Source organism: Streptomyces sp. SID8374, from assembly GCF_009865135.1.
GTDB lineage: Bacteria > Actinomycetota > Actinomycetes > Streptomycetales > Streptomycetaceae > Streptomyces.
Genome location: NZ_WWGH01000001.1, coordinates 3,888,188 through 4,003,229, shown reverse-complemented (window position 1 = coordinate 4,003,229; position 115,042 = coordinate 3,888,188). Strand labels below are relative to the sequence as shown.

Below are 115,042 nucleotides of genomic sequence, written 5' to 3'. Positions count from 1 at the left end.
CCACCCCGGCACCGGTCTCGGCCGAGCTGTCCTCGCTGCTCGCCGACCGCATCCCGGCGATCGTCGACCTCAGCGGCGCGTTCCGCATCCGTACGCCGGAGCTGCACGACCGCTGGTACCCGAAGGTCAAGCGCCGCACCGACCTGGCGGACCGCTTCGTCTACGGCGTACCGGAGCTGATCGGCGACCAGTTGAAGGACGCCGCCCTCATCTCGCTGCCCGGCTGCTACGCCACCGCGATCACCCTGGGACTGGCCCCGCTCACCCTCGGGCTCGGCCTCGACCTGAAGACGGTGGTGGTGGACGGCAAGAGCGGGTCCAGCGGCGGGGGAGTCCAGCTGCGAACCTCCGACCTGCACCCGTTCCGGGCCGGGGCCATCGCCCCGTACTCCCCGACCGGGCACCGGCACGCCGCCGAGGTCGGGGACTTCCTGGAGCGGAGCAAGCCCGGCACCATCGGGAACCTCTCCATGTCGGCGTACGGCGTCCCCAACGTACGGGGGCTGCTGACCAGTTCGTATGTGTTCACCGACGAGAAGGTGGACCAGCGCGAGCTGAACCGGGCCTATCTGCGCTTCTACAAGGGGCGCCCGTTCGTCCGGGTCCGGCGGCACAACGAGACGCTGATCCCGGTCCCCGACCCGCAGGTGGTGCTCGGTTCCAACTACGCCGACGTCACGGCCCTGTTGGACGAGGAGGGCGGCCGGATCGTCGTGCTCGCCGCACTCGACAACCTGGTCAAGGGGGCGGCGGGGCAGGCCGTGCAGGTGACGAACCTGCGGTTCGGGCTGCCGGAGGAGACGGGGTTGACGCAGCAGCCGGTGATGCCGGCATGAGCGCGGACCGTTCCCTTCCTACGGTGGTCAAGCTCGGCGGCAGCTGCCTGGACGGCCTCGACGGCACCTGGTGGGACGACCTGGCCCGGCATGGCCGGGACCGGCCCCTGATCCTCGTGCACGGCTGGTCCAAGCCGCTCAAGAAACTCGACGCCCGCTACAGCGAACCGTCCGCCATCCTCCGCGACCGGTACGGCAACCAGAGCCGGTGGACCACCCCCGAGGTCATCGACGACATCAAGACGGTCAGCGCCGTCCTGGCCGAGGACGTCCTCACGCGGCTGGAGAGCCGGGGCATCACCGCCGAGCGGCTGCTCGGCAGCGACGGCCTGGTCAGCGCGGCCGAGGGCGAGCGGTGGTGGTGGCGGGAGAAGCAGCTCGTGGAGCTGGAGAACCTCGTCGGCCCCATCACCGGCGTCGACCCGGCCCCGCTGAAGAACCTCCAGCCCGGCCACGCCTACCTGGTCACCCCGCTCGCCCGGAACGCGGCCGGCCAGGAGGTCAACACCGACGCCGACCGGGCCGCCGCCGCGATCGCCGGGGCCACCGGCGCATCCGACCTGGTCCTGGTCACCGACGTCGGCCATCTGCTCATCGACGACCGGCCGGTACACCGGATCAGCGCGGCGGACGCGGCCGCCTTCCGCGACAAGGGCGCCAAGGGCGGCATGCGCAAGAAGCTGCGCGCCGCCGGTGAGGCCCTGGAAGGCGGAGTGGAGCGGGTCGTCATCGGCAGCGCCGCCGTCACCGAGCTGCTGGACGGCTCCACCGGCACGCTGATCACCCGATCGGAAGGCGGAGAGGCATGAGCAGATCCCGTGTGCTGGTCGTCAACAACGGAACGCTGTCGCTCAAGCAACTCCGCTCGCGCTTAGAAGAGTTGGGCTCGGACACGGAGGCCGTCGACGCCGCGTCCGTACCCGCCCGGGTGGACGGCCGCTACCAGGCCATCGTGCTGAGCGGCACCAAGGTGCGCGCGTACGACAGCGCGTTCTACAAGCCCCTGATCGACCTGGTGACGACCACGGACGTGCCGGTCTTCGGCATCTGCGGCGGGATGCAGATCCTCGCCGTCGCGGCCGGCGGCCGCCTCGCGGAGGGGCCGCAGCGGGTCGGCGGCTACGAGGTGCGGGTGGACACGGAGGAGCCGCTCTTCACCTACGTGAAGCCCACGGTCACCGTCTTCCACCGGCACACCCTCTACCTCCAGGAGGCCCCGGCGGGCTACCGCTCCATCGGCCGCTCCGAGCACGCGCCCGTGGAGTTCCTGCGCTCGGACGACGGCCGGATCCACGGCGCGCAGGCCCACCTGGAGTTCCGCAAGGACGGCCTGGAGATCCTGCGGGGCTTCGCACAGCTCTACCAGTGATCCGCCCCCTTTACACATCTGCCCCACGCACCTGACAGAACAGGGATTTCGTCATGAGCGCTCTGGAAGAACCGCAGGACCCCGCCCTCACCGTCCACCTCAACGGCAGCGGCGGCGCCATCAAGGGATGGGTGGTCATCGACACGCTCGTCGACGGCCTGGCGATGGGCGGCACCCGGATGACCACGGGGGTCACCGAGGAGGAAGTCGCGGGCCTGGCCCGGGACATGACCGAGAAGTTCACCCTGGCGGGGCTGCGCATCGGCGGCGCCAAGGCCGGGATCGTCGCCGACGGTACGAACTCCGAGGGCGCGGCCCGCGAGGAGACCTTCCGCACCTTCGGCCGCACGGTGAAGCCGCTCCTGCACGGCGGTATCCACCTCGGCATCGACATGGGCGTCACCCCCGCCGACCGGGCCGTCTTCTTCGAGGAGGCGAAGTACGACCCCCGCTACCGGCTCGGCGCCCCGGACATGCCGATCGACTGGCGTACGTACTACGAGCCCCTGATCGACGCCACCGGCCACGGTGTCGGCGTCGCCGCGATCACCGCCCTGGAGGCGAGCGGCCGCACCGAACCAGCCCGGGTCGTGGTGCAGGGGTTCGGCGCGGTGGGCCGGGCGGTGGCGCGGTTCCTGGAGGACCGGGGGCACATCGTCGTCGGCGTCGCGGACGTGCGGGGCACCATCAGCGCGGACCGGCTGCCGGTGGCCGAACTCGTCGCCATCACCGACCAGTTCGGGGCCATCGACCGCACCCGGCTCCCGCAGAACGTCACGCTCTCCGCCGAACCCGACGCCTGGCTGGACGTGGACGCGGACATCCTGATCCTGGCCGCGCAGAAGTACGCGATCAACGCCGAGAACGCCCACCGGCTGCGGGCCGGCCTGGTGGTGGAGGGCGCCAACCTCGCCTCCAGCGCGGCGGCCAAGGAGAAGGTGGCCGCCTCGGGGGCCGGTCTGGTCCCCGGCGTGATCGCCAACATCGGCGGCGCCGCCTCTGCCGCCCTGGCCGTCACCCGGGTCGTCCCGTTCGACCTGGAGGCCGAGGCGCGCAAGGCGTGGGTCTTCGACTGGGTCGGCGACCGGGTCCGCCAGAACACCCGGGACCTGCTGGAGATCGCGGCCTCCCGCGCGGGCAACCCGCTGCCGGAGCTGCTGGCGGCCCGCCGGAAGGAGAGCTGATGAGTACGGCGGCGAGGGAGCGGGCGGTACGTGCGGGGGCGGCCGGCGCGGAGGAGAGCGAGCCTGGCTCCGTCGGGGCGGCTGTCGCGGAGGAGAGCGAGCCAGCCCCCGCCGGGGCAACTGTCGTGGAGGGGCGCGAGTCGGCCTCCGCCGGGGCGGCCGGCGCGGAGGGGCGCACCGGAACCGACGGAGAACGTGCCGCCGAGAACCGCCGCCGGGGCTGGTGGCGGGAGGCGACCTTCCTCGACGACCTCCACCGCCAGGCCCGGGAGCACCCGCGCCGACTGGCCATCGCGGGACGGCGCGTGGCGGAGTCCCGTACGGACACCCTCGACTACGCCGAACTGAACCGCCTGACGGACCGGTTCGCCCTGGCGCTGCTCGAACTGGGCGTCCAGCGCGGCGACTTCGTTGCCGTACAACTGCCCAACCGGTGGGAGATGGTGCCGCTGATCTTCGCCTCCATCCGGGTCGGCGCGGTCATCATCCCGATCTCGCCCGTCTGCACGGAGGTGGAGCTGCGCCACCGCCTCGGGCTCACCGAGGCCCGGGTGTGCATCACGCTCCCGGAGTGGTCGGGCACCCCGCTGGCGGAGATCGCCACCCGACTGAAGGACGAACTCCCTTCCCTGAAGCACGTGTTGGTGGTGGACGGCCCGCTGCCCGAGGGTGCGCGCCCCTTCCACGAGCACTTTGTGGCGGAGGAGCGGGAGGAGCGGGAAGGCGCCGCCGCCCGGCTGGAGGGTCTGGCGCTCGGCGCGGACGACCCGTTCGTGGTGCTGTTCACCTCCGGCACCACGGGTCTGTCCAAGGGGGTGCTGCACAGCCAGAACACGGTGCACTCGGCGGTACGCGGATACGTCGACGCGTTCGGGGCGGGCAAGGACGAGGGCGGTGACGGGGACAGGGCCGGGGACGGCGTCGGCTGGGTGGCGGCCGTTTCCACTCCCCTCGTCCACTACTCGGGCTTCGCGCAAGGGGTGCTGGCCGGGGTCATGCTCGGCGGCACGGTCGCCTTCCAGGACGTACGCCGTAACGAGGCCCTCCTCGACCTGGTGGAGCGGTACGGGGCGACCCTGCTGTACGGGCCGCCCGCCACCCTCGCCGATGTGGCCGCCTCCCAGCGGGCCGAGCGGCGGGAGACGAGCACGCTGCGGCATGTGGTGATCGGCTCGGCGCCGGTGCTCCAGGAGCTGGCGGACGAGGTCCACGAGACGCTCGGCGCCCGCGCCCACTCGCTGTGGGGCATGTCGGAGAACGGCCCCGTGACCACCACCCGCCCCGAGGACCCCGAGGGCTGGTCGGCGCGGAGCAACGGCCGTGCGATCGACGCCATGGAGACCCGGATCGAGACGTCGGAGGCGTACGGGGCCCCGGGCGCCGAGGGTTCCGTGGGCCGGCTCAAGGTGCGGGGCGCGTCGCTGGCGCTGGGGTACCACCGGCGGCCCGAGGCGTTCGCGGCCGAGCTGGACGAGGACGGCTGGTTCGACACCGGCGACCTCGCCCGGGACGACGGCCGGGGCGGCATCCGCATCATCGGCCGGGCCCGGGACGCGGTCCTGCGGGACGGGCGGGTGGCGCCCATGACGGAGCTGGAGGCGGTGATCGGCAGCCACCCGAGGGCGGAGGAAGCCGCGCTGGTGGGGCTGGAGGCGGCCGACGGGACGGGCGACGTGATCGTCGCCGTGGTGGTCCCGCGCGGCGGCCGGGGTCCGACGCTGGAGGAGATCCGGGCCCGGGTCACGGATGCGGGCCACGACGACCGCTTCCTGCCGGACCGGCTGGAACTCGTCCCCGCGCTCCCCAAGACCCTGACCGGCAAGGTCCGCAAGGCCGAGCTACGGGAGCGGTACGCCACGACCACCCCGGCCCCCTGACCCGTACACCCCACACCGCACACGCCACACCGAGCACTGGAGCTGCTTGCCATGCCAGAGCCCCCACCGGTCTCCACACCCGTCTCCGCACCGGTCTCCATGTCGGCGACCCTCGCCGCCGACGAGGCCCTGGCCCGTCGGCGGCGGGCCGGGGAGCGGGTCCTGTCGATGGCGAGCGGGGAGATCGGCCTGCCCGTCCTCCCCGCCCTCAGGGACCGGCTCGCGGCGGCGGCCGACGAGAACGCGTACGGCTCCGTCGCCGGATCCCCCGCCCTGCGCACCGCCGTCGCCGGGTACTGGGAGCGGCGCGGCCTGGGCATCGACCCGGGGCTCGTGGTGGCCGGTCCCGGCAGCAAGTCGCTCCTCTTCGCCCTGCTGCTGGCCATCGGCGGGGACGTGATCGTGCCGGTGCCGAGCTGGGTGAGTTACGCCGCCCAGGCCCGGCTGGTCGGGGCGCGGCCCATCCCCGTACCGATCCGTCCGGGGCAGGGCGGGGTCCCCGACCCGGACCGGCTGCGCGAGGCGGTCACCGACGCGCGGGCGGCCGGGCAGCACCCGCGTGCGGTGGTCGTGACGGTCCCGGACAACCCCACCGGAACGGTCGCATCGGCCGCCACCGTAGGTGAGTTGGCGGCGGTGGCCCGTGAACTGGACCTCGTCGTCGTCTCCGACGAGATCTACTGCGACCTGGTGTACGACAGCTCCGAGCCCGCCGTCTCCCCGGCCCTGCACGCCCCCGAACGGACCGTCGTCACCACCGGCCTCACCAAGAACCTGGCGCTCGGCGGCTGGCGCACGGGCGTGGCCCGGCTGCCCGACAGCGAGCTGGGGCGTGCCCTGCACACCCGGCTCACGGCGGTCGCCAGCCAGATCTGGTCCTCGCCGCCCGCGCCGGTGCAGACGGCGGCCGCGTACGCCTTCGGGGAGCCGCCGGAGGTCACCGAACGGGTCGCGGCGAGCCGGCGGCTGCACGAGACGGTGGTGCGCGCGGTCGCCGCCCGCTTCACCGCCGTGGGCGCGCGGCTCGCCCCCGTGGCCGCGACCTGCTACCTCTACCCGGACTTCGAGCCCCTGCGGGAGCACCTGGCCGCAGCCCACGGCGTGCACGGCGGCGACGGCCTGGCCGCGCTGCTCTCCGAGCGGTACGGGGTCGGCGTCCTGCCCGCCACCGCGTTCGGGGAGGCCGCCCGCCCCCTGCGCATCCGCGCGGCGACCAGCCACTTCTACGGCGAGAGCGCCGAGCAGCGCACAGCGGCCCTGGAATCGGCGGACCCGCTCGCCCTGCCCTGGATACGGGAGTCCGTCGACCGGGTCGGCGAGGTCCTGGCCGACCTCACGGGGGCTCCGGTCCCCGCTCTCGCCCCGCACGCCTGATGTCACCCCAACTCACCGACGTACTGAAGGAGTCACCGATGCCCCACTCCCACCTCCCCGTCCTCTTCGAGGCCCTGTACGACGGCGCACGCCATGTCGGCTTCGGCCGCCCCGAGGAGGGCGTGCAGCAGACCCTGTACCGGGTGGAGGACGGCCAGGTCGCCGCCGCCTTCATCGCCACCGACGGCTCGGAGGAGGCGCTGCGGGCCGCGCTCACCGAGGGTGCGGCGACCGTCGTCGTCACGGCCGGGGACCCGGAGCTGCGCCTGCTGCCGCCCCTGCTCCCGCAGGCCACCGGCAACGCCCTACTGAGCGGTTTCATGGGCACGCACAAGAAGAAGTGGGGCGGCGAAACCGCCCCGGAGGACGGCGAGTTCACCCCGCCCAAGTGGTTCTTCAAGGGGTTCGGCGACTGGGTGAAGCTGCCCGGCGAGGATCTGGTCGTCCCGGCCCGCCCGGTCGCCCTCATCGAGGAGCCGGAGATCGCCCTCGTCTACGTCAACGACGCCGACGGCACCCCGCACTACGCCGGCTACACCTTCGGCAACGACCTGTGCGACATCGGCCTGCACCGCCAGGACCCGGGCTACAACCCGTACTGCAAGCTGTGCGACACCGCCCTCACCCCGTGGCTCTTCCTCGGCCCGCCGCCGCGCACGGTGACCGGCCGGGTCACCATCGTCCGCGACGGCGCGACGGCCTGGGAGGGCCCGTTCGACTGCGGCGACGACGCCCTCTACTACCGGATCCAGGACATGGCGGACCACCTGTTCACCTTCCCTGCGGTACGGCGGCCCGGGCTGGTCAACTACGTGCTCCTGGGCGCCGACGAAGCGAGCTTCCACGACGGGTTCCGGATCGCCGGCGGCGACCGCATCGCCATCGACGTGAAGAGCCACGGGGTCGCCTTCGAGAACCAGGTGCGGTACGTCTCCCCGGCCCCGTCCACCACCCCGGCCGCCGCTCCCGCGCCGGAGGCCGCAGAGGCACCGGCGCCTGTCGCCACGGCATGAACACCTCGTGAAGTAGGGCCGGTCGACCTGTGCAGACGCGGTCCGGCCCAGGCACGCTCTGAAAGTCACCGCCCCTTCAACTCACCTTTTCACAGCCGGACTTCCCAGGAGGAGACCGCACCGTGCCCGCCACCGCCAAGAAACAGGTGCATCTCGCAGCGCAGCTGCCCGGCATCCACAATGTGACCGTCTGGTCGGACCCGCGCTCCGAGAGCCAGATAGCCATCGACTCCTTCATCCGGCTCGCGCAGACCATCGAACGCGGCAAGTTCGACTTCTTCTTCCTTGCCGAAGGGCTGCGGCTGCGCGAGCACAAGGGGCAGGTCTACGACCTGGACATCGCGGGACGCCCCGAGAACCTGACCGTGCTGAGCGCCCTGGCCGCCGTCACCACCCACCTGGGCCTGGCCGCCACGGTCAACGCCACCTTCAACGAGCCGTACGAGGTGGCGCGCCGGTTCGCCACCCTGGACCGGCTCAGCGGCGGCCGGGCCGCCTGGAACGTGGTCACCAGCTACGACGCGTTCACCGGCGAGAACTTCCGCCGGGGCGGCTTCCTCCCCGAGGCCGACCGCTACACCCGGGCCGCCGAATTCCTCACCACGGCAAGGGAGTTGTGGGACAGCTGGTCGGGCGGCGACCTGAAGGCCGATGCGGCGACCGGTGAGTTCACCGCCCCCGGGGCCGGCCGCTTCGCCCACCGGGGCCAGCACTTCGACATCTCCGGCCGCTTCACCACCCCGCCCGGCCCGCAGGGCCACCCGGTGATCATCCAGTCCGGCGAGTCCGACGCGGGCCGGGAGTTCGCCGCGTCGGACGCCGAGGTCATCTTCAGCAAGCACAACCGGATCGACGCGGCCCGGGACTTCTACCGGGATGTGAAGCGGCGCCTGGCAAAGTACGGCCGGAGCCCGGACGATCTGCTGATCCTCCCCACCGCCAACGCGGTCGTCGCGGACACCGACGAGGAGGCCGCCGCGTACGCGGAGGAGATCAGCCGCGAGCTGGTCAGCCCGCAGACCGCGATCGCCCACCTGGAGGCGGTCTGGGGCCGCGACCTGTCCGCGTACGACCCGGACGGCCCGCTCCCCGACATCGAACCCGAGGACGACGCCCACTTCCTGAAGGGGCACTCCGTCTTCCGCAAGGGCCGGGCGGAGACGGCCCGGCAGTGGCGCAAGCTCGCCGAGGAGCGGAACTTCTCCATCCGGGAGCTGGTCATCGAGGTGGGCGGGCGCCAGACGTTCGTCGGCAGCCCGCAGACGGTCGCCGACGCCATCGACGACTACGTGCAGACCGAGGGCGCCGACGGCTTCGTCCTGGTCCCCCATCTGACGCCCGGCGGCCTGGACGACTTCGTGGACCGGGTGGTGCCGATCCTCCAGGAGAAGGGCGTCCACCGCGACGACTACACCGGCACGACGCTCCGGGACCACCTGGGCCTGTCCGCCGCACCCCGCCCGGCCGGATGGGGCGGCCCCGGACAGCCCCTGCGCGACGAGCGTCTGCGCGCCGAGTCCGTACGCGACCGTCCCGCACGCGACCAGCCCCTGCGCGACCAGTCCGTACGCGACCAATCCGTACGCGACCAGCCCCTGCGCGACCAGAAGGAGACCTCCGCATGACCGGCACGACCGGCGTGACCGACCCGAAGGGCGCCCCGGCCGCCGCCACGGGCACCCCCGATGGCGCCCCCCTGCACCTGGCGGTCGCCCTCGACGGCGCGGGCTGGCACCCGGCGGCCTGGCGCGAGGAGGGCGCCCGCCCCGGCGAACTCCTCGACGCCGCGTACTGGGCCGACCTGGTCGCCGAGGCCGAGCATGGCCTGATCGACTTCGTCACCTTCGAGGACGCGCTCGGCCTCCAGTCCGCCGCCTTCCACCTGCCCGACGACCGCACCGACCAGGTCAGGGGCAGCATCGACGCGGTGCTGCTCGCCGCCCACCTGGCCCCGCTCACCACGCACATCGGCCTGGTCCCGACCACCAACGTCACCCACACCGAACCGTTCCACCTCGCCATCGGCATCGCCACCCTCGACCACGCGAGCAAGGGCCGGGCCGGCTGGCGCCCCCAGATCTCGTCCCGCGCCTCCGACGCCGCCCACTTCGGCCGCCGCACCACACCCCAGCTCACCGAGGACGACGTCACCGACTCGGAGCTGATCTCCCAGCCGCTGCGGGCACTGTTCGCGGAGGGCGCCGAGGTGGTGGAGGCGGCACGGCAGCTCTGGGACAGCTGGGAGGACGGAGCCGAGATACGGGACGCGGCGACGGGCCGCTTCCTGGACCGCGACAAGGTCCACCACATCGACTTCCAGGGCGCGAACTTCAGCGTGAAGGGCCCCTCCATCACCCCGCGCACCCCCCAGGGCCAGCCGCTGGTGGTGAGCCTGGCGCACGCCACGACCCCGTACGAGTTCGCCGCGCTCAGCTCCGACGTCGTCGCCGTCACCCCGCACGACCGGCCGGGCACGGCGGCGATCCTCGCCCAGGTCGCCGAGGCGGTGGAGCGCACCGGCCGGGACGTGGTGGAACGCCCGCTGCGCACCTTCGCGGACCTCATCGTCTTCCTGGACGACGAACCGGGCTCCGCCGCACGCCGCAAGGCCCGCCTGGACGAGGTGGCCGGGGCCGAACTCGCCTCGGACGCCGAGATCTTCACCGGCACCCCCGCCGAACTGGCCGACCTCCTCCTCGACTGGCGCTCCACCGGCCTGGACGGCTTCCGCCTCCGCCCGGGCGCCCTGCCGCACGACCTCACGGCGATCACCCGGGGCCTGGTCCCGGAGCTGCAACGGCGCGGGGTGTTCCGTACGGAGTACGCGTCCACCACGCTCCGCGGCCACCTGGGCCTGCCCCGGCCCACCAGCCGCTACGCGAAGGCGGGTTGAGGCACGCGGCGGGCTGCGAAGGCGAGGCAGGCCCGGCCGTCACCGGCGAGGTCAGCCGGTCACCGCGCTCCGGTGCGAGGTCTCCAGGAGTTCCAGCTCGTCCACGGAGAGCCGCAGGGCTCCGGCGGCCACGTTGGCGGCGAGGTGGTCGAGGTCGCCGGTGCCGGGGATGGCCAGCACATGCGGGCCCCGGTGCAGGGTCCACGCCAGCCGGACCTGCGCCGGGCTCACCCCGTGCGCCCGCGCGACGGCGAGCACCTCGGCGGCCTCGGCCCCGGTCGCGCCGCCCTCCCCGCCGGCCGCGGCTATCGCGTAGAAGGGGACGAACGCGATCCCCTGCTCGCCGCAGTCCCGGACGAACGTGTCGTCCTCGGGCCGCATGCCGATCCCGTACCGGTTCTGCACGCAGACCACCGGGGCGATGGCCTGGGCCTCGGCGAGGTGGGCGGGGGTGACGTTGGAGAGGCCGAGGTGGCGGATGAGCCCGGCCCGGCGCAGCTCGGCCAGAGCACCGAAGCGCTCGGCGATCGAGTCCTTGCCGACGATCCGCAGGTTCACCACGTCGAGGTGGTCGCGGCCGAGCTGGCGGAGGTTCTCCTCGACCTGGCCGCGTAGCGCCTCGGGGGTGCGGGCGTGGTCCGCCCACTGCCCTGTCTCATCGCGGGCCGGGCCGACCTTGGTGGTGATCACGAGGTCGTCCGCGTAGGGGGCGAGGGCGCTGTTGATCAGCTCGTTGGCCGAGCGCAGCGGGGAGAAGTAGAAGGCGGCGGTGTCTATGTGGTTGACGCCGAGATCGACGGCCCGGCGCAGCACGGCGATGGCTGCCTCGCGGTCGCGGGGGACGGCGTCGGGCACGAGCGCCCCGCCGGTCTGCGGCAGCCGCATCGTGCCGAAGCCGATGCGGTTGACCGGCAGATCCCCGAGGGGCCAACGGCCGGACGCGGCCGCGGTGATCGGTGCGGTGGTGCTCGCGGAGCTCGTGGAAGTCATGCCTGAATGATCGCCGCCCGGCGGCCTCCCCGGCCATGGGGTTATCCCGCCGATCCACCCTGAGGCCGACCGGACCAGGCTCCTGGGGTGCGCCGAACCCGGGGCCGGAGACAGGCCGGAGCGCGGGCCCGGGGGCAGACCGGAACCGGGGTGCTGAGGCAGGCCGCACCCGAGCCCGGAGGCCCGCCGAACCGGGGCCCGACGGAAGCCCTCAGGCCTCTCAGGCCCCTTAGTCCCCTCAGTCCGTCACCGTGAGCGGACCGTACGCGTCCGGACGGCGGGTGGTCAGGAACGGGAACAGCTCCAGCCAGTCGCGGCGCGCGTCGAGGTCGAGGTCCGCGACCAGGACGGCGGGCTCGTCGCGGGGCGCCTGGGCCAGGACACGGCCGTACGGGTCGACGATGAAGGAGCTGCCGTAGAAGGTGAGCCCGTTCTCAGCGCCGATCCGGTTGGGCACGACCATGAAGGTGGCGTTGGCGATCGCGTTGCCGGTGATCACCTTCTGCCAGAGCGGCTGGGAGTCGAAGCCGGGGAAGCCGGGCTCGGAGCCGATGGCGGTCGGGTAGACGAGGACGTCGGCCCCGGCCAGCGAGTAGGCGCGCGCCAGCTCCGGGAACCACTGGTCCCAGCAGGTCGGCAGCCCGAAGCGGGCCTCGTCGACCGTGACCAGCGGGAAGGCGTCTTCGCCCGCGGGTCCGGCCCGGAACCAGTCGTCCTCGTAGTACCCCTCCGTGACCGGGATGTGGGTCTTGCGGGTGCGCTGGGCGAGGGTGCCGTCGGGGGCGACCAGGATCGCGGTGTTGTAGCCGAGGCCGTCGTCCTGGCCGCCGGGCGCCGGGGCCTTCTCGTACAGGGAGGCGTGGACGTACACCCCGTACTCGCGGGCGGCCTCGGCGGCGAAGGTGAAGGTGGGGCCGGTCAGCAGCTCCTCCGGCTCGGCCGGTGCGGGGTGGTCGGCGCGGCGGAGGACGGCGAAGTACGGCGAGAGCGTCAGCTCCTGGAGGCAGACGACCCGCGCCCCCTCGGCGGCGGCGAGACGGATGCCCTCGCGCAGGGCGGCGCGGTGCTCGGCGGGGTCGCGGTGCCACCGCTGCTGGACGGCCGCGACGCGCAGGGGGGCGCGCTCGGCGGGGCGGGTCCGGGTCGGGGAGGCGGGCGGGTTGTACGCGGTGATCAGACGCATGACCAGTTCCAGGGGCGTGGGGTGGGCGGGGTGGAGCGGAGGAGGTTGCCGGAACGTTCCGGCATAGGCCGAATCTAACCCTGCCGGAACGTTCCGGCAACCCTTCACCTCGTACGATCACCACCGTCTAGACTTCACCCCCGTGACCTCCCGGACCGTGACCCTGCTTGATGTAGCCCGCGCCGCCGGGGTCTCCAAGAGCACCGTCTCCGACGCCCTCCAGGGCTCGGGGCGCGTCGCGGAGGCGACCAGGAACCGGGTCCGCGCGGTGGCGGCGGAGCTGGGCTACCGGCCCAACAGCGCGGCCCGGCGGCTGCGCCGCTCCAGCACCGGGGCGATCGGGCTGCACCTGCCGCAGACCGCGACCCGGCTGGACTACTACATGAACCTCGCCTTCGGGGCCGTAGCGCGCGCCCAGGAGGAAGGGTTCGACGTGGTCCTGCTCGCCCCGGAAGGAGCGGCCGGCGGACCGGTCGCCTCACGGGTCGACGGGCTCCTGGTCATCGACCCCGAGGTGGACGACAGCGCCGTGCCGGGGCTGCTGGACGCGGGCGTTCCGGTGGTGACCGGGGAGCGCTACCTCGGCCCCTCCGCCGCCCCCACCGGTGCCGTGGTCTGCGACAACGCCGCCTCGCTCACCGCACTCCTGGACCACGTCACCGAGCGAGGCGCCCGCCGCCCCGCCGTCTTGGCCCCCGCGGGCACCTCCGCCTGGGCCACCGCCCTGCGCACCACCGCCGCCTCCTGGGGCCAGGAGCACGGGGTGGACGTGGCGCTGCGGACCGTGCCGTTCGCCGCCACCCCGGGTGAGGCCGAGGAGACCACGCTGGCCCTGCTGCGGGCGGACCCGGCGGTGGACGCGGTGATCTGCGCCCCGGACGGCGCGGCCCCGGGCGTCCTGCGGGCGGCGGCGACGCTGGGCCGTACGGTGGGCGGCGCTTCTGCCCGTACGGGCGAGGGGAGCGCCTCGGCCCACGCGGGCGGGACCACCCCGGGCCACGCGGCCGACGGGACCGGCATCCCCCTCCGTACCGCCGACGGGACGGGCACCCACCCCCGTACCCCCCTCCGCACAGCCGACGGGACCGGCGCTCACCCCCGTACCCTCCTCGTCGCCTCCTGCGTCGACGGCACCGCCACCCGCTCCGCCGAGCCGCCCGTCACCGCGGTCGACCTGCGCCCCGCCGCGTACGGGCGCGCCTGCGCCGAGCTGCTCTGCGACATCCTGGCGGGCCGCACCGAACCCGACACGGTCCGCCGCCACGCCTGGGCGCTGGAGACGCGGGCCTCCACCGTCACGCCCGCCTGAGCGGAACAGCGGCCCAACGCCGGAACACCCCCCACCCCCGCCCCCGGCCGATCAACTCACCCCCGCACACCGCCCGTTGTGGCATGGTGACGTTGTGGCGCGCATGCGCAGGGCAGGCGCCTTCCGAGGGAGTGTGTATGTCCACCGCGCACCAGGCGCCCGACATCCTGTCACCGGAGTTCGAGGCGAACCCCTACCAGGCCTACCGCCTGATGCGCGACGCTTTCCCCCTCTTCAAGCACGAGGCCACCGGGAGTTACGTGATCTCGCGCTACGAAGACGTCGAGTACGTCTTCAAGGACAGGAAGGCCGAGTTCACCACCGAGAACTACGACTGGCAGATCGAACCCGTGCACGGACGGACGATCCTTCAGCTCAGCGGGGGCGAGCACGCCACGCGCCGGGCCCTGGTGGCACCCGCCTTCCGGGGCAGCGACCTGCGGGAGAAGTTCTTACCCGTCATCGAACGGAACTCGCGCGAGCTGATCGACGGTTTCCGCGCCTCCGGTTCGGTCGACCTGGTCGCCGACTACGCGAGCCGTTTCCCGGTCAATGTCATCGCGGACATGCTGGGTCTGGACACAGCCGACTACGCGCGATTCCACGGCTGGTACACGGCTGTCATCGCCTTTCTCGGCAATCTGTCGGGCGATCCGGAGGTGGCCGAGGCAGGTGAGCGGACGCGTGTCGAATTCGCGGAGTACATGCTGCCGATCATCCGGGACCGGCGGGAGAACCCGGGCGACGACCTGCTGTCCACGCTGTGCACCGCCGAGGTCGACGGCGTCCGGATGAGCGACGAGGACGTCAAGGCGTTCTGTAGCCTGCTGCTCGCCGCCGGGGGCGAGACCACCGACAAGGCGATCGCCGGGATCTTCGCCAACCTGCTGCTCCACCCGGGGCAGTTGGAGGCGGTCCGCGCCGACCACGCCCTCATCCCCCAGGCGTTCGCCGAGACGCTGCGGTTCACCCCGCCGGTCCACATGATCATGCGGCAGGCGGCGACGGACGTGGAGCTCAGCGGCGGCACCGTACCCGCGGGAGCCACCGTCACCTGCCTGATCGGCGCCGCCAACCGCGACGGGAGCCGCTACCGCGACCCCGACACCTTCGACATCTTCCGCACCGACCTGACCACCACGACCGCCTTCTCGGCGGCGGCCGACCATCTCGCCTTCGCGCTCGGCCGCCACTTCTGCGTGGGCGCCCTGCTGGCCAAGGCGGAAGTCGAGATCGGCGTCGGCCACCTGCTGACCGCAATGCCCGACCTGCGCCTCGCCGACGGCTTCGACCCGGTGGAGCACGGCGTCTTCACCCGCGGCCCGAAGGGCCTGCCGCTCCGCTTCACCCCGGTGTCCGGCTGATCGCGGCGCCGCTCGGAGAACGCCAAGGTCCGCGCATCTTCCCGGACCTTGGCGACGACGACGGACCGACCGACGGACCGACCGGTGGGACGACGGTCAGGCGGCACAGTCGTACCGCTTGGTGAGCCTGGTGGCCACTTCCCGCATCACGGTCGCGTTGTTGCGCAGCGCGGTGTCCGGGTCGACGGGCGGCTTCTCCTTCAACCTGGCCAAGCGCTTCTCCTCCTGCGAGGGCACTTCAAGCCACGCCCTGATGTACGGGGCGGTCGAGCCCATACGGGCGGCGCAGCCGGCGGGCAATGTGACTGCGGCCTGGTCGGGGAGCGCCCAGCCGGTGAATCCGGAACCCAGGGGGACGGAGCCCTTCTTGTCGCCGGGGGCGCTCCGGGTATCCGCGATGACCAGTTTGTAGACCCCACGGGGGGAATCACCGTCCGGGTCGGCGCGCAGCACGTAGCACGATCTGAACACCGCGAAGTCAGTGGACTTGCCCTTGCTCTCCCACTCGTCCGCGCTGACCTCGCCCCCCTTGCCGTCGTCGATCAGCCCCGCCGTCTCCCGGGTGAGCGCACCGTGACACAGGGTCTGCGGCAGCGGCGGCTTCTCCTCCTCGTCAGGCCAGACACTCGCCGTCACCACGGCCACCCCGGCGACGCTCAGCACAACGGCCAGCGGCAGCCACTTCTTGTCCATCGGGCCCTGTCCCATCCAGCACGTTCCCGCCAGGTCTCGCGTCCAGCCCCTAGCTGGAGCCCGGGCAGCCCATCGCCGTCTTCACCTGGGGAACGAAGTCGACCACGAACGCCTCCATGTCGCTCCGGTGCGTGTCCCCGTCCTTCCCGCTCCTGTCGCGCGCGATGAGCAGCACCACCAGGTGATCGGCCTCCGGCAGACCGCACGAGGTGCTGATCATGACGTTCTTGTCGCCCATCGCACCGGCGCCGTCGAACGGCAGGGGCGCCATCTTCTTCCGGTTCGTGAACCGGAAGCTCTCCTGCTTGCTCATCGGGGCGTAGAACTTGTCGACCTGTTCCACGGTGAGGGAGACCGCCGGAAAGTCGTCCACGCTCATGTCGCAGTTGCTTCCGCTCTTCGTGACGACGGACGTATCGGTCACGTCGAGTTTCTCGCCGTCGGGAAGAAGAGCGGACAGCTCCTTCTCCCCCACCGGTACGCCGCACACTCCCTCCGGTATCGCGTACTCACGGGACGATCCGCACCCCGCCATGAGCAGGGAAAGCCCGCAGAACACCGCCAGAGCAGCCGTTCTGGCGGCTACGCGCTGCACGACACCGCCTTCTTGACGGCTTCCGTGTACTCCTTGGCGAAGCGGTCGATCTTCTCGCGGCGCCGGGCCGTGTCCTCATCCAGGCTCTCGCCGACGGTGAACTCGACGACGACGTAGCGCGAGACGTCGGAATCACATGCCGCGGCCACCATGGCATTCGTGTCGCCGATCGCGCCCTTGCCGTCGAACGGCAGGTCCTTCATCTCCTTCCGGTTCCGGAAGGGCTGCTTCTCCCTTTCGCCCATCGGGTCGGAGAATTCGTCGATCTGGCTGATGGAGAGGAACAGAATGCGCCGCTTGTCCACCAGGACACGGCAGGAGCTCACCGGGGGTTCGAGCGGTTCGGCCTGCTGCTCAATAGTCTTGCCGGGAGGGAGGACAGGATCGATCACACCCCCCTTCACCGGGATCTCGCAGAGGTTTTCCGGAAGGCTGTACTCCCGCTCCGCCTCCGTACTGCATCCGGCGGTGACGCCTGCGAGCAGGAGGGCAAGAACCGCCCAAGCGGCCCTGGGGAATCTGTTCACTACTTCTCGCCTCCGACCCCGTCTGCCTTGTGGTTCCCGTGGTCCGCCGCGTCCCTGATCTGGGTGTAGACGCCCCGGTCCTTGGAGAAGTCCTTCTCGTTCTCGGCCCACTCGGAATTCTCCGCGTACCAGTGATCGGCGATGGCCCGGAGCTGGAGGTTGCGCTCCTCGTGATTGGCCTTTCGGTCGTCGGTGGCCTTCTCGCCGATGCGGTTCCCTTCCTCCTCGGCCCAAGCCGCCGTGATCGCGTCGACTCCGCGCTGCGCGATGTCGCCGCCGAACTGGTTGGCGATCGCGCCGACCACGTGGTACCCCCAACGCTGATCCCATGAGGTGTCGCGCAGGTCTTTCGACTCGTCGGTATTGATCGTCAACTGCCGTGCCTGCTCCAGGAATCCCACGGTGCGTCCGGCATCCCGCAGAGTGTCCTCGGGGTGTTCCTTGTTGAGGTTGATGTCGGCGAGGATCGCATAGTTCATCTGCTCGTTGAGCAGGGCGTAGGAATCCTTGTTCCTGGATATCTGCTTTGTCACTTCCAGGAGCTGGTCCTCGTCCATCACCGAGGACCCCAGGGGGTCGCTCATGACCTTGTGCACCGTCTCGCCATGGTTCCCGAGCGCCCAGGCCATGTCGCGGCGCAGCTCCGGGGGGAAGTCGTCGCCCGTCTCGGCGAGGAAGCCCAGGGAACGCTTGAGCGCCTCGCGGTGGGCCTCCGTGTGTTCGACGAACGTGGCGCCCCCGGCCTCCGGATCGGAGATACCCGACACCGCCGCGAACATCGCCTTCCCCGTCGCCTCCAGCGCCGGATTGGGCCCGTCGTCCAGCGGTGTGTCGTCGAAGGACTTGCGCTCCTTGAGCACCCATTCCGCGTTGTCCTGCGGCTCCTTGGCGTTGAAGAACTCCGTCGAAGCGTCCGGGCTGTTGGCGAGCGCCGTCATGAAGCCGGTCATCGGGTCGCGGCCGAAGTCCTCGTCGCTCATGAAGTTCATCTTCGGCATGTTCGGGCCGCCGACGCCGCCGGACCAGAAGTTGCCGGGAAGCTTCATCTTCTTCTCGGTCTCGACCAGCGCGTTGCCGTACTTGTTGAGGAACGAGTCGTCGTAGTCCCCGACCCGCATGAGGTTGCTCATCAGCTGGAAGCCCCACACCTGCGAGCCGCGGGTCTGGTACCGCTCGCCCGCGAACTTCACCATGTCGTTCTCCCACGCGCGCATGGCGGGGCTGTCCGACTGGGTGGCGCCGGCGAGGGTGAGGCCGAGGTTCTTCTGGAAGTCGCCGAGCTGGTTGAGCTGGGTGCGGGCCAGGTCGTCGGGGGAGGAGACCTCGGTGAGGTCCGCCCAGAACTCCAGCACGCCCTTCGGGCCGAGCGTGGTGGCGAACTTCTCCTGGAACAGGGGGTCGTTCTTGTACGCGCCGAGCGTGGAGTTGAGGTTCCGGAACTCCTCGGGCGTCATCTCGTCGCCCTTGTCCTTGATGAGCTTCGCCGCCTCCTCCGCCTTCTTCAGCGCGTCGGCCGCCGAGTCCCGGTCCTTGTACTGGGCGCCGGAGAAGCCCACCTCGGCCTGGTCGGCGATGGCCTTCAGGACCTTCGCCGCACTCGTGTCGCTCTCGGTGGCCCGGTTCAGGATCCGCTGGACATCGTCGCGCAGGTGGTCCACGTCCTGCTGCGAGTGGTCGGCGACCTGGGTGCCCTTGGCCGCCCGGTCGGGGTGGACGACCATCGTGACGGTGAAGCCGCCGTTGCCGGTGGGCACCACCGTGATGTTCTTCTTACGGCCCCGCTCCAGCGCCTGGTCCAGCTCCGTCTTGTACTCGACGAGCTCGTCGCGGGTGTCCTTGAGGATGTTGTGGATCGTCGTCGCCTGCGTATGGGCGTCGCTGAACTCCCCCGCCGTCTTCGTGATGAACTCCCGGGAGACCGTGGCGTTCAGACCGGCCCAGTTCGCCTTGTCCGCCTTCGCCTTGAGGTCGTCGCGGGCGTCGGTGTCCAGCGCCTTCAGCTTGTCGACCACGCCCTTCCAGGCGGTGATGGCCTCGTTGAGCTGGGCGAAGTTCCCGTGGCGCAGGGTTTCGAGGTCCATCAGCGCTGGGTCCTCTCGGTGAACCCCTCGTCCAGGGTGGAGATGCTGCTGAGGGTGGAGTAGATGTGGTACTCGTCCCCGGCGTGGGCGTTCTTCGTGTAGTCCATGTGGTTGGAGATGTGCGCGCAGGCGTCCAGCAGCGAGGTGAGCTGCTTCTCCCATCTCTTCTGTACGTGGTCGAGTGCGCCGCCGAGGGCGAAGCCCTGGGTCGTGAGGTCCTTGGCCGCGCTCTGGCTGGGGGACCAGGCGTCGCGCCCGTCCTTGCCCAGCCTCTCGAAGAGCTTGAAGGCGCTGTCGCCCACGGCCGCCAGGTCCTTCTGGCTGACCTTGAGGTCGCCGCCCGGCGCTGCCCCGCCACCCTCGTCGGGTACCCGGTTGAGCTGCATGGCCGCCTGGCTCTTCAGCTGCTCCCACTCGTCCCAGGCCATGAAGGCTTCCTCCCCCGTGAGCACTGCCCTCGTACGTTCGATTTTCTCAACGTACCAAGAGCCCTCCGACGGCGATCAAGCCCTGGGCGCCCGGCCAGAAGGCCCCTGACCGCCCCCGTACGCCCGGCTTGCGTCGTATGCGATGGAGCGTGGGCGCCTCCGCCCTCGGCGCGGGTGCCCCGTCCTCAACACCCCACCCCATGAAGGGAATCGGGACGGAACCGGCTCCTCCGCGTCTCCGCAATGTGAACGTTCTGCGTCGAGTGGCAACTGGCGTGGCGAGCTTGACATTTCGCCGTGCGGCCGGTGATAAGATCATCTTACTTCCAGTGGGCTGATGGCGTATGGGGGCATTCCGGGAGGAATGAATTCCTCGGCCCCACCTTCGGAGGGGCACCTCCCGAAGCGGCGCACGGTCGTGGCGAACGAGCCCTGGCTGCGTGCCGCATGACGGGGTGTCAAGCCGTTTCCAGCCATGGCACTTGAAGTGAGTCTCATGACATTTCCACAGGGCCCCGTCATCTGGGCGCTGGTTGTCGTAGCACTGGTCGCCGTGGGTGCCGTCCTGCGGGCTCGCGCGACCAACATCAAACTGCGCAGACGCAACGCCGAGCTGAGCACGGAGCACGACACGCTCCTGCGCCAGCGGGACGAGCTCCTCGTCGTCCACAACGGCCTCCTCCAGCGGCAGGCCTCCGAGCTCGCCGAGGTCCGCAAGGACGCCGAGGAGGAGACCAAGGCGGTCCTCAAGGCGGCCGTCCGCACCCTCCAGGGCCTCGCCGACGAACAGCAGGTCGTGATCGAGAAGGCCCAGCGCAAGTACGGCGACGACCCCGGGATCCTCGCCGACCTGATGGCCATGGACCACGCCAACAGCCAGTTCGGCAGGCGCGCCCAGGGCATCGCTGTGCTCTGCGGCGGCTGGCTCGGCCGGCGCGAGACCGTGGCCTCCGTCTTCGACGTGGCACGCAGCGCCCAGGGCCGTATCCGCCACTTCGACCGGGTCCGGGTCAACGGCCAGGTGAACTTCTCGGTCGTCAGCCGGGCCGTCGAACCGGTCGCGGTGGTCCTCGCCGAGCTGCTCGCCAACGCCACCAACTACTCCGCCCCCGGCACCCCGGTGGAGATCAACATCCAGGCCGTGCCGACGGGCGTCTGCCTCATCGTCGACGACGCCGGCCTCGGCATGGGCCAGGAGGAGAAGGACCGCGCGGCGGCCCTCCTCTCCCCCCAGGCGGCGATCAGCGTCTCCAGCCTGGGCATCCCGCCGCAGTTCGGGTTCGCCGTCTCCGGGATGCTCGCCGCCCGCTACGGGTTCCGGGTCTCGGTGGACTCCGTTTCCCCCTATGGAGGCGTACGCGCGGTGGTACTGATCCCCGACGAGCTGCTCACCACGGAGGTGCCGCAGCCCGCCGCACCCGCCGAGGCGCCCGAGGCGTACGAGGACTACGAGGCGTACGGACACCAGCAGCAGGCCGCCCCGCAGCCGGAGCAGTGGCAGCAGGCCCCCGCCCCGGCGCCCACCCCGCTCTTCCCGCCGGCTGCGCAGCGCCAGGACACCGCGACCCAGCAGCTCGCCCAGATCACCACCACCTCCGGCGGGCTGCCGAAGCGTCGTCGCAAGAGCCCGGTCTCCGCCGTGCCCCCGGCCGCGCCGCAGCCGGTCCGCAGCAACGAGGAGACCGCCTCCCGCCTGGGAGCGTTCCAGCGCGGCACCCGCTCCGGGCGGGACACGACGACGACCACGGAAGGATCCGAGATCCAGTGAACCCTGATCTGTCCTGGGTACTCAACGATGTGCTCCAGGTACCCGGAGCCCGGCACGCGATCCTCGTATCCGCCGACGGCTTGCTGCTCGCCAACTCCAGCGAGATCGGCCGGGACGACGCGGAGACCGTCGCCGCGGCCATGAGCTCCATGCAGTCCCTCAGCCGGGCCGTCGCCCCCTTCATCGGCACCCGCAGCCCGGGCCGCTGGCGGCAGACGCTCCTGGAGTACGAGGACGGCTGGATCTTCCTCATCGCCGCGGGCACCGGCGCCTACCTCGCCGCCACCGCCGCCGCCGATGTGGACATGGAGGCGATGTCCTTCCGTATGCAGCAGCAGGTCACCGCGCTGGGGAAGGCGATGACCACGCCGCCCCGCCAGAACGCGGGCAGCGAGATATGACGGCACCGGGCGAGGAGGCCAGCGTCAGCAGCGGGTTCGTCCGGTCCTACGTCATCACCGGGGGACGGGGGCTGCCCGACGCGGACGAGCTCTCCCTGGTCACCCTGGTCACCCTCGCCCCCGACCGGCAGCCGCCGCCCAACCCGAGCCCCGAGGTCAGGGCGATCTGGGAGCTGTGTTCCGGCGGCTACCTCTCGGTGGCCGAGGTCGCCGGCCATCTCGGCCTGCCGGTCGGGGTGGCCCGGCTGCTGCTCCAGGATTTAAACCAGCAGGGACTTCTGCTGCGCCGCAAGGCGCCGCCGCCCGCCCAGCTCGTCGACAGAAAGATCCTCGAAGAGGTGTTGCATGGACTCCAAGTCCGGTTCGGCTGAGAGCATCTATGTGCCGGACGCGGTCCAGCGCGCGGCGAAGATCCTCGTCGTCGGGCACTTCGCCGTGGGCAAGACGACCCTGATCGGCACGCTCTCCGAGATCACCCCGCTGCGCACCGAGGAGCGGATGACCCAGGCCGCGGCCCAGGTCGACGATCTGCGCGGGGCGCCCGACAAGAAGACGACCACGGTCGCCCTGGACTTCGGGCGCCTGACCCTCAGCGACGAGCTGGTGCTGTACCTGTTCGGTACGCCGGGGCAGCAGCGGTTCGTGGAGCTGTGGGAGGACATGGCGCGCGGTTCGCTGGGCGCGCTCCTCCTGGTCGACCCGGCGCGGCTGGCCGACACCTTCCCGGTGATCGACCTGGTCGAGACGTACGGCCTGGAGTACGCGGTCGCCGTCAACAGCTTCGACCCGTACTCCCGGCACGCCGAGGACGAACTGCGCGAGGCACTCGACCTGCTGCCGTCCACCCCGGTCGTCTACTGCGACGCCCGGGACCAGAAGTCCTCCGCGCAGGCCCTGATCACTCTCGTACGGCACCTTCTCGCGCACGCGGCCTGAGCGCCCTCCCCCGCACACACCCCCAACCGAAGCCGGGGCATCCCCGTCCCCGCGATCACACCGAGGAAGCCGAACATGGACCCGTCGCCGGGAGCCACCCCGTACAGCGCCGCCCCCGCCGGGTGCCCCATGCACCAGCAGCAGACCTCGCTGTACGGGCCGGAGTTCGCCGCCGACCCGCACCGCGTGTACGACGCGTTCCGGGCGCACGGCCCCGCAGCACCGATCGAGTTGGCGCCCGGGGTGGACGCCACGCTGATCGTGCAGCACGAGGCGGCGCTGCGGGTGCTCCAGAATCCGGCGCTGTTCGCCCGGGACTCGCGGCGCTGGGCGGCGCTGCGCGAGGGCGCGATCCCGATGGACAGCCCGGTGCTGCCGATGATGATGTACCGGCCCAACTGCCTGTTCACCGACGGCGCGGAGCACCTGCGGCTGCGCAAGGCGGTCACCGAGTCGCTGGCACGGCTCAACAGCAGCCGGGTCAGCCGGGACGTCGAGAGGATCGCCGACTATCTGATCGACCAGTTCATCGAGCGCGGCACGGCCGACCTGCTCAACGAGTACGCCAAGCTGCTGCCGCTGCTGCTCTTCAACCAGCTCTTCGGCTGCCCCGGCGACATCGGCGACCGGCTCACCCGGTCGATGTCGGCCATCTTCGACGGCGAGGACGTGCTGCGCGCCAACACGGAGCTGACGGAGTGCCTGATGGAGCTGGTCGCGCTCAAGCGGCGCCAGCCCGGTGAGGACATCACCTCCTGGCTGATCCAGCACCCGGCGGGGCTGCGGGACGAGGAGCTGAAGGACCAGCTGGTGATGCTGATGGGCGCCGGCGTGGAGCCGGAGCGCAACCTCATCGCCAACGCGCTGCTGCTGATGCTCGCCGGTGACCAGCCGGGCGGGGCGGAGCGGCGCGGTTCGGGGATGCTCGTCGAGGACGCGCTGGACGACGTCCTGTGGAACAACCCGCCGATCGCCAACTACGCCACGCACTACCCGGTGCGGGACATCGAGCTGGACGGGGTGGTGCTGAAGGCGGAGACGCCGGTCCTGATCAGCTTCGCCGCCGCGAACAGCGACCCGTCCCTCACCGATGCCCGCCAGACCCTGAGCAAGGGGGCCCACCTGGCGTGGGGCGCGGGCCCGCACGTCTGCCCGGCGAAGTCGCCCGCCACCCTCATCGCGCTGACCGCGATCGAGAAGATCCTCAACACCGTGCCCGACCTCTCGCTGGCCGTCCCGGCCTCGGGCGTCGGCTGGCGTCCGGGCCCCTTCCACCGGGCCCTGATCTCGCTGCCCGTACGGTTCACCCCGACCGCCGCCCGCCGCACCGCGACCGGCGCGCAGCCGCCGGCCCCGACCTCGGCGCAGCTGTCCGACCCGTACCGGAACGCGGCGCCCCAGCCGGCTCCCGCCGGTCGTCACGCTGCGGAGCCGGCCAAGAAGCAGAAGGGCTGGTGGAGTTCGTTCCTGGACGTGTTCCGGGTCTGACGCACCGTCGGCCGCGTATGACTCACGGACCGACAATTCGCATATGACAACGGGCATTTGTGACGATTGCATGTGACGGGGGCAACAAAGAACGATGCTTGGCGCAGCTATCCGGAAGGGTAGGTTCTGGTCGGTAACCATGGGCCTAGGTCAAGGAACTCTGCGTGAGCATCACAGGCGGTACAACCAGGACCCCCGACGGGCGGCGCGCGGTCATCGGCCTTCTCCGCAGACTCAATTCACCCGAAGGACAGGCCGAGCCCTACGGAATACTCGCGGAGCTGCGGACGATGGGTGACGTCGTCCGCGCTCCCTGGAACGGTTGGTTCGTCACCGGTTTCGATACCTGTAGCCAGGTGCTGCGCGGCCGCAACTGGCTCGCCCCCGACTTCGCCTGGCAGGAGCGGCAGGACGACTCCAAGCAGTGGGACGCGATCGCGACCCGGGAGATGACCGGCACGCTCGCCCGGCTGAACGCCCCCGAACACACCTGCCAGCGCCGCTCGCTGGGCAACCTCTTCGACCGCTCCACCATCGAACGCCTCACCCCCGACGTAGAGCGCGACGCCGACCGGCTCCTGGACGAGCTGGCCGACAAGCTCCGCTGGGGTGAGGCGGATTTCGTCTCCACGGTCAGTGAGCAGCTGCCGGTCCACACGGTCGGCTCCTGGCTGGGGCTGCCGCGCGAGGACTATCCCCACATCCTGGAGATCACCCACAACCAGGTGTACGCCCAGGAGTTGCTGCCCACCAAGAGCCAGCTGGCGATCTCCGCCGAGGCGACCGTGCAGCTGCGCGCGTACTTCACCGATCTGGTCGCCCGCCGCCGGGCCGAGCCCCGCCACGACGTGCTGACCGGCTGGATCCACACCTGGGACTCGATGGAGCCGGACCGCGAGCGGGCGGACGAGATCCTGTACCGGCTCACCATGTTCGTCACCATCGCCTCGCTGGAGACCACCGCGACGCTGCTGACGTCGATGACTTCCCTGCTGCTGGCCGAGCCCGGCCGGTGGCAGTGGCTGCGTGACCACCCCGAGCACATCGACGCGGCCGTCGACGAGGTGCTGCGCTACGACCCGCCCATCCACATCAACACCCGGATCGCCGCCGAGGACACCGTCCTGGCCGGCGTCCCGATCAAGAAGGACAGCATGGTCCACGTCCTGTACGGCGCCGCCAACCACGACCCCCGGCGCAACCCCGACCCCGGCGCGTTCGACATCCTGCGCGGCGGCAGCCACCTCACCTTCGGCGGCGGGGTGCACTACTGCCTGGGCGCGGCGCTCGCCAAGCTGGAAGCGCGCACGCTGCTGGCCCGCACGCTGGATCGTTTCCCCACCCTGCGGGCCGCCTCCCCGCCCGTGTACGCCCCCCGGATGGTCTTCAGACGGATCACCTCGCTGGGCGTGGCGCTGTGAAGCTCTCGCTGCCCGACTTCCTGACGCCGTCCTCCCCCGCGCACGAGAAGGGCCCCTCGCACGAGGAGGCCGCGACGGTACGCACCCGGCGCGAGGGCCCCGTCCTGCACGTGGAGCTGTACGCCCCCGAGACCGGCAACGCGGTCACCGAGGCGATGCTGGACGAGCTGCTGGACGCCGTCACCGCCCCCGACCCCGAGGTGCGGGTGCTGGTGCTCAGCGGCGCCGGGGACGACTTCTGCCTGGGCGGCGACCGCGCCGAGTTCGCCGACTGGCTGGAGGAGGACCCGACCGGCCGGGGCATCCGGGTCGCCGGGGAGAAGGCCCGCCGGGTCTGCGAGGCGATCTCCGGCAACCGGGCCGTCACCGTCGCCCGGGTCCAGGGCAAGGCGATCGGCGCGGGCCTGGCGCTCGCCCTCGCCTGCGATCTGCGGGTCGGCGCGGAGAGTGCCTCCTTCCGGCTGCCGGAGCTGGCGCTCGGGCTGCCGACCGCCTGGGGCGGGCTGCTGCCCCGGCTGATCCACGAGGTCGGCGCGGCCCGTGTCCGCGAACTGATCCTGACCGGAAGGGCGTTCGACGCGGCGGAGGCGCAAGCGCTCTCCGTCCTCCAGCGGGTCGTTCCGGAAAACGAATTGGATCAGGCCGTACAGGCCTGGGCGAAGCCCGTCGTACGCCGTCCCGAGGCCGCCCTCAGAGTGACGAAAGCCCTGCTCAACTCCTATGCGGCGGCCACCCGGATGGCCGACCCGTCCTTCCTCGACGCGGAGCTGATGGCCTCCGTCGCGGCAGCCGGTCGGCGCACACCCCCTCGCACTCCTGGGCCCGACACGTCACACTCGTAACAATCAACTGGGGAGGTCTCGGGCGTGGATGTACCGGTATGGCTCTGGGTGGCGTTCGCCGTAACGGTGGTCGTCTCCCTCACAGTCGACTTGCTTGCCCACCGAAACGCGCATGTCATCGGCTTCAAGGAAGCCGCCTGGTGGAGCGTGCTGTGGGTGAGCCTCGCGCTCATCTTCGGCGGTGTGGTCTTCTTCGTCCTCGGGACGACCGCGGGGACGGAATACACGACGGCCTGGCTTCTGGAGAAGAGCCTTTCGGTCGACAACCTCTTCGTCTTCGCGCTGATCTTCGCCTATTTCAAGGTGCCCCGGGAATATCAGCACCGGGTGCTGTTCTTCGGCGTCATCGGCGCTCTGGTGTTCCGCGCCATCTTCCTGACGGCCGGCGTCGCGGTGGTGAACCGCTTCACCTTCGTGCTGTTCCTCTTCGCGGCGATCCTCTTCTACAGCGCCTACAAAATCATCAAGGGCGACGAGGACAACTTCGACCCGGGCAAGAGCTTCGCGGTGCGGCTGCTGCGGAAGATCATGCCGGTCCGGGACGACTACGCGGGAACGCACTTCGTCATCAGGGAGGAGGGGAAGCGGGTCGCCACACCGCTGCTGGCGGTGGTCGCCGCGATCGAGGCGGCCGACCTGCTCTTCGCCGTCGACAGCGTGCCCGCCGTCCTGGCGGTCAGCGACGACGCGTTCATCGTCTACACCAGCAACGCGTTCGCCATCCTCGGCCTGCGGGCGCTCTACTTCCTGCTGGCCGGACTCCTGGACCGCTTCCACTACCTGAGCAACGGCCTGGCGATCATTCTGGCGTTCATCGCCGTGAAGCTCATTCTCCAGGCCTCGCACAAGATGATCAATACCTCCATTCCGGAGATTCCCTCACCGATCAGCCTGGCGGTGATCGTCACCATTCTGACGGTCTCGATCGTGCTCAGTATCCGGCGCCCACCGCCTGACGCGGATACCGGGGCCGGTGCGGGTGGTACGGAGAGTGCGGAGAAGTCATCCGACGGTAAACCCACCGAGTAACCGGGTGGGCAATGGCCGGGCAAAGCCGATGGAAAGAGTTTCCAAAGTGCGATGCCCGGCCTATCGTAAGTAAATGGCCAGCAAAGAGCGTGAGAACCGGCAGCGGGCCGCTTTCATGTGCCCGACCTGCAAGAATCCCGTCCGCTCCGAGATCAGGCGCCACAAGACCCTCGGGATCTTCGTCCCCGCCTGGCGCCCCGGCCCCTGCGAGAACCCCGACTGCGGGGAGCACGCCGCCGAGGAGCGGCCCTCCCCGCACCGGGCCCGCCCCTGGCCCACCTCCTGAAGCCCCTGGCGCCCGGAGCCGCCCTCCTCGCCGCGCGGACCCGCGTACGGCTGACTAGCGTGGCTGGTGAGGACGCCGGTGGGGGGCCAGGACCGGAAGAGGGTCGCTGCCATGGCTGTGCAACCCGAAGGCACCCCGTGTTGGGTGGACGCGTCGTTCGCCGATCTGGAGGGCGCGAAGAGCTTCTACGGTGATGTGCTCGGCTGGACGTTCGGCGAGGGTTCGCCGGAGTTCGGCAACTACACGACGGCACAGGTGGACGGCAGACGGACGGGCGCCGTGGCCTCGCCGATGCCCGGCAGCGACGACCCGTCCGCGTGGTGCCTGTATCTGGCCTCGCCGGACGCCGCCGCCACCGGCGAGAAGATCCGCGCCAACGGCGGCGAGGTGCTCATGGAGCCCATGCGGGTCGGCGAGTTCGGCACGATGCTGGTGGGCCGCGACCCCGGCGGCGCGGTCTTCGGCGTGTGGCAGGCCGTCACCCACGACGGGTTCGAGACGGAGATGGGCACGCCGGGCGCCTACTGCTGGGCCGAGGTCTTCACCCGGGACCCCGACGCGGCCGACACGTTCTTCCCCGCCGTCTTCGGCTACACACGGCGGAAGTTCGACGACGAGTCGATGGACTTCGCCATGTACGACGTCCAGGGGAAGACGGTGCTGGGCCGGATGGCGATGGGCGACGACTTCCCGCCCGAGGTGCCCGCGTACCTGAACGTGTACTTCGCCGTCCCGGACTGCGACGCGGCGGTGGCGAAGGCGACCGAGCGGGGCGGGGTGCTGCGGTTCGGCCCGATGGACAGCCCCTTCGGCCGGTTCGCGGCCCTGTCCGACCCGCAGGGCGCGTCGTTCACCGTGATCGACGTGGCGAGGACGGAGGGCGAGATGCCGGCGACGAGCCCGGCGGCCTGACCGGCCGGCCCGGGCCGGACCGCCCGACGCGGCCGGAGCGGGCAGCCGCTCCGTAGGATTCTCCGAGGGCCTCGCATCTGCGATGGGCAATCGTCCGGAGAATGGTAAATGCAAGCTGAATTGGCCTAGCGTGTCGCGCATGCAGTCCTACACAATCGGTCAGGCAGCACGCCTCCTCGGAGTCAGCCCCGACACCGCCCGACGCTGGGCGGACGCCGGCCGGGTCGCGACCCATCGCGACGACACCGGCCGCCGGCTGATCGACGGCCGTGCGCTGGCCGCCTTCTCGATCGAGGTCGGCCAGGGCGCCGCGGGCGACGACGAGACCCCGTACACCTCGGCGCGCAACGCCTTCCCGGGCATCGTCACAGCGGTGAAGCTCGGCGATGTCGCGGCCCAGGTCGAGATCCAGGCGGGCCCGCACCGGCTCGTCTCGCTCCTGACCCGGGAGGCCGTCGAGGAGCTGGGCCTTGAGGTCGGCATGCAGGCGACCGCCCGGGTGAAGTCGACCAGCGTGCACATCGACCGCACCTGAAGCCCGGCCGACGCCGCCGGTGGCCGGGCCCCGAGCGCTGCCCGCACGCGCCGCCGGACCGCCGGACGCCGACGCCCCGTCAGGACCGCACCCCGAACCACCACCGCAGCACCCCGCACCACGCGCCCCGCGCGAACTCGTCCCTGCCCGGACGGCACCTGGCCGACCCGGGCTCGCAGCCAAGGAGTCCCGCCCTCATGTCTCTCCTGATCACCCGCCGCCGTGCCGCGGCCGCCGTCCTGACGACCGCCCTCCTCGTCCCGCTCGCCGCCTGCGGCAATGACGACTCCGGCACGGACAAGGACAGCGCGAGCAGCGCGAAGCCGTCCGACTCCGCGTCCTCGGGCGCCCCGGCCGCCGAGCTGACCGTGCTGGCCGCCGCCTCGCTGACCGACGTCTTCAAGGAGGCGGGAGCGGCGTACGAGAAGGAGAACCCGGGCACGAAGGTGACGTTCTCCTTCGCGGGCTCCCAGGAGCTGGCCGCCCAGGTCAAGCAGGGCGCCCCCGCCGACGCCCTGGTCACCGCCGACACCAAGACGATGGACGGCCTCACCGGCGAGACCGGCACCCCCACCGTCATCGCCAAGAACCGTCTGGTCATCGCCGTCGGTGAGGGCAACCCGGAGAAGGTCGAGAACCTCAAGGACCTCGCCGACACCAAGCTGAAGGTCGTCCTGGCCGCCCCCGAGGTGCCGGTGGGCCGCTACAGCAAGCAGATCCTCGACGCGCAGAAGATCGAGGTGAAGCCGGTCTCCCAGGAGCCCAACGTCCGCGCGGTCCTCAGCAAGGTAGAGCTGGGCGAGGCGGACGCCGGGCTCGTCTACAAGACGGACGCCGAGACCGCCACCGACAAGGTCGACGCGATCGACATCCCGGACGCGGAGAACGCCGTCGCCTCCTACCCGGCCGCCACGCTGAAGGGCTCCAAGCACAGCGAGGCCGCCGCCGCGTTCGTCGCCTGGCTCTCCACGCCCGCCGCGCAGAAGATCCTCCAGGGCGCGGGCTTCCAGCAGCCGTAGGACCTCCGCCGGGGCCCTGACCCCGCACCGCTCCCGGCAGGTCCGTCCCGTCCGACGGGCCTGCCGGGCCCGCACCTCCAGCCGCCCGACGAGGTCACCGATGAAACGACCGGCACTCCGCCGTACGCCGGGGGCGCGCGCCCCGCTCCTGCTGACGGTGCCCGCACTGGTGGCCGTGGCGTTCCTGATGCTGCCGCTGGTCGGCATCCTGGCCCGTACGTCCTGGGGCGAGCTCGGTACGCACCTCACCGCCGAGCCCACCACCCGGGCGCTCCGCCTCTCCCTCCTCGTCTCGCTCTGGTCGCTCGGCCTCTCGCTGCTGTTCGGGGTGCCGCTGGCCTGGCTGCTGGCCCGGGTGCCCTTCCCCGGCAAGGCGTTCGTGCGCTCGCTGGTGCTGCTGCCGATGGTGCTGCCGCCCACGGTCGGCGGGGTCGCGCTGCTGCTGGCGTTCGGGCGGCGCGGGCTGCTCGGGCCGTGGCTGGAGGACACCTTCGGGATCACGCTGCCCTTCCACACCTCGGGGGCGGTGCTGGCGGCGACGTTCGTCGCGATGCCGTTCCTGGTCATCTCGCTGGAAGGCGCGCTGGGCGGTCTGCGCCCCCGGTACGAGGAGACCGCCGCTTCCCTCGGAGCTTCGCCGGTACGGGTGTTCCTCACCGTGACCCTGCCGATGGTCGCCCCCGGGCTGGTCGCCGGAGCGGCCCTCACCTGGGCGCGGGCGCTCGGTGAGTTCGGCGCCACCATCACCTTCGCCGGGAACCTCCCCGGCACCACGCAGACCCTGCCGCTCCAGGTCTATCTGCTGCTCCAGGAGTCCCCGGAGGCGGCGACCTCGGTGTCCCTGCTGCTCCTGGCGATCGCCATGATCGTGCTGATCGCGCTGCGCGGCCGGTGGACCGGCACCCCGGGCGACCACCGGCGCGAGGGGTCCGCCCCGCGTCCGGAGGAGCCGACGGCCGGGGACGTCCTCCCGGAACCGCCCCCCGTCCTTCTCGACAAGGCCCCCCAGGAGCGCTGGCCCCTGCACGCCGACGTCACCGGCTTCACCCGCCTCGCCCTGGCCGCGGACCCCGGCACCACCATCGCGGTCGTCGGCCCCAACGGCGCGGGCAAGACCACCCTCCTGCGCGCCCTCCTCGGCCTCACCCCCCGCGCCCACGCCCGACTGCGCCTGGGCGAGGCCGATGTGACGGCCCTCCCCCCGCACCGCCGGGGCGTCGCCTGGGTCCCCCAGGACGGCGCGCTCTTCCCGCACCTGAGCGCCCTGTCCAACACGGCGTACGGGCTCCGCACCCATGGCGTCCCCCGCGCGGAGGCCCGGCGCGAGGCGCAGTCCTGGCTGGACCGGCTCGGCGTCGGCCACCTGGCCCACCGCAAGCCCGGCCAGCTCTCCGGCGGCCAGGCCCAACGCGTCGCCCTGGCCCGCGCGTTGGCGGCCCGCCCGCGCCTCCTGCTGCTGGACGAACCGCTCGCCGCCCTCGACCAGACGACCCGGGCCCACGTCCGGCACACCCTGCGCCGCCACCTCGCCGACTTCGGAGGGGTCTGCCTGATCGTCACGCACGACCCGGTCGAGGCGGTCTCGCTGGCCGACCGGGTCCTGGTCCTGGACGACGGCCGGGTCCTCCAGGACGAGCCGCCCGCCGAGGTGACCCGCCACCCCCGCTCCCCCTGGGTGGCCCGGATGCTCGGCCGCAACGCCTGGCCCGGCACCGCCACCGCCGACGGCCTGGCCCTCGCGGGCGGCGGCCACCTCGTCGTCGCCGAACCCCTCGCCCCGGGCACGGAGGCCCTCGCGGTCATCGCCCCCGAAGCCGTCTCCGTACACCGCGAGAAGCCCACCGGCTCCCCCCGCAACGTCTGGCCCGGCACGGTCCGCGAGATCACCTCGGGCGGCAGCAGGCTGCGCCTCCTCATCACCTCCGACCGGGCGCCGGACCTGGTCGCGGAGATCACCCCGCAGGCGGCGGCCGAGCTGTCCATCGCGGACGGCACACCGGTCTGGACGGGCGTGAAGGCGACCGAGGTGACGGTCGTCCCGCTCTGACTCCACGTATGGCGCGGGCCCCAGCGGGAACCAGACAACTGCCGTACGCGTACTCATGTACGACAGATCCGAGAGACGGGGCATCCATGGCACTGTTCGGCAACGCGCACACGATCAACCCGGCCACCGCCCAGCAGGACTACGAGCGCCTCCTCGGCCAGGGCGAGCAGGTGCACGCCGCGTTCCTGCTGATCCGCGACACGATCCTGTTCACGGACCGCCGGCTGATCCTCGTCGACAAGCAGGGCATCACCGGCAAGAAGACCGAGTACCACTCCGTGCCGTACCGCAGCATCACGCACTTCGCGGTGGAGACGGCCGGCACGTTCGACCTGGACGCCGAGCTGAAGATCTGGATCTCGGGCAGCTCCACCCCGCTCCAGAAGACGTTCACCAAGGGCGTCGACATCTATGAGGTGCAGGCGATACTGACGCAGTTCGTCGCGCGGTAACCGTAAAAGACTTCAGAAGTACGGGCGCAGCCTCGGGGCCGCCGCGTTCCCCGGGGCCGTGTCCCGCATCCGGGCCACGCGCTCGCGCATCCGGGGCAGCAGCCCGTAGAGCACATCGCCCGGGCAGCGGGTCTCGTAGCTGTCGCGGTGGCCGGAGATGACGTTCAGCCGGGCCACCTGGCCCTCGTCGAAGCGGCTCTCGGCGTTCGTCGAGACCAGTTCGACCGTGGCGAGCGGATCGACGCCGGGCCGCAGCTTCCAGGCGGCCAGCTCCACCAGCGCGTCCATCATCGGCTTCGGCACCTCTGTGCCCTCGCCGAAGGTCCCGATCGCGGCGATGCCGACCGTGTCGGCGTTGAACCCCTTGGTGTGGGCGCCGAGCACCGACCGCCCCACGCCGCCCGCCCGGCCCTCGTAGATGGTGCCGCAGCGGTCGACGAGGAAGTTGTAGCCGATGTCGTCCCAGCCGTCCTTCTCCACATGGTCGGCCTGGACCGCCCGGATCAGCTCGGGGGCGTCCGCGCAGGCGTAGTCGTTGGGGTTGCCGGTGTGGTGGATGAAGACCGCCTTCGCCGCGCCCGTGTAGTGCGGGCGCTCCCGGACCAGCTCCTCATCCGCGTGCCACTCCTGGCGGCTGACGACGGCGGGCTGCGGGAGCCCGCGCGGCGGTCTGGGTCCCGAGGCCAGCTCCCGGTGCTGCTCGTGGAGCGCCGGGCCGTCCCGGAACACCAGGAGGACCAGGGGCAGCAGCAGGGCGCCCAGGACGACGGTTCGGCGGGACCACATGGACTCCACCCTGCGCCTCGGTCCCGGCCTTCGCAGGGGGGCGGGCCGATCGGGTGACCCCCGCCCGGTGGGGGCATTTCGTCCGGAATGCGCACCTGGGCAGGTGTTCCTACGATGAGATCCGGATCGTCCGCCGCGCCCTGCGGCGAGCCCGGCCGGATCGAGGAACGCATGGCCCACGACGCTCTCCAGGACGGGCGCGACGGCTCGGCGGTCAGCCTGAAGCCGAACGCCATCGGGTTCGTCGACGCCCTCGTCATCGGCCTCAACGCGACCTCCCCCGCCTACTCCCTGGCCGCCGTGATCGGCCCGATCGTGGCCCTGGTGGGGATCTACGCCCCGGGCGTCATGTTCGCCTCCTTCGTCCCGATGCTGCTGATCGCCTCGGCGTTCTACTACCTCAACAAGGTCGACCAGGACTGCGGTACGACGTTCTCCTGGGTGACCCGGGCGATGGGCCCGTGGGCGGGGTGGCTCGGCGGCTGGGCGATCACCATGACCGGCGTGCTGGTCGTCGGCTCGCTGGCCGATGTGGCGGTGAGCTTCACCCTGCTGGCGGTGGGCCTCGACGGCTGGGTCGCCAACGACTTCGTACGGCAGCTGCTCACCGTGCTGCTGATCATCGTGATGACCGGGCTCTGTGTGATCGGCACCGAGCTGTCGGCCAAGGTGCAGAACGCGCTGATCCTCCTCCAGGTCGCCTTCCTGCTGGTCTTCGTCGTGGTGGCGCTCTACCGGGTGTACGCGGGCACCACCGGCTTCGACTCCATCGAACCGTCCCTGGGCTGGCTGGACCCGTTCGGCGCCGGTGGCGCCGCGCTGACCGGCGGGCTGCTGCTCGGGGTGTTCATCTACTGGGGCTGGGAGTCGGCGGTCAACCTCACCGAGGAGACGGAGAACTCGGCGAGCGCCCCGGGCAAGGCGGGCCTGTGGTCCACGGTGGTGCTCCTGGTGACCTACCTGTCGGTCGCCGTCGCTGTCGTGGCCTTCGCGGGGACGGCGTTCCTGGCGGAGAACGCGGGCGAGGAGGAGTTCATCTTCGCCCAGCTCGCCGGGGACGTGCTGGGCGGCTGGGACTGGATCCTGCTGCTCGCGGTCGCCACCTCCGCGATCGCCTCCACCCAGACCACGATCATCCCGGCGTCCCGGACCGCCCTGTCGATGGCCCGCCGTCAGGCGCTGCCGCAGCACTTCGGGCACATCAGCCCCCGCTTCCGTACCCCCGACGTCAGTACGTGGTGGGTCGCCGGGATCGCCATCGCCTGGTACCTGGTGGTCAACCAGATCTCCACCAACGCCCTCTTCGACTCGCTCACCGCCCTCTCCCTCCTGATCGCCTTCTACTACGCGCTCACCGGGGTGGCCTGCGCCGTCTACTACCGGCGCCACCTCACCGAGAGCGTGCGCAACTTCGTCCTCATCGGCCTGGGCCCGGTGGTCGGCGCCGCCCTGCTGGCCTGGCTGCTGGTCCGGTCGGTCATCGACATGTCCGACCCGGCCAACTCCTACAGCGGCACCTCCTGGTTCGGGCTCGGCCCGCCGCTCGTCATCGGCATCGCGATCTCCCTGGTCGGCGTGGTCCTGATGGTGGTGTGGCGGCTGCGCGACGCGGTTTTCTGGCAGGAGCGGCCGGGGGTCGCCGATCCGGAGCTGGTGCACGCCACGACCGCGAAGTCCGACGGGAAGTCCGCCGGCGGGAAGGAGCGCTGAGATGTCGGTCGTCCTCGGTTACGACGAGTCCCCCGGCGCCGCCCGCGCCCTGCGCATCGCGATCGAGGTGGCGGCGGCCTACGGCGAGGAGCTGGTCCTCGTCTACGGCGCCGCCGCCCCGGGCCTGCGCGACGGGGCCGAGTACCGCAGCCACTACGACGCCATCCGGCAGGCCGGCCGCACGGGTCTGGAGCACGCGCTGACGTCCGCCGAGGAGGCCGGCGTACCGGCGAGTGTGGAGGTGCTGGACGAGAGCCCCGCGCAGGCCCTCCTGGACGCCGCCGAACGGCACGGCGCCCGGGTCATCGTGGTCGGCACCTGGGGCGAGTCCCCGATGCGCGGCGCCCTGCTCGGATCGACCCCGCACAAGCTGCTGCACATGTCCCCGGTCCCGGTGCTGTGCGTGCCGACGGAGGACGGCACGGCCTAGGAGGGAGGCGGGCCGCCGCCCGGGAAAGGCCCGGAAGGGCACCGCGCCTCCCGGCCAGGCCCGCAACACCCGGTCAGTTCGGGCAGTGGATGTCCCGGGCGGGCCGCACCCCGGTCACCAGGAAGTCGCTGACCACCCGGTCCCCGCAGGCGTTGCCGTTGCCCAGATACATGCCGTGCCCGCCCTGTTCGACGGTGACCATCCGGGCCCGCTCGCCGAGCGCCTTACGCATCTTCAGGGCTCCGGCCAACGGGGTGGAGGGGTCGCGCAGGCTCTGGATCATCAGGACGTTCGAGGGGCCCTCGTCGGTTATCCGGGTGGGTCTCGGCTCCTCGGCGTGGGTCCAGAAGGCGCAGGGCGTGATGTTCGCGGGCATCCCGGCCGTCAGCGGATACCGCGCCCGGTCGGCGGCGACCCGGCCCGCGTACCCGGAGGCCGGTCCCGGCCAGCGCACGTCGTTGCAGATCGCCGCGACCGTCATCGACGCGTCCGCGTCCGGCAGCGGCCCCGCCAGCTCCGGCGGAAGGACCGGGCGGCCCTTCGGGTCCCGGGCCGCCTTCACCAGCCGGGCCAGCGGGGCGAAGCCCGTATCGCTGTACAGGGCGCTCTGGAGGGCCTGCCGCAGCAGGTTGCCCGTGAGCGGGGTGGACGGCACGTCCGAGGTCTTCGGGTGGCGGTCCAACTCCCGTGCCAGGGAGAGGAACAGCGGCTGTACGTCCCCGGGGCGCCGGGCCAGCCGCAGCCCCTGGGCCTCCCGGGCCGGGTCCGCCGCCCAGGCCGCGAAGTCGGGGAAGCGCTCGGCGGCGCCCGGGGCCATGTTCGCCAGCCAGCCGTACGCCACCCGGCCCGGGTCCGGGTCGCCGGTGCTGTCCAGGACCAGCCGGCCGACCCGGTCCGGGTGGCGCTGCGCGTACACCGCGCCGACGTAACTCCCGTACGAAGAACCCCAGATGGACACCCTCCGCTCCCCCAGCGCGCCGCGCAGCCGGTCCAGGTCACGGACCTCGTTCCCCGTGGTGAAGGACCGCAGCACCGGGCCCCCGTTCCGGGCGCAGAGCTCGGCGGTGCGGCGGGAGCGCTCGGCGGCGGCCGCGATCGAGCCGTCCGGCGCGGGCCAGGACCGCAGCGTCACCAGGTGCCGGTCGGCCTCGGGAATCCGGCAGTTCGCCCGGACCGAGGAGCCGACCCCGCGCGGGTCCAGGCTGACCAGGTCGTACGCCCCCTCGGTCGCCGCCCGCAGCGCCTCGCCCTTCTGTGCCAGGCGCTGCACCCCCGAGGAGCCGGGCCCGCCGGGGATCACGAACAGCGTGCCGCGCCGGGCGTCCGGCCGGTCGGTGCGCAGCCGGGTGACGGCAACCCCGACCGTGCGGCCCCCGGGGTCGCCGTAGTCCAGCGGGACCCGCAGCTCGGCACACTCCTGCCCGGCCGCCGGGACCGGCACCCCGGCGCCCGGCTCGCAGGCGTGCCAGGCGAGCGGGGGCGCGGCGCGGCCCGCCGGGCGGCTGTGCGCGACGGGCGTCACGGCGGCGGTCAGCGTGGCGGCCGCGGCGGTCACGGAGAGGGCGAGCAGGAGGGCCTTGCGGGTCCGGTTCGTCATGCGACAAGCCTGGTCGCCCCGGAGCCCGCAGCCCATCCGGAAGGCCGGTGGACTCCAGGTGGGGCCACCCCCAGGAAGGCCCCTGCGGGCAGCGCCCAGGAACCCGAGGGCCCACGGACGGGAGTGACGAAGGGCACCGGGGGTGGAAGGAACGCCTCCGCCCCCTAGGGTGTCAGGATGCCTTCCCCCCTCACTTCGGAGCAGCCGCGCCCCACCGCGGCCGCCGCCACCGCACCGGAGACCGGCAAGCCGCCCGCCGGCGGCCGGGACCACTTCTTCGACAACGCGAAGTACCTGGCGATCGTGCTGGTCGCGATCGGACACGCATGGGAGCCGCTGCCCAGCGGGCGGCTGGTGGAAGCCGCGTACACACTGATCTACACCTTCCACATGCCGGTCTTCATCCTGATCGCGGGCTACTTCTCCCGTGGTTTCGAGCTGCGGCCGGACCGGGTGTGGAAGCTGATCACCAGCCTGCTGGTGCCGTATCTGATCTTCGAGGTCCTCTACACGGTCTTCCAGCGGCTCACCCGCGACCCGGAGTACTCGCTCTCCCTGCTCTCGCCGTACTGGCTGCTGTGGTTCCTGCCCGCCCTGTTCTTCTGGCGGCTCTCCACCCCGGTCTGGCAGGCGGTCCGCGCCCCGGTGCTCGTCGCCCTCGCCATCGCGGCCGTGGCGACGGTGTCCCCGGCCGCCGACGGCTCGCTCCCCATCCAGCGCACCTTGCAGTTCCTGCCGTTCTACGTGCTGGGGCTGCGGCTGGGCCCGCAGCACTTCGCGCTGGTGCGGCGGACCTGGGTACGCGTCGTCTCCGTACCGGTCTTCGCGCTCGGGCTGCTGGTGGCGTACTGGCTGGTGCCCCGGACCTCGACCTCGTGGTTCTTCCGGAAGAACAGCACCCTGGAGATGGACAGCGCCCAGTGGACCGGCCCGACGGCGACGCTCCTGCTCTTCGTGGCGGCCATCGTGCTCGGCGCGTGCTTCCTGGCCTGGGTGCCGCAGGGCCACAGCTGGATGACGGCGCTCGGCAAGTGCACGCTGTACGGGTATTTGCTGCACGGCTTCGTCATCCGGGGCCTGTTCTACGGCGGCTTCTACGACCGGCCGTTCTTCGACACCACCCTGGGCACGGTCGCCGTCACCGTCGGCGCGGCGGTCATGGTGACCCTGCTGTGCACCCCGTACGTACGGAGCCTGCTGCGGCCCCTCCTGGAACCCCGCATGGAGTGGGCCAGGCAGCGGCCGCCGGCGGCGAAACAGCCCTGAACGTACGGAAAGGCCCCCGGGCGGACCCCACCGTGAGGTGGTCGGTCCGCCCGGGGGCCTTCGACGCGGAAGGAACCGCTACAGGGCGCCGAGCCCCTGCACGGGACCCGGGGCGGCGGCCGGGGCCGCGACCGCCGGGGTGCCCAGGAGCGCGGACGCCGTCTCCAGCGGGGTGCGGGCCGCAGCGGCCGCCGGGGCGACGGCCGCCTCGGCGGTACGGCAGGTGAAGCCGAGCTTGGAGAGCGCCCGGACGACCTCGGCGGAGGAGAAGTCACGCCGGTCCTGGCGGGTGATGAGCTCACCCACCTGCTTGACCGGGTAGACACGGCGGCTGATGACCACCGCGTCACCGGTGACGGGCTCGGGCTTGACGCCCTTCATCAGGTCCTCGACCTCGTTCTTGAAGATGTCGAAGGGGAAGCGGGCGATGACACAGCGCATGGGTCCTCAACAGGGTCGAGTGGCTCGGGAGGCCGCACGGCGGAGCCGTACGGGGAGGGCGGCGGCGGACCGCCGCCCCGCGCGGGCTACGCGGCGCGGTTGGACCGGCGCATCGCGGCGGCCGCACGCGCCTCCGGCGTCGGCACACCCGGGCGGCGGCCACGGGCCGGGGCCCCGCCGCCGCGCTTGGTGCCGCGCCCCATGAACGCGCCGCCGCCGCTGCGGCCGGAGCGCTCCTTGGGCGGGGCGGTGATGACCACCGGGACGCCCGAGGGCGCCTGCGCACCGGTGATCCGGCTCAGCTCGGCCTCGCCGGAGCGGACCTGGGCGATCTGCGGGGTGATCCCGGCGTCCAGCATCAGCCGGGTCATCTCGCGGCGCTGGTTGGGCAGCACCAGCGTGACGACGCTGCCGGACTCCCCGGCCCGGGCGGTACGGCCGCCGCGGTGCAGGTAGTCCTTGTGGTCGCTGGGCGGGTCGACGTTGACGACGAGGTCCAGGTTGTCCACGTGGATGCCGCGAGCCGCGACGTTCGTGGCGACGAGGACCGTAACGTGCCCGGTCTTGAACCGCTCCAGGGTGCGGGTGCGCTGCGGCTGGGACTTGCCGCCGTGCAGCGCCGCCGCCCGGACCCCGCTGTGCAGCAGGTGGTCGGTGAGCTTGTCCACAGCGTGCTTGGTGTCCAGGAACATGATCACGCGCCCGTCGCGGGCGGCGATCTCCGTGGTGGTGGCGTACTTGTCGGCGCCCTGGACGTAGAGCACGTGGTGCTCCATCGTCGTGACGGCACCGGCGGCCGGGTCGACGGAGTGGACGACCGGGTCGTTGAGGTAGCGCTTGACGAGCAGGTCGACGTTGCGGTCGAGGGTCGCCGAGAAGAGCATCCGCTGCCCCTCCGGGTTCACCTGGTCCAGCAACTCGGTGACCTGCGGCATGAAGCCCATGTCGGCCATCTGGTCGGCCTCGTCGAGGACGGTGATGGTGACCCGGTCCAGCTTGCAGTCGCCGCGCTCGATGAGGTCCTTGAGCCGGCCCGGGGTGGCGACGACGACTTCGGCGCCGCCGCGCAGCGCACTGGCCTGGCGGCCGATGGACATGCCGCCCACGACGGTGGCGATGCGGAGCTTGAGCGACCGGGCGTACGGGGTGAGCGCGTCGGTCACCTGCTGGGCCAGCTCCCGGGTGGGGACGAGGACCAGGGCGAGCGGGCGCTTGGCGTCGGCGCGGCGGCCCGCGGTACGGGCCAGCAGCGCCAGGCCGAAGGCGAGGGTCTTGCCCGAGCCGGTGCGGCCACGGCCGAGCACGTCACGGCCGGCCAGCGAGTTCGGCAGGGTGGCCGCCTGGATCGGGAACGGGACGGTCATGCCCTCGGCGGTGAGCGCCGCCTTGAGCGTGGCGGGCATCTCCAGCTCGCCGAAGGTCTCGGCGGCGGGCAGCGCCGGGGTGATGGTGACCGGCAGGGCGAACTCGCCCTTCAGCGCCGAGCTGCGGCGGCTGGAACCACCGGAGCGCTTGGGGCCGCCGCCGAACCCGGCGGCGCGGCGCTCGCCGCCACCGGAGTAGCGGGGGGCGCCGCCGCTGCGGGCGCCGGAGGGGCCGCCGGAGCGGGTACGGGCGAATCGGTCGTTGGAGCGGGGGGTGCGTTCGCGGTTCATGCAGAACCTTTCCTCGATGGGGCACGTATCGAGGGATTCTTTTTCGGGAAGCGGCCGTGAACGGCACCCAGAATCGCAAGAACGAGCCGATGAAATGACAAAGGGGAGCGAAGCCCGGCCGCCGGGAATCAGTGCACCGGACGCGGCTTCGTCAGGGGGCGCGCTGGGCGGGCCCCGGAAACAGCAACGAGCTGGGGCCCGCACCCCAAGGTGCGGGCCCCAGCTGCGCAGAACTACCTGAGTGATCAGGCGGGGGTGATGTTCTCGGCCTGCGGGCCCTTCTGGCCCTGCGTGACGTCGAAGTTCACCTTCTGGCCCTCCTGCAGCTCACGGAAGCCGGAGGCGGCGATGTTGGAGTAGTGGGCGAAGACGTCAGCGCCGCCGCCGTCCTGCTCGATGAAGCCGAAGCCCTTTTCCGCGTTGAACCACTTCACGGTGCCAGTAGCCATGTCATATCTCCTTAGGGGAGGGGCAGTGCCCGCGGGCCCACACTGTGCGGACCCCACGTCGCCGCGATGATTACCCCGTCCGGAAGAACACCGGAAATACAAAAGCGCACCTACCGACATCGAGTCGGCTGATGCACTTGAAGTTTTTGGGAACCACAACTGCAACTGAGATCAACAGTAGCACGGCAGCGCCGGGAGAGGCTGAACGGAATATCACTCGGCATGGCGGAACAAATCGCGGAAGAAAAAGCCTCATCGCGCATTGCTTGAAATTCTGTGCTGGCGAATGCAGATATGTTCCGGGCGCCGCGCGGGGGTGGCCCCGGGCGTCCTCAGCGGTCCGTGCGGCCGCGCAGCTCCTCGTTGAGGCGCAGCGCCTCTTCGAGCTGGTCCTCCAGGATGACGATCCGGCAGGCGGCCTCGACGGGCGTGCCGGAGTCGACCAGCTCGCGGGCGCGGGCGGCGATGCGCAACTGGTAGCGGGAGTAACGGCGGTGGCCGCCCTCGGACCGCAGCGGCGTGATCAGCCGGGCCTCACCGATCGCCCGCAGGAAACCCGGCGTCGCCCCGATCATCTCGGCGGCGCGCCCCATCGTGTAGGCGGGGTAGTCGTCGTCGTCGAGTCGATCGATGGCGTGCGAGGGGGTCTCCGGGGGCATCTGCACCTCTTCTGTCACGCATGACCGAGGGCCCGGGGCGCCGTACGCCTGCGGGGTGCCCCTCTGCTGCGTACCGCTGTTTCACCTGACTGCACAAGAAACCCTAATCGCCCGGGAAGGTCATGTCTATCGCGGCCGGAACAGGTTTCGGCCACCGGCGGCGGGCCGATGGCCGACGCGCCGATGGAACTGACCGACTGGTCAGTTGTCGTCGGGCGGACCGCGGGGCCATAATGCACGCGTAGCCCTTCACGCATCCCCCGTCGTGAAGGGCTACACCCCTGTCCGGAGCCGCCGTAGTCCGAGCCCTCCCCCCGCTGGTGGACGCCGCGCGGGAGAGCCCGGGGGAGAAGACCTCATGAGCCCCACCCCCGCCGCCGAGGACACCCCCGCCCGTACCTCCGCCCTCGCGCGCACCGTCACCGACGTGCTCCAGCCCCGCAACGCCCTGCTGGCCGGGATGCTCGGCATCGGACTCGCCGCGGCCGGCGACTGGACCGGGCTGCTCTGGGGGTTCCTCGGGGCGCTCTGCGCCGGGCTGGTCCCGGCGGGCTACATCGAGTGGGAGCGCGGGCGCGGCACCTGGGGCGACCGCCATGTCGTGGACCGTACGAAGCGGGCCCCGATCTTCTTCGTCATCCTCGGCTCCATCGGCACCGGCTCGGTGGTGATGGTCCTCGGGAACGCGCCGCGCGGCATCCTCACCGCGATGCTCGCGCTCTGGGTGATGACGATCGGGCTGCTGGCCGTCAACACGGTGTGGAAGATCTCCGTCGACGCGGCGGTGGCCTCGGCGGTGGTGGCGCTGCTCGCCGTCGTGCACTCCCCGTGGTGGCTGGCCGCGTACGCGCTGACCGTCGCCATGTGCTGGTCGCGGGTGGCCCTCGGCTACCACACGGTCGCGCAGACCGTGGCGGGCGCGGCGCTGGGGGCGGCGACGACGGTGGCGTACGCGGTCGGGGGCTGACGGAGCCGCCTCGCGGGGCGGGGCACGTACTGGTCCGAGGGCTGATGGAGCGCGCCTCGGCGGGGCACGTACTCGTTCGGGCGGCCTCGTCCCCCGCCGGTGCGCCGCGCCCCCGCCGTCCCGGCCGCCGCCCCTAGCGTGGCCGCCATGCGCGTACTGGTCACCGGCGGAGCCGGGTTCATCGGGTCACATGTCGTCGCCGCGCTCACCGCGGCCGGGCACGAGAGCGTGGTGCTGGACGCCCTGCTCCCCTCGGCCCACCCCGGCGCCACGGCCCCCGAGGTTCCCGGGGCCGACCTGGTCGTCGGGGACGTCCGGGACCGGGAGGCGGTGGCGGGGGCGCTCGCCGGGGTCGACGCGGTCTGCCACCAGGCGGCGATGGTGGGCCTGGGCAAGGACTTCGCGGACGCGCCGCTGTACGTGGGGTGCAACGACCTGGGTACGGCGGTGCTGCTGGCCGAGATGGCGGCGGCCGGGGTGCGGGACCTGGTGCTGGCCGGGTCGATGGTGGTCTACGGCGAGGGCCGCTACGACTGCCCGAGCCACGGCACCGTCCGCCCCGGCCCGCGCCCGGAGGCGGCGCTGCGGGCGGGGAGCTTCGAGCCCCACTGCCCCGAGTGCGGTACGGAGTTGCTGCCGGGCCTGGTTGCCGAGGCCGCGCCCGCCGACCCGCGCAACGTGTACGCCGCCACCAAACTCGCCCAGGAACACCTGGCCGCCGCGTGGGCCCGGGCGACGGGCGGCCGGGCGGTGTCGCTGCGCTACCACAACGTGTACGGGCCGGGGATGCCGCGCGACACCCCGTACGCCGGGGTCGCCTCGTTCTTCCGCTCTGCCCTGGCGCGCGGCGAGGCGCCCCGGGTCTACGAGGACGGGCGCCAGCGCCGGGACTTCGTCCACGTCCGCGATGTGGCGGCGGCGAACGCGGTGGCCCTGGAGGCGGTACGGGAGCGCCGGCCCGCCTCGTTCACCGCGTACAACACGGGCAGCGGGGAGCCGCACACGATCGGCGAGATGGCCACCGCGCTGGCGGCCGCGCACGGCGGGCCTGAGCCGGTGGTGACCGGGGAGTACCGCCTCGGCGACGTACGCCATGTCACGGCGGATTCGCGGCGGCTGCGCGAGGAGCTGGGGTGGCGGCCGGTGGTCGGCTTCGCTGAGGGGATGGCGGAGTTCGCGCGGGCCGGGCTGCGGGGAGCCGAAGCGGCGGCGCCCCAGCCTGTGGGGGCTGAGGCGCCGTAGAACCTGGTCTGCGTGAGCCCCGGACTCCGTAAGCTCCGGCTCACACCCCGGCGTGCGGGAGTGATCCGCGCGGGCTCACACCCCGGCGCACTCCCCCGTGCGCGGGCCGTGGACCTCGTTGGGGCGGCCCGTGTTGTCCGGGGCCGGCAGGTTGCCGGAGCACGCCACGGGACCGGTGACCTTGTTGGCGGCGAGCAGGACGCCCCCGGTGTTGCCGGTCAGGACGACGGCCCCGGTCACCGAGTTGGCGGTGCAGCCCGGGCCGCCCAGCCGGACGGGTCCGGTCGTCCGGCTGATGGCCAGCGGCCCGGTGACGGTCGAACCGCACACGTGGATCGCGGCGGCGCGGTCGGACTGGACCGGGCCCTCCAGCGTGGAGCCGGTCAGCACGAGGGCGGCTCCGGCGCGCACGGTGACCGGGCCGCGCAGGGCGGCGCGCTCGGCGCAGGTGACGCCGTCCGTGACGGTCAGCGGGCCGTTGCGTACGCCGGTGATCTTCGTGGTGCACGCGGGCGCGTGCCGTACCCGGGACTTGTAGTCGAGGGCCTCGGCGAGCTTGCCCGGCTTGGCGTCCGTCAGCGGCTTGCCCAGCTTGGCGAACTCCCCGCCGGTCTCCTTCTTGCCGCCGTTCCACTCCGCGATCCGCCCCAGCTGGGCGGCGGTCTTCCCGTCGTCGACGACCGCGTCCGGGGCGAGCGCGGCCATCGATTTCGAGGCGCTCTTGACCAGGTCGAGGTACGGGCCGGGGGAGGTCAGGTCGTACGCGGCCGCGTCGTGCTCCCCGCGCAGCCAGGAGCCCCACGAGAACTCCAGGAACTCCGAAGCGCCGTCCGGGACTTCGTAACCGATGTCCCGCGTGAAGTAGACGAGGCTGCGGTACGGGTCGTCGCGGAAGTCGGTGATCCCCAGCCGGTCCGGCAGCTGGTCGACGCCCAGGGGCTTGTTGTTCTCGTCGCGCAGCCAGACCTTCTTCTCGGCGCTCATGCGCTGCCAGAAGGCGGCGGGGGAGAGGGAGCTGAAGTTGTCGGTGACGCGGAGGCGGATCGGCAGCCGGGTGGAGCCGTCGGGGCCTTCCAGGAAGGACGTCAGCGTGTGGTGCCCGTCGGTGAGGTAGAGCTTCCCGCCCGGCCCGATCACGGCCGTCTTCATGGGCGCGATCGACTTCGCGGTCTCCTGGCCGAGCGGCACCGTACAGGTGAAGCTCGTCGGGTCGTCCAGCCGCGCGCCGGGGCGCACGGAGGCCGTCTCGCCCTGGCCGTTGGTCTCGCACCAGTCGTCGAACCGCTTGTTGAAGCCGCCCGCCGCCTCGTCCCGGTCGCTGCCGTACCGGCCCAGCTTGTAGAAGACCTGGTCGAAGCCGAGTACGGCCTGCGTCGGGTGGAGTTCGCCCAGGGTGACGTCGATCAGATCGCCCGGCTGGGCGCAGGCGCGCGGCAGCGGCCCGCTCCCGGCGCACGCCCCCGAGCCGCCCGCGCTGCCGGCGCCCGCCGCGACCGCCCCGGTGGAGGCGCCCACGACGACCGTGCCCGCGGCCAGCACCCCGGCCAGCAGCCGGGCCCCGCGTTGCGGCAGTCCGGTACTCGATCTGTTCATGGACGTCCTCTCCGTACACGTGTCAGTTCCGCGCGTCCGTACGCGCGTTCTGCGGCTTGTCGCGCCTCTTCCGCTTCTTCCGCGGTGACGATCGCAAGGCGCGGCGACGCCCGTACGGACGTGGCGTGAACGGACGATGACGCTGTCATGCCACGGCGGGACCGGCCGCGCGTGGCGCCTGGCGCGGGCGTACCCCACCGCCATCCGGCCGACGCTGATGGTGCGTAAGAACCTATAGACCGGAATGCCGGAGTTGTCTCCGTAGGGTGAGGCGGGTGACCGATTCCTCTGCCGCCCTTCCCGATGCCACCGTCCCGCCCACCGCTTCCCGCAGAGCCGTCCCGAGGGCCGACATCGTCCTGCCCTGCCTGGACGAGGCGGCCGCCCTGCCCTGGGTACTCGACCGGGTCCCCGAGAGCTGGCGCGCGATCGTCGTCGACAACGGGTCGACCGACGGTTCGGCCGAGCTCGCCCGCTCCCTCGGCGCGCACGTCGTCACGGAGGAGCGGCGCGGGTTCGGCGCCGCCTGCCATGCCGGACTGCTCGCCGCCGAGGCCGAGTTCGTCTGCTTCTGCGACTGCGACGGCTCGCTGGACCCCGCCCGGCTGGCCGGGTTCGTCCGGCGGATCGCGGACGGCGAGTGCGATCTGCTGCTGGGCCGCCGCCGCCCCGAGGGCCGGGGCGCCTGGCCGCCGCACGCCCGCGCGGGCAACCTGGCGCTGGCCCGGATGCTCCGCCGCCGTACGGGGCTGCGCCTGCACGACCTCGGCCCGCTGCGGGCGGCCCGCCGCGCCGACCTGCTGGCCCTGGACCTCACCGACCGGCGCAGCGGCTACCCGCTCCAGATGGTGGTCCGGGCCTCGGACGCCGGACTGCGGGTCGCGGAGACCGACGTCCCGTACCGGCCGCGTACGGGCAGGTCGAAGGTGACGGGCACCTGGCGCGGCACCTGGCACGCGGTACGGGACATGCGCGGCGTGCTGCGCGAGCCACCGGCGGACCGGGCCCCGGCACCGACCGCCCCGACCCGGACGGAGGCCGCCCGATGAGCGCGTACGGACCCACGGAGTACGAACCCACCGCGCATGGGCCCACCGGCCCTGGCGCGCACGACCTTGACGGCCCGGCCGGGTACGGACCCACCGAGCCCGCCGCGTACGGACCCGCCGAGCCCGCCGCGTACGGACCCGCCGAGCCCGCCGCGTGCGGGCCCACCGGCCCCACCGAGCTGTTGGTCATCGCGAAGGAGCCGGTTCCCGGGCGGGTCAAGACCCGGCTCTGTCCGCCCTTCTCCCCCGCCGAGGCCGCCGAGCTGGCCGCCGCCGCCCTCGCGGACACCCTGGAGACCGTGCTCGCCCTCCCCGCCCGGCGCCGCGTCCTGGTCCTCGACGGGCGGCCGGGCCCCTGGGTGCCGCCGGGCATCGAGGTGGTCCCGCAGAGCGGCGGCGGGCTGGACGAGCGGCTCGCGGCGGCCTTCGGGAGGTGTACCGGGCCGGCCCTCCTGGTCGGCATGGACACCCCGCAGATCACCCCGGCCCTGCTCGCCCCCGCGCTCGCCCCGGACGCCTGGGAGGGCTGCGACGCCTGGTTCGGCCCCGCCGAGGACGGCGGCTTCTGGGCGCTGGGCCTCGCGCAACCCGATCCCGCCCTGCTCCGGGGGGTGCCCATGTCCGTCCCGGAGACCGGTGCGGTGCAGCGGCGCCGGCTGGTGGAGGCCGGTCTGTCGGTACGGGACCTGCCGGTCCTCCTCGACGTGGACACCGCGTCCGACGCCCATCGGGTGGCGGCCGACGCGCCGGGCGGCCGGTTCGCCGCGGCGCTCGGCCGGCTGACCGGGGCGGGGGCGGGGGTGCGATGAGCACGATGCTGCCGCCGTCGTCGTCCCGTACGGCCACGACCACAGGCACCGCCACGACTACGACCACAGGCACCGCCACGACCACGACCACCGCCACGGCCACGGCCACGGCGAACTCCACCGCGACGAGCACGACCACAGCCCCGCAGGAGCACCGGGAGACCGCCGACGCCCCCGGAACCACCCGGTCCCCCGACGCCCCCGGGACGGCTCGGCCCGCCGACACCCCCGGGGCCACCCGGTCCGCCGACCCCCACGGCGCTGCCGAGTCCCGTACCGCCCCCTGGGGCACCGACCCGTACGCCAACGCCCTCCGCAACGGCCGCGGCCCGCTCTTCCTCCGCCGGAGCGACGGCTGGCTGCTGCCCCTGGAGGTGGAGCGCTGGTGCTCCGAGGCGGGCGCCGCCGACCTCTCCGCACTGCACCGGTGCGAGGGCCCGGTGCTGGACATCGGCTGCGGCCCCGGGCGGCTGGTCGCGGAGCTGACCGCGCTGGGCCACCGGGCGCTCGGCATCGACGTCAGCGAGGCGGCCGTCGCCCGCACCCGGCGCATCGGCGGCTCCGCCCTGCTCCGCAGCGTCTTCGATCCGCTGCCGGGGGAGGGCCGCTGGGGCACCCTGCTCCTCGTCGACGGCAACATCGGCATCGGCGGAGACCCGGCCGCCCTGCTGGAGCGGGCGGCCGATCTCCTCTCCACCGGCGGGCTCCTGATCGCGGAGACCTCGCCCCTCGACATCGACGAACGCGTCCAGGTCCACCTGGACGACGGCCTGCGCACCCCGGCGGAGAAGCCCGCGCCCGGCCCGGCGGACCGGCCGTTCCCCTGGGCGCGGATCGGCACCCCGGCGCTGCTGCGGTACGCCGGGGCGTGCGGCTGGCGCCCGGCCGATCAGTGGAGCGCGGAGGGCCGGGCCTTCGTCTCCCTGCGCCGCCCCCGCCACCCCGTACGGGAGCGGAGCGCACGGACCACCAGCCAGAGCGCGGAGAGCGCGAACAGCACGCCGGTGATCAGCAGCCAGTTGGAGAGGTAGACGTCCGGCGTGGTGCCGGAGGCGGCCTCGTACCGCCGTGCCGTCCGCCGGGTGATCAGCGGGAACCAGATCAGCAGGAGCAGCGCGGAGAGGAACACCGGTACGCGGACGAAGTTGACCAGAGCCCGGCGCGGCCCCAGCGCCGCGCGCAGGGCCCGGTCGGCCCCCGCGTACACCGGGAGCAGCACCAGATCGTGCAGCACCGCCGATCCGGCGAACCAGAGCAGGATGGCGAGGGTGTCGCCTTCCAGGAGGCGCACGCCCGCGTATCCGGCCAGGCAGAAGGTGGCCGCCAGCAGGAGCAGGTGCAGCGGCCCCTCGCCGTACCACCGGCGTACGGAGAACGGCGCGCGCCGGGGCCGTGCCACTCTCGTGGACGCTCCCGTGGGCTCTCTCGTGGACATCACAGCTCCCCGAACGTCAGCGACCCGACCCACTTGGTGTTCAGCACCCCGGGCGCGGCCGGCACGATGATCCGGGCCGGGTGGCCGTGATCGGCCGTCAGGGGCGCGCCGTTGACCTCCAGCGCGAGCAGCGACCGATGGTCCCGGACCTGGTTGTCGCGCAGGGCGGCCTTGCGGAAGGGCCCCCGGCGCTGGATCGACTCCACGAACACGCCCGGCGGCCGGTCCGGATATCCGGCGATCACCGCCAGATCCCGCAGCCGCACCCCGCGCCAGAGCTGGTCGGAGGTGGACCAGCCCTCCACACAGGCGATCGGGAGCGCGGCGGTGTGCAGCTCCATGGCCAGCAACTCCTCGCGGGAGAAGCTGAATTCACCGGCGGGCCCGCGCACCCGCAGCCGCCACGCCTCGCCCCGGTCCGCCGCGGTGATCCGGACGGCGGCGGCCGTCTTGTTGATCTGGAAGCCGCCGGGCCCGGGTTCCGTACCGCCGCGCGGGGTGAGCAGCGCGGTCCGGCGCAGCGTCCCGTCGAAGCTCCGCCCGGCCGAGGTGAGCAGCAGGAGCAGCGACCCGGCCCCGACCATCGCGAAGGCCCCGCGCCGGGAGATGGTCGGCGGCAGCGGATCGGGCGAGGCCAGCTCGTCGGCCTGACCGGACGGTACCCCGCGTCTCAACACCCGTACCGCACGCGGCAGTTTGAGGGCGGTGTGCGCGACGAACCCGGCCAGGAACACCCACGCCCCGTAGAAGTGCAGCCGGTAGAACGACCCCGGGAACAGATAGTCCAGCTGGATGTTGAGCAGCCCGGTGAGGAACTGGAACAGCGCCCCGCCCACCAGGAGGAGCAGCGAGAGCCGCTCCAGGGCGTGCGCCACGGACCGTACGGGCGGCAGCGCGAACAGCTTCGGGATCACCGACCAGAGCTTCGCCAGCAGCACGGGTACGAGCACGATCCCGAGGGTGACGTGCACCCCCTGGGTCAGCCGGTAGAGCCAGTGCGGCCCGGTCGGCCAGGCGAACAGGTAGAAGCCGAGCCACCCCTTGTCGGGCGTGGAGTCGTTGGCCGCGTTCAGGTCCGGGTTGTAGGCGGCGTACGAGAGCAGTCCGGTCACGGCCACCACGGTGAGCCCGACGAGCAGGACCAGCCCCAGCACCGCCGTGAACCGCACCCCGCGCACCGGGCTGCGCCAGAAGGCGGGGTCGGCGGGCGTACGCGGGCGGACGCCACGGAGGCGGCGGAGGTCGGGCAGGGGCATGGTCCCGACGCTAGGCGCCGGAGCCCGTACGGGAGCGGCCCCGGCTCCCGCTTCGCCCCGGCGCCGCCCGTACGGCCCAGTGCCCGGGCGCGGGCCCTGTCGTACCACCGGATCACGGCCCGGCGTGCATAGCGTGCCAGCGTGAAGACCGAGGACAGCACCGAGGACAGCACCAAGGACACCGCTGAGAACACCGAGAGGACCGAGCCCGGCGTACCTACGGGCGCCCTGGCCGCGGCCGGAAGCCCCCCGCCACCGGACGACGCCCGCGCCCGGCGCCACGACCTCACCGCCGCCGCCCTCGCGGCCCTGCTCGTCGCCGCCGCGATCCTGATCGGCCGGTACGTCCAGAACCGGACCGGCACCCTCCAGGTCCAGTGGCCGCCCCTCCTGGCCTCCTGGGACCCGCACCTCGGCCCCGGCACCCCCGCCGCGCTGACCATGGCCGTGCTGGTGATCGCGTACGGCCCGCCGCTCGCCGCCCGGCTGCCGTGGCGCGGACTGCTCGCGACGGCCTGGGCCGGGTCCACCGCCTGGGTCTTCTCGATGGCGCTGATCGACGGCTGGTACCGGGGGGTGGAGCGGCGCCTCACCACCAAGCACGAGTACCTGCGGGTCATCGACCGCTTCGACGACATCCCCGCCACCCTGCGCGACTTCACCAACCACATCGTGATCGGCGAGCCCGGCAACTGGCCCGCCCATGTCGCCGGCCACCCGCCGGGCGCCACGCTGACCTTCGTCTGGCTGGACCGGATCGGGCTCGGCGGGGGTGCGTGGGCGGCCGTCTGGTGTGTCGTCGTGGGCAGTTCGGCGGTGCTGGCCGCCCTGATCACCGTGCGCGTCCTGGCCGGTGAGCACCTGGCCCGGCGGGCGGCGCCCTTCCTGGTCCTCGCCCCGGCGGCCGTGTGGGCGGGCGTCTCCGCCGACGGGTACTTCACCGCCGTCGCCGCCTGGTCGGTGGCGCTGCTCGCGCTCGCGGCGACGCGCCGGGTCCGCTTCCCGGGGGTCGCGGCGGTGGGCGGGGGCCTGCTGTTCGGGTGGACCTGCTACCTCAGTTACGGGCTGGGGCTGATGGCGGCGGTCCTGCTCGCGGTCCTGGTGCTCGCGCGGACGGCCCGCCCGGTGGTCCCGTTCCTTCTGGGCGCGCTGGTGGTGCCGGTCGCCTTCACGCTGGCCGGGTTCAACTGGTGGACGGCGTACCACCTGCTGGTGGAGCGGTACTACCAGGGCGCGGGGGGCGTGCGCCCGTACGCGTACTGGGTCTGGGCCAACCTCGCCTGCGCCGTCCTCGCGGCGGGCCTGGCGGCGGTCGCCGGAGTGCGCCGGAGTGCGTCGTACGCCTTCGGGGCCGTACGGGAACTCCGTACACGCGCCGGGGGCGTACGACGCACGGGCGACAGGGCACCGCACGCCCCGGCCCAGCGGCCGGCACCGCACGCCCCCGCTCAACGGCTGGCGCTGCTCGTCCTCGCGGCGCTGGTGGCGCTGCTCGCCGCCGACCTCTCCGGGATGAGCAAGGCGGAGACCGAGCGCATCTGGCAGCCGTTCCTGCTGTGGCTGCTGCCCTCCGCCGCCCTGCTGCCCGCCCGGACGGCCCGGTACTGGCTGGTGGCGTCGGTGGTCCCGGCGCTGCTGATCAACCACCTGCTCTGGACGGGATGGTGAACGGCCGGTCGCGGGGGCGGGTCCGTTTGCGGGGGCGGGGCTGACCCGGTTACGTGGAACGGGCGAGTCCGGAACACCCCGCCCCGCACCTCGTGGAGGTACCTCCGATGGCGAAGAAGAACCGCTCCGCGCCCGCCAAGGGCCTGCGCGGCAGCAAGGTGGGGCTCGCGCTGAGCCTGGGCAGCAGCGCGCTCGCCGTGCTCAGGGCCTCGAAGCAGGTGCGCCGGGCCAAGGGCTCGCACGACAGGCTGAACACGGCCGACGCGGTGGCGGGGATGCTGCCGCTGATCACCTCGGCCGCGCTGATCCTGCGGCAGCTGCGCGGCCGGCGCCGGGAGAACGCGGAGACGGCATAGGGGCGGCGACCACTCCAACGGCGTAACCACGGATCACTGAACCGCCCACGCCCTGGGTACGACTGTGCCGTGCCGAACCCCGTCGAGGACTTCGAGATCACCGCGGCCAGCGCCGAGGACATCGTGACGCTGGGCGTCTGGGCCCACGAGGAGGGCTGGAACCCGGGCCTCGCCGACGGCGGGGTCTTCTTCCCGACCGACCCGGGCGGCTTCCTGATCGGCCGCCTCGACGGCGTACCGGTCACCTCCGTCTCCGTCGTGCGGTACGGCCCCGACCACGGCTTCCTGGGCTTCTATCTGACCCGCCCCCACCTGCGCGGCCAGGGGTACGGGCTGCGCACCTGGCAGGCCGGGACGGACCGGCTCTCCGGCCGCAACGTCGGGCTGGACGGGGTGCCCGCACAGCAGGACAACTACCGCCGCTCCGGCTTCCGTACCTGCTGGAGCAACGCCCGGTACGAGGGCACCCCGCCGACGGACATCGCACCGCCGCCCGGCACCTCGCTGGTCGACGCCCGGACCGTACCGTTCGCGCACCTCGCCGCGTACGACCGGCGGTTCTTCCCGGCGCCCCGCGACGGCTTCCTGGCGTCCTGGATCACCGCGCCGGGCCGCACCGCGCTGGCGGCGGTCCGGGACGGGGAGCTCCAGGGCCTCGGGGCGGTACGCGCCTGCCGGGCGGCCTCCCGGATCGGCCCGCTCTACGCCGCGTCCCCGGCGGTGGCGGCGGCCCTGGTGAGCGCGCTCGCGGCGACGGTGCCGGACGGGGCGGTGGCGGTCGACGTACCGGACGTCAACCCGGCGGCCGTACGGCTCGCGGGCGTGCTGGGCCTGACGCCGTCGTTCGACACGGCCCGGATGTACACGGGCCCGGAGCCGGTGATCGACCGGGGCGGGTACTACGGCATCACCAGCCTGGAGCTGGGCTGAACAACCAGCTCTCATGTCGGATCGGGCCTCCGCAGCACCGGCGGCCCCTCCCTGATCCGGGAGGCGAGCACCGCGATGTCGTCCTCCGCGTCCCCGCCGAACCTGTCCACCACCCGGTCCAGCAGGTCCTCCAGCGTCCCGGTGCGCGGCAGGGTCAGCGAGGCCAGCCGCTCCACGGACACGTCGATGTCCTCGCCCCGGCGCTCCACCAGGCCGTCGGTGTACATGAACAGCACCGTCCCCGAACCGCACGGCACGGCGGTGGTCCGGTAGCCGCCGAAGCCGGTGCCCAGCGGCGGCCCGGACTCCACCCGGACGATGCGGGCCCCGGCCGCCCCCGGGTCGATGAACACCGGCGGCAGATGGCCCGCGCTGGCCACCTCGCACACCCCGCCGAACCGGTCGACGACGGCGAGCAGGCAGGTCGCCGCCCGGTCCAGGCCCGACCGCTCCACCATGGCGTCCAGCTGCTCCAGGATCTGGTGCGGCGGCAGGTCGTCGCCGGCCAGCAGCCGCAGGAGCGAGCGGTAGTGGCTCATCGCCACGGCGGCCTCCACCCCGTGGCCCATCACGTCGCCCATGGCCTTGAGATGGCGGCCGTCCTGGAGCGGTACGACGTCGAACCAGTCGCCGCCCACCAGGACGCCCCGGTCGGCGGGGAGGTAGCGGGTGGCGATCTCGACGTGCGGGTGGGGGCCGCGGGGTTCGGAGAGCAGGGAGCCCTGGAGCTCGCGGGCGATGCTGTGCTCGTGGTCGTAGCGGCGGGCGTGGTCGAGGTCGACGGCGGCCCGCCCGGCGACCTCCCGGGCGACGACGATGTCCTGGTCGGTGAAGGCGGGCGAGCTCTCGGCCCGGACCAGGCTGAGCGAGCCGATCTGGTGGCCCCGGGCGTTGAGCGGGACGACGAGCGCCTGGCGCAGCCCGAGGGCCTGGGAGGCGGCGATCCGGTCGGAGGTGAAGGCGGAGCGGCCGCGCTGGTGGTCCTTCCAGTCGTCGAGGACCGGCTCGTTCTCGGCGAGGCAGCGGGTGACGGCGGAGTCCGCCGCGAAGTCGACGTACTGCCCCGGGTATCCGAACCGCTGCACCTGCTCGTCGAGAGGCCCCTCGCCCCGCAGCGCGGCCCGGCGCAGCCGCAGGACACCGGGCTCGGGGCGGCGTACGGGGTGGCCGACTTCGGGCGGGAAGACGTCGACGGCCGCCACGTCGGCGAAGGCGGGCACCACGAACTCGGCCAGCTCCCGGCAGGTGGTGTCCATGTCGAGGGTGGTGCCGATCCGGACGGCGGCCGTGGAGAGCAGCGCCACATGGCCCCGGGCCTCCTCCAGCTCCGCCCGCTGCCGGGCGACGTCGCTGATCTCGACGACGATCACCATCAGCCCGCAGACGGACCCGCCCGTCTCCAGCCGGTGGTAGGTGGCGCGCCAGAAGCGGGGCTCGGCGGAGGACGCGGCCCAGGTCCGGCCGGTGATGGTCTGCTCGCGGGGTTCGCCGTCACGCAGGACGCCGCGCAGGACGGCGGCCTGGCCGCGGAGTTCGGGGAGCACCTCGGAGAAGGTGTGGCCGATGTGGGCGCCGGCGCGGAGGCCGTTGAGCCGTTCGAGCGCGGGGTTGACGTAGGTGTAGCGGAGGTTCGCGTCGAGTACGGCGACTCCGGCGGGGTTGCCGTCCAGCAGGGCGGCCACGGTCGAGGGGTCGAAGGACGACGGCATACCGTCGCCGCACGCTTCGGCTTCGGCCTGCAAGGGGTTCTCCTCCGCCGTAGATCGGCCTCCGGAACTCCATCGTGGGCGGCGGCCCCCGGCACCGCATCCGCAGCGCGGCGCCTCTGTACGCGCGTACGTACGTGTCTGTACGCGCGTACGTCCGGGCCAAGGCGCCCCCGGGTCAGGAACTCGGCAGGAGTCCGGCCGGTCCCCGCTCGCCGCGCAGCCGGTCGAGGTCGAGGGTGCCCTCCGTGGGCTCGGCGGTGCGCGGCAGCCCGAGGGCGGCGGTGACGGGCTCCGGCAGACTGCCGGTACCCAGCAACCCGGTGACCAGCTCGGTGGTGAGCCGGTGCCAGGCCGGGGCGCGGCGGATCATGGCGTGGTCGCCGCCCCGGACGGTGACCATGCAGGTACGGGCGCCGGCGCGGCGGGCCCGGGCGGTGAGGGACTGGGTGGCCTGGGGGCTGGTGATCCGGTCCCGGCTGCTGTGGACGAGGACGATGTCGCGGCCCGCGAGCTGGGTCACCGGGTCGCCCGGCGGGCACCAGGGGGCGAGGCCGACGACGCCGCGTACGAGGGGGTGCCCGGCGGCGCGCAGGGCGGCCCGGGCGCCCATGGAGTGGCCGAGGAGGACCACCGGCACGTCCCCGGCCTCCTCGCCGAGGGCGTCCAGCGCGGCCAGGGCGTCGCGGAGGGCGTCGGCGCGGGGCCCGTTCCACCCCCGGTGGGCGTACCGCACCTGCCGTACGAGGACCTGCGTACCGTCACCGTCGCCGTCGGCCCGGGGTGCGCGGGTGGCACGGCGCAGGGCGCGGACGAAGGGGCGCATGCGGACGCCGGGGAGGTTGAGTGGGCCCCAGGGCGGCGGCTCCGTCCCGTTCTCATGGCCCCCGTGCAGGACGAGAACCGCAGCCGACGGCGGTCGTTGGGCCACGCGTACCTCCAGATCCGGGTGCGGGCGCCGATGGTCCCGCTCCCTCCGTATTCGGTGCGGACCCGGTTCCGGATTGGGCCGAACGTGTCAACGGGCGGAAAGTGCCGTTCACTGTACGGGCACGCCCCCATCCATGTACGTACCACGAACGCATAAGAAGGAGTCGTCATGGCGGCAGGACCTCCCCTCGGCACCCCGGCACCGGACTTCACGCTCCCGGGCGGTGTCCTGTCCGGCCCGTCCGTGCCCGGGGACACCTTCGAACGCGGCGACTACACCCTCTCCGCCGCCCGGGGCCGGGCCCTGGTGCTGGCCTTCTACCCCGGGGACAACACCAGCGTCTGCACGAAGCAGCTCTGCTCGTACTCCTCGGGCATGGAGACCTTCGAGGGCCTCGACGCGGAGGTCTGGGGAATCAGTCCACAGGGTGTGGACAGCCACGAGTCGTTCGCCCGCACCTACGGGCTCCGCATGCCGCTGCTGGCCGACGAGGGCCGGGAGATCGCCAAGGCGTACGGGGTCGCCGCCCCCGGTATCGGCGTACGGCGGGCGGTCTTCCTCATCGGCCCGGACGGCGTCCTACGCTGGAAGCACGTCGCCCTGCTGGGCGCCACCTTCCAGTCACTTTCCACCCTTGCCGATCAGTTGTCCGGCATTAAAACGGCGTAAAGATTGCCGGGATCCGGCAGTGCCACGAACCGGCCACCTATGGGATCATCCAGCCAGTTCGACGGAAATATCCCGGGGGAAGTCGAAAAACAGGGGAGTGATCGCGTGACCTTCTTTCTCGGTCTCGGCATTGCGGGAATCGTCCTGCTGGCCCTTTCCCTCATCTTCGGCGGCGTCCTCGAAGGGATGCTCGACGGCGTACTCGACGGGCTCTTCGACGGACTGCTCTCGCTCCCGGTGATCGCCGGCTTCATCTCGATGCTCGGTTTCGGCGGAGCGATCGTGCTTGGCACCACGGGTGCCGGGCCGTTCGTGGCCACCGTCGTCGGCGTCGCGGCCGGTGTGGTCGCGGGCTGGCTGACCTGGAAACTCAGCAAGGCCCTGATGCGGGACCAGACCTCTGCCACGCCGCGCGGCGGCGACCTCGTCGGCACGTCGGGGACGGTCGTGACGGCCATCCCGGCCGACGGCTACGGCGAGGTGATGCTGCGGCTGGCGGGCCAGCCCGTCAAGTACGCGGCCAAGTCCCCGGCGCCGGTCGTCCGGGGCACCGAGGTCTGGGTGGAGGCGGAGCTGTCGACCACGTCGGTCGCCGTCCGCCCGGTAGAGCGCTGACCACGCGAACCGGCACCGCTCCCCAGCCCGGCGACCTGAGCCCCACGACCACCTCATCCACTCACTTACTCACACACTCACTCATCCTTACTCACCACCAGCTCACCCACACCCCACCAGCACCTGGCACCACAACAATCTGCCGTCCCCCACCCGGGAGGCAGGGGGGACACCTCATATGAGTCCAGTAGCACTCGCCGTCATCGGCATCGTCGTACTTCTCGTCCTGCTCGGCCTGGTCGTCATCACGCGGTACAAGGTCGCAGGCCCCAGCGAGGCCTTCATCATCACGGGCCGCCGCGGCAAGAAGTCGACGGACCCGGTCACCGGCCTCACCAGCGTCGACAACAGCGGCCAGAAGGTCGTCGTCGGTGGCGGCGTCTTCGTCGTGCCGTTCGTCCAGCAGAAGTTCACCCTGGACCTCTCCAGCCGGCACATCCCGATCGCCGTCCGTGGCGCGGTCACCCTGCGCGGCGTGAAGTCGAACCTCGAAGGCGTCGCGATCGTCAAGGTCGGGGGTGGCGAGGACGCGATCCGCGCCGCCGCCCAGCGCTTCCTCCAGCAGCAGGACGGCATCGTCGGCTTCACCCAGGAAGTGCTCTCCGGAGCGCTCCGCGCGATCGTCGGCCGCATGTCGGTCGAGGACATCATCCGCGACCGGGCCGCGTTCGCCGGCCAGGTCGCCGAGGAGGCCGAGACCAGCCTCTCCGGCCAGGGCCTGATCCTGGACGCCTTCCAGATCCAGGACATCACCACCGAGGGCTCCTACCTGGAGGACCTCGGCCGTCCGGAGGCCGCCCGCGCCAAGCAGGAAGCGGACATCGCCGAGGCGATCGCCAAGCGCGCCTCGGAGCAGGCCCGGCTGAAGGCGGCCGAGGAGATCGCCATCGCCGAGCGGACGTACTACCTGAAGCAGGCCGAGATCAAGGCCGAGACCGAAGCGGCGGCCGCCAAGGCCAACGCCGCCGGTCCGCTCGCCGAGGCCGCGCGTCAGCAGGAAGTCCTCATGGAGCAGGAGAAGGTCGCCGAGCGCCAGGCCGCGCTGACCGACCGCGAGCTGGACACCAAGGTCCGTAAGCCCGCCGACGCCGCCCGCTACCAGGCGGAGCAGGAGGCGGAGGCCCGCCGCATCGCCCAGGTCAAGGAGGCCGAGGCGGACGCGGAGCGCTCGCGCCTGACCGGTCAGGGTGAGAAGCTCCACCGTTCGGCACTGGCCGACGCGGTGCGCATCGAGGGTGAGGCCGAGGCCGCGTCGATCGCCGCCAAGGGTGCGGCCGAGGCCGAGGCCATGCAGAAGAAGGCCGACGCGTTCGCGCAGTACGGCGACGCGGCCGTCCTCCAGATGCTGGTCGAGGTCCTCCCGGAGGTCGTAGCGAAGGCCTCCGAGCCGCTGAGCGCGATCGACAAGCTGACGGTCATCTCGACGGACGGCGCCAGCCAGCTGGCCCGCACGGTCACCGACAACGTCGCGCAGGGCGTGGAGCTGCTCAGCTCCACGACGGGCGTGGACGTGGCCTCGCTGCTCCAGAACCTCAAGGACCGCACGGGCGGCCCGGCCGACACGTCCTCCTCCACACCGGAGAAGGGCACCCAGGACAAGAAGAAGGACCAGATCGAGATCACGGACTGACGCTTTACGGACTGACGCTTTCCCGCATCAGCTCCGCTCCCTGTGCCCGGCGACGTAGATCCGTTACGTCGCCGGGCACAGGCGCGTCCGCCCTGCCACCCCCCGAGACGGAAATCGGCCAACTGCGCCCCGGGGCCCTACTGGTCGCCCCCGCCCGCACCCCGGGCTGCGGCGGCGAGCCGCCCTCGCCACCCGTCGGGGTCCCGCCCGGCCTCGACGGCAGCGGCGGCGTCTTCGGCAAGATCGATACCGAGGTCAGCGGCGCGGCGTTCGGCCCACCGGGCCCAGGCGGCGGCCTGCTGGCAGTCGGGGCACTCGGTGGCGCCGTCGAAAGACCGGAAGACATGCTCGGCGCCGGGCCCTTGGCAGGTGATCAGGGGAGCGACGTAGGGAGGCGGAGCAGGCAGGACGGCAGGCGCCTCCTCACGACCAGGTGAGGGCTTCTGACGCTCCTGGGGGTCTTCGGGCATCTTCTGCACGAGCCGGTGCTTGAGGAACTTCACAGCGCACCGAACACCGTCAGACGGCAGACCACTGCTGAGCACGCTCCGAAGGTCCCCCGCAGACACCCCGCGCCGCAACCACTCAACAGCCACCGGAACAAGCTCACGGACTTCAGCAACGCCAAGGTGAAGCTGCCGATGGGAGTGCCGAAGCGACAACAACACCCGCTCGGCTTGGCTCTCTTGAGGCGAGAGCTCACCCACATCGCCATCGTCGCCGGGGGGTTCGGTGGGCGGGCGGGATGAGTTCTCCCCCAGTTCTTCGTCTACCGGTAGTTGATGACCGACGCTCCGACCCCCCGGCTGACCGACGGCCGGAAACTGCGCACTCGGAGCCGACGACCGGACCCCCTCCCCAGCATCCCGCCACACCACCAGAGCATCACCCTCACTCAACGGCACATTCGAGAAGAGCTGATGGGTGACCCACAACCCCCGCTCACCGGACACCCGCCGCTCATGAACGAACCCGTTCACGACCAACTGCTCCTTGGCCCGCTGGAACGCACGCCCCTTGATACCCAGCTTCCGGCCATGCTCGGACAACGCCACATGGGTCTGCCCATCGGGCAACCCCTGCACGTACAACAACAAGATCTTCGCGTCACTGCACAGACGCGGATGACGCACGACATCGTGCGAGGCCTTCGTGTAGCGCCGAACAGGCGCGATAGCATGCCAAAGCATCCCGGTGGACCTCTATCTCCACTAGTTGGGTGAAGGCCCTCGGCTAGGTGCTGTAACACCACCGGGGGCCGCCCCATGTGCAGGCGGGTGCGCACACACAGAGCGTGATGACACGATCACCGTACAGCAGGCAAGAGCACGTTGGCGCCCAAACCAACGCGAGACGGCCTCAAGTCCCCCTCCAGGGGCACGTGATCACCCACGCAGGGCCTGTCTGTTGAACCCTCAAATTGTCGAAATCTCGACGCCGCCCCGAACCCCGCTGAGACGCTGGTCTCCATGACCACGCCACTGACCGCGCGCCAACGCCTTTCCGAGCTCCACCGCTACGCGGCCGTAAGCGGCGAGGACTTTACCCACCAGAACCTGGCATCAACGCGCACGAACCAACTGCGCTTCGCGCGCTGCTCGTTCGCAGGCGCGGACCTCCGCTTCGCCACCCTGGAAGGCTGTTGGTTCAAGTTCTGCGACTTCACCGGCGCAGACCTACGCGGAGCCTCCCTACGCGGCGCAGTCCTGGCCGGCTGCAACCTCCGGGACGCCGACCTCCGCGACACGGACCTGACGGGCGCCAGACTGAGCAGCGTCAACACAGGCATCCCCCGCCTGGGCCCCACGGACATCACAGGCGCCCGCTTCGAGGGAACGTCCCTACGCAACGTCCAAGCCGACGAGGTAATCGGTTGGCCCCCGGGGGCTGTGCGGAGCGAGTAGAACTGACGCCAACTCGATCTCCCAAGGTCACGCGTGAATGCTTAACTCAACCGCCAATCCGATCACAGACATCAGAGGCTGCTGCTGTCGATGCCACGGAGTCCCGACCTAGCGGACCCATTCCGCACCAGGTGATCGGCGCAGCCACATCAAGTCGCAACTATGAGTAACTGATCGACGCGGTCTCATACTTGTCGGGCATGACTGTCAGTGCCCGCATTCAGGATGGCTCACATGGCGAGGTTCAGATCCGGTTTCACACTCTGGAAGATGGCCAGACAGCACGGGAACTAACCGACGACGGGGCAGTGCAGGACCGCATAGATGTGGTGCTGGGCACCATCAGAAGCGGAGCCTGATGACTGCCGCCCCGTTCATAACTGTGATCGATCCGGCAAAGCGCTCGATTGCCATCGGCTCCGAAACTTTCATCGAGTGGAAGTATCCTCTCCCCTCGCAAAATCTATAGCCAGCGCTGCACCTGGGTAATGACTCGTTGGGCCTCGGTACCGAAGACAGCTGATTCCCGTAGGAGATTCCACGTGCGCTGGTAGACGGCGATGCTGTCCGTGTCATCAACCCAGAGTTCCGCATGCCAGTCCTCAGTGATGACCAGCCGCTCGTCGTAGATCCAGAACCCGTTAGAGGGGTGGATCTTGAGTGGAGCGGTGAAGGGCACGATTCCCAGTTCCACGGTATCCAGGCCGGTCAGGCTCGCGAGCCGGTCGAGTTGGGCAGCCAGCACGGCGGGCGAACACACGAGGGCCCTTAGAGCCCCCTCCCACATAAGGATCCGGTGCCGTTTACCGGAGTCGTACAGCGCTTCCTGGCGCCGCACCCTTACCCGTACAGCCTCCTCGGTGTCCTTCGGGGAGCGCATCAGTTGGGCGTGCCGGGTGAAGACCGCGCGAGCGTAGTCCGGGGTCTGCACCATCCCCGGTATGAGGCTGTTCTCCCAGATGTACAAGGTGGCGGTCCGGGCGTGCTCCACGGTGATCGCGTCCTGCACCGGCCGGTGTCCCGTAGCGAGCTGCCGCCGCCAGGACCGTACGTGGGACTCAAGTCCATTGAGACGCGAGTGCAGTTCGGATGTGGCGTCGGGCTGGCCCGCGGCTTCCGCCCAAGCCTGGAGGTCAGCGGCGGTCGCGGTCTGCCGGCCGTTCTCCAGTTTGTAGATCTTGGAGTGGGGCCAGCCGAGCCGTTCGGCCAGCTGTGGACCGGTGAGCCGCCCTGCGGGGCCCGTCGTGCGAAGCTCCCGAAGTCGCGCCCCGAGGGCGTCCCGCGCCTTTTGAAAGTCTGTGCTCACCGGTCACACGCTAACTGCTCGGCTGGGTCAGAGGTTCGCCGCGAAGGCGTCGCAGCGGATCGCGAAGTGCCAAGCTGCATCGCGCACTTGTGCGTACCGGTTCACGATGGCCGGCTCGGTGATCAGCTCCACGTCGACGAGTTGGTCGTCCGCGTCGAAGTTCAGGAGAGCGACAAGCCGCGAATCGAAGATCCAGAAGTCTTCGGAGGGAAGCCGCAGCCGCTCGGCATCGGTGCGCCACAGATTCCGGATGTCTTCCCCGACGGCGCAGTTGCGACGCGCATTGTCGAGGAGGTAGAGCTGCCCAGGCGTCGGCGGGTTGTCGACGATCCTGACCCGCTCGAACCGCTTCCCCAGGGCGGTTTGCGCCCGGGCGTTCCGGCACCAGTCGTCCTCGTAATCCCAGTCGACGGGCCGTCCTGCCTGGAACTGGGCATAGGTGTCGGTCGCTTCGTCGGACGCGAACCTGCGACGCGTCTCCAGTCGCCAGGCAGTGTGCTCGAAGGTGGCGAACAGCTTCCCGAACGCCTCCAGGTCAACGATGCGAGGGGTTCGGTTCCTGGGAGCGAAGTCCACCAGCAGATCACGCGGCACCACGATGGGCACCTCACCTTCGTTCAGATGCTGGAGCTGGGCGATGTCCTCGGGGTCAGTGAGCGGTGGGCCGTGAACGACCACCTCACCACTGTCCAAGTCCTCGTGCACGGAGGGGCATCCGCCCCCGCCTGACCCTGTTCCGTTGAAGCGAAGGTTCCGAGCCATCGTCCCCACGTCCCTTTCCCGAGCCACATGCTTCTGCCGATAAGCAGCATGACCGGAGACTCTCCCCCGCAGTACAGATTCGCAGCAGCACAGGAGAACAACTAGGAACATTCCACCTATGTGCGAGAACATTCGAGAACATGGCACCGAATCCCTCCCGTCCGCTTTCTAGCGTGACTGCCCATGGACGATGCGAAGACGACGATGGCCCCGCCGGTGTACGTGGCGGATCCTCCGGCACCTCCAAAGCCCTTCAGGTACTGCGACGTATGCGAAGCGCTGGCCAAGCAACGGGCCGAGGCAACCAGGATCGGGGACTGGTCGAAGGTCACGGACACCAACGTGGAAATCGGGCGCCACCACGGCCTGCGGCACGGGCAGACGCCTGGGAGCAGGGCATGAACCCCCCGGGCGGAACCATCGAGATCGCCGGGAAGACCGTGTCCCGTCTCGGTCTCGGCACCCTGCGGCTGGCCGGGCCCGGCGGCTGGGGTGGCCCGGGGGATCGCGCCCAGGCCGTCAGTCTGCTCCGGCAAGCCGTCCACCAGCACGGCATCACCCACATCGACACGGCCGACGCCTACGGTCCGCACACCGTCGAAAACTTGGTCCACGAGGCTCTCCACCCCTACCCCGACGAGGTGTTGATCGCCACGAAGGTCGGCCTGGTGCGGCCCGCGCCCGACATCTGGATGCCCCTCGGCCACCCCGCGTACCTCCGCGCCTCCGTCGAGGGCAGCCTCCGCCGGCTGGGCGTGGAGCGGCTGGAGCTCTGCTATCTGCACCGCATCGACTGGGAGGTGCCCGTCGAAGACCAGCTCGGCACGCTCCAAGCTCTCCGGGAGGAGGGGAAGATCGGGCACATCGGCCTGTCGAAGATCAACGCCGAGGACTTCCGCCGGTGGAACGAGGAGCTGACCGTCGCGGCCGTACAGAACGTCCTCAACATTCACGACCGTTACGACCCGGTGCAGGAACTCTGCCGCGACCACGGCGTCCCGTACGTGCCCTACCGACCGCTCGCCGCCGGAAGCGCCGCCCACGAAGGAGACGTCTACACCCCGCTCTCCTGGCTCCTCGGCCTGGGACCCCACGTCGCCCCCATCCCCGGCACGGGAAGCCCCGCCCACCTCGCGAACATCGTCCGCGCGGTCATGCTCGGCGGATGGGAGTGAGGCTCGTTGTGCCCCACAACCGTGTGGCATGCGCCCTGCTGTCGGCGGCTCTCCCTCGAAGGGGCCTCAATGTTCTCGGAACCTGACGACCCCGCCGTCGTCAACCGCATGCGTGCGGCTCATACCCTGGCCTGCGCCGCGCTTGGGGCCGCTCCTTCCCCTGGCACGCGGGAAGCGTGGGGGTGGCGGGGGCGCACCCTCGGTAAGCCCGCCACCGGTCCGTACGGGTCCGGGTGGCTGCGTGTCGTCCACAGCCCGGTGGGCAAGGTGAGCGGCAAGCTGTGGACCGGGCCGGAGGACGCCGAGCGGCTGGTGCCCCGGCACGTACCGCGTCCCCGTCTGCATCTCGTACGGGAGTGGGTGGACGGGGAGGACGCCTACCGGGCGGAGCTCTACGAGTTCGTCGCCGACGGGGCCCTCTCCCCCAGCCCGGTACTCGCCGAGGCGCCCCGCCTGACGGCGACCTGGTGGAGCGGCCTGCGTACGGCCCTCGGATGCCTCGCCACCGTACGAGCCGAGCGCATGGCCGTACGCCAGGCCTATCTGGACCGGGCCATGCCGACGTACCTCGCCTTCCTCGGTAGGCCCGTGCCCACGACTGTGCCCGCGTGGTCCACCGCTCACGGCGACCTGCACTGGGGCAACCTCTGCGGGCCGGAACTCACCATCCTGGACTGGGAAGGCTGGGGCGTGGCCCCGGCCGGTTACGACGCCGCCCTGCTGCACGCCTACAGCCTCGCGGTGCCAGAGGTCGCGGAGCGCGTACGGACGGAGCTGTCCGACATCCTCGCGAGCGACGCCGGGCGCTTCGCGGAGCTGGTGGTCATCACCGAACTCCTCCAGAGCGCCGAGCGGGGGGACCATCCCGAACTCGTTCCCGCGCTGCGTCAGCGGGCCGAGGAGGTCTGGGGCCGGATGGCGGCTGACGGTGGCGCCGGTCGCCGGGTGTCATGACCGGCCGTTCCTATCGGTCTGCCGATGCGGCACCGCGAACGTCGCCGTACGCTGCCGGAGCCGCCGTACCCACCCCTCCAGCCGTCATCAAGGGAGCCCCGCGTGAGTGCTCAGTCCGGGCAGCAGGTCAAGAAGCCCTTCCTGTACGTCGTCGTCTGTGCGGCTGGCATCGCCGGTGAGGTGGGGCAGCTCATCTCGGCCGCCCAGCAGCGTGGTTGGGACGTCGGTGTCGTCGCCACCCCGCAAGGGCTGACCTTCATCGACGCGCCGGCCGTCGAGGCGCAGACCGGGTATCCGATCCGGTCGGCCTGGCGGGCTCCCGGTGAGCCGCGGCCGCTCCCGGACCCCGACGCCATCGCCGTCGTACCGGCCACCTTCAACACGGTCAACAAGTGGGCGGCCGGGATCTCGGACACCCTCGCCCTGGGCATCCTGTGCGAGGCGTACGGGTTCGGCATCCCCACGGCCGTCCTGCCGTACGTCAACTCCGCCCAGGCCGCCCATCCCGCCTATGCCGAAAGCCTGCGGCGGCTGCGGGACATGGGGATTCTGGTGGGTTCCTACGAACCTCACCCGCCCAAGGCCGGTGGCGCGGCGGGGCAGTTCCGGTGGGAGGAAGCTCTGGAGCTGCTCGCGCCCAGGGTGTTCGGGTAGGGCCACGCCCTGCGTCCTCCTTCTCGACGACGGGTGGAGTTTCAGCCGGAACAGTCGGCCGTGCAGGAATACGGAGCGTGGTGCCTATTCCATCATCAGCCGTACGTATACGCCGCGTTGGTCCGATCGGGCGCCGCGCCACGGCTGCGCTTCTTCACACTTTCCGCGCCTTCCGCGCCGTGCTCTGTGGCACGGTGGATCAACTGGTGGCTCGGGTGTCCGAGCGTCCGCGTAGGGGGATCTCATGCGTCTTCGCACCGTCGCGGCCTCGGCCGTGTTCGTCCTGTGCGCTGCGGCCGGTGCCGCTGCCTGTTCGGTCCCGTCGGATGCCTCGGACAGGTCCCGGCCCGCCGGGCCCGCCGCCTCGGCCGATCCCGCTCCGGTCGAGGGCATGACCGGGAACATCGAGACGGGTAAGCGTCAGGCGGGGCCGCCCCGGATGGAGGGGCAGAGCGCGGCCGGGCCCTCGGAGTGTGCGGTTCCTGTCGATCGGATTCCGGTGGAGTGTGCTCTCGACCTCTCCTTCGAGGAGAGCAGCGATGGAGAGCTTGCCTCCGGGGCGCCCGACGCGCAGTAGGGCCGGCCCAGCAGGAGCAGCGGCAGGAGGGGCGAGGAGGGGCAGGCGCCTAGCGGGTGCCTGCCCCTCCTGCCGTGTGTTCACGTGTGTTCAGAACCTTCGAAAACTTCCCCCGTGCCCAGAGATCCCTTAGCCTCACATCCTGTTCACATTCAACAATGGGTGACTTCTAAACAGGAGTCAGGTGCGGGGGTAGTGAAATATGCGTGAAAACTGGCGCATAAAGGCGAGCGTTGTCGTTGGTGCGTCCGCACTGGCGTTCTCCGCTCTCACGGCCGCGCCCGCGCTGGCCGAGGAGTCCGCGGGCGGCCCCCAGGAAGTCGAGATGCCGGCTGATGTGAAGATCGTCGAGGGGCTTGCTCCGGCGCCCGGGGTGGACCTCCCCTCCCTGGAGCCCGAGGCGGAAGAGGCCGACGCCCCCTCCGCGGTGCAGGCCGCCGCCAAGGCCGCTCCCACCAGCACCTGCCTCGGCGCCACCGCCGCCTACGGTGCCAAGGGGTGCTTCCAGCACAACGGCGACATCGTCTGGGCGGGCGATACGCAGAAGGACGGCATGTCCGCCGCCGTCGGGGTCTACACCGACTACGGGCGTGCCGCCGAGGTCTGCATCAACAAGCTCGGCGTGAACACCTGGGCCACCTGCAACAAGGACTACCGCGAGACCGGGAACGTACGTCTGCGGGTCCTGCGCTACGACGGTGACACCGGGAAGTTCTACCAGCCGGAGTCCTGGTCCGGCTGGATTCCGGTCGACGGGAAGTACTGACCCTCGCTGCCGACTCGCCGCCGAATCGCTGCCGGAACCGTTGCGTCCGTTCGTGACCGCCCGTGACCGTTCCGGCCGTGGGGATGGCGGGATTCCGGGGCGCCGAGACCGGTGGTTCAGTTCAGGCCTGCCGATAAGGTAATGGCCGGATAAATAGATCACCATGTGCGCCGAGACTCCGACGCACGTCTCGGGAGGTAGTCATGGGAACCCGTCGCACGTCCTTGCCCGGAGTGGGTGCTCAGTACGACTTCACCACCGAGACCGGGCAGCACATCTCCGTCGTCGTCCACCACGACGGGCGGCGGTTCATCGGGTTCTACGAACAGGACGACCCCGATTCGTGCCGGTTGTCCGTGCCCCTGACGACCGCCGAGGCCACCGCGCTGGCCCACCTCATCGACCCCGCGCCCATCGACGCCGTACGGACCGAGGGCATCGACCTCGTCACCGAGCACATTCCGCTCGGGTCCCGATCCCCTTACGGGGGGCGCCTGTTGGGGGAGACTCGGGCGCGTACGCGGACCGGGGCGTCCATCGTCGCCGTGCTGCGTACGCACAGCGCGCACCCGTCTCCGGAACCGAACTTTCGACTCGCCATCGGGGACACGCTCGTCGCCGTCGGAACGCGTGAGGGCGTCGACGCGCTCTCCGAGATCATTGCGGAGGGCTGACCGTGCATGACACGACTGCATTGCTGGTGGAGCTGGGCGCCGTCATCCTCGGGCTCGGGCTCATCGGGCGGGTCGCCGGGCGGATAGGGCTCTCGCCCATTCCGCTCTATCTGCTCGCGGGGCTCGCTTTCGGCCATGGTGGGCTCATCCCGCTGGACGCCAGCGAAGAGTTCACCATGGTCGGCGCCGAGATCGGCGTGATTCTGCTGCTGCTCCTGCTGGGGCTGGAATACAGCGCCTCAGAGTTGGTCACCAGTCTCAAGACCCAGTATCCGTCCGGTGCCGTCGACTTCGTGCTCAATGCGACGCCCGGTGCTGTGGCCGCCCTGATTCTCGGCTGGGGGCCCGTCGGTGCCGTCGCGCTCGCCGGGGTCACCTGGATCTCGTCGTCCGGCGTGATCGCGAAGGTGATGACCGACCTCGGGCGGCTCGGCAACCGCGAGACCCCCGTCATCCTCGGCGTCCTCGTCATGGAGGACCTGGCGATGGCGGTCTACCTGCCGCTGCTCACCGCCATGCTCGCCGGAGTCAGCCTCGCGGGCGGCAGCCTCGCGCTCGTGATCGCGCTCGGGACCGTCGGCTTCGTGCTGTACCTGGCCCTGCGCCATGGCCGCCTCATCAGCCGCGCGGTCTCCTCCGACAACCCGGAGATGCTGCTCCTGGTCGTCCTCGGTCTCACCGTGCTCGTCGCCGGGGTCGCCCAGCAGCTCCAAGTCTCGGCGGCCGTCGGCGCGTTCCTCGTCGGCATCGCCCTCTCCGGTGAGGTCGCCGAGGGGGCCCGCAAGCTCCTCACGCCGCTGCGCGACCTGTTCGCCGCCGTGTTCTTCGTCTTCTTCGGGCTCTCCACCAACCCGGCCGACATCCCGCCGGTGCTGCTGCCCGCCGCCGTCCTCGCCGCCGTCACGGTCCTCACCAAGATCGCCACCGGCTGGTACGCGGCCCGCCGCGCCGGCATCGGTTCGCGCGGGCGCTGGCGGGCGGGCGGCACGCTCGTGGCGCGCGGTGAGTTCTCCATCGTCATCGCCGGTCTGGCCGTGGCCACCGAGCCCCGCATCGGGCCGCTGGCCACCGCGTACGTCCTGATCCTCGTCATCGTCGGCCCGCTCACCGCCCGGTGGACGCAGCCCCTCGCCGAGAAGATCCAGACCATGCGGGGTGCGAAGCCCGGTGGTGGTGCGGTGGTGGAAGCGCCTCCCAAGGCCGCTCCCGAGCGCCGGCTCGGCGACCACGACGACCTCACCCCGGAGCCCGCGGGCGAGGCTCGCGGCGACTGACCAACTCCTGCTCCGCTCCGGCCGGTTCGGGCCGCCGTCACCACGGCGCCCTGGACCGGCCGTTGTGCTGTCCGTTGCCCTGTCCATCGTGCTGTCCGTCGTGCTGTCCATGCTGTCCGGAACTTGTCCCTGCGGGCTGGTCAGACCCCCTGAACCCGGGGCGGGGGGCCGCCCTCCCTGCTAGCTTCTACACGTCTGTAGAGTTTTCTTTTGTTCCGGCATTGCACCGCAACGTATGGAGATGTCATGGCCCTGTGGGATCGGATCAAGGAATCCGCTTCGTCTATGCAGACGCAGCTGGAAGCGAAGAAGAACGACCTGAAGTCGGGGGCGTTCCGGGACGCGAGCATGGCCATGTGCGCTCTGGTCGCCGCCGCCGACGGCTCCATCGACGCGTCCGAGCGTCAGCGCGTCGCGGCGCTCATCGCCAACAACGACGTCCTGAAGAACTTCCCCGCGGACGACCTTCAGCGGCGGTTCAACGACTACCTGAACAAGCTCACCGCCGACTTCGACTTCGGCAAGGTCAGCGTGCTCCAGGAGATCGCCAAGGCGAAGAAGAAGCCCGCCGAGGCGCGTGCCGTCATCCAGATCGGCATCATCATCGGCGGCGCCGACGGCGACTTCGACAAGACGGAGCAGGCCGTCGTGCGTGAGGCGTGTTTCGCCCTGGACCTGCCGCCGCACGAGTTCGACCTGTAGGTCGACCTGTAGGGGTACGCACCTACGCATTCACGGGCCGGCCGGGGGCCTCACAGCTCCTTGGCCGGCCAGTCCAGCAGGCGCGCGCCGATCACTGCCGTCTGCAAGCTGTAGCGGTGCATCGGGTCCGCCGGGTCGGAGCCGGTGAGCTGGTGGATGCGTTCCAGGCGGTACGTCAACGCCCGTACGCTCAGCGCCAGGCGGCGGGCCGTCTCGGCCGCCACACACCCCGCGTCGAAGTAGACCGCCAGTGTCTTCAGCAGCGGCTCCGCGCCGCCCCGCGCCTTCTGGAGCGGGCCCAGTTCGCTGCGTACGAGATCCGCCATCGCCTGCCGGTCCCGGGTCAGCACCGGGTAGACCAGGAGGTCCGAGGCGTACAGCACCGGGTCCTCCATCCCCATCCGCTCCGCCAGGTCGAGAGCTTCGAGCGCCTCGTCGTAACTGTGGACCACTCCGCCCGGGCCCTTGTGCGGGCGGCCGATCGCGACCTGGCCGCCGTCCGTCGCCGCGTGCGACTGCTTGGCGAAGTAGCGCAGGACGTCGGGCTGGCTGCCCGGGGCGATGCAGACGATCCGCCCGTCCTTCGTCGTCAGCAGGATCTTGCGGCCGCTGAACCGGGTCAGCAGCGCCGCCTCCACACTCCGCGGCACCGCGTCCGTCTCCGTGTACGCCTCCGGGCCCGACGCCACCGCGACCGCGTGCGCCCGGGAAAGCCGCAGGCCGAAGCGGGTGGCGCGCTCCGCGAGCCGGACCAAGTCGCTGCGTCCGTAGAGGAGATCGTCGATGAACTCGCGGCGTGCCGCCTCCTCCCGCCGTACGGTGAGACGCTGCGCCCGCTCGAACCCCTCGGCGAACGCGTCGACCGCCTGCTCCACCGCGGCCAGCACCGCATCGGCCACGGCAGGGCTGTTTCCGGCAGCCGCCTTTGGCCAGGCCTCGCGTGTCTGGGCCAGATGCATCGTCACCAGCGCACGCAGCTGATGGCCGGCGTCGGCCGCCTCGCGGCCCAACGCCCGCCGCATCTCCAGTTCGTTACGCGTCAGACGCCTTCCCGTGGTGGCGACTTCGCCCAGAATATGGGCATAATTTCCCAGCATTTCCTCGGGAATCCTTGGCTCGGCCACGCACACTCCTTCAGCCTTGCAACGGTTCTGTCATTTCACCAACGCACACCGGGCGGTGCCGGTGCCCGGCATCAGGAAAGCGTAAAGATTGCCGGAATCCGGCAATGCGGCGGGTGGGGCCCGGATGACAGGATCAGGTCAGCAACACAACGGGGGAACACACGGGGGAGCACGGGGGATACGGGGGAGAACAGGCGCCCCGCCGGACGGTCCACGGGGGATTCGGGATCTACGGTGAGCGCCTGAGGGGAACGAACCGGTCGCTGCGGCACAGTTCGCGGTGGCGCAGCGCCGGGCCCCGCCACCACCACCGAGCCGTGTACCGAACGTGTCGGACGTGTCGGACGTGTCTTCGGACGTGGCGGCCGAGTCGGATCGGCACGACTCCCCCGTACCGACAGAGGATCGCGCCCGCCACCGGGCCGGCGCGCGGAACGGCAAAGGGGGTGGGACCGATGGGCGAGTTCCTGGACGCGGCACTCGGCTTCCCCGCCGTCATCTTCGGCGCCGCACTCGTGGTCGTCGTCTGCTTCTGGCTGCTCGTGCTGGCCGGCGCCGCCGACCAGCACTCCTTCGACTCGGACCTCGACTCCGGCACGGTCGGCTTCGGCGGGGTACCCGTCACCGTCTCCGTATCGCTGCTCGTCGTCATCGCCTGGTTCGGCAGCCTGACCGGCACGGTCCTGGTGCACCGGATCCCGGCCGGCGGCCCCGCCCGCGCGGTGCTCGCCGTCGCCGTACTCGCCGGATCGCTGTTCCTCGCCTGGGGAACCGTCCGCCTTCTCGCACACCTCTTCCGCCGGTACTTCCCGGCGGAACCTCCGCCATCGCGCATGGACTTCGTCGGACGCGTGTGCACCATCCGCACCGGCTCCGTCAGCGCCGGCTTCGGTCAGGCCGAGGTCGCCGCGGCCGACGGTTCGACGGCCATCGTCCAGGTCCGCCAGGCCCCCCGGGTCGCACAGCTCGCCGAGCTGCACGCCGAGGAGCGCCTCGCCTTCGGCAGCACGGGACTCCTCTACGCGTACGACGAAGAGGGCGAGTTCTTCTGGGTGTCGCCGTACGACGCGGCCCTCGACCCCGGTCCGAAGGCGAAACCCGGCGGGCAGGGGCTGCCGGAGGCCACGAACGGCTGACCCCGGCGGGGTGTGCGCCCGGAGGACCGGTCGGCCAGGTGGCCGGTGGCCGGGTGGGTGCCTGTCGGGAGTGCCGGGCGGTGGATGCCGGGTGGTGTGTGCCTGTCGGTTCTGCCGGGAGGTGTGTGCCTGTCGGTTGTGCCTGGGCCCTTCGTGGATGTGGTTGTCGCGGGTGGCCCGCCGGCTCTACGCGGCTGCCTCTCGTGCGTCCTTCTCCTCCTTCCCTCTTTCCTCTTCTTCTCTGTTTCTTCTCTGTTTCTTCTCTGTTCTTCGCCTGTCCTCAACTTCCCTACCCTCAAGCCGCCAAGGACTCTTATGGATGCCATCTCCTTGGGCATCGGCGTGCTCATCGCCGTTGTCCTGCTCATCGTCGTCGCCATCGCCTTCGTCATCACCCGGCTGTTCCGCAAGGTCGAGCAGGGCAAGGCGCTGATCATCTCCAAGACCAAGAAGGTCGATGTGACCTTCACCGGTGCCGTCGTCCTGCCCGTGCTCCACAAGGCCGAGACCATGGACATCTCGGTGAAGACGATCGAGATCCACCGCGCCGGGCGCGAGGGTCTGATCTGCCGGGACAACATCCGCGCCGACATCCAGATCACCTTCTTCGTCCGGGTCAACAAGACCGTCGAGGACGTCATCAAGGTCGCCCAGGCCATCGGTACGGGACGGGCCAGCGACAAGGTCGCCATCCAGGAGTTCTTCTCCGCGAAGTTCTCCGAGGCCCTCAAGACCGTCGGCAAGCAACTCGACTTCGTCGACCTCTACACCAAGCGCGAGGAGTTCCGGGACCGGATCATCCAGGTCATCGGGACCGACCTGAACGGCTACCACCTCGACGACGCCGCGATCGACTTCCTCGAGCAGACCCCGATGTCGCAACTCGACGGCGCCAACATCCTCGACGCCCAGGGCATCCGGAAGATCACCGAACTGACGGCGATCGAGCACGTGCGCACCAACGAGTTCCAGCGCACCGAGCAGAAGGAGATCACCCGACAGGACGTCGACGCCCGCGAGACCATCCTGGAGCTGGAGCGCCGGCAGGCCGAGGCGGAGATCAAGCAGCGCCGCGAGGTCGAGGTGCTGCGGGCCCGCGAGGAGGCGGCCACCGCACGGGTGCAGGAGGAGGAGCGGCTCGGCGCGCAGACCGCGTTCATCAAGACCGAGGAGCAGCTCGGCATCCAGCGCGAGAACCAGGCGCGCGAGATCGCCGTCGCGCAGAAGAACCGCGAGCGCGTCATCGCCGTCGAGAGCGAGCGCATCGAGAAGGACCGGATGCTGGAGGTCATCGGGCGCGAGCGCGAGACCGAGCTGAACCGGATCGCCGCCACCAAGGAGGTCGAGGCCGAGCGCCGCGAGGTCGCCGATGTCATCCGCGAGCGGATCGCGGTGGACCGTACGGTCGCCGAGCAGGAGGAGTCGATCCTGACCCTGCGGGCCGTCGAGGACGCCGAGCGCTCCCGTAAGTCGATCATCATCGCCGCCGAGGCCGAGGCCCAGGAGAAGCTGGTCAAGGACATCAAGGCGGCCGAGGCGGCGGAAGCGGCCTCCACGCACCTGGCGGCCGAGCAGCTCACGCTCGCCGAGGCGCGGCTCAAGACCGCCGACCTGGACGCGCAGGCCAAGCTGCGGCTCGCCGAGGGCATCCAGGCCGAGACGGCTGCGCCCGGGCTCGCCGCGGTGCAGGTCCGCGACGCGGAGGCCGACGTCACCGAGAAGGCCGGTCTCGCGGAGGCCGAGGCCACGGCGGCCCGGCTCAAGGCGGAGGCCGAGGGCTCGCGGCTCAAGGCGCTCGCGGAGGCCGAGGGTACGCAGGCCCAGGCGTCGGCGGACGCGGCGGTCATCGGCGAGAAGCTGAAGGCGGAGGCCGCGGGGCTCACGGAGAAGGCGGCCGCGATGGCGGCGCTGGACGAGGCGTCGCGCGGGCACGAGGAGTACCGGCTGCGCCTCGACGCGGAGAAGGAAATCCGGCTGGCCGGGCTCGAAGTGCAGCGGCAGGTGGCCGAGGCGCAGGCGACGGTCCTGGCGACCGGGCTGGAGAACGCCGACATCGACATCGTCGGCGGCGACTCGGTCTTCTTCGACCGGCTCGTCTCGTCGATCTCGCTCGGCAAGGCGGTGGACGGGTTCGTGGACAACTCGCAGACCGCGCAGGCGCTGGCGGGGCCGTGGCTGGACGGGTCGTCGTCCTTCACGGACGACCTCAGCCGGGTGCTGGGGTCGGTCTCCACGGGGGATGTGCAGAACCTGACGGTGTCAGCGTTGCTGATGCGGCTGATGGGGACCTCTGGGGCGGCCTCGGGGCAGGTGGAGCAGTTGCTGGCGGCGGCGAAGGAGCTGGGGCTGGCGGATCTGCCGGTGTCTTCGGTGGCCGGTCGGAGGGGTGCGCCCTCGGGTGATGTGGTGGCCCGGAACGGGGCGGGGGCGGGGGCGGCGGCCGGGTAGTTCCGCCGCCGGCTGCCTGCCGCGGTCCGTCCGGCGTTTAAGGGCGGAACCCTTGGTCTGGGGCCGGGTCTGGTGGGGTGCCCCACGGGGGTGGGCGCTTCACCGGCCGGGTCGCCTGGGTCTGCCCCGCATGCCGGGGGCGGGCCCACCGGGTCCGGGGGTTCCGTCCTCAAACGCCGGACGGGCTGGACAGGGCCACCTGGGCCCGCCCTCACGCCGAGAGCGGGCCCACCGGGCCGAGGGTTCCGTCCTCAAACGCCGGACGGGCTGAATAGGTGCCGGGCGCACCGGAGAAGTACCCGGCACGGCCTGGGCGGGAACCGGGCGGGCCGGAGAAGTATCCGGGACAGGCCGGAGAAGTACCCGGCACGGCCTGGGTGGGTACCGGGCGGGCTGGAGAAGTCCCGGCACGGGCCGGAAAGGTCCCGGCACTGGCCGCACATGTCCCGGGCAGGCCGCACACGTCCCGGGCAGGCCGGGCAGAGCCCCGGACGGGCTCAGCGAAACGAACACGTAAGGAGAGCCGTACGCATGGACAGCGACATCACCGCCACCGGCACCGCGCCACAGGACAGGCAGGGCGGGGAGGGCGATGTGGATGCCGGTGCCTATGAAGTGCTGCGGCGGCGGCTCTCCGCGCAGGCCGGGGAGCTCGTGCGGCGGGCCGAGTGGCTCAACGCGCGGCGGACCGAGGAGTTCGGGTCGACCGAGCTGCGGCTGCTGGCCACCGAGCAGGTGCGCACCGAGCACGCCTCCGTCCCCCGCGACCTGATCGCCGTCGGCGGGCAGCTGCTCTTCGGCTTCGAGCGGGGGCCGGGGGCCCGGGGTGAGGCCGGGGTCGACGACGTACTCCTCGTACGGGATGCGGCAGACACCGACACCTCCCCGCAGCCCGGCGCCACCCTCCTCGACGACGACGGGTTCCGGCGCGAGTTCTCCTCCCTCCACCGCTACTTCCGCGATGCCCGGCTGCTCCGGCTGCGTCGCGTCAACGGGAAGCTGCTGGCCGTCTTCCGTACGGGTGCGGACGCCGAGGACATCCGGGTTCTGCGGTGGGCCCTCGGCGCGGACGGGGCGCCCGGGGCCTTCATCGACGCTCAGGGCGAGCGCGATCATGTCTTCCCGCCTTCCCACGACTTCGAGTGGACCGTCGCCGGGCGCGACGCCCACGTGCCGGGGCGCCACCCGCACATCGCCATCGGCAAGGGCGGCGGGCTCTTCGTCGACACGCTCGGCGGGACGCTCACCGTCAAGGTGACCGACGACACCGAGTCGCCGGACGGGATCTACGAGGAGCCCGTCGACGAGCCGTTGCAGTCGCTGGCCGACGCGGACGTCGAGTACGCGGAGGTCGGGCCGCTGGTGCTGCTGCGTGTGCGGCCGTACAAGGAGAAGAGCTGGCGGCATCTCGTCTTCAACTCGCTGCTCTCCACCGTCCAGCGCCTCGACTCCATCGGGCCCGCCTGCCACCGGCTCCCCGAGGACCAGGGGATCATCTTCCCCGGCGGCTACTACCTCACCACCGGCACCGCGAAGACCTTCGACACCGCCGAGGAGCTGACCGAGCCGGTCTTCGAGGGCGCGGTGCGCTCGCCCAACGGGGAGGACGTGCTGTACGTCTTCCGCTCCCGTGACGGCGTGCGCAGTCTCCTCCTCCCGTACAACCTGATCCGGCAGGAGGTCGCCACCCCGCTCACCGGACGTGGCCACGCCCTTCTGGACGACGGAACGTTGGTCCTGCTCCGGGACAACCCGGACGGGCCGGCCCGTGTGCACCCGTTGCAGCGCTGGCAGACGCCGTACGTCTCCGAGACCTACGCCGCCGCCCGCCCGGCCGGGACCGGGCCGCTCGCCCGGGCCGGCAACGCCGACCTCGTACGCGGGATCTCCGACTGCCTCGCACTCGCCCACGGCGTACGGGACATGACGCCGACGACCGCCGTGTACGGGCAGCTCGCCGCCGACTGCGCCCGGGCGCAGGACCGGTACCACTGGCTGTCTGATCCCCAACTGGGCGCGCTCGCAGAGCCCTTGGGGGAGTTGCGGGCCACCGCGCAGCAGGTGCTCGCCGAGTTCACCGCCGTGCAGGAGCTGACCCGGCGGGCCGCCGACGCGCTGGAGGAGACCTCCACCCGCATCACCGCGCTGGTGCGGCGCGTACGCGGCGAGGTGCCGGGGTCGGCCGCCGCCTGGGTGGAGCGGCTGACCGAACTCCGGCAGGCGCACGGGCACTTGGCGACCATCGGCGAGATGCGGTACGCCGACACCGAGCGGATCGCGGAGCTGTCGGCCCGGACCGAGGACGACATCGCGTCCGCCGCTCAGCGGGCGGTGTCGTTCCTCGCCCGTGAGGACGCCTTCGACGGGTACCACGAGGACATCGCGGGGCTCGTCGCCGACGCGGGGGCGCTCGCGACCGTACGGGACGCGTCCGCCGTGACCGACCGGCTGGCCGCGATGACGGACGGGCTTGCCACCGTCACCGATGTGGTGGCCGGGCTGGAGATCGGCGACGCCACCGTGCGTACGTCGATCCTGGAGCGGATCGCGGAGGTGCTGGGCGGGGCCAACCGCGCCCGCGCCACGCTGGACGCGCGCCGCAGGGAGCTGCTGTCGAAGGAGGGGCGGGCCGAGTTCGCCGCCGAGTTCGCGCTGCTCGGGCAGGCGGTGACGGGGGCGCTGGCCGCCGCCGATTCGCCGGAGGCGTGTGACGACCAACTCGCGCGGCTGCTGCTCCAGTTGGAGAACCTGGAGTCGCGGTTCGCGGAGTTCGACGACTTCCTCGCCGAGCTGGCCGAGCGCAGGACCGAGGTGTACGACGCGTTCTCGGCCCGTAAGCAGACGCTCCAGGACGAGCGGGCGCGGCGGGCCGAGCGGCTGGCCGGGTCGGCTCAGCGGGTGCTGGAGACCATCGGCCGGCGCGTGGCCGCGCTGGCGGACCTGGACGCCGTCCACACGTACTTCGCCTCCGACCCGATGGTCGCCAAGGTTCGGCGGACCGCCGACGAGTTGCGTGAGCTGGGCGATCCCGTACGGGCGGAGGAGCTGGACGGGCGGATCAAGGCGGCCCGCCAGGAGGCCGGGCGGGCGCTGCGGGACCGCAGTGAGCTGTACGCGGACGGCGGCTCGGTCATCAAGCTGGGGCGGCACCGGTTCGCCGTCAACACCCAGCCGTTCGACCTGACGCTCGTGCCCTCCGGGGACCGCCTCGCCTTCGCGCTGACCGGGACCGACTACCGGGCGCCGGTCACCGACCCGGCCTTCGAGGCGACCCGCCCCTACTGGGAGCAGCTGCTGCCCTCGGAGTCGGCCGCCGTCTACCGGGGCGAGTATCTGGCGACCCGGCTGCTGGAGGAGCACGGTGCCGAGCGCCTCACCGCGCTGGCCGATGACGAACTATCCCTGCTCGTACGGGAGTCGGCGGCCGAGGCGTACGACGAGGGGTACACCCGGGGCGTCCACGACGAGGACGCCACCGCCATCCTCCGCGCCCTGCTGCGCCTGCACGCGGACGCGGGGCTGCTGCGCCACGAGCCCGCCGTCCGCGCGGCCGCCCAGCTCTTCTGGGCGTACGGGATCGAGGAGGCGCAACGTGTCTCGTGGACCCGGCGGGCCGCATCCCTGGCGCGCGCCCGCGACACCTTCGGTCTGGCCCCGGCCATCGCCGTGCTCCAGGAGGAATGGGCTGCCGCCATAGGCGAGTTCGGGGACGTCGCGAGGCCCGACGCCGTCGCCTCGTACCTCTTCGAGGAGCTGACCAGCGGGCCCGCCGGGTTCGTCGTGGGCGCCTCGATCCGCGCCTTCCTGGACGCGTTCCACCGGGCGACAGGCCCCGACGTGTACGGGGACGACCTCGCCGCCCTCGGCGGGGACCTGGCCGCCCGGAAGCAGCTCGTGGAGGGCTGGCTCACCCCGTACGCGGAGGCCACCGGCGCCGCCGTCGAACCCGGGGACCTCGCGGAGGCCGTGGCGGTGGAGCTCTGCCCGGAGCTGGAGCGGTACGGGTGCGACGCGCCGCTCACGGAGCGGGTGGAGGGCCTCCTCGGCGACCACCCGCGCATCGGGGGCGGCGGAGTCCTCACCGTACGGATCGATGAACTCCTGGCCCGTACGGGGGAGTTCCGCACGCGGGCCGTGCCCGCCTTCCGCGCGTACCAGCGGCTGCGCACCTCCCTGGTGGCCGCCGAGCGCGGGCGGCTGCGGCTGGACGACCACCGGCCGCGCGTGATGTCGGCGTTCGTCCGCAACCGGCTGCTGGACGAGGTGTACCTGCCGCTGATCGGCGACAGCCTCGCCAAGCAGCTCGGCACCGCCGACGCCGACCGGCGCACGGACTCGCAGGGGCTGCTCCTGCTCGTCTCGCCGCCCGGCTACGGCAAGACGACGCTGATGGAGTACGTCGCGGACCGGCTCGGGATGGTCCTCGTCAAGATCAGCGGGCCGAACCTGGGGCACGACGTGACCTCCCTCGACCCCGCCCAGGCACCGAGCGCGACCGCCCGGCAGGAGATCGAGAAGATCAGCTTCGCGCTGGAGGCGGGCAACAACACGCTGCTGTACCTGGACGACATCCAGCACACCTCGCCCGAACTCCTCCAGAAGTTCATCCCGTTGTGCGATGCCACGCGCCGTATCGAGGGCGTACGGGACGGTGAGCCGCGTAGCTACGACCTGCGGGGGAAGCGGTTCGCGGTCTGCATGGCGGGCAACCCGTACACCGAGTCCGGCGAGCAGTTCCGGATCCCGGACATGCTCGCCAACCGGGCCGACGTGTGGAACCTGGGCGAGGTGCTCAGCGGGCGCGAGGACGTCTTCGCGCTGAGCTTCGTGGAGAACGCGCTGACCGCCAACCCGGTCCTCGCCCCGCTCGCCGCCCGCTCGCGCGACGACCTGGCGCTGCTGGTGCGGCTGGCCGGCGGGAGCGACCCTTCCGCCCGTGCCGAGCACCTGGAACACCCTTACTCGTCGGCCGAGTTGGACGCCATCCTCGCCGTGCTGCGGCACCTGCTCACCGCCCGGGACACCGTCCTCGCAGTGAACGCGGCGTACATCGCGTCCGCCGCGCAGACGGACGCGACGCGCACGGAGCCGCCGTTCCGGCTCCAGGGTTCGTACCGCAACATGAACAAGATCGCGGAGCGGATCGTGCCCGTCATGAACGATGCCGAGCTCTCCGCCGTCGTCGACGACCACTACGCGGGCGAGGCCCAGACGCTCACCACGGGCGCCGAGGCCAACCTGCTGAAGCTGGCCGCCCTGCGGGGCACGCTCACCGCCGAGCAGGCCGAGCGGTGGGCGGCGATCACCGCCTCGTACGTCCGCACGCAGGCGCTCGGCGGCCCGGACGGCGATCCGATGACCCGGGCCGTGGCCGCGCTCGGGCTGCTCGCGGACCGGATCGCGGCGGTGGAGACGGCGATCCAGCGGGCGGCGGACCCGCGCCATCTGCTGGCGGGGCCGCCGAGTCAGCAGGGCGCCGTGAACCAGCCCCCGGGGCCGCCGAGTCAGCAGGGGGCCGTGAACCAGCCCCCGGGGGACGAGAACCGGCCAGGGCTCCAGAACCACCGTGCGAAGATCACAAACACTCCACACTGAGCAGGAAGACCGAGCCGGAAGGATCACGGCATGCTGGGTTTCGTGCCCCCACTTCCTCAGCAGCCAGGACGTCCGCAGCCGGGGCGGCCCTCGCCCACCGGCCACATGATCGTCTGCGGTGACGACGCGCTGGCGCGCCGGCTCGCCGTGGAGCTGCGGTTCGTCTACGGGGAGCGGGTCACCCTGCTCCTGCCGCCCGGCCGCGACGCCAACAGCCCCGAGACGCCGTTGACCCAACGGGGGCGCGCGGCCGCCCTGTTCGGCCGGATGTCGGCGGCGATGAACCGCACCGCCGCCACGGGGAACGGGGGCGGCAACGACACCAACGCCGGGGTCGAGGCCGTCCGGATCATGGAGGCGCCCGAACCCTCCGACGACGTACTGGAGGAGGCGGGCGTCGACCGGGCGGCCGCCCTCGCCCTCGTCTACGACGACGACGAGCGCAACATCCGCGCCGCCCTCACCGCCCGCCGCCTCAACCCCCGCCTGCGGCTGGTGATCCGGCTCTACAACCGCAAGCTCGGGCAGCACCTGGAGGAGCTGCTGGACCAGGCGGCCGCCGTCGCCATGCCCGGCATCGACCCGGCGCAGCTGGACGCCTCCACCACCGTCCTGTCCGACGCCGACACCGCCGCCCCCGCGCTCGCCGCCACCGCGCTCACCGGCAGCAGCAAGGTCGTCCAGGCCGAGGGGCTGCTCCTGCGCGCCGCCGAACGTCCGCCGCCCCGCCCCGGCGAGACCCTCGACCCGGGCCTGTGCACCCTCGCGCTGCTCTCCTCCACCACCAACGACCCTGCGGGGGCGGAGGGTTCGGACAGCAGCGGCGACGAGGCGCCCCAACTCCTCCCCGACGAGGAGTCCGTGGCCGCGGCCGACGGACGCGGCACCGTCGTCCTGGAGGCGATCAGCCGGGCGGGCCCGGACCGTCCCGCGACCCGGATGGGCGGCCGGGGCGCGCCGCTCGCCAAGATCTTCTCCCGGCGGCTGCGCTGGTCCGCCCTCGGGTTCGTGCTGGCAGCGGTCGCCCTGGTGGTCGTCTCGGTCCTCACCACCGAGGACAGCCTGCTGCACTCCGCCTACCTCATCCTTCTCGACCTGCTGAGCATGAACGATCCATCGGAGGACGGCACGACGGCACGGAAGATCATCCAGATCTTCTCCGGGGTCGCCGGGATCCTTCTGCTCCCGCTGCTCATCGCCGCCGTCCTGGAGGCGTTCGGCACCCTGCGCACCGCCTCCTCGCTGCGCCGCCCGCCGCGTGGCCTGTCGGGGCACGTGGTGCTGCTCGGGCTCGGCAAGATCGGTACGCGCGTCCTCGTACGCCTGCGGGAGCTGGACATCCCCGTGGTCGTCGTGGAGGAGGACCCCGAGGCGCGGGGCATCCCGCTGGCCCGCTCCATGCACGTGCCGACCGTCATCGGCGACGTCACCCAGGAAGGTGTCCTGGAAGCGGCCAAGATCCGCCGCGCCCACGCCCTCCTCGCGCTCACCAGCATCGACACGACGAACCTGGAAGCGACGCTGTACGCGCGGTCGGTCAAGCCGGACCTGAGGGTGGCGCTGCGGCTGTACGACGACGAGTTCGCCACCGCCGTCTACCGCACCCTGCGCACCGCGCACCCCCAGGCCCTGACCCGCTCCCGGTCCGTCTCCCACCTGGCCGCGCCCTCCTTCGCGGTCGCCATGATGGGCCGCCAGATCCTCGGCGCGGTCCCGGTGGAGCGGAAGGTGATGCTCTTCGCCGCCCTGGAGGTCGCGGGCCATCCGCAGCTGGAGGGGCGCACGGTGGAGCAGGCGTTCCGGGCGGGCGCGTGGCGGGTCCTGGCCATCGACGCCACCCCGCCCGCCGACCGCAACCCGGACCTCGCCGCGCTCCCCCCGTACCCCCCGGAAGGCGGCACCCCGCCCCCCTCCGGCCTGGTCTGGGACCTGCACCCCGGGTATGTGCTGCGCGCCCAGGACCGGGTGGTGATCGCGGCCACCCGGCGAGGGCTGGCGGAGCTGCTGCGGCGGCAGCGGTCGGTGCTGCCGAGGCAGTGAGGGGCGGGCGGTCCCGGGGCCGCGTGCCTACCGGAAGGGCTTGCGCACCCGCCTACCGGAACGTGCCCATCGCCTCGCGCACCTCCTCCAGGGTGGCTTCCGCGAGCGCGTTGGCCCGCTCGTTGCCGGTGCGCAGGACGGACCGTACGTACGTGAGGTCCGCCGCGTACTCCGCCCGCCGGGCACGGTGGGGCGCCAGGTGGGTGTTGACCGCGTCGGTCACCGTCCGCTTGAGGGCGGCCGCCCCGCCGTCGCCGATCTCCGCCGCGACCTCGTGCGGGTCCCGCTCCAGGCAGAGCGCGGCCAGCAGGACGAGGGAGGAGACGCCGGGGCGGGTGTCGGGGTCGTAGGTGATGTGCCGGTCGGCGTCCGTGGTCGCGCCCCTGATCAGGCGGGCCGTCTCGTCGGCGGTGGCGCCGAGGGGGACGGAGTTGGCGCGGCTCTTGCTCATCTTGGTGCCGTCGGTGCCGAGGAGGAGGGGCGCGGCGGAGAGCAGGGCGTCGGGTTCCGGGAAGAGGTTCCCGTACCGCTCGTTGAAGCGGCGGGCGATGGTCCGGGTGAGTTCGAGGTGGGGCAGCTGGTCCTGGCCGACCGGGACCACGTTGCCCTTGCAGGAGAGGATGTCGGCCGCCTGGTGGACCGGGTAGGTGAGCATCAGCCCGCTGACCGCCGACTGCCGGGAGTGCGCGATCTCGTCCTTGACCGTGGGGTTCCGGCTCAGCTCGGCGACCGAGACGAGGCTCAGGAAGGGCAGCAGGAGCTGGTTGAGCGCGGGGACGGCGCTGTGGTTGAAGACGGTGGACCGGGCGGGGTCGATGCCGAGGGCCAGGTAGTCCAGGAGGAGCCCGTCGGTGTACTTCCCCAGCCGCTCGGCGGTGTCCCGGTCGGTGAGGACCTGGTAGTCGGGGATGAGGATCATGACGTCGACGCCGAGGTCCTGGAGGCGGACCCGGTTGCGCAGGGTGCCGAAGTAGTGGCCGAGGTGGAGGGGGCCGGTGGGGCGGTCGCCGGTGAGGACCCGGAAGCGGCCGGGGTCCTGGGCGATGCGGTGCTCCAGGTCGGCGCTGCGGAGCTCGGCGGGGGCGGTGGTGACGGCCGTGGTTGCGGCGGTGGTGACGGCGGTGGTTACGGCCGTGGGTGCGGTCGCGGTCATAGCGGGGTCTCCTCGCGGGTGGTGGGTGCGTGGAGGACGGCCCGGGCGGTGGGGGGCGTGCGGTGCCCCGTTCCCGTACATCGCACCTGAAAGAAGGCAGCGAAAAGGGCCGTCCATGGTGAACGGCCCTGGGTTCCGTGCAGACAGATGCTGTGGCCGCTCCTAGGAGGAGCGCCACCAGTTTCGGCACGGTACGGAGGTCATGCGGTCAGTGTATCCGCCATGGGCTTACGCGGCGGCTATTTGTCCGCGTGCCCGCCCACGTAGAAGAGGATCCAGATGAAGCCCGCGAAGAGGTGCGTCGCGAAAATGTAGACGAAGACGCGCAGGGCGACGCCCCGCGCCTTCCAGCTCTCGCTGTCGCTGCCGGTGTCGCTGCCCTTTTCGCTCATGGTCTCCGCCTCCCTCCGCCGGTGGTCCCGGGCTCGCCGGCGGGACCGGCGGCCCTGCCAGCGTACGCCCGGGAATAGGTGCCGGGGGTGCTCCGTTGTAGGGTGTAGTTCAACGTTCAACCAATTTGGGTGCAATGCATTCACCGTTCATCCCGTTCGTTGTTCAGCCCATTCGCCGTTCAACCCATTCGTACGGATCGCTCAGGAGGCGGACGCCATGCAGTTCGGGATCTTCACCGTCGGAGACGTCACCACCGACCCGACCACCGGCCGGACGCCGACCGAGAACGAGCGGATCAAGGCGACCCTGGCCATCGCGCAGAAGGCCGAGGAGGTCGGTCTGGACGTCTTCGCGACCGGCGAGCACCACAACCCGCCGTTCGTCCCGTCCTCCCCGACGACGACACTCGGCTACATCGCGGCCCGCACCGAGAACCTGATCCTGTCCACGTCCACCACCCTGATCACCACCAACGACCCGGTGAAGATCGCCGAGGACTACGCCACCCTCCAGCACCTCGCGGACGGCCGCGTCGACCTGATGATGGGCCGCGGCAACACCGGACCGGTCTACCCCTGGTTCGGCAAGGACATCCGCCAGGGCATCCCCATGGCCATCGAGAACTACGCCCTGCTGCACAAGCTGTGGCGCGAGGAGGTCGTGGACTGGGAGGGCAAGTTCCGTACGCCGCTCCAGTCCTTCACCGCGACCCCGCGCCCGCTGGACGGCGTCCCGCCGTTCGTCTGGCACGGCTCCATCCGCTCCCCGGAGATCGCGGAACAGGCCGCCTACTACGGTGACGGGTTCTTCCACAACAACATCTTCTGGCCCATGGAGCACACCAAGAAGATGGTGGACCTCTACAGGCGCCGTTACGCCCACTACGGTCACGGCACCGCCGAACAGGCCATCGTCGGGCTCGGCGGCCAGGTGTTCATGCGGAAGAACTCGCAGGACGCGGTACGGGAGTTCCGCCCGTACTTCGACAACGCGCCGGTCTACGGCCACGGCCCGTCCCTGGAGGACTTCACCCGCGAGACCCCGCTGACGGTGGGCTCCCCGCAGGAGGTCATCGAGCGGACGCTGACGTTCCGGGACGCGGTCGGCGACTACCAGCGGCAGCTGTTCCTGATGGACCACGCGGGGCTCCCGCTGAAGACGGTCCTGGAGCAGCTGGACATCCTCGGCGAGGAGGTCGTGCCCGTGCTGCGCAAGGAGTTCGCCAACCTGCGGCCGGCCGGTGTGCCGGAATCCGCGCCCGTCCACCCGGCGGTCGCCGCCGCCCGAGCTGCTGGAAAGGGGGCTTGACCTCCATGTTCGCCACCACTCCCCTGCGCATCGTGGCCGTCTCGGCCGGGCTCAGCCAGCCGTCCTCCACCCGGCTGCTGGCCGACCGGCTGGCCGCCGCCGCCCGCGAGCGCCTCGCGGCCGAGCAGGACCGGAACGTCGAGGTCCAGGTCGTCGAAGTCCGCGACCTCGCCGTGGACATCGCCAACCACCTGGTCAGCGGGTTCCCGTCGGCCAGGCTGCGGGAGGCGATCGACGCGGTGACCGAGGCGGACGGGCTGATCGCCGTGACACCGGTGTTCACCGCCTCGTACAGCGGTCTGTTCAAGTCGTTCTTCGACCTGATCGACCACACCGCGCTGACCGGCAAGCCCGTCGTGATCGCCGCGACGGGCGGCACGGCCCGCCACTCGCTGGTCCTGGAGCACGCGCTGCGCCCGCTCTTCGCCTATCTGCGGGCCGTCACCGTACCGACGTCCGTCTACGCCGCCTCCGAGGACTGGGGCTCCTCCGGCGACGAGTACACCGAGGGGCTGCCGTCCCGGATCCGCCGCGCCGGTGGCGAGCTGGCCTCGGCCGTGCTGGGCCGCACGGTCTCCGGGGCCTCCCGGACGCCGGGCCTGGACGACGGGGAGGACGCGGTCGTCCCCTTCGAGCAGCAGCTCGCCGACCTGCGGCTGGACTGAGCCCGGGTACCCTGCCCGGGGCCCGGGTGTCCGGCACGGGGCCGGGTGCGCCCCCCCCGGTCCTGCCCGGCGGCACCCGGCCCCGCCCTATTGTCCGGTTTGACTACAGTGAGACCGGATGCGGTGACGCATCCGTTCCGATCCGGACCGAGCTGGAGGCAGATATGGGCAGGATCGTCGTGGGTGTGGACGGGTCCGATCCTTCGATCAAGGCACTGCACTGGGCCGTACGCCAGGCCGAGCTGACCGGTGACACCGTGGAGGCCGTGAACAGCTGGGAGTACCCCGCGACCAGCTGGGCCTCGATGATGCCGGGCCTGCCGGCGGACTTCGACCCGCAGGAGCTGGCCACCGTCTCCCTCAACGAGGCGCTGGAGGAGGCACTCGGCGCCGAAGGAGCGGCCGCGGTCAGCAAGATCGTGGTCATCGGCAACCCGGCCCAGTCCCTGCTGGACCGGGCCAAGGGCGCCAACCTGCTCGTCGTGGGCGCCCGTGGCCGCAGCGGTCTCAAGGCGACGCTGCTCGGCTCGGTCAGCCTCCATGTCGCGCAGCACGCGCCGTGCCCGGTGACGGTGGTACGCGACTGAGGGAAGCCGTTGTCAGTGGGTCCTCCTATCGTGTGGTCATGACCCCTGCTCTGTTCGGGCGCGACCACCCCGCAGGCATCCTCCGCTCGGAGATCGTCCGGGCCACGGAGAGCCACGGCGGGCTCGTGCTGGTCACGGGCGAGGCCGGGATCGGGAAGACCACCCTCGTCACCGACGCCGCCCACGAGGCGCGGCGGCGCGGGGCGCTGGTGGTCGGCGGTTCCTGCTGGGACTCCGACAGCACTCCTGGCTACTGGCCCTGGGTGCAGGTGCTGCGCGGCCTGCGCCGCTCGGCCACGGCGGCCCAGTGGGCGGCAGCCCAGGAGGCGGCGGACGGGCGGCTCGGCGTCCTCCTGGGGGACGCGGCGGGCGGGGGCGCGGCCGCGGGATCGGGCGCGGGGGACGGGGAAGGCGGGGCGGCAGGTGCCTCTGTTACGGCCGGGGCTCCTGGTGCGACCGGGGCGGCCGGGGCCTCGTCCGACGGGCCCGAGGCCTTCGGGCTGTACGACGCGGTGACCACGGCCCTCGTCACCGTCTCCCAGAGCCGCCCGCTGGTGGTGGTCCTGGACGACCTCCACAGCGCCGACCCCGCCTCGCTCCGCCTGCTCGAATTCGCCGCCCAGCACGCCTGGTTCGAGCGGCTGCTGCTCATCGGCACCTACCGGGACGTCGAGGTGGAGGCCCCCGGCCACCCGCTCCAGCAGCTGATCCTGCCCCTCGTCTCGCGCGCCTCGGCCACCCTCACGCTGACCGGCCTCGGCCGCGACGAGGTGGGCGCGCTGATGGCCGTGACGACGGGCCGCGAGCCCGAGCCGCGGCTGGTCGACGAGGTCCACCGGCGCACCGGCGGCAACCCGTTCTTCGTGGAGCAGACGGCCCGGCTCTGGCACAGCGGCAGCCCCGTCTCCACCATCCCACCCGGGGTGCGGGAGGCGGTCCGGCAGCGGCTGAGCCTGCTGCCGGAGGCGGTCGTCTCGCTGCTGACCGCCGCCGCCGTGCTCGGCCGGGAGTTCCGCCGCCAGGTGCTGGCCGTGGTGCACGGCTCCCCCGTCCCCCAGGTGGAGCGGCTGCTGGAGTCGGCGATCGTCGCCCGGGTCGTCGTCCCGCGCCCCTCCGGGGGGTACGCCTTCGCCCACGACCTGCTCCGCGAGACGCTGTACGCCTCGCTCGGGGACGCGGACGCCCGCCGCCGCCATGCCGCCGCCGTACGGGCGCTGGACGCGCACGGCGGGCTGGACGACGCGGTGCGGCCCGGGGACCTCGCCCGCCACGCCCACCTCGCCGGGGGAGAGCTGGAGCGCGACCGCCGGATCGACCTGCTGCTCGCCGCCGCCCGGGACGCCTCGGGGCGCCTCGCCGACGAGGAGGCCATCGGCCACTACCGCCGGGCCCTCGCGGTGGCGTCGGGCGAGCCGGGCCCGGAAGCGGGGGGTGCACCGGGCGGTCCCCCGTCGGGGAGCGGGCCGGGCGAGGGGGGGCGGGGGAGCGGGCCGGGCGAGGGGCACCTTGGGCCGGGGCCAGGGTCCGATCGGCGTCGGACCGCGCTCATCTGCCTCGACCTCGGCGAGCAGCTGCGGCACGCCGGGGAGGCCGCCGAGGCGGGCCGCCTGCTGGACCGGGCGGTCGACCTGGCCCGGGAGCTGGACGATCCCGAGCTGCTGGCCCGGGTCGCGATCACCCTGTACCGCCGGGGCACGCTGGGCGACGGTGAGGCCTTCATGGTGGCGTTCCTGGGCGAGGCGCACCGCAAGGTCACCGGCAAGGACGGGCAGGACAGCCTCTCCGCCGACCGGCTCGCGCAGGAGTTGGCCATCCACATCATGGCCCTCGCCCGCGACGGCTCGGACGACGAGGCCCTCGCGTTCTCGCTCTGGGCGCGCCACGACTCCGTATGGGGTCTGGGCTCGGCGGTGGAGCGGCTCGGGCTGACCGACGAGATGGCCGTCGTCGGCCGGCGCACCCAGAACCTGGACATGGAGCTGCACGCCACCTCGATGCGGTGGGTGGCCCTGCTGGAGCTCGGCGACCCGGCCTTCATCGACCAGTACCGCAGGTTCATCCGGGCCGCAGAGCGCTCGGAGCTGCCCCGGTTCGCCTTGGCCGTCGCCGTCGACGGCAGCCTGATCGCCTCGCTCCAGGGCCGGTTCACCGAGGCCGCCGATGCGCTCAGCGGTGAGGAGCTCGGCCTGGAGGGCGAGGACCACGAGGCGATCGGTTTCATGGGGTGCCATCTGCACTGGTCCCTGCATCTGCTGCGCGGACGGTTCGCGGAGGCGGAGAAGATCCTCGCCGCGCTGCCGGGCGCCCGGTATCCGTACCCCGGGCTGCTGGAGGCGCTCACCGCCGTGGAGCAGGGCGACGCGGCCCCGGCCCTCCGCCTGATCGCCGAGCAGTCGGACCGCGCGGCCCCCTATCCGCGGGCGTTCATGCCGCTCTGGCTCCGACTGCTGGCCCAGACGGCCGCCACCACCGGCGACCGGCGCCTGATCACCCGCGCCGAGGACGAGCTCACGCCCTACACCGGCCAGTGGGTCGTCTCGCTGTACGGGTGCGACATCGGCGGCCCCGTCGACCTCTGGCTCGGCATGCTCGCCGCCGCACGGGACGACCGGGACGCGGCGGTGGCCGCGCTCACCGAGGCCGCCGCCTCCGCGGACCGCCTCGGCGCCCGCCCCTGGGCCGTACGCGCCCGCCTGCACCTGGCCCGCTCCCTCCTCGCCCGCGCCGAGCCGGGCGACACCGGCCGGGCCCGCGCGCTGCTGGCCGAAGTGGAGCGGGAGGCAGGCGAGTTGGGCCTGCACCACCTGGCCTCCGAACGCCCCGCCCTCCGCGCACTCTCGCCGGCCACCGACCGCTCCCCCGCTCCCGCACCCGTTGACCCCGCGCCCGACGCCGAGTTCCGCCGCGACGGTTCCGTATGGCAGCTGCGCTGGGACGGGCGGACCGTGCATGTCCCCGACGCGAAGGGGCTGCGGGACCTGCACAGCCTGCTGGGGCTGCCCGGGGCCGACGTCCCGGCCGTGGAGCTGCTCGCCCCCGAGGGCGGCAACGTCGTGGTCGCCGCCGGCCGGATGGGCGGCGACCCGGTCCTCGACGAGGAGGCCAAGCGCCGGTACAAGGAGCACCTGGACCGGCTGGACGCCGAGATAGACCGCGCCGCGGCACGGGACGACACCCGGCAGGTCGAGGCGTACGACCGGGAGCGGCAGGCCCTCCTGGACCAGCTGCGCACCGCGGCGGGCCTCGGTGGCCGGACCCGCCGCCTGGACGACCGGACCGAGCGGGCCCGTAAGACGGTCACCGCCCGGATCCGCGACACCCTGCGCAAGCTGGACTCCCTCCACCCCGAACTGGCGGCGCACCTAAGGGAGTCCGTGACCACCGGAACCACCTGCGCCTACCGCCCGGGCCAGGCGCCGGACTGGCGCCTGTGACCCGGACCGACGGCCTGTGACCCGGGCGACGGCCTGTGACCCCGGCGCCGATCCGCGCCGGGGTCCCTTCCGCCTGGTCACTTCCGGTTGTAGAGCCTCATCGTCACGACACCGAACACGGCCATGATCGCTCCGGCCCACCCCAGCGACCAGGCGATGTCGGATGCGGGCCAGTTGCCCGCCATCAGCTCGCGTACCGCCGTGGCCAGGTGGGTGATCGGGCTGTTGTTCACGAAGGCCTGCAACCAGCCCGGCATCGTCTTCGGGTCGACGAAGACGTTGCTGAGGAAGGTGAGCGGGAAGATCACCATCATGCTGACGCCCATCACCGACTTCTCGGTGCGCAGCAGCAGCCCGAACATGGTCCAGATCCACGAGAACGCGAACGCGAAGACCAACAGCAGGGCCACCCCCGCCAGCATCCCCAGCACCCCGCCGCCCGGCCGGAAGCCGATGATCATGCCGACCGTCAGCATCACCACCGAGGCCAGCACATAGCGCAGGACGTCACCGAGCAGATAGCCGACCATCGGCGCGGGCCGCCAGATCGGCAGCGTACGGAACCGGTCGAAGACGCCCTTGGTGATGTCGGTGTTGACCGAGACGCCGGTGTACATCGTGATCATCACGACGCTCATCACCAGGATGCCGGGCAGCAGGAACTGGATGTACTGCTGTGTGGAGCCGGCCAGCGCCCCTCCGAAGAGGTACGTGTACATCAGGACCAGCATGATCGGGAAAGCCGTCACATCGAAGAGCTGCTCCGGCACATGCTTGATCTTCAGCATGGCGCGCCAGCCGAAGGTGAGGGAGGCCGACAGCGCGCTGGGCCTCGGCGGGCGGTCCAGGCCGACCAGGAGAGCCGAGAGCCGCTCCTTGTCCGGCGGGGCGAGTGCGACGTCTTCCAGCTCCGTCTTGGTGGTCGCGGTGCTCATGCCGCCACTCCCTTCTTGTCCGTGAGGGCGAGGAAGACCTCGTCGAGGCTGGGCTGTCCCAGCGAGAAGTTGTCGACCGTGATGCCGGACCGGGCCAGCTCGGCCAGGGCCCGTGCCGCCTGTTCCGCCGCACCCCGGTCGGAGCCGTGCGCGTCGACCCGGGCGGTCAGCGCCACCGGGTCCGCGTCCAGCTGGACCGTGGCGTCGAGTTCGAGCGACAGCACCCGCTCGGCCTCGGGCCGCTGGGCGGCGTCGCGCAGCCGCAGGTGGACGGTGCCGGAGCCGACGGAGGCCTTGAGCTCGCCCTTGGTGCCCTCGGCGATCACCCGGCCGTGGTCGATCACGGCGATCCGGGAGGCCAGCTGGTCGGCCTCGTCGAGATACTGCGTCGTCAGCAGGACCGTGGTGCCGTGGGCGACGACCGCGCGCACGATGTCCCACACCTGGTTGCGGCTGCGCGGGTCGAGTCCGGTGGTCGGCTCGTCCAGGAAGAGCAGGTCGGGGGTGTTGAGGATGGAGGCGGCGATGTCGATGCGGCGCCGCATGCCTCCCGAGTAGTTCTTCACCTGCTTGCCGGCCGCCTCGCTCAGCCCGAACCCTTCGAGCAGCTGGGCGGCCCGGTCGCGGGCCGCCGGCTTGGAGTGGCCCAGGAGCCGGGCGAGCAGGATGAGGTTCTCGTTGCCGGTCAGGTCCTCGTCGACCGAGGCGTACTGCCCGGTGAGACTGACCCGGCTGCGGACCGCGTCGGCTTCCTTCACCACGTCCTTGCCGAACACCCGGGCCGTTCCGTCGTCCGGGCGCAGCAGCGTCGCGAGCATCCGGACGGTGGTGGTCTTCCCGGCGCCGTTGGGTCCGAGGACCCCGTAGACGGTGCCGGTCGGGACCGCGAGGTCGACGCCGTCCACCGCGCGGTTCTCGCCGAAGACCTTCACCAGCCCCGTGGTCTCGATGGCCAGTTCAGTGCTCATGAATCCATTCCTTGTACGTCGTCGTCGAAGTCCGGGGCGTGGGGGTGGGGGGCCAGAGGGGTGTCAGGAGACGTAGGGGCGGACCGCCCGCGCCTGGCGCAGGGCCCGGCCCCACCAGCCGAGCTGGTCCAGCATCAGCCGCACCGCCCGGTCCCGCGCACAGGCGCCCGCGTGGTCCTCCAGCGTCGTGTGCAGGAAGTCGAGGGCCACCCCGTTGCGCAGGGTCACCGTGTGCAGCTCCGTGAAGACCGAGCGCAGCTGCTCCACCGCGTACAGCCCGGACGAGCCGTGGCCGTAGCTCACGAAGCCGACCGGCTTGGTCTGCCATTCGTCGTACGCGAAGTCGATGGCCTGCTTGAGGGAGGCCGGGAAGGAGCGGTTGTACTCCGGGGTGACCACGACGAAGGCCTCGGCCTCCCCGATCGCCCCCGCGAACTCCGTCATCTGCTCCGTCGCCCGCTCCGGGTAGTGCACGGGGAAGTCGAACTCCGCGAGATCCAGCACGACGAGGTCGAGCTCGCCCCGTACCCGAGCCCGCTCCACGAACCATCGGCCGACTGCGTCGCCGATGCGCCCTTCGCGCGTGCTGCCGATGATCACCGCGACCCGCAGCGGATCCCCGCCGTCCCCGGTCTTCCCGGTCTCCCCGTCGTCCTTCCCGGTCCCGCTGCCGTCCGTCTCGGTGTCCCTGCCGTCCGTCGCGTCCGACATCGCTCGCTCCTCCTCCCGCTTCCCCTCCGGCTCCCTCACCCCTTGGGCGCCAGATGCGGGGGCGCGGCCGCCAGATGCGATCTGGCGGCCGCGTCCGCGGTCGGTGTCCACGGCTGGAACGTTCCTCGCGACCGGTCCAGGCGGTCAGGGGCGGTCAGCGCTCCCGTGAGTAGAAGAAGTAGAACGTGGACAGGAAGACGCCCACGCCGACCACCAGGCCCAGCACGGTCGACCGCAGCACGCCGGTATCGGTGAGGCTCACCAGGAAGCCGATGGCGCAGGCGGTCAGAGCCCCGTACGCGAGCGCGCGCAGCCCGTGCGGCAGCGACCGCTGGATCCGGCCCAGCGCGAAGCAGAGGGCCGCCACCGCCGCACCGGAGACGAGGCCCAGGACGACCTGCCCGCCGGTGCTGGGGCCGCCGTCGCGGCGGATGAACGCGGCGTAGAACCCGTAGATGGTGCCGAGCGCCATGGGCACCGCCACGGCGTACGGGGTGAGACTGCGGGGCCGTGCATGCGCGCGGGCCCTCTTCCGGCCGGGCATGGCTGCGTGTGTGACCATCGCGGACAGCTCCTTCCCTCGCCCCCGTCGCGCGCCCCCGTTCCTCCAGAGCACACCCGCCCGCGCGGCCCGGCAACTCGAACGGCGTACGGCCCTGAGCGGTCCGGCCCGGGACGGGATTCCCTGGAGGAGTGCGGACCTCTGCTGCGGCGACCTCGAAGGCCTCGGCCGTCTCGACGGCCTCGGTGGCCCTGTCGGCCGTCCTGATCGTCCTGCTCACCGCCCTGGTGCCGTTCAGCGCGCTCTCCGCCTGGGTCGACCTGGAGATCGACGACACCGACCGGTACGTCGCCGCCGTCTCCCCGCTCTCCTCCGACCCGGCGGTGCAGAGCACCGTCACGGAGCTGATCACCGACAAGGCGATGGAGCAGATCGACCTCGGCCCGCTCCAGGAGACCGTCCGCGACTTCCTGCACGAGACCGTGCGGTCCTTCACCTCCACCGAGGCCTTCGCGAACGCCTGGGACACCGCCAACCGGACCGCGCACGAGGCGGTGACCGCCGCGCTGGACGGTGACAGCGGCGAGGCGGTCACCATCGACCTCGGGCCGGTGATCCAGCAGGTCAAGCAGGATCTGGTGAGCCGAGGGGTGCCGTTCGCGGACCAGATCCCCGTCCAGCGGACGGAGATCACGGTGATCGGCCCGGACCGGGCGGACACCCTGCGGGACTCGTTCCACTGGCTGCGCTACTGCAGCATCTGGCCGGCCATCGCCACGCTGGTCCTGCTCGTGCTGGTGGTGGGCATCGCGACGGTACGGGGAGGGCTCCGGGCCGGGCTGACCGCCACGGCGGCCGTGGGCGCCGGGTTCGTGCTCGGGGCGATCGCGCTGCGGATCCTGGTGGCGGTCGGCCGGAGCCGGGCGTTGGACGAGGTCCCGGACGGCGACCGGGACGCGGCAGCCGCGGTGGTCGACGCCCTGACGGCCTCGCTGCGGACCACGGTGTGGGTGGTGCTGGTGGTGGGCGCGGTCCTGCTGGTGGGGGCGGTGCTGGCCCGGGTGCTGCTGGGGCGTCGGAGGGCCGGGCGGGGGTGACCGTGCCGACGTTTCACGTGAAACACCCGTACGGACGTTTCACGTGAAACAACGGGACAGAACCCGCACGAGGGACCGCCGGTCGGCTCAGAGCTCCGGCAGACGACCCTGGAGGCGCTCCATCTCACGGCGGTCGCGCTTGGTCGGGCGGCCCGTGCCCCGGTCCCGTACCGGAACCTGGATCGCCAGCTCGCGCGGCGGCGGGGGCGGGCTGTTGTCGACGAAGCACTCGACGGCCACCGGCGGTCCGACCCGCTTCTTCACGATCTTCGAGACGACGACCACCCGGTCCCGCCCCGCGTGCCGGAGCCGTACCTCGTCACCGATACGGACGGCCTGGGCGGGCTTGGCCCGCTCGCCGCCGACCTTCACATGGCCGGCCCGGCAGGCCGCGGCCGCCTGGGCACGGGTCTTCGTCAGCCGGACCGACCAGATCCACACGTCGACCCGGACGCTTCCCTCCGCCTGCGGCGCGTCACCGGAAACCATGGGTACGACTCTAGTCCCGGTAGGCGGGCCGGGGGCCGCCCTTTACCGGCCCCATCGGCCAGAACGCCAGGAACGTCAGGAGCATCAGGAACTCAGGAACGTCAGGAACCGAAGTCGCCGATCACCTCGCTCATGTTGTAGCTGTACAGCTCCCGCTTGCATCCGGTGCAGGAGGGGCTGGGGGCGTGCTCGCTGAGCGACCACAGCTGCGGGGCGAAGCCGTCGCCGCGCCCGTGGGCCAGGTAGAGGTCCTCGGGACCGTACGAGGACTGGAGGACCTTCGTGTTCCCGACGAGCTGGGTGGTCCCGTCGACCGTCCCCGGGGTGGCCTGGAGCAGACGGCCGTTGCTGTAGGCGTTGGAGCGGTGGAAGTACCACTTCCCCTCGTAGCGCAGGGCGCCCTGGATCTTGTGCCACAGCGTCTCGCCGTAGAACGCGCCGCCGGTCGGCAGTCCGAACGCGGCGTCGGCGGAGGCCGTGGTGCCCGGTTTGCCCTCGACGGCGGCGGTGAGCGCGGCCATCGGATACGTACCGACGCGTCCGTTGCTGGTGCCGCCGTTGTTCTTGTTGCAGTACTCGCCCAGGATCAGATGGTCGGTGCCCGTGCGGTCCAGGGAGAGGAACGAGGCCTTGGGGCGGCCGGTGGCGTAGCACTGGTTCCCGGCGGTCGTGCCGCCGTTCTTCGCCGTGGTGAACTTCAGGGTGGCGACCTGCGGCATGACGTACCGGTAGCCGAAGGAGTACCAGACGTTGTTCTGCCGCCCGATCCGCTTCTTGTCCTTGACGTCGCTCTCCAGGCCGTCCGGCGTCGGGTCGTTCTTGTCGGCGTCGTTGTCCGGGTTGAGGTCCATGATCTTGCGGAGGTCGAAGACCCGCATGCCGTTGGCGGTGTCGGCGAGGTACAGGTAGTTGCCGTACCAGACCATGCCGCCCGCGTGGATGCCGTTCTGTGCCTTGCAGGACGGCGTCACGGTGCCGGTGCACTTTCCTTCGCTCGCGTGGAGCGCGTCGAAGGAGATGTTGTTCTTGGAGTTCACGTACGGCCAGGCCAGCAGGACGTGGCGGTACTTCTGGGTGGCCTGGTTGAAGAAGCTGACCCGGACGCCCTTCTCGTTGCAGGCGTCGGACACGGAGGGCTGGACGCAGTTGTCGCGGCCCGACGCCTGGTCGCTGCGCCCCGGGTTCTTGGCGTCGTACGAGGCCACCGCGATCGGCTCGGCGTTCGACGACCCCCAGTCCTCGTCCTCCTGGGCGTCGGAGACCCCGGTGATGGCCTGCGGGACCCACTCGCCGGACGCCAGGTCGTCGCCGTCCCAGCAGACCCGGTGGTTGACCGCCAGATCGGGGCCGTAGATGGAGGTGTTGCCGCAGGCGCCCTCCCAGCCCGACGGGCGGTTGGCCTGCTCCATCAGCGCGGTGAGGCCCTGCTTGGGCAGTGCGGCGTCCAGCCGGCCGACGAGCCCGGAGAGGTCGCTGCCGGCGGCGAGCTTGAAGTCGGCCGCCCTGCCCGGGACCGGTGCGGCCTGCGTTCCGGGCGCCCGCCCCTCGGGCGTGCCGTCGGGGCCGACGAGGTCGTCCTGCTCGCCCTCGTGCTCGTCGTCGAACCCGTCGTCCGGCATGTCGTCGGGCTGGGCCGGGTCGTCGGCCCTGCTGTTCGGCCGGGCCGGGTCGTCGGCGGTGGTCCTTGCCGTGGTCCCCACCGGGGCGGCGGCGCCGGTCGCCGGTGCGAGGCCGGTCAGGAGCGCCCCCGCCGCCAAGGCGCAGGCCGCGAGGTGGATTCTGCGGGAGGGGAGTCCCATGGGGGTCCTTCCGGGTCGACGCGTGCGGTGCACAGTCCCCGGCGCCGCCGAGCACACGTCAGCCACACCGGCCGTTCACCGTAGGCCCCCAATTCCGTTCCCCCGCCACGCTTTTGAGGGATGCACATCAGGCCCGCACCGGATGGGCACAGGCCTGATGGTCATGCGGTCACGAGGTCATGCGGTCATGCGGTCCCGGGGGTCACACCCCGATGTCGCGCCCGTCCTTGCGCCAGACCGCGACGACGGAGGGGCGGACGATCTTGCCCGGGCCGTCGGGCCAGATGCTCGCCGGCTTCTCCACCGAGGCGCCGTCGACCTCGCCCGGGTGCTGGACGGCGACCAGGACGCGGCGGTCCTGGATGACCGGTCCGCAGGTTTCCGCACCGGTCGGGACGGTCAGGAACTGCTTCAGCTCACCGCGCCGGTCACCGTGGGTGGCGACACCGAAGAGGCCGTCGTGCGAACCGAGCTGGTTGCCGTCGGTCGAGATCCACAGGTTGCCGTGGGAGTCGAACGCCACGTTGTCCGGGCAGGAGATGGGGCTGACCCGGTCCTTGGGGAAACCGGCGAAGTACGTCGACGGGTCGTTCGGGTCGCCCGCGACGAGGAAGAGCCGCCAGGCGAACCCGTCACCCGCCGGGTCGTCCCAGTTCTCCGCGAGCTCCAGGATCTGCCCGTGCTTGTTGGCGTTGCGCGGGTTGGCCTCGTCTGCCGGGGCCTTGCCCTCCTTGCCGCGGTCGGTGTTGTTGGTGAGCGCCACGTAGACCCGGCCGGTGCGCGGGGAGGGTTCGACGTCCTCGGGCCGGTCCATCTTGGTGGCGCCGACCTTGTCACCGGCCAGCCGCGTGTAGACGTACACCTCTTCGGCGGTCATGCCCGGCACGTGCGAGGTGGTGCCGGTGGCCAGCGGGATCCAGACACCGCTGCCGTCGAACTCGCCGTCGGAGGGAAGCTTTCCGGTGCCGTCGATCTCGGCGGCCGGGGAGTCTCCGGTCAGCTTCGCGACGTACAGCGTGCCCTCGTCCAGCAGCGTCAGGTTGTGCTCGCGGGCGGCGCGCGAGTTGCCCTTCTTCATCCGCTTGCTGGAGACGAACTTGTAGAGGTAGTCGAACCGCTCGTCGTCGCCCATGTAGACGACCGGGCGGCCGTCCGAGGTCAGCCGGGGCTCGGCCGCCTCGTGCTTGAACCGGCCCAGCGCGGTCCGCTTGCGCGGGGTGGAGTCCGGGTCGTACGGGTCGAGTTCGACGACCCAGCCGAAGCGGTTGGCCTCGTTGGGCTCCTTCGCCAGGTCGAACCGCCGGTCGAACCGCTCCCACTTGCGCTCGGTGGCGCCGGTGCCGATCCCGTACCGCTTGTGCTCGGCGGTGGAGGCGTTGGCGAAGTACTGGTTGAAGTTCTCCTCGCCGTGCAGCGTGGTGCCCCACGGAGTGGTGCCGCCCGCGCAGTTGTTGAGGGTGCCGAGCACCTTGCGGCCGGTGCGGTCGGCGGACGTACGGAGCAGGGGGCTGCCCGCGGCCGGTCCGGTGAGCCGGAATTCACTCGTCGCGGTGAGGCGGCGGTTCAGCGGGTGACGGCTGACCGCACCCAGCTTGCCGGTGCGGCTCTCCTCCTGGACGACGACCACGGAGAGTCCGTGCGCGGCCCACGCGATCTCCACCTGCTCGCGCGTGGGGTTGGCCGGATCGTAGCCACGGAACATGAGGTTCTCGTTCGTGTACTCGTGGTTGGCGACCAGAACCTGGCGGCCGCGCTCGCCGCGGAGCGGGAGCAGCGAGAGGAAGTCGTTGTTGTAACCGAACTGGCCCGCCTGCGCCTTGGCGGACTGCTTCTCCGGGTTGAAGGCGGGCGCCCCGCGCAGGATCGGCTCGCCCCAGCGGATCACCACGTTCTGGCTGTAGCCGTCGGAGACGGTGACCTTGTCGTCCCTGTTGGGCGCGACCGGCGAGAACCGCAGGCCACGGGCGCCGGACGGGGCCGGTTTGTGCGGCGGGTTCGGTTTGTGGCCGTGCCCGGCGAGCGCGGCGGCCTCCGCCTGCGGGGTGCCCGGGCCGGTCAGCGCGGCCGTCCCGGCTGCGGCGGCGACCGTCACGACGGCGGCTGCACGCATCATCGAGCGGCGCGAGACGGCACGGGCGATGATGTCGCCCGCGTACTCGTTGTCGCTGGTGTTCGGGACCTCCTGGAAGCAGGCGTCCCCACAGCGGTAGCGGCAGGTCAACGCGGAACGCCCGCCCGGGTGGGAGCTGATGAGCGGCAGCAGATTACGCATGTGGGATTCCCTCCGTCGGTGTGTCGTGCGTGACGGTAGGGCCGCCCTCACCCGGTCCGTGGGACGTGCGGTGAACGGCGGGTGAAGTCCGGGTCACCGCTGTTCCCTTGGAGCCGTACGGGACCACGGCCCCGGACACCGCCCGGGACTCGGTCCGGGATCGGTTTCGGCTCGGTTGGCGCAGGGGTGGGCCGGACCGGCGAACGGCCGGATCCGGCCGCTAACCTTACGTATCCGTCCTGGCCAGGGATGAAATCGCCCCAGGTCGGACATTCCCCGCACCCAACTCATGCGAAAGGCCTCGCCCATGGGCATTCGGAGCTTGCTGCGTAAGGTGTTCGGCCGCACGGAGCAGGACGAGCCGACCACGGCCACCGTCCCGCCCCAGGCCGAGCGCACTCAGTCCACGGAGCCGGAGCCGGAGACCACTTCGGCGGCCGGGTCCACGTCGGAGGCGAAGGCGTCCGAGCCGACGTCGTCCGAGCCGAAGGCTTCGATCCCGGCCCCGACCTCGCCCGACGCGAAGACCACCGGGACCACCGGAACCACCGACAGCGACTCCGCTGACGCCGGTGCCGCTGACCTGGTGGCCGCGGCGTTCGACAAGGCGGCCGCCGCCCCGACGACACCCTCTCCCTCGCCGACCGTCCCCGCCCAGGGCTCGGGCCCGGACGCGGGGCCGGTGGCGGAGGCCGTCGCGGAGCCGGTAGTTGAGCCGAAGGCCGAGCCGGACGCGGAGCCGAAGGCGGACACCGCCGCCCCGGAGACCGTCGCGGAGCCCGTAGTTGAGCCGGTCGCGGAACCGGTGGTTGAGCCGGTTGCCGAGGCCGTCGCCGAGCCGGAGACGGAGCCCGTCCCTGAGCCGGTCGTTGAAGCGGTCACGGTGGAGGAGCCCGTCGCGGAGCCGGTGAAGGCTGCCGAGCCCGTCGAGGCCGAAGAGCCCGCCGCCGAGCCCGTGAAGGCCGAGAAGCCTGCACCGGCCCCGGTCGACGCCCCGGTGGCGGAGCCGGCCCCGATCACCATCGACTTCGACCTCGACCCGGAGCCGGCCGCCGAGCCGGAGGCCCAGGCCGCGTCGGAGCCGGAGGCGGCCGCTGAGCCGGAGGCCCAGGCCGCGTCGGAGCCGGAGGCGGCCGCTGAGCCGGAGGCCCAGCCGGATCCGGAAGCGGAAGCGGCCCCCACAGCGGAGGCAACCCCAGAGGTAGCCCCGGAGGCAACTCCAGAAGCAGCCCCGGAATCAGCCCCGAAGGTCACCGAAGCTGCCGCGACCCCCGCAACCCCCGAGCCCTCCAAGGCCACCCCCGCCGCCAAGCCCGCCACCCCCCTCGCCCGCGTCACCCAGCGCGCGCCCCAGCTCGTCGCCCCGTACAAGGCGGCGCAGGCGGCGCTCAAGGCGCACGGGCTGACCGGTCTCCGCGCCCGCGTCTACCTCGTACTCGACCGCTCGGGCTCCATGCGGCCGTTCTACAAGGACGGCAGCGCCCAGCACCTGGGCGACCGCACCGTGGCGCTCGCCGCCCACCTGGACGCCGACGCCACCGTGCCCGTCGTCTTCTTCTCGACCGACATCGACGGCACCGGCACGATCGAACTGGCCGCCCACGAGGGCCGCATCGACGAGCTGAACGCCGGGCTCGGCCGCCTGGGCCGGACGAACTACCACCGCGCGGTCGAGGAGATCGTGGCGCACCACGAGAAGTCGCAGGCCGACGGCCCGGCTCTGGTGATCTTCCAGACGGACGGCCCGCCGGACGCCAAGCAGCTCGCCCGCCAGGCGCTGGCGGACGCGGCGCGGCTGCCGCTGTTCTTCCAGTTCGTCGCGTTCGGCGAGCAGGACGGGAAGGGCTTCGACTTCCTGCGGAAGCTGGGCGCCCCCAACGCCGCCTTCTTCCACGCGGGCCCGGCCCCGCGCGAGATCGCGGACGCCGAGCTCTACCGGGAGATCCTCGCCGGGCTGCCGGCCTGGATCGCGGCGCGCGAGGCCCGTTCCGAAGGCTGAGCGTCGGGCCGATCGACCGGCAGCCGAACGGTCACGGCGAGACCGCCGCCCTCCGGGCCCGGTACCGCCGTGACCGTACCGCCGTGGGCCACCGCGATGGACCGCACGATCGACAGCCCGAGGCCCGACCCCGGGCCCATCCGGTCCCGGCCCTCGCCCCGCCGGAACGGCTCGAAGAACCCCACGATGTCGGCGTCGGAGACCACCGGGCCGGTGTTCCGCACCACCAGGGCCCCGTCCCCCGTCAGCGAGACGTCCACCGAACCGCCCGGCACGTTGTACGTCAACGCGTTGGCCAGCAGGTTCGACACCAGCTGGGAGAGCAGCAGCCGGTTGCCGCGCACGGGACAGGCCGCCACCTCGACGCTCACCGCCGGACGTGCCCCCGCCTCTGCGCCGGTCCCGGGCCGCACCCCCGGCTGCCGGGCCACCTCCTCGGCCACCACCCGGTCGAACCGGACGTCCTCGCGCTCGTCGGCGGCCAGCCCTCGTTCGCTGCGGGCCAGCACGAGCAGCCCCTCTATCAGCCGCTCGCTGCGCCGGTTGGTGTCCAGCAGCGTCTGCCGGGTGCGGACGAGGTCCTCGGGCGACGGGTCGTCCAGCCCCACCTGGATCGCCGCGCGCTGGGTGGCGAGCGGGGTCCGCAGCTCGTGCGAGGCGTTGGCGATGAACCTGCGCTGGCTGTCGAAGGCCTTCTCCAGCCGGGCCAGCAGCGCGTCCAGGGTCTCGCCCAGCTCCTTCAGCTCGTCGTCGGGCCCGCTGGAGGCGATCCGCTCGTGCAGCGTCCGCTCCGAGAGCCGTCGGGCCTTCGCGGTCATCGCGTGCACGGGCCGCAGCACCCGTCCGGCGATCCACCAGCCCACCCCGACCGCGCCCGCCGTCATCACCAGGAGCGCGGCGATCGACCAGTACATGTGCTGTTTGCTCGCCGCGTCGCTGACGTGGTCGGTCAGTTCGTAGGGGGTGGGCCCGCCGACGGAGCTGCGGGCGATGAACGGGCCGTTGACGGTGTACCCGGGCGGTACGACGACGGCGGAGGAGGCTATGGCGCGCGCCTCGGAGTCCGTACCGGCGCGGGAGGCCACGTTGACGGTGGCGAGCAGAGCCGTGCCGAGGACCAGGAAGACACCGCCGTACACGAGGGCGATACGGGTGCGGATCGTGGAGTGCGGCAGCTTCGACGCCTCCACCAGCCGCCGCAGCCAGGAGCCGCCCCGCAGCCCGGTGGACGGCTTCACAGGGCGTACCCGACGCCCTGGACGGTACGGATCAGCGCGGGCTCGCCGAGCTTGGCACGGAGTTTGCTCATGCAGACGCGTACGGCACCGGTGAACGGATCGGCGTTGGCGTCCCAGGCCCGCTCCAGCAGCTCCTCGGCGCTGACCGTCCCGCCGTCGGCCTCCAGGAGCAGTTGCAGCACGGTGAACTCCTTCGGAGAAAGGTCCAGCTCCCGGCCGTCGCGGAGCGCGGAGCGCCGTACGGTGTCGAGTCGGATGCCGTGCCGCTCCAGCTGGGGCGGTACGGGTCTGGCGCTGCGGCGGCGCAGGGCGCGGACCCGGGAGACCAGCTCGGGGAACTCGAACGGTTTGCTGACGTAATCGTCGGCGCCGAGGTCGAGTCCGGCGACGCGGTCCTCCATGGTGCCGGAGGCGGTCAGCATCAGGATCCGCGTACGGGAGCCGGAGGCGACCAGCCGGCGGGCCACGTCGTCGCCGTGGACGCGCGGGAGGTCCCGGTCGAGGACGACGACGTCGTAGTCGTGCAGCCCGAGGTAGGCGAGGGCCGCGTCCCCGCTGTAGACGGTGTCGACCGCGAAGCCGGCCCGGCGCAGCCCGGTCGCGACCAGTTCCGCGAGGATCTCCTCGTCCTCGGCGACCAGTACCCGCATGGTGATGTCCCCTGCCTCGTGCACGCTTGTCCGCTCCCTCCCAGGATGCGACTTTCCTGCGGGAAGCATTACGGGAAGGGATGTTTCGCAAAGCTCTCCACCGGAGGGCCCTCCTCCCCCCACCCGCGGAGTCCCGGTTTATCGATGTGAGTGGATCTTCAACCGACCGTTAGGATTTCGACCATGGCGGCCACTGGATCCGAGAAGCAGGGGGCGACGGCGTACTACGTCTCGACCCCCATCTACTACGTCAACGACGCTCCTCACCTGGGCCACGCCTACACGACCGTCGCAGGCGACGTGCTCACGCGCTGGCACCGCCAGCGCGGCGAGAAGGTGTGGTACCTCACCGGCACGGACGAGCACGGTCAGAAGATCATGCGCACGGCCGAGGCGAACGACGTCACTCCGCAGGCTTGGTGCGACAAGCTCGTCGAGGAGGCGTGGAAGCCCCTCTGGGAGCATCTGAACATCGCGAACGACGACTTCATCCGGACGACGGAGAAGCGGCACACCGACCGTGTGCAGGAGTTCGTGCAGGACCTGTACGACAAGGGCGAGATCTACAAGGGCGGGTACGAAGGCCCGTACTGCGTGGGCTGCGAGGAGTACAAGCTCCCCGGCGATCTGCTGGACGGCGAGGGCGAGTTCGCGGGTCAGAAGCTCTGCCCGATCCACAAGAAGCCGGTGGAGCTCCTCAAGGAGGAGAACTACTTCTTCAAGCTGAGCGAGTACGGCCCGAAGCTGCTGGAGTTCTACGCGGCGAACCCGGGCTTCATCCAGCCCGAGTCGGCCCGCAACGAGATCGTGAACTTCGTGGAGCAGGGCCTCCAGGACCTGTCGATCTCGCGCTCCACCTTCGACTGGGGCGTCCCGGTCCCGTGGGACGACAAGCACGTCATCTACGTCTGGATCGACGCGCTCCTCAACTACGCGACGGCCGTGGGCTACGGCGCCAACCAGGAGAAGTTCGACGGTACGTTCCCGGCGGACGTGCACCTGATCGGCAAGGACATCCTCCGCTTCCACACGGTCATCTGGCCCGCGATGCTGATGGCGCAGGGCCTGCCGCTCCCCGGCAAGGTCGTCGCCAACGGCTGGCTGATGGTCGGCGGCGAGAAGATGTCCAAGTCGAACCTGACCGGCATCAAGCCGCAGGACCTGACCTCGCACTTCGGCGTGGACGCGTACCGCTGGTACTTCCTGCGGGCCATCGCGTACGGCAGCGACGGCTCGTTCTCCTGGGAGGACTTCTCCGCCCGCTACACCTCCGAGCTGGCCAACGACTACGGCAACCTCGCCTCGCGCGTCGCGGCCATGGTCGGCAAATATTTCGGCGGCACGCTGCCGGAGGCCACGGCCGCCGGTGACGCCGAGCGGGCCGTGCAGGAGGGCCTGGCGAAGGCCGTCGCGACCGCCGATCAGAAGATCGGCGAGGAGCTGGACTTCCAGTCCGGCATCCTGGCGATCTTCGACTTCGTGAAGCAGGTCAACGGCTACATCACGGAGCAGGAGCCGTGGAAGGTGGCCAAGGACACCACCCCCGAGGGCCAGGCCCGCCTGGCGACCATCCTCTACACGGCCGCCGAGGCCCTGCGCGGGGTGGCGGTCCTGCTGAACGCGGTGATGCCGGAGACCTCGCAGAGCCTGTGGGAGTCCCTGGGCGCCGAGGAGTCCCTGGGTGCCCTGGCCGACCAGAAGGTCCAGGACGCGGGCGCCTGGGGCACCCTGCCCGCCGGCGCGACGGTGACGAAGGGCGCGGTGCTGTTCCCCCGCCTGGAGGAGAAGCCGGCGTAGTACGTACGCCAGGAGCCCGGGACCACCGCATGGCGTCCCGGGCTCCTGGCGTACGTTGCCGGGTCAGCGCACCCAGCTCTTGAGCGGCTCGGTGTCCAACTCGATCCCGACCGGGTCGGGCAGAGTGACGGTCTTGCCGTACGGCACCGTCACGACCTGCTCGTAGCGGACCCCGTCGGGCTGCGAGTGGACCTTGACCTCGCAGGTGTCCCGGTCGATCAGCAGATAGACGGGGATGCCGGTCTCGGCGTACGCGCGGGGCTTCTCGACGCGGTCGCGGCGGTCGGTGTCCTCGTCGTACGAGGTGACCTCGACGACCATGAGGACGCCGTCGGCGCTGGCCCATTCGCCTTGGCCGACGAAGGTGTCGATCGGAGCGAGAGTGGCGTCGGGACGGGCGTTGCCCCTGCGGTAGGACTCGATACGCAGGCCTTGCTCGCCGAAGAGCCACCTGTTCGGATCCGACTGCATGCAGATCTGCGTCAGCCACGCGATGATCCGCCCGCGGTCCCCGTCCGGCACAGCCTTGACCCCCAGTTTCCCGTTCACAAACTCCAGCCGCAGTGCCTCCTCCGCGCGTATGGCGTGACGGGCCAGATCCTCGAAGACGTCCTGCGTCAGGACGCGGTCCTCGACCACGCTCACCACGACCTCCTCCTGCACTGGGTCACCGGATCACTTGTCAGTAGGGAAGGTGTTCAGCGTACGGCCAAGGATCCCCGCCCGTCCGCCCGGTCACCGCCCCAGCGTCTCCGCATCGCCCATCACGATCACCGGGTTCAGCTCCGGGTCCAGGGTGCGCAGGAGTTCCTCCATGCGGTCCTCGGGGATGGAGACGCAGCCCTGGGTGGGGCCGCCGTGGTCGACGTGGATCCAGATGCCGCCGCCGCGTTCGAGGCCGAGGGGGCGGTCGCGGTCCAGGGGGGTGACGCCCTCCGTGCGGTTGTAGTTGATCGCGACGACGTAGTCGAAGGAGCCTTCCAGGGGCTCCCCGTAGAACCCCTCACCGTCCACCGCGAACCGGGGATGTTCGTCGTACGGGAGCAGAGCGCCCGGGTCGGGGAGGCGGCCGCCCGCGTCGGTGAGCGTGTAGACGCCCTTGGGGGACCTCAGGTCGCCCGCCACATGGTGGTCGGTCCAGCCCTCCATGCCGTTGTGGGCGTCCCACGGACCGGCTACGGCGACCCACCCCTCCGCCGGGTCCACGCGGCTGTACAGCACGGCGCTGGACCGGTTGGCGTCCTCGTCCTGCCCGGTGACCACGAACGCCTGCCGGGCGTCCTCGGGGATCTCGGCGCGGGTCAGCGGCCCCAGGCCCGGGATCTCCGCCGGGCTCGGCGTCGGCTCCGCGGAGGGCGATGAGCGGAGTACGGAGGCGGCGTCGGACTCCGGCCCCGCGGCGCCCTGCCCCGGGGCCGCGACGGGCGCCTTCACGGGTGCGGGGCCGGACGCGCAGCCCGTGAGCAGCAGGGCCAGGACGAGGAGCGGTGCGGTGAGCAGGGCGGGCGGGCGGAGCGGGACGGACACGGTGGCGGGCTCCTCGGGTGACGGCGGACGGCGTGGCGGGGCGGCACGCGGCGCGAGAGGGGGTCTCGGTGCGAGAGGGGGTCTCGGTACGAGAGGGGTGTCTCGGTGCCAGTCTTTGCCGCACCCGGCGCCGCCGAATCCGAACCGGGGCCATCCGGCTGTACGGCGTCGCCCGGCCGCCCGGAGGCGCGCGACCCACTGGAGGCCTCATGCAACGAAACAGCCCCCGATCAGGTGATCGGGGGCTGTTTCACGTGAAACATCCGCAGAGCGGGACCGTACGGACTACTTGTCGGCGGCCTTCTCCGACGCGCCGGCGCCCGCACCCTTCGCGGCGACCGGCTTGCGCAGCTGGATGTTCAGCTCGCGCAGGCGGGACTCGTCCAGCTCGGTCGGAGCGCCCATCATCAGGTCCTGGGCGTTGCCGTTGAGCGGGAAGGCGATCGTCTCGCGGATGTTGGGCTCGTCGGCGAGCAGCATCACGATGCGGTCGACGCCGGGGGCGATGCCACCGTGCGGCGGGGCGCCGAGGCGGAACGCGCGGAGCATGCCCGCGAACTCGTGCTCCACCGTCTCGCGGTCGTAACCGGCGATCTCGAAGGCCTTGAGCATCAGCTCGGGCTCGTGGTTGCGGATGGCGCCCGAGGACAACTCGATGCCGTTGCAGACGATGTCGTACTGCCAGGCCAGGATGTCCAGCGGGTCCTTCTCCTCCAGGTCGGCCAGGCCGCCCTGGGGCATCGAGAACGGGTTGTGCGAGAAGTCGATCTTCCCGGTCTCCTCGTCCTTCTCGTACATCGGGAAGTCGACGATCCAGCAGAACCGGAAGACGCCCTCCTCGAAGTGGCCGGCGCGCTTGGCGGCCTCGACCCGGACGGCCGACATGATCTTGGAGACCTCGTCGAACTCGCCCGCGCCGAAGAAGACCGCGTGGCCCGGGACCAGCGAGAGGCGCTCCGTGAGCGTCTTGACGTCGGTCTCGGTGAGGAACTTGGCGATCGGTCCGGCCAGCGTGCCGTCCTCGCCCACACGCACCCAGGCCAGGCCCTTGGCGCCGTGCTCCACGGCGTACTCACCCAGGCCGTCGAAGAACTTGCGGGACTGGCCCGCGGTGTCCGGGACGGGCAGCGCGCGGACGTGCTTGCCGGCGAACGCCTTGAACCCGGAGTCGGCGAAGACGTCCGAGATGTCGACCAGCTCCAGCTTGGCCCGCAGGTCCGGCTTGTCGTTGCCGTACTTCAGCATCGACTCGCGGAACGGGATGCGCGGGAACGGCGAGGTGACCTCGCGGCCGTTGCCGAACTCGGTGAAGAGCTCGGTCATCAGCTTCTCGATCGGCTGGAAGACGTCCTCCTGCTCCACGAAGGACATCTCGACGTCGAGCTGGTAGAACTCGCCCGGCGAGCGGTCCGCGCGCGCGTCCTCGTCGCGGAAGCAGGGCGCGATCTGGAAGTAGCGGTCGAAGCCCGAGATCATCAGCAGCTGCTTGAACTGCTGCGGGGCCTGCGGCAGCGCGTAGAACTTGCCGGGGTTCAGCCGGGACGGGACGACGAAGTCACGGGCGCCCTCGGGGGATGTCGCGGTGAGGATCGGGGTCGCCATCTCGTTGAAGCCGAGGGCCACCATCTTGGAGCGGATGGAGGCGATCACGGCCGAGCGCAGCAGGATGTTGCGGTGCATGCGCTCGCGGCGCAGGTCGAGGAAGCGGTACTCCAGGCGCCGCTCCTCGTTGACACCGTCCTCGGTGTTGATCGTGAAGGGCAGCGGGCCGGCCTCGCCGAGCACCTCGACCTCGGTGACCTCGATCTCGATCTCACCGGTCGGCAGCTCCGGGTTGACGTTCTCGGCTCCGCGCGCGGAGACCTTGCCGTCGATCCGGACGACGGTCTCCTTGGTGAGCTTCGCCAGGGCCTCGTTGCCGGGGGTGCCGGGGCGGGCGACGAGCTGCACCAGACCGTAGTGGTCACGCAGATCGATGAAGAGGATGCCACCCAGGTCTCGGCGATTGTGCAGCCAGCCGCTCAGCCGGACGTCGGTGCCGACGTCAGAGGCGCGGAGCTCGCCGCAGGTGTGGGACCTGTACCGATGCATCGTCGTTCATCCAGTCTTCGCGGTTAGGTGTGGATTGAGCCTCCCCAGGCTACCGCCCGGGGCCGGGCCTCTTCATTTCCCTTTGCCGCCCGCACCCGGCGGGGGCTCGCACTCGGCGTCCCCTCGGTGGCGTACGGAGAGCACATCTTCCTAAAGTGGGGCAATGCGCACCGAGGAAGTCCTGGCCGCGATCGCGACGGGCCTGTGGCGCTGGGACAACGCGGCCGGCACGGTCACACTCGACGCGGAGGCGGCCCGGCTGCTCGGCCTGCCCCCCGAGCCCGGCAGCTACCGGGAGGCGGCGGTGCGCTCCCGTTTCCACCCGGTCGACTGGAACGAGATCTACGGCGTCGTGAACCTGGCCGTCGCCGAGGGCACCCTGGCCGAGGCACGGCTGCGGATCGTGGACGAGCGGGGGAAGGTGCTGCGTACCGTACGCAGCCGCTCCAAGCCGATCGTCCCCGAGGAGCGGGGCTCCGCGGACTACGTACTCATCGGCACACTCCAGGAGGTCGCCGAGCCGCAGCTGGGCTCCTCCGGCCCGCACACACCGATCACGGGGGACTGGCGCAGGTCGCGGGAGGCGTTCCTGCTGGACGCCGGGCGGGCGCTGGCGGAGGCCCGCTCCACGGAGGAGGTGCTGCGGGTCGCCGCCTCCCTCTCCATGCCCGGGTTCTCCCCGGACGGGCTCGCGGTCTTCGGCTCGGCCGGGGAGCGGCTGACGATCATCGGCCACCACGGGCAGAGTCCGGGGGACGAGGACCCGTTCACCGACATGCCCCTGGACACCGACTACCCGGCCGCCGAGGTGGTCCGCACCGGCCGCGCGATCTACCTCCCCTCCCCCGAGGAGTACCGCCGCCGCTACCCCGCCACCTGGCCCCTCGCCCGCCGCTTCGGCCGGCAGTCCTGGGCGTACCTCCCGCTGGTCTCCTCCGGCCGCACGATGGGCGCGTGGATGGCCGGGTTCCAGCATCCGGTGGGTTTCTCGCCCGACGAGCGCGCGGTGCTCTCGACGGTCGCCCGGATGCTCGCCCAGGCGCTGGCCCGGGCCGGGGTCGCGGAGACCGAACGGGAGCTGTCGCTCGGGCTCCAGCGGTCGATGATGCCGACGCTGGGGCCGGACATCCCGGGGATGACGGTGGCGGCGCGGTACGTGCCGACCGGCGGCGGGCTCCAGGTGGGCGGCGACTGGTACGACATGATCCCGCTGCCCAACGGCCGGATCGCCCTGGTCATCGGCGACGTCCAGGGCCATGACGTACGGGCGGCCGGGCTGATGGGCCAGCTCCGCATCGCCCTGCGCGCGTACGCCTCCGAGGGGCACCGCCCGGACGCGGTGCTCGCCCGGGCCTCGCGCTTCCTCACCGGGCTGACCGACGCGTACGAGGGGGTGGCGGGCGACGACGAGCCCTCCGCGCCGCGCTTCGCGACCTGCCTGTACGCGGAGGTGGACCCGGAGACCGGCACGCTGGACATCGCCCGGGCGGGCCACCCGGACCCGGTGGTGGTGAGCGCCGACGGCACGGCGGTGATCCGGCAGACGGCGGGCGGGCTGCCGCTGGGTATCGAGACGGATTCCGACTACCCGACGACCCGGGTCGTCCTGGAGCCCGGCGAAACGATCATGCTCTGCACGGACGGCCTCATCGAGACCGGCGGCCACGACATGGCCACCGGCTGGGGCAGGCTGCGCCCGGTCCTGGAGGAGCCCACCGAGGACCTGGAGGAGATGGCCGACGCCCTGGTCCAGGCCGTGCACGGGCCGACTTCGCACTACACGACCGGGCCGCTCGCCGACCGCCGCGAGGACGACATCGCGGTGCTGGTGCTGCGGCGGGAGAGCGTACGGGAGCCGGAGACGCCGGCCCGCCGGAGCGTCCTGACCATCGCGCAGGCCGAGCCCGAGCGGATCTCGGTGGGCCGCCAGCTCGTACGGGAGCTGCTGCACGACTGGAAGGACCCCGAGCAGGTCGACTCGGCGGTCCTGATGGTCTCGGAGATGGCCACCAATGTGCTGGTCCACACGGACGGCGACGCGCTGATGGCGGCCGAGGTCTCCGGGGAGCGGGGGGAGCGGCGGCTGCGGGTGGAGGTGGCCGACGCGAGCGACGAGCTGCCGCACAAGCGGAGGCCGGGGGAGATGGCGTCCAGTGGGCGGGGGCTGGTGCTGATGGAGATGCTGGCGGATGCGTGGGGGGTGGATCCGCGGGGGGAGGGGAAGTCGATCTGGTTCGAGCTGTACGAAGGGGGTGGGGCGGGGGTGTAGGCCCGCGGCGGTGCGGGGTCTCCGGGGCGTGCGGGGTCTCCCGCGTGAGGGTTCCGTCCTCAAACGCCGGACGGGCTGGAGTTGCCGCCGGACGGGCTGGGATTGCCCCCGGGCGGGCTGGGGTTGCCGCCCCCGCTGGAGTTGCCGCCCCCGGACGGGCTGGAAGCGCCGCTGCCCCCCGAGCGGCGGCGTAGTTCGCCCAGTACGCCGAAAGCTGCTGCGCACATCGGGACGGCGAGCAGCATGCCCATCAGGCCGGCCACGCTCGCGCCCGCTGTCAGGGCGATCATGATCATCGCGGGGTGCATCTGCACCGTACGGCTCTGGATCACCGGCTGGAGCACATGGCCCTCCAGCACCTGGACCGCGAGCACCACTCCCAGCGCCCACAGTGCGATCACGAAGCCCCGGTCCGCCAGGGCGACCAGGACGGCGACGGCGCCGGAGAGGAAGGCGCCGAGGTACGGGATGTAGGCGCCGACGAAGACCAGCGCGCCCAGCCCCACCGCCCCCGGCACGTCCAGGATCAGCAGGCCCACCGTGATGCACACCGCGTCGATCAGCGCGATGAACGTGGTGCCGCGCATGAAGCCCTCGACGGCCTCGAACGCCCGGCGCCCCATCGCCTCCACCAGTTCGCCGGTGCCGCGCGGGGCCACCGCGTGCGCGAGGTCCACCGCCCGGTCGGAGTCGCGCAGGAAGAAGAAGGTCAGCAGCAGCGCCAGGACACTGGTCGCCACCAGCGTGCCGACCAGGCTGATCCCGCTGAGCAGGCCCCCCGCGGCGCTCGCGCCGAACTTCTCGACCAGATTCCTGGCGTTCTCGGCGAGGCTGTCGACGTCGGTGTTGCCGCCGATGTCGAGGTGGTCGATGACCCACTGCCCCGCGTCCTTCAGGGAGCGGACGATCTGGTCGCCGGAGTCGACGAGGGCGGTGACCACGATGTACCCGGCACCGCCCACGACCGCGACGAGCGCAGCGCAGGTCAGCCCGGCGGCCAGCGACCGGTTGAGGCGGCGGGCGATGAGCCAGCGGTGTACGGGGCCGAGCAGGGCGGTGCCGAGGAGGGCGAGCAGCACCGGGGTGACCGCCGTCTTGAGGGCGACGACCAGCCAGATGCCGACGGCGGCGACCCCCACGACCAGCAGGACGACGCCGCACCAGGCGGCCGTGCGGCGGGCGCCGTCGGGCAGGAGGGGCTTGGAAGCGGGCACCCTCCCACCCGATCACGGCGCGCGCCGACAGGCCCGCCCACCGCCACCGTACGGGTGACGAGGCGTCAGTCCCGCCCACCGTCACCGCACGAGTGACGGGTCGTCACCTGGCCTGAACGGCGGCAGGCGTCACATGCCGTGGACCGCCGGGACCGTGCCGAGGCGGCCGGCCTGGAAGTCCTCGAAGGCCTGCTTCAGCTCGGCCTGACTGTTCATCACGAACGGCCCGTAGTGCGCCATCGGCTCCCGGATCGGGCGGCCGCCCAGGAGGACGATCTCCAGGTCCGGGGTGTTCCCGTCCTGCCGCTCGTCCGCGCGGACGGTCAGCGAGCCGCCGCTGCCGAACACCGCGGTCTGCCCGAGGCGGATGGGCCGGCGCTCCTGGCCGACCGTGCCGCGCCCGGCCAGGACGTACGCGAGGCCGTTGAAGTCCTCGCGCCAGGGCAGGGTCACCTCGGCGCCGGGCCGGACGGTGGCGTGGATCATCGTGATCGGGGTGTGGGTGATGCCGGGACCCTGATGCCCGTCGAGTTCACCGGCGATGACCCGGAGCAGCGCGCCGCCGTCCGGAGAGGTCAGCAGCTGCACCTCGCCGCCGCGGATGTCCTGGTAGCGCGGGTTCATCATCTTGTCGGCCTTGGGCAGGTTCACCCAGAGCTGGAGCCCGTGGAAGAGCCCGCCGGACAGGACGAGCGACTCCGGCGGCGCCTCGATGTGCAGGAGCCCCGACCCGGCGGTCATCCACTGGGTGTCGCCGTTCTCGATGGTGCCGCCGCCACCGTTGGAGTCCTGGTGGATGAAGGTGCCGTCGATCAGGTACGTGACCGTCTCGAAGCCGCGGTGCGGGTGCCAGGGCGTGCCCTTCGGCTCGCCCGCGGCGTACTCCACCTCACCCATCTGGTCCATCATGATGAACGGGTCGAGGTGCTGGTAGTTGATCCCCGCGAACGCGCGGCGGACGGGGAAGCCCTCGCCCTCGAATCCGGTCGGCGCCGTGGTGACGGCGAGCACGGGGCGGGCCACGGCGTCACCCGAAGCGGCCACCTTGGGCAGGGTCAGCGGGTTGTCGACGGTCACTGCGGGCATGGGAGCCACCTCCGGGCGAGTCTTCTGGAACGAATTTAGTTGAATGGTGAACATCCTGCAAGGCGTGCCGCATTCCCGCCCCGCCGACGAGGGCGCGAAAGCACTGCTCCCGACAGCGCGAGGGCCCGCGCCCGAAGCGGCGCAGGCCCTCACCCGTACAAGAAAACCGCAGGTCAGCCACCCACGGACCCGGAACCCCTACCCGTACATACGCCGCATCGCGAAGTCGACCATCTGCTCCACGGCCTTGGCGTCGAAGACCATCCGGTGATCGCCCTCCATGTCCAGGACGAAGCCGTATCCCGTGGGGAGCAGGTCGATCACCTCGGCGCCGGTGATCACGAAGTACTTGGACTCCTTGCCCGCGTAGAGCCGCAGCTCCTTGAGCGTGGTGAACATCGGGATCACGGGCTGCTGCGTGTTGTGCAGAGCCAGGAAGCCGGGGTTGTCGCCGCGCGGGCAGTAGACCTTCGACGTGGCGAAGATCTGCTGGAAGTCCTCGGCGGAGAGGGAGCCGGTGGTGAAGGCCCGTACCGCGTCGGCCAGGGAGGGCGGGGAGGGCTCGGGATACAGCGGCTGCTCGCCGTAGCCGCCGCCCATCTGCCCCATCTGACCCATCTGCTGCTGAGCACCAGGGTTCTGGTCGTAGCCGTACATGCTGCAAAGAGTAATCGGACACATCTACGGCTTGAGGGGTTGCGCCTTATTACTGACGGGTAGCATCATCGTAGAGGTCAGCTGATACACCCGCGTCTGCCTGTACCGAATGCCTGCCTGTCGCCCGACCCGCATCACTCCCCGGGGCGCTGTGCGCCACTGCTATTGATTACGGAGCCTTCCCATGGGGCACTACAAGTCGAATCTCCGCGACATCGAGTTCAACCTCTTCGAGGTGCTCGGGCGCGACAAGCTGTACGGCACCGGTCCGTTCGCGGAGATGGACGTCGACACCGCGAAGAGCATCCTGGAGGAGATCGCCCGCCTCGCGGAGAACGAGCTCGCCGACTCCTTCGCCGACGCCGACCGCAACCCGCCGGTCTTCGACCCGGAGACCAACACCGCGCCGGTCCCGGAGAGCTTCAAGAAGTCGTACCAGTCCTTCATGGACTCCGAATACTGGCGGCTGGGCCTGCCCGAGGAGATCGGCGGCACCACCTCCCCCCGCTCCCTGATCTGGGGCTACGCGGAGCTGCTGCTCGGCTCCAACCCGGCCGTGTGGATGTACTCCTCCGGTCCCGCCTTCGCGGGCATCCTCTTCGAGGAGGGCACCGAGGAGCAGAAGAAGGTCGCGGAGATCGCCGTCGAGAAGCAGTGGGGCTCCACGATGGTGCTGACCGAGCCGGACGCCGGCTCGGACGTCGGCGCCGGGCGGACGAAGGCCGTGCAGCAGGAGGACGGCTCCTGGCACATCGAGGGTGTGAAGCGCTTCATCACCTCGGGCGAGCACGACATGTCCGAGAACATCCTCCACTACGTGCTGGCCCGCCCCGAGGGCGCCGGCCCCGGCACGAAGGGGCTCTCGCTCTTCCTGGTCCCGAAGTACCACTTCGACTGGACCACCGGTGAGCTGGGCGAGCGCAACGGTGTGTACGCGACGAACGTCGAGCACAAGATGGGCCTCAAGGCCTCCAACACCTGCGAGATGACCTTCGGCGACCGCCACCCCGCCAAGGGCTGGCTGATCGGCGACAAGCACGACGGCATCCGCCAGATGTTCCGCATCATCGAGTTCGCCCGCATGATGGTCGGCACGAAGGCCATCGCCACTCTCTCCACGGGCTACCTGAACGCGCTGGAGTACGCCAAGGAGCGCGTCCAGGGCACGGACCTGTCGCAGTTCATGGACAAGACGGCGCCCAAGGTCACCATCACGCACCACCCCGACGTGCGCCGCTCGCTCATGACGCAGAAGGCGTACGCCGAGGGCATGCGCTCCCTCGTGCTGTACACGGCCACCGTCCAAGACGCGATCCAGGAGAAGGAGGCCGCGGGCGAGGACGCCAAGGCGCTCAACGGCCTCAACGACCTGCTGCTCCCGATCGTGAAGGGGTACGGCTCCGAGAAGTCCTACGAGCAGCTGGCGCAGTCGCTCCAGACGTTCGGCGGCTCGGGCTACCTCCAGGAGTACCCGGTCGAGCAGTACATCCGCGACGCCAAGATCGACACCCTCTACGAGGGCACGACGGCGATCCAGGGCCAGGACTTCTTCTTCCGGAAGATCGTCCGCGACCAGGGTGCCGCGCTCAACACGCTCTCCGAGGAGATCAAGAAGTTCCTCGCGGGCGCCCAGGGCAACGAGGAGCTGGCCCCCGCGCTGGACTCGCTCGCCAAGGCGGCCGTGGACCTGGAGGCGATCGTCGGCACGATGATCACCGACCTCACCGCGACCGGCGAGGACGTCAAGAACATCTACAAGGTGGGCCTCAACACGACCCGCCTGCTGATGGCCTCCGGCGATGTCGTCGTCGGCTACCTGCTCCTCAAGGGCGCGACCGTGGCCGCCGAGAAGCTGCCGACCGCCTCCGCCAAGGACGTGGCCTTCTACCAGGGCAAGATCGCCGCCGCGAAGTTCTTCGCCGCGAACATCCTCCCGGGCGTCTCGACCGAGCGCGCGCTCGCCGAGAACGTCGACAACTCCCTGATGGAGCTGGACGAGGCCTCCTTCTAAGGAATCGCTCGTCTGTTTCGTCAATACGCGCCGCCATCCGGAATTCGTTCGGGTGGCGGCGCTGTCGTATCAGCTGGGTACGCAAGGCCGCTGAGACCACAATCCATCCATGGGAGAGACCATGGCAGCCGAGGAACTGCCCGATCACTCGCTGTACCGCCAGCCGGACGGATCAAGCCGGCCGGTCCCACCACCGGCCGGCTACACAGTGGAGGACTTCTTCACACTCGACCTCCCGCCGCACACCGAGCTGATCGACGGGAGCCCGGTCCTCGTCAGTCCGCAGCGGAAGTTCCACACGCTGGCCATGTATCTGCTGGAGCAGGGGCTGCGACAGCACGTCCCGAACGGCCTCCGCGTGCGTCGTGAGATGGCGGTCGTGCTCAGCAAGCGCAACG

99 protein-coding genes (2 of these 99 cut by a window edge) are annotated in these 115,042 nt (G+C 71.6%); 61 read left to right on the top strand and 38 right to left on the bottom strand.

The genetic code is table 11. From position 1 onward, the window contains the following. The 9 genes from argC to GTY67_RS17520 form a co-directional block, all read left to right on the top strand. Positions 1-836, top strand: the 3' portion of a protein-coding gene (argC, locus tag GTY67_RS17560; RefSeq protein WP_161279284.1) for an N-acetyl-gamma-glutamyl-phosphate reductase. Its footprint begins 220 nt before the window's first position; only the last 836 of its 1,056 coding nucleotides appear in the window; the start codon falls outside the window, past its left edge; it ends in the stop codon at positions 834-836. Next, positions 833-1,645, top strand: coding sequence for an acetylglutamate kinase (locus GTY67_RS17555; protein ID WP_161279283.1), 813 nt, complete (start codon positions 833-835; stop codon positions 1,643-1,645). Before argC ends, GTY67_RS17555 begins: the two co-directional genes overlap by 4 nt. Then, the gene (locus GTY67_RS17550; RefSeq protein ID WP_161279282.1) at positions 1,642-2,205 is read left to right on the top strand and encodes a gamma-glutamyl-gamma-aminobutyrate hydrolase family protein; all 564 of its coding nucleotides are present in this window, start codon (positions 1,642-1,644) and stop codon (positions 2,203-2,205) included. The genes GTY67_RS17555 and GTY67_RS17550 overlap by 4 nt, the downstream gene beginning before the upstream one ends. Before the next feature lie 53 nt (positions 2,206-2,258). Continuing rightward, the gene (locus tag GTY67_RS17545) at positions 2,259-3,389 is read left to right on the top strand and encodes a Glu/Leu/Phe/Val dehydrogenase (RefSeq protein ID WP_161279281.1); all 1,131 of its coding nucleotides are present in this window, start codon (positions 2,259-2,261) and stop codon (positions 3,387-3,389) included. Then, complete coding sequence (locus tag GTY67_RS17540) at positions 3,389-5,266, top strand: AMP-binding protein (protein ID WP_237502644.1); 1,878 nt, start codon at positions 3,389-3,391, stop codon at positions 5,264-5,266. Before GTY67_RS17545 ends, GTY67_RS17540 begins: the two co-directional genes overlap by 1 nt. A gap of 51 nt (positions 5,267-5,317) precedes the next feature. Continuing rightward, positions 5,318-6,640: a pyridoxal phosphate-dependent aminotransferase gene (locus GTY67_RS17535; RefSeq protein ID WP_161279280.1), complete on the top strand. Its 1,323-nt coding sequence runs from the start codon at positions 5,318-5,320 to the stop codon at positions 6,638-6,640. Positions 6,641-6,678: 38 nt separating this feature from the next. After that, entirely contained in the window at positions 6,679-7,653 is a 975-nt protein-coding gene (locus tag GTY67_RS17530; RefSeq protein ID WP_161279279.1) for a fumarylacetoacetate (FAA) hydrolase, read from the top strand. 122 nt (positions 7,654-7,775) lie between these two features. Further along, on the top strand, positions 7,776-9,278 hold the full coding sequence (locus GTY67_RS17525; RefSeq protein WP_343238697.1) for an NtaA/DmoA family FMN-dependent monooxygenase: 1,503 nt from the start codon (positions 7,776-7,778) through the stop codon (positions 9,276-9,278). Then, the gene (locus GTY67_RS17520; protein ID WP_237502643.1) at positions 9,275-10,546 is read left to right on the top strand and encodes an LLM class flavin-dependent oxidoreductase; all 1,272 of its coding nucleotides are present in this window, start codon (positions 9,275-9,277) and stop codon (positions 10,544-10,546) included. Before GTY67_RS17525 ends, GTY67_RS17520 begins: the two co-directional genes overlap by 4 nt. Positions 10,547-10,597: 51 nt before the next feature. Here GTY67_RS17520 and GTY67_RS17515 read toward each other — a convergent pair whose 3' ends face one another. Together GTY67_RS17515 and GTY67_RS17510 are read right to left on the bottom strand one after the other, a co-directional pair. Then, the gene (locus GTY67_RS17515) at positions 10,598-11,536 is read right to left on the bottom strand and encodes an oxidoreductase (RefSeq protein ID WP_161279278.1); all 939 of its coding nucleotides are present in this window, start codon (positions 11,534-11,536) and stop codon (positions 10,598-10,600) included. Positions 11,537-11,774: 238 nt separating this feature from the next. After that, a complete protein-coding gene (locus GTY67_RS17510; protein WP_161279277.1) occupies positions 11,775-12,719 on the bottom strand; it encodes a carbon-nitrogen hydrolase in 945 nt (314 codons plus the stop codon). A gap of 142 nt (positions 12,720-12,861) precedes the next feature. On the opposite strand from GTY67_RS17510, the gene GTY67_RS17505 reads away from it, so the two are divergent. Continuing rightward, positions 12,862-14,028 (top strand): LacI family DNA-binding transcriptional regulator, encoded by a 1,167-nt coding sequence (locus tag GTY67_RS17505; protein WP_161279276.1) that lies wholly within the window; start codon positions 12,862-12,864, stop codon positions 14,026-14,028. Between the two features lie 137 nt (positions 14,029-14,165). Continuing rightward, positions 14,166-15,392 (top strand): cytochrome P450, encoded by a 1,227-nt coding sequence (locus GTY67_RS17500; RefSeq protein ID WP_161279275.1) that lies wholly within the window; start codon positions 14,166-14,168, stop codon positions 15,390-15,392. 96 nt (positions 15,393-15,488) lie between these two features. On the opposite strand, the gene GTY67_RS17495 is transcribed toward GTY67_RS17500, so the two are convergent. The 5 genes from GTY67_RS17495 to GTY67_RS17475 all read right to left on the bottom strand — a co-directional run bounded on the left by GTY67_RS17495 (position 15,489) and on the right by GTY67_RS17475 (position 19,716). Continuing rightward, positions 15,489-16,100, bottom strand: a complete 612-nt coding sequence (locus tag GTY67_RS17495) for a hypothetical protein (protein WP_237502642.1) — start codon at positions 16,098-16,100, stop codon at positions 15,489-15,491. A gap of 34 nt (positions 16,101-16,134) precedes the next feature. Further along, a complete protein-coding gene (locus tag GTY67_RS17490) occupies positions 16,135-16,680 on the bottom strand; it encodes a hypothetical protein (RefSeq protein ID WP_343238696.1) in 546 nt (181 codons plus the stop codon). Further along, the gene (locus GTY67_RS17485) at positions 16,668-17,072 is read right to left on the bottom strand and encodes a hypothetical protein (RefSeq protein ID WP_161279274.1); all 405 of its coding nucleotides are present in this window, start codon (positions 17,070-17,072) and stop codon (positions 16,668-16,670) included. Before GTY67_RS17485 ends, GTY67_RS17490 begins: the two co-directional genes overlap by 13 nt. A gap of 134 nt (positions 17,073-17,206) precedes the next feature. After that, complete coding sequence (locus GTY67_RS17480) at positions 17,207-19,288, bottom strand: hypothetical protein (RefSeq protein WP_161279273.1); 2,082 nt, start codon at positions 19,286-19,288, stop codon at positions 17,207-17,209. After that, positions 19,288-19,716 carry a hypothetical protein gene (locus GTY67_RS17475; RefSeq protein WP_093689905.1) on the bottom strand — a complete coding sequence of 143 codons (429 nt, stop codon included), beginning with the start codon at positions 19,714-19,716 and terminating at the stop codon, positions 19,288-19,290. The genes GTY67_RS17480 and GTY67_RS17475 overlap by 1 nt, the downstream gene beginning before the upstream one ends. A 496-nt stretch (positions 19,717-20,212) precedes the next feature. On the opposite strand from GTY67_RS17475, the gene GTY67_RS17470 reads away from it, so the two are divergent. The 14 genes from GTY67_RS17470 (at position 20,213) to GTY67_RS17405 (ending at position 32,852) form a co-directional block, all read left to right on the top strand. Beyond that, on the top strand, positions 20,213-21,484 hold the full coding sequence (locus GTY67_RS17470; protein WP_161279272.1) for an ATP-binding protein: 1,272 nt from the start codon (positions 20,213-20,215) through the stop codon (positions 21,482-21,484). Further along, positions 21,481-21,885 carry a roadblock/LC7 domain-containing protein gene (locus GTY67_RS17465; RefSeq protein WP_030571107.1) on the top strand — a complete coding sequence of 135 codons (405 nt, stop codon included), beginning with the start codon at positions 21,481-21,483 and terminating at the stop codon, positions 21,883-21,885. The genes GTY67_RS17470 and GTY67_RS17465 overlap by 4 nt, the downstream gene beginning before the upstream one ends. Then, positions 21,882-22,256: a DUF742 domain-containing protein gene (locus tag GTY67_RS17460; RefSeq protein WP_093689853.1), complete on the top strand. Its 375-nt coding sequence runs from the start codon at positions 21,882-21,884 to the stop codon at positions 22,254-22,256. The genes GTY67_RS17465 and GTY67_RS17460 overlap by 4 nt, the downstream gene beginning before the upstream one ends. Next, positions 22,231-22,821, top strand: a complete 591-nt coding sequence (locus GTY67_RS17455) for an ATP/GTP-binding protein (RefSeq protein WP_030571112.1) — start codon at positions 22,231-22,233, stop codon at positions 22,819-22,821. Before GTY67_RS17460 ends, GTY67_RS17455 begins: the two co-directional genes overlap by 26 nt. A gap of 75 nt (positions 22,822-22,896) precedes the next feature. Continuing rightward, the gene (locus tag GTY67_RS17450; RefSeq protein WP_161279271.1) at positions 22,897-24,309 is read left to right on the top strand and encodes a cytochrome P450; all 1,413 of its coding nucleotides are present in this window, start codon (positions 22,897-22,899) and stop codon (positions 24,307-24,309) included. Positions 24,310-24,599: 290 nt separating this feature from the next. Further along, positions 24,600-25,730 carry a cytochrome P450 gene (locus GTY67_RS17445; RefSeq protein WP_161280138.1) on the top strand — a complete coding sequence of 377 codons (1,131 nt, stop codon included), beginning with the start codon at positions 24,600-24,602 and terminating at the stop codon, positions 25,728-25,730. Further along, positions 25,727-26,572, top strand: a complete 846-nt coding sequence (locus tag GTY67_RS17440) for an enoyl-CoA hydratase/isomerase family protein (protein ID WP_161279270.1) — start codon at positions 25,727-25,729, stop codon at positions 26,570-26,572. The genes GTY67_RS17445 and GTY67_RS17440 overlap by 4 nt, the downstream gene beginning before the upstream one ends. Positions 26,573-26,596: 24 nt before the next feature. Beyond that, positions 26,597-27,601, top strand: a complete 1,005-nt coding sequence (locus tag GTY67_RS17435) for a TerC family protein (RefSeq protein WP_093689845.1) — start codon at positions 26,597-26,599, stop codon at positions 27,599-27,601. A gap of 73 nt (positions 27,602-27,674) precedes the next feature. After that, positions 27,675-27,887 (top strand): hypothetical protein, encoded by a 213-nt coding sequence (locus GTY67_RS17430; RefSeq protein WP_161279269.1) that lies wholly within the window; start codon positions 27,675-27,677, stop codon positions 27,885-27,887. Positions 27,888-27,998: 111 nt separating this feature from the next. Continuing rightward, complete coding sequence (locus tag GTY67_RS17425; protein ID WP_161279268.1) at positions 27,999-28,799, top strand: VOC family protein; 801 nt, start codon at positions 27,999-28,001, stop codon at positions 28,797-28,799. 139 nt (positions 28,800-28,938) lie between these two features. Next, positions 28,939-29,334 carry a helix-turn-helix transcriptional regulator gene (locus GTY67_RS17420; RefSeq protein WP_093689903.1) on the top strand — a complete coding sequence of 132 codons (396 nt, stop codon included), beginning with the start codon at positions 28,939-28,941 and terminating at the stop codon, positions 29,332-29,334. 197 nt (positions 29,335-29,531) lie between these two features. Then, complete coding sequence (gene modA, locus GTY67_RS17415; RefSeq protein ID WP_161279267.1) at positions 29,532-30,353, top strand: molybdate ABC transporter substrate-binding protein; 822 nt, start codon at positions 29,532-29,534, stop codon at positions 30,351-30,353. 100 nt (positions 30,354-30,453) lie between these two features. Next, the gene (locus tag GTY67_RS17410; RefSeq protein ID WP_161279266.1) at positions 30,454-32,400 is read left to right on the top strand and encodes an ABC transporter permease; all 1,947 of its coding nucleotides are present in this window, start codon (positions 30,454-30,456) and stop codon (positions 32,398-32,400) included. 86 nt (positions 32,401-32,486) lie between these two features. After that, on the top strand, positions 32,487-32,852 hold the full coding sequence (locus tag GTY67_RS17405) for a PH domain-containing protein (RefSeq protein WP_018489692.1): 366 nt from the start codon (positions 32,487-32,489) through the stop codon (positions 32,850-32,852). A 12-nt stretch (positions 32,853-32,864) separates the two neighbouring features. Here GTY67_RS17405 and GTY67_RS17400 read toward each other — a convergent pair whose 3' ends face one another. Next, the gene (locus tag GTY67_RS17400) at positions 32,865-33,638 is read right to left on the bottom strand and encodes a peptidoglycan recognition protein (RefSeq protein WP_161279265.1); all 774 of its coding nucleotides are present in this window, start codon (positions 33,636-33,638) and stop codon (positions 32,865-32,867) included. A 171-nt stretch (positions 33,639-33,809) separates the two neighbouring features. Here GTY67_RS17400 and GTY67_RS17395 point away from each other — a divergent pair, with 171 nt between their 5' ends. Together GTY67_RS17395 and GTY67_RS17390 are read left to right on the top strand one after the other, a co-directional pair. Beyond that, on the top strand, positions 33,810-35,348 hold the full coding sequence (locus GTY67_RS17395) for an APC family permease (protein WP_161280137.1): 1,539 nt from the start codon (positions 33,810-33,812) through the stop codon (positions 35,346-35,348). Between the two features lies 1 nt (position 35,349). After that, entirely contained in the window at positions 35,350-35,778 is a 429-nt protein-coding gene (locus tag GTY67_RS17390; protein ID WP_161279264.1) for a universal stress protein, read from the top strand. Positions 35,779-35,851: 73 nt separating this feature from the next. On the opposite strand, the gene GTY67_RS17385 is transcribed toward GTY67_RS17390, so the two are convergent. Then, positions 35,852-37,375 carry an alpha/beta hydrolase gene (locus GTY67_RS17385; protein ID WP_237502641.1) on the bottom strand — a complete coding sequence of 508 codons (1,524 nt, stop codon included), beginning with the start codon at positions 37,373-37,375 and terminating at the stop codon, positions 35,852-35,854. 177 nt (positions 37,376-37,552) lie between these two features. Here GTY67_RS17385 and GTY67_RS17380 point away from each other — a divergent pair, with 177 nt between their 5' ends. Next, complete coding sequence (locus GTY67_RS17380; protein WP_093689828.1) at positions 37,553-38,641, top strand: acyltransferase family protein; 1,089 nt, start codon at positions 37,553-37,555, stop codon at positions 38,639-38,641. 78 nt (positions 38,642-38,719) lie between these two features. Here the strand turns inward: GTY67_RS17380 and GTY67_RS17375 are convergent, their stop codons facing one another. From GTY67_RS17375 to GTY67_RS17360, 4 genes are all read right to left on the bottom strand, one after another. Then, positions 38,720-39,082 (bottom strand): SCO5918 family protein, encoded by a 363-nt coding sequence (locus tag GTY67_RS17375; protein ID WP_093689826.1) that lies wholly within the window; start codon positions 39,080-39,082, stop codon positions 38,720-38,722. Between the two features lie 86 nt (positions 39,083-39,168). Continuing rightward, the gene (locus GTY67_RS17370) at positions 39,169-40,737 is read right to left on the bottom strand and encodes a DEAD/DEAH box helicase (protein ID WP_161279262.1); all 1,569 of its coding nucleotides are present in this window, start codon (positions 40,735-40,737) and stop codon (positions 39,169-39,171) included. A gap of 245 nt (positions 40,738-40,982) precedes the next feature. Next, entirely contained in the window at positions 40,983-41,186 is a 204-nt protein-coding gene (locus tag GTY67_RS17365) for a cold-shock protein (RefSeq protein WP_015609674.1), read from the bottom strand. Between the two features lie 332 nt (positions 41,187-41,518). Further along, entirely contained in the window at positions 41,519-41,845 is a 327-nt protein-coding gene (locus tag GTY67_RS17360; RefSeq protein ID WP_093687707.1) for a MerR family transcriptional regulator, read from the bottom strand. A 358-nt stretch (positions 41,846-42,203) separates the two neighbouring features. Between GTY67_RS17360 and GTY67_RS17355 the strand changes: the two genes are divergently transcribed. Then, complete coding sequence (locus GTY67_RS17355; RefSeq protein ID WP_161279261.1) at positions 42,204-42,812, top strand: hypothetical protein; 609 nt, start codon at positions 42,204-42,206, stop codon at positions 42,810-42,812. Between the two features lie 147 nt (positions 42,813-42,959). Continuing rightward, the gene (locus tag GTY67_RS17350; RefSeq protein WP_161279260.1) at positions 42,960-44,054 is read left to right on the top strand and encodes an NAD-dependent epimerase/dehydratase family protein; all 1,095 of its coding nucleotides are present in this window, start codon (positions 42,960-42,962) and stop codon (positions 44,052-44,054) included. A 75-nt stretch (positions 44,055-44,129) separates the two neighbouring features. Here GTY67_RS17350 and GTY67_RS17345 read toward each other — a convergent pair whose 3' ends face one another. Then, positions 44,130-45,647: a ParB/Srx family N-terminal domain-containing protein gene (locus tag GTY67_RS17345; RefSeq protein WP_161279259.1), complete on the bottom strand. Its 1,518-nt coding sequence runs from the start codon at positions 45,645-45,647 to the stop codon at positions 44,130-44,132. 266 nt (positions 45,648-45,913) lie between these two features. Here GTY67_RS17345 and GTY67_RS17340 point away from each other — a divergent pair, with 266 nt between their 5' ends. The 3 genes from GTY67_RS17340 to GTY67_RS35530 are packed head-to-tail and all read left to right on the top strand — an operon-like array spanning position 45,914 to position 48,536. Then, positions 45,914-46,696, top strand: a complete 783-nt coding sequence (locus tag GTY67_RS17340; protein WP_343238695.1) for a glycosyltransferase family 2 protein — start codon at positions 45,914-45,916, stop codon at positions 46,694-46,696. After that, positions 46,693-47,505, top strand: coding sequence for a DUF2064 domain-containing protein (locus GTY67_RS17335; protein WP_237502640.1), 813 nt, complete (start codon positions 46,693-46,695; stop codon positions 47,503-47,505). The genes GTY67_RS17340 and GTY67_RS17335 overlap by 4 nt, the downstream gene beginning before the upstream one ends. Then, positions 47,502-48,536, top strand: a complete 1,035-nt coding sequence (locus GTY67_RS35530) for a class I SAM-dependent methyltransferase (RefSeq protein ID WP_342636758.1) — start codon at positions 47,502-47,504, stop codon at positions 48,534-48,536. Before GTY67_RS17335 ends, GTY67_RS35530 begins: the two co-directional genes overlap by 4 nt. 403 nt (positions 48,537-48,939) lie before the next feature. Here the strand turns inward: GTY67_RS35530 and GTY67_RS17325 are convergent, their stop codons facing one another. Further along, positions 48,940-50,196 (bottom strand): molybdopterin-dependent oxidoreductase, encoded by a 1,257-nt coding sequence (locus GTY67_RS17325; RefSeq protein ID WP_093687697.1) that lies wholly within the window; start codon positions 50,194-50,196, stop codon positions 48,940-48,942. A gap of 228 nt (positions 50,197-50,424) precedes the next feature. Between GTY67_RS17325 and GTY67_RS17320 the strand changes: the two genes are divergently transcribed. From GTY67_RS17320 to GTY67_RS17310, 3 genes are all read left to right on the top strand, one after another. Continuing rightward, positions 50,425-51,864: a hypothetical protein gene (locus GTY67_RS17320; protein WP_093687733.1), complete on the top strand. Its 1,440-nt coding sequence runs from the start codon at positions 50,425-50,427 to the stop codon at positions 51,862-51,864. Between the two features lie 107 nt (positions 51,865-51,971). Further along, positions 51,972-52,220, top strand: coding sequence for a hypothetical protein (locus GTY67_RS17315; protein ID WP_093687695.1), 249 nt, complete (start codon positions 51,972-51,974; stop codon positions 52,218-52,220). 69 nt (positions 52,221-52,289) lie between these two features. Then, positions 52,290-53,150: a GNAT family N-acetyltransferase gene (locus GTY67_RS17310; RefSeq protein WP_093687693.1), complete on the top strand. Its 861-nt coding sequence runs from the start codon at positions 52,290-52,292 to the stop codon at positions 53,148-53,150. Positions 53,151-53,161: 11 nt separating this feature from the next. Here GTY67_RS17310 and GTY67_RS17305 read toward each other — a convergent pair whose 3' ends face one another. Together GTY67_RS17305 and GTY67_RS17300 are read right to left on the bottom strand one after the other, a co-directional pair. Further along, positions 53,162-54,859: a SpoIIE family protein phosphatase gene (locus GTY67_RS17305; protein ID WP_093687731.1), complete on the bottom strand. Its 1,698-nt coding sequence runs from the start codon at positions 54,857-54,859 to the stop codon at positions 53,162-53,164. Between the two features lie 175 nt (positions 54,860-55,034). Beyond that, entirely contained in the window at positions 55,035-55,787 is a 753-nt protein-coding gene (locus GTY67_RS17300; RefSeq protein ID WP_093687691.1) for an alpha/beta fold hydrolase, read from the bottom strand. Between the two features lie 168 nt (positions 55,788-55,955). On the opposite strand from GTY67_RS17300, the gene GTY67_RS17295 reads away from it, so the two are divergent. The 3 genes from GTY67_RS17295 to GTY67_RS17285 all read left to right on the top strand — a co-directional run bounded on the left by GTY67_RS17295 (position 55,956) and on the right by GTY67_RS17285 (position 58,701). Next, complete coding sequence (locus GTY67_RS17295) at positions 55,956-56,456, top strand: peroxiredoxin (RefSeq protein ID WP_018514004.1); 501 nt, start codon at positions 55,956-55,958, stop codon at positions 56,454-56,456. A 105-nt stretch (positions 56,457-56,561) separates the two neighbouring features. Next, positions 56,562-57,071 (top strand): hypothetical protein, encoded by a 510-nt coding sequence (locus GTY67_RS17290; protein ID WP_093687689.1) that lies wholly within the window; start codon positions 56,562-56,564, stop codon positions 57,069-57,071. A 178-nt stretch (positions 57,072-57,249) separates the two neighbouring features. After that, positions 57,250-58,701, top strand: a complete 1,452-nt coding sequence (locus tag GTY67_RS17285) for a flotillin family protein (RefSeq protein ID WP_093687687.1) — start codon at positions 57,250-57,252, stop codon at positions 58,699-58,701. Positions 58,702-58,838: 137 nt separating this feature from the next. Here GTY67_RS17285 and GTY67_RS17280 read toward each other — a convergent pair whose 3' ends face one another. Further along, positions 58,839-59,891, bottom strand: coding sequence for a hypothetical protein (locus tag GTY67_RS17280; RefSeq protein ID WP_161279258.1), 1,053 nt, complete (start codon positions 59,889-59,891; stop codon positions 58,839-58,841). Positions 59,892-60,170: 279 nt separating this feature from the next. On the opposite strand from GTY67_RS17280, the gene GTY67_RS17275 reads away from it, so the two are divergent. After that, positions 60,171-60,605: a pentapeptide repeat-containing protein gene (locus GTY67_RS17275; RefSeq protein ID WP_161279257.1), complete on the top strand. Its 435-nt coding sequence runs from the start codon at positions 60,171-60,173 to the stop codon at positions 60,603-60,605. A 463-nt stretch (positions 60,606-61,068) separates the two neighbouring features. Here the strand turns inward: GTY67_RS17275 and GTY67_RS17270 are convergent, their stop codons facing one another. Continuing rightward, positions 61,069-61,911: a helix-turn-helix transcriptional regulator gene (locus tag GTY67_RS17270; RefSeq protein ID WP_161279256.1), complete on the bottom strand. Its 843-nt coding sequence runs from the start codon at positions 61,909-61,911 to the stop codon at positions 61,069-61,071. A gap of 27 nt (positions 61,912-61,938) precedes the next feature. Then, positions 61,939-62,673, bottom strand: a complete 735-nt coding sequence (locus tag GTY67_RS17265; RefSeq protein ID WP_161279255.1) for a DUF6879 family protein — start codon at positions 62,671-62,673, stop codon at positions 61,939-61,941. A gap of 398 nt (positions 62,674-63,071) precedes the next feature. Between GTY67_RS17265 and GTY67_RS17260 the strand changes: the two genes are divergently transcribed. The 7 genes from GTY67_RS17260 to GTY67_RS17230 all read left to right on the top strand — a co-directional run bounded on the left by GTY67_RS17260 (position 63,072) and on the right by GTY67_RS17230 (position 69,449). Further along, a complete protein-coding gene (locus GTY67_RS17260; RefSeq protein WP_161279254.1) occupies positions 63,072-63,848 on the top strand; it encodes an aldo/keto reductase in 777 nt (258 codons plus the stop codon). A 267-nt stretch (positions 63,849-64,115) separates the two neighbouring features. Beyond that, positions 64,116-64,802: a phosphotransferase gene (locus GTY67_RS17255; protein WP_237502639.1), complete on the top strand. Its 687-nt coding sequence runs from the start codon at positions 64,116-64,118 to the stop codon at positions 64,800-64,802. Between the two features lie 102 nt (positions 64,803-64,904). Beyond that, complete coding sequence (locus GTY67_RS17250; protein ID WP_343238694.1) at positions 64,905-65,456, top strand: flavoprotein; 552 nt, start codon at positions 64,905-64,907, stop codon at positions 65,454-65,456. A gap of 779 nt (positions 65,457-66,235) precedes the next feature. Beyond that, positions 66,236-66,799 (top strand): hypothetical protein, encoded by a 564-nt coding sequence (locus GTY67_RS17245; RefSeq protein ID WP_161279251.1) that lies wholly within the window; start codon positions 66,236-66,238, stop codon positions 66,797-66,799. Positions 66,800-67,002: 203 nt separating this feature from the next. Further along, entirely contained in the window at positions 67,003-67,473 is a 471-nt protein-coding gene (locus GTY67_RS17240) for a TrkA C-terminal domain-containing protein (protein WP_015609709.1), read from the top strand. 2 nt (positions 67,474-67,475) lie between these two features. Further along, positions 67,476-68,747, top strand: coding sequence for a cation:proton antiporter (locus GTY67_RS17235; protein WP_161279250.1), 1,272 nt, complete (start codon positions 67,476-67,478; stop codon positions 68,745-68,747). Positions 68,748-68,993: 246 nt separating this feature from the next. After that, entirely contained in the window at positions 68,994-69,449 is a 456-nt protein-coding gene (locus GTY67_RS17230) for a TerB family tellurite resistance protein (protein ID WP_093687643.1), read from the top strand. Positions 69,450-69,499: 50 nt separating this feature from the next. Here the strand turns inward: GTY67_RS17230 and GTY67_RS17225 are convergent, their stop codons facing one another. Further along, entirely contained in the window at positions 69,500-70,573 is a 1,074-nt protein-coding gene (locus tag GTY67_RS17225) for a helix-turn-helix domain-containing protein (RefSeq protein WP_161279249.1), read from the bottom strand. 455 nt (positions 70,574-71,028) lie between these two features. Between GTY67_RS17225 and GTY67_RS17220 the strand changes: the two genes are divergently transcribed. From GTY67_RS17220 to GTY67_RS17205, 4 genes are all read left to right on the top strand, one after another. After that, positions 71,029-71,709 carry a hypothetical protein gene (locus GTY67_RS17220; RefSeq protein WP_093687639.1) on the top strand — a complete coding sequence of 227 codons (681 nt, stop codon included), beginning with the start codon at positions 71,029-71,031 and terminating at the stop codon, positions 71,707-71,709. Between the two features lie 315 nt (positions 71,710-72,024). Further along, complete coding sequence (locus GTY67_RS17215) at positions 72,025-74,157, top strand: hypothetical protein (RefSeq protein WP_093687637.1); 2,133 nt, start codon at positions 72,025-72,027, stop codon at positions 74,155-74,157. Between the two features lie 531 nt (positions 74,158-74,688). Further along, entirely contained in the window at positions 74,689-79,752 is a 5,064-nt protein-coding gene (locus tag GTY67_RS17210) for a DNA repair ATPase (RefSeq protein WP_161279248.1), read from the top strand. A 30-nt stretch (positions 79,753-79,782) separates the two neighbouring features. Beyond that, the gene (locus GTY67_RS17205) at positions 79,783-81,792 is read left to right on the top strand and encodes an NAD(P)-binding protein (protein WP_161279247.1); all 2,010 of its coding nucleotides are present in this window, start codon (positions 79,783-79,785) and stop codon (positions 81,790-81,792) included. A gap of 52 nt (positions 81,793-81,844) precedes the next feature. On the opposite strand, the gene trpS is transcribed toward GTY67_RS17205, so the two are convergent. Next, positions 81,845-82,945: a tryptophan--tRNA ligase gene (trpS, locus tag GTY67_RS17200; RefSeq protein WP_161279246.1), complete on the bottom strand. Its 1,101-nt coding sequence runs from the start codon at positions 82,943-82,945 to the stop codon at positions 81,845-81,847. A gap of 239 nt (positions 82,946-83,184) precedes the next feature. Next, on the bottom strand, positions 83,185-83,337 hold the full coding sequence (locus GTY67_RS34595; RefSeq protein ID WP_176727396.1) for a DUF6126 family protein: 153 nt from the start codon (positions 83,335-83,337) through the stop codon (positions 83,185-83,187). A 217-nt stretch (positions 83,338-83,554) separates the two neighbouring features. Between GTY67_RS34595 and GTY67_RS17195 the strand changes: the two genes are divergently transcribed. From GTY67_RS17195 to GTY67_RS17180, 4 genes are all read left to right on the top strand, one after another. Beyond that, entirely contained in the window at positions 83,555-84,646 is a 1,092-nt protein-coding gene (locus GTY67_RS17195; protein ID WP_161279245.1) for an LLM class flavin-dependent oxidoreductase, read from the top strand. A 5-nt stretch (positions 84,647-84,651) separates the two neighbouring features. Further along, on the top strand, positions 84,652-85,311 hold the full coding sequence (locus GTY67_RS17190; protein WP_093687725.1) for an FMN reductase: 660 nt from the start codon (positions 84,652-84,654) through the stop codon (positions 85,309-85,311). Positions 85,312-85,475: 164 nt separating this feature from the next. Continuing rightward, positions 85,476-85,898: a universal stress protein gene (locus GTY67_RS17185; RefSeq protein ID WP_093687627.1), complete on the top strand. Its 423-nt coding sequence runs from the start codon at positions 85,476-85,478 to the stop codon at positions 85,896-85,898. 38 nt (positions 85,899-85,936) lie between these two features. Further along, entirely contained in the window at positions 85,937-89,332 is a 3,396-nt protein-coding gene (locus GTY67_RS17180) for an AAA family ATPase (RefSeq protein ID WP_161279244.1), read from the top strand. Between the two features lie 77 nt (positions 89,333-89,409). Here GTY67_RS17180 and GTY67_RS17175 read toward each other — a convergent pair whose 3' ends face one another. The 4 genes from GTY67_RS17175 to GTY67_RS17160 form a co-directional block, all read right to left on the bottom strand. After that, positions 89,410-90,267, bottom strand: a complete 858-nt coding sequence (locus tag GTY67_RS17175) for an ABC transporter permease (RefSeq protein ID WP_093687623.1) — start codon at positions 90,265-90,267, stop codon at positions 89,410-89,412. Further along, positions 90,264-91,235 (bottom strand): ATP-binding cassette domain-containing protein, encoded by a 972-nt coding sequence (locus GTY67_RS17170; protein ID WP_093687621.1) that lies wholly within the window; start codon positions 91,233-91,235, stop codon positions 90,264-90,266. The genes GTY67_RS17175 and GTY67_RS17170 overlap by 4 nt, the downstream gene beginning before the upstream one ends. A gap of 63 nt (positions 91,236-91,298) precedes the next feature. After that, positions 91,299-91,946 carry an NAD(P)H-dependent oxidoreductase gene (locus GTY67_RS17165; protein ID WP_237502638.1) on the bottom strand — a complete coding sequence of 216 codons (648 nt, stop codon included), beginning with the start codon at positions 91,944-91,946 and terminating at the stop codon, positions 91,299-91,301. Positions 91,947-92,100: 154 nt separating this feature from the next. Then, positions 92,101-92,508 (bottom strand): hypothetical protein, encoded by a 408-nt coding sequence (locus GTY67_RS17160; protein ID WP_161279243.1) that lies wholly within the window; start codon positions 92,506-92,508, stop codon positions 92,101-92,103. A gap of 131 nt (positions 92,509-92,639) precedes the next feature. Between GTY67_RS17160 and GTY67_RS17155 the strand changes: the two genes are divergently transcribed. Next, positions 92,640-93,545 carry a hypothetical protein gene (locus GTY67_RS17155; RefSeq protein WP_161279242.1) on the top strand — a complete coding sequence of 302 codons (906 nt, stop codon included), beginning with the start codon at positions 92,640-92,642 and terminating at the stop codon, positions 93,543-93,545. Positions 93,546-93,632: 87 nt separating this feature from the next. On the opposite strand, the gene GTY67_RS17150 is transcribed toward GTY67_RS17155, so the two are convergent. The 3 genes from GTY67_RS17150 to GTY67_RS17140 form a co-directional block, all read right to left on the bottom strand. Beyond that, complete coding sequence (locus GTY67_RS17150; RefSeq protein WP_161279241.1) at positions 93,633-94,034, bottom strand: S4 domain-containing protein; 402 nt, start codon at positions 94,032-94,034, stop codon at positions 93,633-93,635. 101 nt (positions 94,035-94,135) lie between these two features. Next, positions 94,136-95,833: a hypothetical protein gene (locus tag GTY67_RS17145; protein ID WP_161279240.1), complete on the bottom strand. Its 1,698-nt coding sequence runs from the start codon at positions 95,831-95,833 to the stop codon at positions 94,136-94,138. A gap of 202 nt (positions 95,834-96,035) precedes the next feature. Then, entirely contained in the window at positions 96,036-98,105 is a 2,070-nt protein-coding gene (locus tag GTY67_RS17140; protein WP_093687611.1) for a PhoX family protein, read from the bottom strand. A 307-nt stretch (positions 98,106-98,412) separates the two neighbouring features. On the opposite strand from GTY67_RS17140, the gene GTY67_RS17135 reads away from it, so the two are divergent. After that, entirely contained in the window at positions 98,413-100,104 is a 1,692-nt protein-coding gene (locus GTY67_RS17135) for a VWA domain-containing protein (protein ID WP_161279239.1), read from the top strand. On the opposite strand, the gene GTY67_RS17130 is transcribed toward GTY67_RS17135, so the two are convergent. Continuing rightward, positions 100,038-101,324 (bottom strand): ATP-binding protein, encoded by a 1,287-nt coding sequence (locus GTY67_RS17130; protein ID WP_161280134.1) that lies wholly within the window; start codon positions 101,322-101,324, stop codon positions 100,038-100,040. The two genes, GTY67_RS17135 and GTY67_RS17130, sit on opposite strands and share 67 nt — an antisense overlap. Positions 101,325-101,338: 14 nt before the next feature. Continuing rightward, entirely contained in the window at positions 101,339-101,992 is a 654-nt protein-coding gene (locus GTY67_RS17125) for a response regulator transcription factor (RefSeq protein WP_026237833.1), read from the bottom strand. Positions 101,993-102,175: 183 nt separating this feature from the next. Between GTY67_RS17125 and metG the strand changes: the two genes are divergently transcribed. Further along, on the top strand, positions 102,176-103,789 hold the full coding sequence (gene metG, locus GTY67_RS17120) for a methionine--tRNA ligase (RefSeq protein WP_093687607.1): 1,614 nt from the start codon (positions 102,176-102,178) through the stop codon (positions 103,787-103,789). A 63-nt stretch (positions 103,790-103,852) separates the two neighbouring features. On the opposite strand, the gene GTY67_RS17115 is transcribed toward metG, so the two are convergent. The 3 genes from GTY67_RS17115 to aspS all read right to left on the bottom strand — a co-directional run bounded on the left by GTY67_RS17115 (position 103,853) and on the right by aspS (position 107,407). Beyond that, positions 103,853-104,434, bottom strand: coding sequence for a Uma2 family endonuclease (locus GTY67_RS17115; protein ID WP_161279238.1), 582 nt, complete (start codon positions 104,432-104,434; stop codon positions 103,853-103,855). A gap of 90 nt (positions 104,435-104,524) precedes the next feature. Beyond that, a complete protein-coding gene (locus GTY67_RS17110) occupies positions 104,525-105,316 on the bottom strand; it encodes a L,D-transpeptidase family protein (protein WP_093687603.1) in 792 nt (263 codons plus the stop codon). A gap of 285 nt (positions 105,317-105,601) precedes the next feature. Continuing rightward, positions 105,602-107,407 carry an aspartate--tRNA ligase gene (gene aspS / locus GTY67_RS17105; protein WP_093687601.1) on the bottom strand — a complete coding sequence of 602 codons (1,806 nt, stop codon included), beginning with the start codon at positions 107,405-107,407 and terminating at the stop codon, positions 105,602-105,604. Positions 107,408-107,570: 163 nt separating this feature from the next. Between aspS and GTY67_RS17100 the strand changes: the two genes are divergently transcribed. Then, entirely contained in the window at positions 107,571-109,676 is a 2,106-nt protein-coding gene (locus tag GTY67_RS17100) for a SpoIIE family protein phosphatase (RefSeq protein WP_161279237.1), read from the top strand. A 59-nt stretch (positions 109,677-109,735) separates the two neighbouring features. Here GTY67_RS17100 and GTY67_RS17095 read toward each other — a convergent pair whose 3' ends face one another. The 3 genes from GTY67_RS17095 to GTY67_RS17085 form a co-directional block, all read right to left on the bottom strand. Beyond that, on the bottom strand, positions 109,736-110,890 hold the full coding sequence (locus tag GTY67_RS17095) for an AI-2E family transporter (RefSeq protein ID WP_093687597.1): 1,155 nt from the start codon (positions 110,888-110,890) through the stop codon (positions 109,736-109,738). Positions 110,891-111,019: 129 nt separating this feature from the next. Next, positions 111,020-111,976 carry a pirin family protein gene (locus GTY67_RS17090; protein ID WP_161279236.1) on the bottom strand — a complete coding sequence of 319 codons (957 nt, stop codon included), beginning with the start codon at positions 111,974-111,976 and terminating at the stop codon, positions 111,020-111,022. Positions 111,977-112,174: 198 nt separating this feature from the next. Beyond that, entirely contained in the window at positions 112,175-112,633 is a 459-nt protein-coding gene (locus tag GTY67_RS17085; protein ID WP_015609740.1) for an SseB family protein, read from the bottom strand. Between the two features lie 184 nt (positions 112,634-112,817). Between GTY67_RS17085 and GTY67_RS17080 the strand changes: the two genes are divergently transcribed. Together GTY67_RS17080 and GTY67_RS17075 are read left to right on the top strand one after the other, a co-directional pair. Continuing rightward, positions 112,818-114,644: an acyl-CoA dehydrogenase gene (locus GTY67_RS17080; RefSeq protein WP_093687593.1), complete on the top strand. Its 1,827-nt coding sequence runs from the start codon at positions 112,818-112,820 to the stop codon at positions 114,642-114,644. 109 nt (positions 114,645-114,753) lie between these two features. Then, positions 114,754-115,042, top strand: partial view of a Uma2 family endonuclease gene (locus GTY67_RS17075; RefSeq protein ID WP_161279235.1) — the 5' end (the start) only. The gene runs 338 nt beyond the window's last position; the window shows 289 of its 627 coding nt (coding positions 1-289); its start codon is at positions 114,754-114,756; its stop codon lies beyond the right edge, outside the window.

Bases quoted from the DNA above. Each gene is read 5' to 3' on its own strand.
- GTY67_RS17510 (WP_161279277.1), bottom strand. From the start codon at position 12,719: ATGCGTCTGATCACCGCGTACAACCCGCCCGCCTCCCCGACCCGGACC.
- GTY67_RS17460 (WP_093689853.1), top strand. From the start codon at position 21,882: ATGACGGCACCGGGCGAGGAGGCCAGCGTCAGCAGCGGGTTCGTCCGG.
- GTY67_RS17365 (WP_015609674.1), bottom strand. From the start codon at position 41,186: ATGGCTACTGGCACCGTGAAGTGGTTCAACGCGGAAAAGGGCTTCGGC.
- GTY67_RS17080 (WP_093687593.1), top strand. From the start codon at position 112,818: ATGGGGCACTACAAGTCGAATCTCCGCGACATCGAGTTCAACCTCTTC.
- GTY67_RS17535 (WP_161279280.1), top strand. From the start codon at position 5,318: ATGCCAGAGCCCCCACCGGTCTCCACACCCGTCTCCGCACCGGTCTCC.
- GTY67_RS17555 (WP_161279283.1), top strand. From the start codon at position 833: ATGAGCGCGGACCGTTCCCTTCCTACGGTGGTCAAGCTCGGCGGCAGC.
- GTY67_RS17520 (WP_237502643.1), top strand. From the start codon at position 9,275: ATGACCGGCACGACCGGCGTGACCGACCCGAAGGGCGCCCCGGCCGCC.
- GTY67_RS17160 (WP_161279243.1), bottom strand. From the start codon at position 92,508: ATGGTCACACACGCAGCCATGCCCGGCCGGAAGAGGGCCCGCGCGCAT.
- GTY67_RS17205 (WP_161279247.1), top strand. From the start codon at position 79,783: ATGCTGGGTTTCGTGCCCCCACTTCCTCAGCAGCCAGGACGTCCGCAG.
- GTY67_RS17395 (WP_161280137.1), top strand. From the start codon at position 33,810: ATGGCCCACGACGCTCTCCAGGACGGGCGCGACGGCTCGGCGGTCAGC.
- GTY67_RS17355 (WP_161279261.1), top strand. From the start codon at position 42,204: ATGAGCCCCACCCCCGCCGCCGAGGACACCCCCGCCCGTACCTCCGCC.
- GTY67_RS17185 (WP_093687627.1), top strand. From the start codon at position 85,476: ATGGGCAGGATCGTCGTGGGTGTGGACGGGTCCGATCCTTCGATCAAG.
- GTY67_RS17195 (WP_161279245.1), top strand. From the start codon at position 83,555: ATGCAGTTCGGGATCTTCACCGTCGGAGACGTCACCACCGACCCGACC.
- GTY67_RS17420 (WP_093689903.1), top strand. From the start codon at position 28,939: ATGCAGTCCTACACAATCGGTCAGGCAGCACGCCTCCTCGGAGTCAGC.
- GTY67_RS17140 (WP_093687611.1), bottom strand. From the start codon at position 98,105: ATGCGTAATCTGCTGCCGCTCATCAGCTCCCACCCGGGCGGGCGTTCC.
- GTY67_RS17265 (WP_161279255.1), bottom strand. From the start codon at position 62,673: ATGGCTCGGAACCTTCGCTTCAACGGAACAGGGTCAGGCGGGGGCGGA.
- GTY67_RS17240 (WP_015609709.1), top strand. From the start codon at position 67,003: ATGGGAACCCGTCGCACGTCCTTGCCCGGAGTGGGTGCTCAGTACGAC.
- GTY67_RS17375 (WP_093689826.1), bottom strand. From the start codon at position 39,082: ATGCGCTGTGTCATCGCCCGCTTCCCCTTCGACATCTTCAAGAACGAG.
- GTY67_RS17515 (WP_161279278.1), bottom strand. From the start codon at position 11,536: ATGACTTCCACGAGCTCCGCGAGCACCACCGCACCGATCACCGCGGCC.
- GTY67_RS17135 (WP_161279239.1), top strand. From the start codon at position 98,413: ATGGGCATTCGGAGCTTGCTGCGTAAGGTGTTCGGCCGCACGGAGCAG.
- GTY67_RS17220 (WP_093687639.1), top strand. From the start codon at position 71,029: ATGGGCGAGTTCCTGGACGCGGCACTCGGCTTCCCCGCCGTCATCTTC.
- aspS (WP_093687601.1), bottom strand. From the start codon at position 107,407: ATGCATCGGTACAGGTCCCACACCTGCGGCGAGCTCCGCGCCTCTGAC.
- GTY67_RS17445 (WP_161280138.1), top strand. From the start codon at position 24,600: ATGGGTGACGTCGTCCGCGCTCCCTGGAACGGTTGGTTCGTCACCGGT.
- GTY67_RS17370 (WP_161279262.1), bottom strand. From the start codon at position 40,737: ATGAACCGCGAACGCACCCCCCGCTCCAACGACCGATTCGCCCGTACC.
- GTY67_RS17545 (WP_161279281.1), top strand. From the start codon at position 2,259: ATGAGCGCTCTGGAAGAACCGCAGGACCCCGCCCTCACCGTCCACCTC.
- GTY67_RS17150 (WP_161279241.1), bottom strand. From the start codon at position 94,034: ATGGTTTCCGGTGACGCGCCGCAGGCGGAGGGAAGCGTCCGGGTCGAC.
- GTY67_RS17215 (WP_093687637.1), top strand. From the start codon at position 72,025: ATGGATGCCATCTCCTTGGGCATCGGCGTGCTCATCGCCGTTGTCCTG.
- GTY67_RS17305 (WP_093687731.1), bottom strand. From the start codon at position 54,859: ATGCCGTCGTCCTTCGACCCCTCGACCGTGGCCGCCCTGCTGGACGGC.
- GTY67_RS17530 (WP_161279279.1), top strand. From the start codon at position 6,679: ATGCCCCACTCCCACCTCCCCGTCCTCTTCGAGGCCCTGTACGACGGC.
- GTY67_RS17190 (WP_093687725.1), top strand. From the start codon at position 84,652: ATGTTCGCCACCACTCCCCTGCGCATCGTGGCCGTCTCGGCCGGGCTC.
- modA (WP_161279267.1), top strand. From the start codon at position 29,532: ATGTCTCTCCTGATCACCCGCCGCCGTGCCGCGGCCGCCGTCCTGACG.
- GTY67_RS17430 (WP_161279269.1), top strand. From the start codon at position 27,675: ATGGCCAGCAAAGAGCGTGAGAACCGGCAGCGGGCCGCTTTCATGTGC.
- GTY67_RS17315 (WP_093687695.1), top strand. From the start codon at position 51,972: ATGGCGAAGAAGAACCGCTCCGCGCCCGCCAAGGGCCTGCGCGGCAGC.
- GTY67_RS17285 (WP_093687687.1), top strand. From the start codon at position 57,250: ATGAGTCCAGTAGCACTCGCCGTCATCGGCATCGTCGTACTTCTCGTC.
- GTY67_RS17385 (WP_237502641.1), bottom strand. From the start codon at position 37,375: ATGACGAACCGGACCCGCAAGGCCCTCCTGCTCGCCCTCTCCGTGACC.
- GTY67_RS17170 (WP_093687621.1), bottom strand. From the start codon at position 91,235: ATGAGCACTGAACTGGCCATCGAGACCACGGGGCTGGTGAAGGTCTTC.
- GTY67_RS17350 (WP_161279260.1), top strand. From the start codon at position 42,960: ATGCGCGTACTGGTCACCGGCGGAGCCGGGTTCATCGGGTCACATGTC.
- GTY67_RS17550 (WP_161279282.1), top strand. From the start codon at position 1,642: ATGAGCAGATCCCGTGTGCTGGTCGTCAACAACGGAACGCTGTCGCTC.
- GTY67_RS17295 (WP_018514004.1), top strand. From the start codon at position 55,956: ATGGCGGCAGGACCTCCCCTCGGCACCCCGGCACCGGACTTCACGCTC.
- GTY67_RS17260 (WP_161279254.1), top strand. From the start codon at position 63,072: ATGAACCCCCCGGGCGGAACCATCGAGATCGCCGGGAAGACCGTGTCC.
- GTY67_RS17125 (WP_026237833.1), bottom strand. From the start codon at position 101,992: ATGCGGGTACTGGTCGCCGAGGACGAGGAGATCCTCGCGGAACTGGTC.
- GTY67_RS17480 (WP_161279273.1), bottom strand. From the start codon at position 19,288: ATGGACCTCGAAACCCTGCGCCACGGGAACTTCGCCCAGCTCAACGAG.
- GTY67_RS17495 (WP_237502642.1), bottom strand. From the start codon at position 16,100: ATGGGACAGGGCCCGATGGACAAGAAGTGGCTGCCGCTGGCCGTTGTG.
- trpS (WP_161279246.1), bottom strand. From the start codon at position 82,945: ATGACCGCGACCGCACCCACGGCCGTAACCACCGCCGTCACCACCGCC.
- GTY67_RS17230 (WP_093687643.1), top strand. From the start codon at position 68,994: ATGGCCCTGTGGGATCGGATCAAGGAATCCGCTTCGTCTATGCAGACG.
- GTY67_RS17450 (WP_161279271.1), top strand. From the start codon at position 22,897: ATGGACCCGTCGCCGGGAGCCACCCCGTACAGCGCCGCCCCCGCCGGG.
- GTY67_RS34595 (WP_176727396.1), bottom strand. From the start codon at position 83,337: ATGAGCGAAAAGGGCAGCGACACCGGCAGCGACAGCGAGAGCTGGAAG.
- GTY67_RS17410 (WP_161279266.1), top strand. From the start codon at position 30,454: ATGAAACGACCGGCACTCCGCCGTACGCCGGGGGCGCGCGCCCCGCTC.
- GTY67_RS17245 (WP_161279251.1), top strand. From the start codon at position 66,236: ATGCGTGAAAACTGGCGCATAAAGGCGAGCGTTGTCGTTGGTGCGTCC.
- GTY67_RS17165 (WP_237502638.1), bottom strand. From the start codon at position 91,946: ATGTCGGACGCGACGGACGGCAGGGACACCGAGACGGACGGCAGCGGG.
- GTY67_RS17475 (WP_093689905.1), bottom strand. From the start codon at position 19,716: ATGGCCTGGGACGAGTGGGAGCAGCTGAAGAGCCAGGCGGCCATGCAG.
- GTY67_RS17540 (WP_237502644.1), top strand. From the start codon at position 3,389: ATGAGTACGGCGGCGAGGGAGCGGGCGGTACGTGCGGGGGCGGCCGGC.
- GTY67_RS17145 (WP_161279240.1), bottom strand. From the start codon at position 95,833: ATGGGACTCCCCTCCCGCAGAATCCACCTCGCGGCCTGCGCCTTGGCG.
- GTY67_RS17100 (WP_161279237.1), top strand. From the start codon at position 107,571: ATGCGCACCGAGGAAGTCCTGGCCGCGATCGCGACGGGCCTGTGGCGC.
- GTY67_RS35530 (WP_342636758.1), top strand. From the start codon at position 47,502: ATGAGCACGATGCTGCCGCCGTCGTCGTCCCGTACGGCCACGACCACA.
- GTY67_RS17180 (WP_161279244.1), top strand. From the start codon at position 85,937: ATGACCCCTGCTCTGTTCGGGCGCGACCACCCCGCAGGCATCCTCCGC.
- GTY67_RS17335 (WP_237502640.1), top strand. From the start codon at position 46,693: ATGAGCGCGTACGGACCCACGGAGTACGAACCCACCGCGCATGGGCCC.
- GTY67_RS17275 (WP_161279257.1), top strand. From the start codon at position 60,171: ATGACCACGCCACTGACCGCGCGCCAACGCCTTTCCGAGCTCCACCGC.
- GTY67_RS17345 (WP_161279259.1), bottom strand. From the start codon at position 45,647: ATGAACAGATCGAGTACCGGACTGCCGCAACGCGGGGCCCGGCTGCTG.
- GTY67_RS17455 (WP_030571112.1), top strand. From the start codon at position 22,231: ATGGACTCCAAGTCCGGTTCGGCTGAGAGCATCTATGTGCCGGACGCG.
- GTY67_RS17380 (WP_093689828.1), top strand. From the start codon at position 37,553: ATGCCTTCCCCCCTCACTTCGGAGCAGCCGCGCCCCACCGCGGCCGCC.
- GTY67_RS17325 (WP_093687697.1), bottom strand. From the start codon at position 50,196: ATGCCCCTGCCCGACCTCCGCCGCCTCCGTGGCGTCCGCCCGCGTACG.
- GTY67_RS17390 (WP_161279264.1), top strand. From the start codon at position 35,350: ATGTCGGTCGTCCTCGGTTACGACGAGTCCCCCGGCGCCGCCCGCGCC.
- GTY67_RS17470 (WP_161279272.1), top strand. From the start codon at position 20,213: ATGACATTTCCACAGGGCCCCGTCATCTGGGCGCTGGTTGTCGTAGCA.
- GTY67_RS17175 (WP_093687623.1), bottom strand. From the start codon at position 90,267: ATGAGCACCGCGACCACCAAGACGGAGCTGGAAGACGTCGCACTCGCC.
- GTY67_RS17090 (WP_161279236.1), bottom strand. From the start codon at position 111,976: ATGCCCGCAGTGACCGTCGACAACCCGCTGACCCTGCCCAAGGTGGCC.
- GTY67_RS17280 (WP_161279258.1), bottom strand. From the start codon at position 59,891: ATGCTTTGGCATGCTATCGCGCCTGTTCGGCGCTACACGAAGGCCTCG.
- GTY67_RS17085 (WP_015609740.1), bottom strand. From the start codon at position 112,633: ATGTACGGCTACGACCAGAACCCTGGTGCTCAGCAGCAGATGGGTCAG.
- metG (WP_093687607.1), top strand. From the start codon at position 102,176: ATGGCGGCCACTGGATCCGAGAAGCAGGGGGCGACGGCGTACTACGTC.
- GTY67_RS17210 (WP_161279248.1), top strand. From the start codon at position 74,689: ATGGACAGCGACATCACCGCCACCGGCACCGCGCCACAGGACAGGCAG.
- GTY67_RS17405 (WP_018489692.1), top strand. From the start codon at position 32,487: ATGGCACTGTTCGGCAACGCGCACACGATCAACCCGGCCACCGCCCAG.
- GTY67_RS17400 (WP_161279265.1), bottom strand. From the start codon at position 33,638: ATGTGGTCCCGCCGAACCGTCGTCCTGGGCGCCCTGCTGCTGCCCCTG.
- GTY67_RS17360 (WP_093687707.1), bottom strand. From the start codon at position 41,845: ATGCCCCCGGAGACCCCCTCGCACGCCATCGATCGACTCGACGACGAC.
- GTY67_RS17425 (WP_161279268.1), top strand. From the start codon at position 27,999: ATGGCTGTGCAACCCGAAGGCACCCCGTGTTGGGTGGACGCGTCGTTC.
- GTY67_RS17500 (WP_161279275.1), top strand. From the start codon at position 14,166: ATGTCCACCGCGCACCAGGCGCCCGACATCCTGTCACCGGAGTTCGAG.